The sequence below is a fragment of the Bacteroides celer genome (genome assembly GCF_002632415.2).
Lineage (GTDB): Bacteria > Bacteroidota > Bacteroidia > Bacteroidales > Bacteroidaceae > Bacteroides.
This window is the reverse complement of record NZ_CP178209.1, coordinates 1672471-1787813: the sequence shown is the minus strand read 5'-3', so window position 1 is coordinate 1787813 and position 115343 is coordinate 1672471. Positions and strand designations below refer to the sequence as shown.

General features: G+C 40.2%; 97 protein-coding genes and 7 pseudogenes (2 of these 104 only partly in view). 56 read left to right on the top strand and 48 right to left on the bottom strand.

All coding sequences use genetic code 11. The features are described from left to right. The 14 genes from CJF29_RS06845 to CJF29_RS06780 all read left to right on the top strand — a co-directional run. Nucleotides 1-221 carry the 3' portion of a helix-turn-helix transcriptional regulator gene (locus CJF29_RS06845; RefSeq protein ID WP_099146160.1) on the top strand. Its footprint begins 100 nt before the window's first position, so 221 of the gene's 321 nt are visible here — the last part of the coding sequence; the start codon falls outside the window, past its left edge; the stop codon is at nucleotides 219-221. An 8-nt stretch (nucleotides 222-229) separates the two neighbouring features. Next, entirely contained in the window at nucleotides 230-1117 is an 888-nt protein-coding gene (locus CJF29_RS06840) for a toprim domain-containing protein (RefSeq protein WP_099146159.1), read from the top strand. A gap of 250 nt (nucleotides 1118-1367) precedes the next feature. Continuing rightward, nucleotides 1368-1823, top strand: coding sequence for a hypothetical protein (locus CJF29_RS06835; protein ID WP_099146158.1), 456 nt, complete (start codon nucleotides 1368-1370; stop codon nucleotides 1821-1823). Beyond that, complete coding sequence (locus tag CJF29_RS06830) at nucleotides 1813-2148, top strand: DUF4134 domain-containing protein (RefSeq protein WP_099146157.1); 336 nt, start codon at nucleotides 1813-1815, stop codon at nucleotides 2146-2148. Before CJF29_RS06835 ends, CJF29_RS06830 begins: the two co-directional genes overlap by 11 nt. A 70-nt stretch (nucleotides 2149-2218) precedes the next feature. Then, the gene (locus CJF29_RS06825) at nucleotides 2219-2641 is read left to right on the top strand and encodes a DUF4134 family protein (RefSeq protein WP_099146156.1); all 423 of its coding nucleotides are present in this window, start codon (nucleotides 2219-2221) and stop codon (nucleotides 2639-2641) included. Between the two features lie 193 nt (nucleotides 2642-2834). Beyond that, nucleotides 2835-4007 (top strand): site-specific integrase, encoded by a 1173-nt coding sequence (locus CJF29_RS06820; protein ID WP_099146155.1) that lies wholly within the window; start codon nucleotides 2835-2837, stop codon nucleotides 4005-4007. Between the two features lie 84 nt (nucleotides 4008-4091). Continuing rightward, nucleotides 4092-5354, top strand: coding sequence for a site-specific integrase (locus tag CJF29_RS06815; protein WP_099146154.1), 1263 nt, complete (start codon nucleotides 4092-4094; stop codon nucleotides 5352-5354). A gap of 148 nt (nucleotides 5355-5502) precedes the next feature. Beyond that, nucleotides 5503-5823 (top strand): helix-turn-helix domain-containing protein, encoded by a 321-nt coding sequence (locus CJF29_RS06810; RefSeq protein WP_099146153.1) that lies wholly within the window; start codon nucleotides 5503-5505, stop codon nucleotides 5821-5823. Between the two features lie 11 nt (nucleotides 5824-5834). After that, a complete protein-coding gene (locus tag CJF29_RS06805; protein WP_099146152.1) occupies nucleotides 5835-6149 on the top strand; it encodes a hypothetical protein in 315 nt (104 codons plus the stop codon). Nucleotides 6150-6187: 38 nt separating this feature from the next. Beyond that, nucleotides 6188-7438, top strand: a complete 1251-nt coding sequence (locus CJF29_RS06800) for a phage integrase SAM-like domain-containing protein (RefSeq protein ID WP_099146151.1) — start codon at nucleotides 6188-6190, stop codon at nucleotides 7436-7438. 67 nt (nucleotides 7439-7505) lie between these two features. Then, entirely contained in the window at nucleotides 7506-8342 is an 837-nt protein-coding gene (locus CJF29_RS06795) for a hypothetical protein (protein ID WP_099146150.1), read from the top strand. A 288-nt stretch (nucleotides 8343-8630) separates the two neighbouring features. Beyond that, a complete protein-coding gene (locus CJF29_RS06790; protein WP_099146149.1) occupies nucleotides 8631-9029 on the top strand; it encodes a plasmid mobilization protein in 399 nt (132 codons plus the stop codon). 350 nt (nucleotides 9030-9379) lie between these two features. After that, nucleotides 9380-10264: a hypothetical protein gene (locus tag CJF29_RS06785; RefSeq protein ID WP_255299325.1), complete on the top strand. Its 885-nt coding sequence runs from the start codon at nucleotides 9380-9382 to the stop codon at nucleotides 10262-10264. A 16-nt stretch (nucleotides 10265-10280) separates the two neighbouring features. Next, nucleotides 10281-10898 (top strand): hypothetical protein, encoded by a 618-nt coding sequence (locus CJF29_RS06780; protein WP_099146147.1) that lies wholly within the window; start codon nucleotides 10281-10283, stop codon nucleotides 10896-10898. Between the two features lie 127 nt (nucleotides 10899-11025). Here CJF29_RS06780 and CJF29_RS06775 read toward each other — a convergent pair whose 3' ends face one another. From CJF29_RS06775 to CJF29_RS06740, 8 genes are all read right to left on the bottom strand, one after another. Continuing rightward, on the bottom strand, nucleotides 11026-12126 hold the full coding sequence (locus CJF29_RS06775; protein ID WP_413544531.1) for a PGN_0703 family putative restriction endonuclease: 1101 nt from the start codon (nucleotides 12124-12126) through the stop codon (nucleotides 11026-11028). 105 nt (nucleotides 12127-12231) lie between these two features. Beyond that, on the bottom strand, nucleotides 12232-13488 hold the full coding sequence (locus CJF29_RS06770) for a hypothetical protein (protein WP_099146146.1): 1257 nt from the start codon (nucleotides 13486-13488) through the stop codon (nucleotides 12232-12234). Between the two features lies 1 nt (nucleotide 13489). After that, entirely contained in the window at nucleotides 13490-14500 is a 1011-nt protein-coding gene (locus CJF29_RS06765; protein ID WP_099146145.1) for a hypothetical protein, read from the bottom strand. Between the two features lie 32 nt (nucleotides 14501-14532). Further along, the gene (locus CJF29_RS06760; RefSeq protein WP_099146144.1) at nucleotides 14533-16902 is read right to left on the bottom strand and encodes a restriction endonuclease; all 2370 of its coding nucleotides are present in this window, start codon (nucleotides 16900-16902) and stop codon (nucleotides 14533-14535) included. A gap of 3 nt (nucleotides 16903-16905) precedes the next feature. Next, a complete protein-coding gene (locus CJF29_RS06755; RefSeq protein WP_099146143.1) occupies nucleotides 16906-18951 on the bottom strand; it encodes a hypothetical protein in 2046 nt (681 codons plus the stop codon). After that, the gene (locus CJF29_RS06750; RefSeq protein WP_044074951.1) at nucleotides 18948-19997 is read right to left on the bottom strand and encodes a DNA cytosine methyltransferase; all 1050 of its coding nucleotides are present in this window, start codon (nucleotides 19995-19997) and stop codon (nucleotides 18948-18950) included. Before CJF29_RS06750 ends, CJF29_RS06755 begins: the two co-directional genes overlap by 4 nt. Beyond that, nucleotides 19994-20752, bottom strand: a complete 759-nt coding sequence (locus CJF29_RS06745; protein WP_176553107.1) for a DNA-methyltransferase — start codon at nucleotides 20750-20752, stop codon at nucleotides 19994-19996. The genes CJF29_RS06750 and CJF29_RS06745 overlap by 4 nt, the downstream gene beginning before the upstream one ends. Before the next feature lie 3 nt (nucleotides 20753-20755). Continuing rightward, nucleotides 20756-20959 carry a helix-turn-helix transcriptional regulator gene (locus CJF29_RS06740; RefSeq protein ID WP_044074979.1) on the bottom strand — a complete coding sequence of 68 codons (204 nt, stop codon included), beginning with the start codon at nucleotides 20957-20959 and terminating at the stop codon, nucleotides 20756-20758. A gap of 375 nt (nucleotides 20960-21334) precedes the next feature. Between CJF29_RS06740 and CJF29_RS06735 the strand changes: the two are divergent. The 13 genes and pseudogenes from CJF29_RS06735 to CJF29_RS06675 form a co-directional block, all read left to right on the top strand. Further along, nucleotides 21335-21439 (top strand): annotated as a pseudogene (locus tag CJF29_RS06735) (DUF4134 family protein); the annotation flags it as partial. 16 nt (nucleotides 21440-21455) lie between these two features. Next, complete coding sequence (locus tag CJF29_RS06730; protein ID WP_099146142.1) at nucleotides 21456-21746, top strand: DUF4133 domain-containing protein; 291 nt, start codon at nucleotides 21456-21458, stop codon at nucleotides 21744-21746. 61 nt (nucleotides 21747-21807) lie between these two features. Next, nucleotides 21808-23421, top strand: coding sequence for a hypothetical protein (locus CJF29_RS06725; RefSeq protein ID WP_255299323.1), 1614 nt, complete (start codon nucleotides 21808-21810; stop codon nucleotides 23419-23421). A gap of 17 nt (nucleotides 23422-23438) precedes the next feature. Then, nucleotides 23439-23930, top strand: a complete 492-nt coding sequence (locus CJF29_RS06720; protein WP_099146141.1) for a hypothetical protein — start codon at nucleotides 23439-23441, stop codon at nucleotides 23928-23930. A 2-nt stretch (nucleotides 23931-23932) separates the two neighbouring features. After that, on the top strand, nucleotides 23933-24328 hold the full coding sequence (locus tag CJF29_RS06715; protein ID WP_099146140.1) for a hypothetical protein: 396 nt from the start codon (nucleotides 23933-23935) through the stop codon (nucleotides 24326-24328). A gap of 18 nt (nucleotides 24329-24346) precedes the next feature. After that, nucleotides 24347-25717, top strand: a pseudogene (locus CJF29_RS06710) (conjugal transfer protein TraG); the annotation flags it as partial. Nucleotides 25718-25964: 247 nt separating this feature from the next. Beyond that, entirely contained in the window at nucleotides 25965-26831 is an 867-nt protein-coding gene (locus CJF29_RS06705) for a helix-turn-helix domain-containing protein (protein WP_099146138.1), read from the top strand. Nucleotides 26832-26960: 129 nt separating this feature from the next. Next, nucleotides 26961-28067 (top strand): site-specific integrase, encoded by a 1107-nt coding sequence (locus CJF29_RS06700; protein WP_099146137.1) that lies wholly within the window; start codon nucleotides 26961-26963, stop codon nucleotides 28065-28067. Nucleotides 28068-28092: 25 nt separating this feature from the next. Continuing rightward, complete coding sequence (locus CJF29_RS06695) at nucleotides 28093-28470, top strand: helix-turn-helix domain-containing protein (protein WP_099146136.1); 378 nt, start codon at nucleotides 28093-28095, stop codon at nucleotides 28468-28470. A gap of 17 nt (nucleotides 28471-28487) precedes the next feature. After that, nucleotides 28488-29324: a hypothetical protein gene (locus CJF29_RS06690; protein ID WP_099146135.1), complete on the top strand. Its 837-nt coding sequence runs from the start codon at nucleotides 28488-28490 to the stop codon at nucleotides 29322-29324. A 228-nt stretch (nucleotides 29325-29552) separates the two neighbouring features. Then, nucleotides 29553-29942 (top strand): plasmid mobilization protein, encoded by a 390-nt coding sequence (locus CJF29_RS06685; RefSeq protein ID WP_099146181.1) that lies wholly within the window; start codon nucleotides 29553-29555, stop codon nucleotides 29940-29942. Continuing rightward, nucleotides 29939-31171 (top strand): relaxase, encoded by a 1233-nt coding sequence (locus CJF29_RS06680; protein WP_099146134.1) that lies wholly within the window; start codon nucleotides 29939-29941, stop codon nucleotides 31169-31171. Before CJF29_RS06685 ends, CJF29_RS06680 begins: the two co-directional genes overlap by 4 nt. A gap of 24 nt (nucleotides 31172-31195) precedes the next feature. After that, the gene (locus tag CJF29_RS06675) at nucleotides 31196-31948 is read left to right on the top strand and encodes a hypothetical protein (protein ID WP_099146133.1); all 753 of its coding nucleotides are present in this window, start codon (nucleotides 31196-31198) and stop codon (nucleotides 31946-31948) included. 79 nt (nucleotides 31949-32027) lie between these two features. On the opposite strand, the pseudogene CJF29_RS06670 reads toward CJF29_RS06675, so the two are convergent. Beyond that, nucleotides 32028-32765: pseudogene (locus CJF29_RS06670) on the bottom strand (restriction endonuclease subunit S); the annotation flags it as partial. 42 nt (nucleotides 32766-32807) lie between these two features. On the opposite strand from CJF29_RS06670, the gene xerA reads away from it, so the two are divergent. Both xerA and CJF29_RS06660 read left to right on the top strand, forming a co-directional pair. Further along, entirely contained in the window at nucleotides 32808-33806 is a 999-nt protein-coding gene (xerA, locus tag CJF29_RS06665; protein WP_099146131.1) for a site-specific tyrosine recombinase/integron integrase, read from the top strand. Between the two features lie 75 nt (nucleotides 33807-33881). Continuing rightward, nucleotides 33882-35123 carry a restriction endonuclease subunit S gene (locus CJF29_RS06660; protein ID WP_413544530.1) on the top strand — a complete coding sequence of 414 codons (1242 nt, stop codon included), beginning with the start codon at nucleotides 33882-33884 and terminating at the stop codon, nucleotides 35121-35123. A 177-nt stretch (nucleotides 35124-35300) separates the two neighbouring features. Here CJF29_RS06660 and CJF29_RS06655 read toward each other — a convergent pair whose 3' ends face one another. Genes CJF29_RS06655 through CJF29_RS06635 form a run of 5 tightly spaced genes read right to left on the bottom strand, consistent with a single transcriptional unit; the run spans nucleotide 35301 to nucleotide 42008 of the window. Beyond that, on the bottom strand, nucleotides 35301-35897 hold the full coding sequence (locus CJF29_RS06655; protein WP_413544529.1) for a restriction endonuclease subunit S: 597 nt from the start codon (nucleotides 35895-35897) through the stop codon (nucleotides 35301-35303). A gap of 14 nt (nucleotides 35898-35911) precedes the next feature. Beyond that, the gene (locus CJF29_RS06650; protein ID WP_008861740.1) at nucleotides 35912-36913 is read right to left on the bottom strand and encodes a virulence RhuM family protein; all 1002 of its coding nucleotides are present in this window, start codon (nucleotides 36911-36913) and stop codon (nucleotides 35912-35914) included. Beyond that, a complete protein-coding gene (locus tag CJF29_RS06645) occupies nucleotides 36906-38567 on the bottom strand; it encodes a class I SAM-dependent DNA methyltransferase (protein ID WP_008018649.1) in 1662 nt (553 codons plus the stop codon). Before CJF29_RS06645 ends, CJF29_RS06650 begins: the two co-directional genes overlap by 8 nt. A gap of 5 nt (nucleotides 38568-38572) precedes the next feature. Then, nucleotides 38573-41803 carry a type I restriction endonuclease subunit R gene (locus CJF29_RS06640; RefSeq protein WP_099146128.1) on the bottom strand — a complete coding sequence of 1077 codons (3231 nt, stop codon included), beginning with the start codon at nucleotides 41801-41803 and terminating at the stop codon, nucleotides 38573-38575. Between the two features lies 1 nt (nucleotide 41804). Then, complete coding sequence (locus tag CJF29_RS06635; RefSeq protein ID WP_004316526.1) at nucleotides 41805-42008, bottom strand: helix-turn-helix domain-containing protein; 204 nt, start codon at nucleotides 42006-42008, stop codon at nucleotides 41805-41807. A 91-nt stretch (nucleotides 42009-42099) separates the two neighbouring features. On the opposite strand from CJF29_RS06635, the gene CJF29_RS06630 reads away from it, so the two are divergent. From CJF29_RS06630 to CJF29_RS06615, 4 genes are all read left to right on the top strand, one after another. Continuing rightward, nucleotides 42100-42909 (top strand): SMODS domain-containing nucleotidyltransferase, encoded by an 810-nt coding sequence (locus tag CJF29_RS06630; protein ID WP_004316528.1) that lies wholly within the window; start codon nucleotides 42100-42102, stop codon nucleotides 42907-42909. Between the two features lie 5 nt (nucleotides 42910-42914). Beyond that, nucleotides 42915-43475 carry an SLATT domain-containing protein gene (locus CJF29_RS06625; RefSeq protein WP_005652528.1) on the top strand — a complete coding sequence of 187 codons (561 nt, stop codon included), beginning with the start codon at nucleotides 42915-42917 and terminating at the stop codon, nucleotides 43473-43475. 34 nt (nucleotides 43476-43509) lie between these two features. Beyond that, complete coding sequence (locus CJF29_RS06620; protein WP_004316531.1) at nucleotides 43510-44316, top strand: metallophosphoesterase; 807 nt, start codon at nucleotides 43510-43512, stop codon at nucleotides 44314-44316. 511 nt (nucleotides 44317-44827) lie between these two features. Further along, nucleotides 44828-45670: a TrmH family RNA methyltransferase gene (locus tag CJF29_RS06615; RefSeq protein WP_099146127.1), complete on the top strand. Its 843-nt coding sequence runs from the start codon at nucleotides 44828-44830 to the stop codon at nucleotides 45668-45670. Nucleotides 45671-45684: 14 nt separating this feature from the next. Here the strand turns inward: CJF29_RS06615 and CJF29_RS06610 are convergent, their stop codons facing one another. Next, a complete protein-coding gene (locus CJF29_RS06610) occupies nucleotides 45685-46161 on the bottom strand; it encodes a low molecular weight phosphatase family protein (RefSeq protein ID WP_004320325.1) in 477 nt (158 codons plus the stop codon). Between the two features lie 15 nt (nucleotides 46162-46176). Continuing rightward, nucleotides 46177-47217 carry an alcohol dehydrogenase gene (locus CJF29_RS06605; protein ID WP_369689156.1) on the bottom strand — a complete coding sequence of 347 codons (1041 nt, stop codon included), beginning with the start codon at nucleotides 47215-47217 and terminating at the stop codon, nucleotides 46177-46179. A 249-nt stretch (nucleotides 47218-47466) separates the two neighbouring features. On the opposite strand from CJF29_RS06605, the gene CJF29_RS06600 reads away from it, so the two are divergent. The 5 genes and pseudogenes from CJF29_RS06600 to CJF29_RS06580 form a co-directional block, all read left to right on the top strand. Next, nucleotides 47467-50244, top strand: coding sequence for an AAA domain-containing protein (locus CJF29_RS06600; protein WP_099146126.1), 2778 nt, complete (start codon nucleotides 47467-47469; stop codon nucleotides 50242-50244). A 378-nt stretch (nucleotides 50245-50622) separates the two neighbouring features. Continuing rightward, nucleotides 50623-51698 (top strand): annotated as a pseudogene (locus CJF29_RS06595) (PDDEXK nuclease domain-containing protein). A gap of 1 nt (nucleotide 51699) precedes the next feature. Next, a pseudogene (locus CJF29_RS06590) lies at nucleotides 51700-51969 on the top strand (type I restriction enzyme endonuclease domain-containing protein); the annotation flags it as partial. Continuing rightward, complete coding sequence (locus CJF29_RS06585) at nucleotides 51962-53587, top strand: DUF4435 domain-containing protein (RefSeq protein WP_099146125.1); 1626 nt, start codon at nucleotides 51962-51964, stop codon at nucleotides 53585-53587. The pseudogene CJF29_RS06590 and the gene CJF29_RS06585, both read left to right, overlap by 8 nt. Nucleotides 53588-53610: 23 nt before the next feature. Then, nucleotides 53611-54627, top strand: a pseudogene (locus tag CJF29_RS06580) (AAA domain-containing protein); the annotation flags it as partial. Between the two features lie 280 nt (nucleotides 54628-54907). On the opposite strand, the gene CJF29_RS06575 reads toward CJF29_RS06580, so the two are convergent. The 7 genes from CJF29_RS06575 to CJF29_RS06545 are packed head-to-tail and all read right to left on the bottom strand — an operon-like array spanning nucleotide 54908 to nucleotide 66995. Further along, the gene (locus CJF29_RS06575) at nucleotides 54908-56689 is read right to left on the bottom strand and encodes a DUF262 domain-containing protein (RefSeq protein WP_099146124.1); all 1782 of its coding nucleotides are present in this window, start codon (nucleotides 56687-56689) and stop codon (nucleotides 54908-54910) included. Nucleotides 56690-56697: 8 nt separating this feature from the next. Beyond that, nucleotides 56698-59805 carry a type III restriction-modification system endonuclease gene (locus CJF29_RS06570; protein WP_255299322.1) on the bottom strand — a complete coding sequence of 1036 codons (3108 nt, stop codon included), beginning with the start codon at nucleotides 59803-59805 and terminating at the stop codon, nucleotides 56698-56700. Continuing rightward, the gene (locus CJF29_RS06565; protein WP_176553106.1) at nucleotides 59802-60572 is read right to left on the bottom strand and encodes an ATP-binding protein; all 771 of its coding nucleotides are present in this window, start codon (nucleotides 60570-60572) and stop codon (nucleotides 59802-59804) included. The genes CJF29_RS06570 and CJF29_RS06565 overlap by 4 nt, the downstream gene beginning before the upstream one ends. A gap of 31 nt (nucleotides 60573-60603) precedes the next feature. After that, on the bottom strand, nucleotides 60604-62493 hold the full coding sequence (locus tag CJF29_RS06560) for a site-specific DNA-methyltransferase (protein WP_099146123.1): 1890 nt from the start codon (nucleotides 62491-62493) through the stop codon (nucleotides 60604-60606). Between the two features lie 10 nt (nucleotides 62494-62503). Further along, nucleotides 62504-63058: a hypothetical protein gene (locus CJF29_RS06555; protein WP_099146122.1), complete on the bottom strand. Its 555-nt coding sequence runs from the start codon at nucleotides 63056-63058 to the stop codon at nucleotides 62504-62506. A 4-nt stretch (nucleotides 63059-63062) separates the two neighbouring features. Next, nucleotides 63063-63722: a DUF4391 domain-containing protein gene (locus CJF29_RS06550; RefSeq protein WP_074557918.1), complete on the bottom strand. Its 660-nt coding sequence runs from the start codon at nucleotides 63720-63722 to the stop codon at nucleotides 63063-63065. A gap of 9 nt (nucleotides 63723-63731) precedes the next feature. Beyond that, nucleotides 63732-66995, bottom strand: a complete 3264-nt coding sequence (locus CJF29_RS06545) for a helicase-related protein (protein ID WP_074557916.1) — start codon at nucleotides 66993-66995, stop codon at nucleotides 63732-63734. 265 nt (nucleotides 66996-67260) lie between these two features. On the opposite strand from CJF29_RS06545, the gene CJF29_RS06540 reads away from it, so the two are divergent. Next, entirely contained in the window at nucleotides 67261-67695 is a 435-nt protein-coding gene (locus tag CJF29_RS06540; RefSeq protein ID WP_074557914.1) for a DUF6078 family protein, read from the top strand. 100 nt (nucleotides 67696-67795) lie between these two features. Here the strand turns inward: CJF29_RS06540 and CJF29_RS06535 are convergent, their stop codons facing one another. Further along, nucleotides 67796-69886 carry a BT4734/BF3469 family protein gene (locus CJF29_RS06535; protein ID WP_074557934.1) on the bottom strand — a complete coding sequence of 697 codons (2091 nt, stop codon included), beginning with the start codon at nucleotides 69884-69886 and terminating at the stop codon, nucleotides 67796-67798. A gap of 951 nt (nucleotides 69887-70837) precedes the next feature. Here CJF29_RS06535 and CJF29_RS06530 point away from each other — a divergent pair. From CJF29_RS06530 to CJF29_RS06520, 3 genes are read left to right on the top strand one after another with little or no spacing between them, the layout of a single operon-like run. Next, on the top strand, nucleotides 70838-72127 hold the full coding sequence (locus CJF29_RS06530) for an ATP-binding protein (RefSeq protein WP_074557912.1): 1290 nt from the start codon (nucleotides 70838-70840) through the stop codon (nucleotides 72125-72127). A 37-nt stretch (nucleotides 72128-72164) separates the two neighbouring features. Further along, a complete protein-coding gene (locus tag CJF29_RS06525; protein ID WP_099146121.1) occupies nucleotides 72165-75017 on the top strand; it encodes a TOTE conflict system archaeo-eukaryotic primase domain-containing protein in 2853 nt (950 codons plus the stop codon). Nucleotides 75018-75029: 12 nt separating this feature from the next. Then, nucleotides 75030-75977, top strand: a complete 948-nt coding sequence (locus tag CJF29_RS06520; RefSeq protein ID WP_074557909.1) for a hypothetical protein — start codon at nucleotides 75030-75032, stop codon at nucleotides 75975-75977. A 133-nt stretch (nucleotides 75978-76110) separates the two neighbouring features. On the opposite strand, the gene CJF29_RS06515 is transcribed toward CJF29_RS06520, so the two are convergent. From CJF29_RS06515 to CJF29_RS06505, 3 genes are all read right to left on the bottom strand, one after another. Next, nucleotides 76111-77013 (bottom strand): HEPN domain-containing protein, encoded by a 903-nt coding sequence (locus tag CJF29_RS06515; RefSeq protein WP_074557932.1) that lies wholly within the window; start codon nucleotides 77011-77013, stop codon nucleotides 76111-76113. Nucleotides 77014-77101: 88 nt separating this feature from the next. Continuing rightward, complete coding sequence (locus CJF29_RS06510; protein ID WP_099146120.1) at nucleotides 77102-78877, bottom strand: SWIM zinc finger family protein; 1776 nt, start codon at nucleotides 78875-78877, stop codon at nucleotides 77102-77104. Nucleotides 78878-78963: 86 nt separating this feature from the next. After that, the gene (locus tag CJF29_RS06505) at nucleotides 78964-80133 is read right to left on the bottom strand and encodes a YecA family protein (RefSeq protein WP_413544528.1); all 1170 of its coding nucleotides are present in this window, start codon (nucleotides 80131-80133) and stop codon (nucleotides 78964-78966) included. A gap of 228 nt (nucleotides 80134-80361) precedes the next feature. On the opposite strand from CJF29_RS06505, the gene bla reads away from it, so the two are divergent. The 3 genes from bla to CJF29_RS06490 all read left to right on the top strand — a co-directional run bounded on the left by bla (nucleotide 80362) and on the right by CJF29_RS06490 (nucleotide 83273). Then, nucleotides 80362-81243, top strand: a complete 882-nt coding sequence (gene bla, locus CJF29_RS06500) for a class A beta-lactamase, subclass A2 (protein WP_099146119.1) — start codon at nucleotides 80362-80364, stop codon at nucleotides 81241-81243. Nucleotides 81244-81314: 71 nt separating this feature from the next. After that, nucleotides 81315-82727 (top strand): GNAT family N-acetyltransferase, encoded by a 1413-nt coding sequence (locus CJF29_RS06495; RefSeq protein ID WP_074557905.1) that lies wholly within the window; start codon nucleotides 81315-81317, stop codon nucleotides 82725-82727. A 21-nt stretch (nucleotides 82728-82748) separates the two neighbouring features. Then, the gene (locus CJF29_RS06490) at nucleotides 82749-83273 is read left to right on the top strand and encodes a hypothetical protein (protein ID WP_099146118.1); all 525 of its coding nucleotides are present in this window, start codon (nucleotides 82749-82751) and stop codon (nucleotides 83271-83273) included. A 71-nt stretch (nucleotides 83274-83344) separates the two neighbouring features. Here CJF29_RS06490 and CJF29_RS06485 read toward each other — a convergent pair whose 3' ends face one another. The 3 genes from CJF29_RS06485 to CJF29_RS06475 form a co-directional block, all read right to left on the bottom strand. Then, entirely contained in the window at nucleotides 83345-84022 is a 678-nt protein-coding gene (locus CJF29_RS06485; protein ID WP_074637896.1) for a MarC family protein, read from the bottom strand. A 214-nt stretch (nucleotides 84023-84236) separates the two neighbouring features. Beyond that, nucleotides 84237-84701, bottom strand: coding sequence for a MaoC family dehydratase (locus CJF29_RS06480; protein ID WP_004301986.1), 465 nt, complete (start codon nucleotides 84699-84701; stop codon nucleotides 84237-84239). Between the two features lie 120 nt (nucleotides 84702-84821). Further along, nucleotides 84822-85349 carry an SGNH/GDSL hydrolase family protein gene (locus CJF29_RS06475; RefSeq protein ID WP_099146117.1) on the bottom strand — a complete coding sequence of 176 codons (528 nt, stop codon included), beginning with the start codon at nucleotides 85347-85349 and terminating at the stop codon, nucleotides 84822-84824. 75 nt (nucleotides 85350-85424) lie between these two features. Between CJF29_RS06475 and CJF29_RS06470 the strand changes: the two genes are divergently transcribed. Continuing rightward, a complete protein-coding gene (locus tag CJF29_RS06470; RefSeq protein ID WP_074557899.1) occupies nucleotides 85425-87110 on the top strand; it encodes an RluA family pseudouridine synthase in 1686 nt (561 codons plus the stop codon). Here CJF29_RS06470 and CJF29_RS06465 read toward each other — a convergent pair. The 3 genes and pseudogenes from CJF29_RS06465 to CJF29_RS06455 all read right to left on the bottom strand — a co-directional run bounded on the left by CJF29_RS06465 (nucleotide 87107) and on the right by CJF29_RS06455 (nucleotide 90383). Beyond that, nucleotides 87107-88468 carry an MATE family efflux transporter gene (locus CJF29_RS06465; protein ID WP_099146116.1) on the bottom strand — a complete coding sequence of 454 codons (1362 nt, stop codon included), beginning with the start codon at nucleotides 88466-88468 and terminating at the stop codon, nucleotides 87107-87109. The two genes, CJF29_RS06470 and CJF29_RS06465, sit on opposite strands and share 4 nt — an antisense overlap. 124 nt (nucleotides 88469-88592) lie before the next feature. Next, nucleotides 88593-88799: a hypothetical protein gene (locus CJF29_RS06460; protein WP_007750505.1), complete on the bottom strand. Its 207-nt coding sequence runs from the start codon at nucleotides 88797-88799 to the stop codon at nucleotides 88593-88595. Between the two features lie 78 nt (nucleotides 88800-88877). Beyond that, a pseudogene (locus CJF29_RS06455) lies at nucleotides 88878-90383 on the bottom strand (TrkH family potassium uptake protein). Nucleotides 90384-90633: 250 nt separating this feature from the next. On the opposite strand from CJF29_RS06455, the gene CJF29_RS06450 reads away from it, so the two are divergent. Genes CJF29_RS06450 through CJF29_RS06440 form a run of 3 tightly spaced genes read left to right on the top strand, consistent with a single transcriptional unit; the run spans nucleotide 90634 to nucleotide 91968 of the window. Then, complete coding sequence (locus tag CJF29_RS06450) at nucleotides 90634-90933, top strand: nitrous oxide-stimulated promoter family protein (protein ID WP_004304816.1); 300 nt, start codon at nucleotides 90634-90636, stop codon at nucleotides 90931-90933. Nucleotides 90934-90952: 19 nt separating this feature from the next. Beyond that, the gene (locus CJF29_RS06445) at nucleotides 90953-91678 is read left to right on the top strand and encodes an SDR family NAD(P)-dependent oxidoreductase (protein WP_099146115.1); all 726 of its coding nucleotides are present in this window, start codon (nucleotides 90953-90955) and stop codon (nucleotides 91676-91678) included. Between the two features lie 20 nt (nucleotides 91679-91698). After that, a complete protein-coding gene (locus CJF29_RS06440; RefSeq protein WP_074557890.1) occupies nucleotides 91699-91968 on the top strand; it encodes a zinc ribbon domain-containing protein in 270 nt (89 codons plus the stop codon). A gap of 56 nt (nucleotides 91969-92024) precedes the next feature. On the opposite strand, the gene CJF29_RS06435 is transcribed toward CJF29_RS06440, so the two are convergent. The 4 genes from CJF29_RS06435 to CJF29_RS06420 all read right to left on the bottom strand — a co-directional run bounded on the left by CJF29_RS06435 (nucleotide 92025) and on the right by CJF29_RS06420 (nucleotide 94235). Further along, complete coding sequence (locus CJF29_RS06435; protein WP_004301975.1) at nucleotides 92025-92309, bottom strand: virulence protein; 285 nt, start codon at nucleotides 92307-92309, stop codon at nucleotides 92025-92027. Continuing rightward, the gene (locus tag CJF29_RS06430; protein WP_004301974.1) at nucleotides 92297-92515 is read right to left on the bottom strand and encodes a hypothetical protein; all 219 of its coding nucleotides are present in this window, start codon (nucleotides 92513-92515) and stop codon (nucleotides 92297-92299) included. The genes CJF29_RS06435 and CJF29_RS06430 overlap by 13 nt, the downstream gene beginning before the upstream one ends. A gap of 58 nt (nucleotides 92516-92573) precedes the next feature. Beyond that, nucleotides 92574-92840, bottom strand: coding sequence for a GNAT family N-acetyltransferase (locus CJF29_RS06425; protein ID WP_074557888.1), 267 nt, complete (start codon nucleotides 92838-92840; stop codon nucleotides 92574-92576). Nucleotides 92841-92921: 81 nt separating this feature from the next. Then, nucleotides 92922-94235, bottom strand: coding sequence for a TIGR01777 family oxidoreductase (locus CJF29_RS06420; protein WP_099146114.1), 1314 nt, complete (start codon nucleotides 94233-94235; stop codon nucleotides 92922-92924). Between the two features lie 130 nt (nucleotides 94236-94365). Here CJF29_RS06420 and CJF29_RS06415 point away from each other — a divergent pair, with 130 nt between their 5' ends. After that, entirely contained in the window at nucleotides 94366-95346 is a 981-nt protein-coding gene (locus CJF29_RS06415; protein ID WP_074557884.1) for a lytic transglycosylase domain-containing protein, read from the top strand. 38 nt (nucleotides 95347-95384) lie between these two features. Beyond that, entirely contained in the window at nucleotides 95385-96254 is an 870-nt protein-coding gene (locus CJF29_RS06410) for an ion transporter (protein ID WP_099146113.1), read from the top strand. Nucleotides 96255-96259: 5 nt separating this feature from the next. Here the strand turns inward: CJF29_RS06410 and CJF29_RS06405 are convergent, their stop codons facing one another. Next, nucleotides 96260-96628: a DUF2809 domain-containing protein gene (locus CJF29_RS06405; RefSeq protein ID WP_004308273.1), complete on the bottom strand. Its 369-nt coding sequence runs from the start codon at nucleotides 96626-96628 to the stop codon at nucleotides 96260-96262. Nucleotides 96629-96802: 174 nt separating this feature from the next. On the opposite strand from CJF29_RS06405, the gene CJF29_RS06400 reads away from it, so the two are divergent. After that, nucleotides 96803-97471 (top strand): MgtC/SapB family protein, encoded by a 669-nt coding sequence (locus tag CJF29_RS06400; protein ID WP_099146112.1) that lies wholly within the window; start codon nucleotides 96803-96805, stop codon nucleotides 97469-97471. A 32-nt stretch (nucleotides 97472-97503) separates the two neighbouring features. On the opposite strand, the gene CJF29_RS06395 is transcribed toward CJF29_RS06400, so the two are convergent. From CJF29_RS06395 to CJF29_RS06370, 6 genes are all read right to left on the bottom strand, one after another. After that, nucleotides 97504-98277: a TIGR03915 family putative DNA repair protein gene (locus CJF29_RS06395; RefSeq protein ID WP_009000641.1), complete on the bottom strand. Its 774-nt coding sequence runs from the start codon at nucleotides 98275-98277 to the stop codon at nucleotides 97504-97506. A gap of 21 nt (nucleotides 98278-98298) precedes the next feature. Next, nucleotides 98299-99567 carry a putative DNA modification/repair radical SAM protein gene (locus tag CJF29_RS06390; protein WP_004304808.1) on the bottom strand — a complete coding sequence of 423 codons (1269 nt, stop codon included), beginning with the start codon at nucleotides 99565-99567 and terminating at the stop codon, nucleotides 98299-98301. A gap of 264 nt (nucleotides 99568-99831) precedes the next feature. Next, nucleotides 99832-101388, bottom strand: coding sequence for an ATP-binding protein (locus tag CJF29_RS06385; RefSeq protein ID WP_074557880.1), 1557 nt, complete (start codon nucleotides 101386-101388; stop codon nucleotides 99832-99834). A 113-nt stretch (nucleotides 101389-101501) separates the two neighbouring features. Beyond that, complete coding sequence (locus CJF29_RS06380; RefSeq protein ID WP_002558306.1) at nucleotides 101502-102578, bottom strand: transposase; 1077 nt, start codon at nucleotides 102576-102578, stop codon at nucleotides 101502-101504. Beyond that, a complete protein-coding gene (locus CJF29_RS06375; RefSeq protein ID WP_002558307.1) occupies nucleotides 102520-102930 on the bottom strand; it encodes a hypothetical protein in 411 nt (136 codons plus the stop codon). Before CJF29_RS06375 ends, CJF29_RS06380 begins: the two co-directional genes overlap by 59 nt. Nucleotides 102931-103105: 175 nt before the next feature. After that, complete coding sequence (locus tag CJF29_RS06370; RefSeq protein WP_074557878.1) at nucleotides 103106-103282, bottom strand: histone H1; 177 nt, start codon at nucleotides 103280-103282, stop codon at nucleotides 103106-103108. A gap of 147 nt (nucleotides 103283-103429) precedes the next feature. On the opposite strand from CJF29_RS06370, the gene CJF29_RS06365 reads away from it, so the two are divergent. The 4 genes from CJF29_RS06365 (at nucleotide 103430) to CJF29_RS06350 (ending at nucleotide 108626) form a co-directional block, all read left to right on the top strand. Beyond that, nucleotides 103430-104077, top strand: a complete 648-nt coding sequence (locus CJF29_RS06365; protein ID WP_004308278.1) for a helix-turn-helix domain-containing protein — start codon at nucleotides 103430-103432, stop codon at nucleotides 104075-104077. A 33-nt stretch (nucleotides 104078-104110) separates the two neighbouring features. Beyond that, a complete protein-coding gene (locus CJF29_RS06360; RefSeq protein WP_004325091.1) occupies nucleotides 104111-105499 on the top strand; it encodes an alanine/glycine:cation symporter family protein in 1389 nt (462 codons plus the stop codon). A 111-nt stretch (nucleotides 105500-105610) separates the two neighbouring features. Next, complete coding sequence (locus tag CJF29_RS06355; RefSeq protein WP_004301962.1) at nucleotides 105611-106243, top strand: hypothetical protein; 633 nt, start codon at nucleotides 105611-105613, stop codon at nucleotides 106241-106243. Between the two features lie 247 nt (nucleotides 106244-106490). Continuing rightward, nucleotides 106491-108626, top strand: a complete 2136-nt coding sequence (locus CJF29_RS06350; RefSeq protein ID WP_099147423.1) for a KamA family radical SAM protein — start codon at nucleotides 106491-106493, stop codon at nucleotides 108624-108626. A 116-nt stretch (nucleotides 108627-108742) separates the two neighbouring features. On the opposite strand, the gene CJF29_RS06345 is transcribed toward CJF29_RS06350, so the two are convergent. The 4 genes from CJF29_RS06345 to CJF29_RS06330 all read right to left on the bottom strand — a co-directional run. After that, nucleotides 108743-110056, bottom strand: a complete 1314-nt coding sequence (locus CJF29_RS06345) for a nucleobase:cation symporter-2 family protein (RefSeq protein WP_099147424.1) — start codon at nucleotides 110054-110056, stop codon at nucleotides 108743-108745. A gap of 116 nt (nucleotides 110057-110172) precedes the next feature. Next, nucleotides 110173-110880, bottom strand: coding sequence for a DUF5020 family protein (locus CJF29_RS06340; protein ID WP_099147425.1), 708 nt, complete (start codon nucleotides 110878-110880; stop codon nucleotides 110173-110175). A gap of 73 nt (nucleotides 110881-110953) precedes the next feature. Continuing rightward, nucleotides 110954-112549 carry a SusD/RagB family nutrient-binding outer membrane lipoprotein gene (locus CJF29_RS06335; protein ID WP_074557868.1) on the bottom strand — a complete coding sequence of 532 codons (1596 nt, stop codon included), beginning with the start codon at nucleotides 112547-112549 and terminating at the stop codon, nucleotides 110954-110956. Nucleotides 112550-112564: 15 nt separating this feature from the next. After that, nucleotides 112565-115343, bottom strand: the 3' portion of a protein-coding gene (locus CJF29_RS06330) for a SusC/RagA family TonB-linked outer membrane protein (protein WP_074557866.1). The gene runs 350 nt beyond the window's last position; the window shows 2779 of its 3129 coding nt (coding positions 351-3129); its start codon lies off the right edge, out of view; it ends in the stop codon at nucleotides 112565-112567.

The following is a 115343-nucleotide window of genomic DNA, read 5'->3' as shown; positions in this document are numbered from 1 at the left end:
AACGCTATATGACCATTCAGGAAGTCAGTGAGTATACCGGTTATACAATTTCTACCATCTATCATTTGACAAGTAGTCGAAAGATTCGATATTTTAAACCCAATGGAAAAACTATTCTCATTATGCGCAAAGACTTGGAAAAATGGATAGAATCTTATCCAGTTGAAGCTTTGGAAGAGATTAAGGATAAGCCATTCATTCATAATCATCAATCAGAATAAAAACTTCTATGAACATAGAACAAGCAAAACTAATTCAAATCGAAGCCTTTCTTAAAAGATTAGGCTTTGAACCACTCAAGGCAGATGAACACAGCCTATGGTACTTATCTCCTTTTAGAAAGGAAGAAATACCTTCATTTGTCGTCCATGTATTTGAGAATGTTTGGTATGACCACGGAACAGAAAAAGGAGGCAACTTTCTTGAATTAGCCAAAGAACTTTTTCATTCTGATAATATTCCCTACGTTCTCAGTCAGATAGAGCTGAATTCTCCAGTAATTCCTGCATGTCAATACAATGTCGTTTCATTAACTACAGGTTTGGAAGAACCAATAACCTGTGTTGTCTTTCATGAATTAAAAGAGGCCAAGTTGTTGTCGTATTTTACCTCAAGGAAAATAGATTATCCGTTCGTGGCAGAGATATGCAAGCTTATTGAATTTGTCAGAAACAGACAAGAACGTCAAGCTGTCGTTTTCGCCAATATTCATGGAGGGTATGAACTACGAAGTCATCTATATTGTGGTCATGTACTGCCAATGGCGATATCTATACTAAGAGAAAATCATGAACGAGTATCTTCCTCATGTTGTGTATTTCTTGATTTTATTGACTATCTATCTTATAAAACATTGATAGCACAGAAGAAAGTCGAGATTTTAGCCGACGAACACTCTGATATCATTGTTCTAAATTCAATGATGCTACTAAGTAAAGCGTTTCCATATTTAGCCTCCTATCAATGCATATATTGTTATCTTTATAATAACAAATCAGGAAAAACAGCCACAGAGACAATACAAGGTGCATTTGAAGACCGTACAGTGATAGACATGGCGACTAAATATGCCAAATATCGAAATCTGAATGCTTTTCTCCAGGAAAAATGTTGGTAAAAAGTAGAATCATACTCAAACAACAAAGATAATTTATATAAAATGCTTAAGATAAGGCTCTTCGTAAATGAAGAGCCTTATCTGTGTTCATATTACGTCCCTTTGAGTATGATAATTGAGTGCAAAAACAGCTAATTTCTGAAATGCCGTTAAAAGTAAGCTTCTAAAAGCTACAATGTTTCTTTATACACATTTTCTGCTATTCCTTTGCATCCGAATTTTAACAACATAAACTCGAAAACAAAGAAATATGAGCGCATTTGTAATATTTGCAATAGTACTTACAGTCATTTATATGATTTACTATGCCGGCATGATTACCAAAGATCTATACGGCAAAAAGAACCAGCAAATTACCAATCAAGAAACATTCAATTTTGTAGCGGATGAACATGAAGAAGTTGCGACAGAAGTAAGTGAAGTTGGTGATGGGTTCTCATTTTCAACAGACAAGAAGGATGATATGGAAGAAGAAACTGAAATAAGTGCCGTATCATCTACAGAAGATATTCGCCAAGCCGAAGCAGAACCAGAAGTAAAACAGCTAACGCAAGCTGATTCAACAATCCTTAAGATTTATGATAGTACGGAACAAATCCAACCAGAACACTCCGTTGAACTTGAAAGCAAAGAATTCAGAATGGCTCTATTGAACAGAGAAAAAATTCCTGGCAATCTCTTAAAGGTAAAGAAGGATGAATTATAAGCCAAGTCTTCGACTGATAAATATAGGATTTGTATTAGCATCAGTTCAACAACTGTCAGCAAAGTGTGGAAATGTGGATTATACTTGGGGAGCTGATGGATTAGCTCAAGCTCACGACTATGTTGTGACCATGATGCTCTACGTACTATATCTCATTTATGCGGTATCAGCACTTATTTCCATCTACTCAATCATGCAAATCTACATCAAGATGAATGTCGGAGAAGAAGGCGTAACCAAAGATATATTGACTTTGCTTGGAGCGTGTCTCTTTATGATAGGCGCATCCATAGTATTTCCAGCCTTTTTCGGCTATCAGATTTAGAAAAGAAACTAATTAGAAAAAGAAAACTCAACTGGCCAGACGAGTATATACACAAACCAAAAAGAAACGAATGATTCAGAAGATCAAAAACAAGTTCAAGAGCATGGGAAAGTCTCTTTGCTCTTCTCAGAGAATGAAAACAATGGCTTTAATGTTGGCCGTAGGTACAACGGCAGCTTTCGCTCAGAATGCTGCGGGTGATTATTCGGCAGGTACAACCGCTTTGGGTACTGTTACCACCGAAATCGCCAAATACATTCCGTATGTAGTCAAGCTGTGCTATGCAATCGCCGGAATTGTAGCCGTAGTAGGTGCTATTTCAGTGTATATAAAAATGAACAATGAGGAGCAGGATGTCAAGAATATCTTAGTCCTCCAAAATTGGTTGGAAAGGAGAAGAAAGGATATGACAAATAAAGTGCTTATTATCAAGCGAATAAGCGAGTTTTTGAATTTTCCGATTTTGGCGCAACCGACTCTTAAAAAGATATAATAAAATGATTTTTGTTTCTGATTTGTTTCTCATATATGGCTTGATTTTCATATCTTTGCACATGCTTTCAAGGGCATAATCACGATGCAGAAACGATATATCAGCATCCGAAAAGCCCAAACCTCGCAGACCCTCTGCAAAATTCATTTTCCCTTCTTTCGGGAGTAAATTACCAAAATAAAATAGTACAAGCATGGCAAGACCAAAGAAACAAGTCAAACTGAAGGAGCCGATAAAGATTCGTCTCAAACCTCTCGCAGATGGCAACAAGAGTATCTATCTTGACATCTACTGGAAGGGAGTCAGGAAGTATGAGTATCTGAAACTCTATATCATTCCTGAGGTCAATCCACTCTGCAAGGAGCAGAACAAGGAAACGATGGCACTCGCAGAACGTATCAAGGCAGAGCGCATCAAGGCTCTCCATGGTCACGGAGTGCAAGACTGGGAAACCGTCAAGCAGGGTTCACAACTCTTGACAGGATGGATCAAGAAGTATTGTGAAGGTGGAGTCAGCACCAAGAAGTCAACCCTCCATTGTCGTGTTGAAATGCTTCACACCGTGGAGAAATATCTTGAAGAGTCCAATCAGACCTTTATCACCCTAGAAGAGGTCAATGCTGATTTCTGCCGTGGGTATGTGAAGTTCCTTCGCACCTTCCCAAACTCACACTGCAAGTACATTGAGCCAAGACCTATCAGTCAGAACACGGCAAGCCGTTACCTCGGCATGTTCTCGACAACTCTCAACAATGCCGTCCGTCAAGGTATCATCCGAAACAATCCGATGAAGGAACTGGATGCCAAGGAGCGTATTCAGCCAAAGGATGGCAAGAAGGAATACCTTACCATTGAGGAACTTAAATCCCTCATGGCAACCGACAGTTACCGCCCAGAGGTCAAGCAAGCCTTCATCTTTGCTTGTTTCACTGGATTGCGACTCAGTGATATGTACAAACTTGCACCGATTCACATTTTCAAGACTCCTGACGGCAAGGGCGAGTACATTGACATGGAAATGCAGAAGACTGAGAAGCCTGTCATCATCCCACTCTCAGAAGAGGCAAAGCGTTGGCTACCAAAACCAAAGGGAATAACAACTCCCTTCTTTGATATACCAACGACTCAAACTGTCATAGGCAGAGCCCTTCGCAAATGGGCAGAGGCAGCAGGTGTAGAGAAGCACATCAGTTTCCACTGTTCACGTCACACCTTCGGAACTATGATGCTGACACTTGGCGCAGATCTGTTCACCACAAGCAAGTTGATGGGTCACACCAATGTTCAGACCACGGAAATCTATGCGAAAATCGTAGATAAGAAGAAGGAGGAAGCCATCAACCTCATTGATGGAATGTTCAAGTAAAGGAGGTGACTTGAAAGCACCCCCTTTGATAAACCAGGGTGGTGTTTTACCCCAGTGGTATAACCAATTATAACAATCATAGATATGACCATCACACTCAGACAAAAAGACCTTGAAAACGACAACAAGAGCCTGTATCTTGACATCTATGAGAATGGCAAGCGCAAGTTTGAGTTCCTTTCCCTCTACCTAATCGCTGAGATTAACCAAGAGACAAAGGAACGCAACGAGGCTACCTTGAAACGTGCGCAGGAGATTCGTGCCGAGCGCATCCTTCATCCCGAGACCATTCCCGAGAAAGGTCACTTGATGGTCGTACCCGACATTCCCAACGATGACTCACCCGAAGTCATTGACTGGATCCAGACTTACATGGAGTGGATGGACGGCAATCCTGAATACTCAAAAAGGACTGTCGAGCAGACCCAATACCTTCAGGAACGCATGAAGGAGTTTCTGAAAGTCAAACGCAGACCGCACATCACTCTGATGAAGTTTGATAAGACATGGTTCAAGGCATTCTTTCTTTGGCTGAAGAATGACTATGTACCTCAGAAGTATGTGAGAGTCAAGGCAAAGCCATTAAGTAATGCCACTTTGCGAAACGTCCAACAACGCATCGTCGCAGTATTCAACAAGGCTGTCAAGACTGGCAAGTTGAAGGCAAACCCCTTCTATCAGTTGGAGAAGGAAGACACTATCTCCAAGCCAAAGGCAGGTCACAAGCTGTACCTTACACCCGATGAACTCAAACTCTTCATGGCATCAGAAGAAACTAACGGAGTCAGGGAAACCCAGTTGGCATTTGGTTTTGCTTGCCTTACAGGACTTCGCATCAGCGACATAAGGGCTTTGCGATGGTCAAACATCATGAGGAACGAGGCAACGAACACACTTGTAATCGTCCAGAAGAAGACCAAGGAACTCAATGCCGTCCCAATCTGCTCAACCGCAGAAGCATGGATGCCACCCAAGAAGGATGACAAGGTTTTCCACCTTCCTGCCCATGCCAATGTGGATGCAGCTCTCAAAAGAATAGCCAAGAAGGTAGGTATTACGAAGACAATCTCCTTCCATACCTCCCGACATACCTTTGGCACATTGATCCAAGCGGCTACTGGTGACATCGAGACCACCAAGAAACTCATGGGTCACAAGTCGCTCAAATCAACCGCAGTCTATGCAGACGTGCTGACTGAGGAAAAGGTCAAGGCTATCTCCAATACCAAGACGGTATTCAGGAGTCGCAAGCCACACACCGAGAACAAGAAGATTCCACGAACCAAGCGAACGGCAGCGACCAACACGCACCCTCGCAAGGTCATAGATATACAGGATAACGAATAACGGCTAACGAGCCGATTCAGGATAACAACCAGTTTCATTTCATCAAAAGCAGTGCCCTGATTCAAGGTAGTGGTTTCCGCTACCTTTAGGGGCTTGCTATCTCAAAACCAAGCATTCAGGATAACGTAAACAACTAAATATCAAGAATATGAATAAGACTATTGACAACGAGACTCTTCTTTTGAAGGTAGAGTCATTTGAGCATCGCATCGAGGTTCTGGAGAACACTCTCAACGTAGCCAAGGAGGTATTGACACTCGAAGAAGCAGCCCTTTTCATGGGCATATCAAAGAGCAGTCTTTACAAGATGACCCATCGCCATGAGCTTCCTTTCTTCCGTCCTAACGGCAAACTCATCTACTTTGAGAAGGCAGAACTTCTGAAGTGGATGCGTCAGAACCGCAGCATGTCTGAGGCTGAGACCAAGGAGGCAGCAGCCCAGAAGTTGAACGAACTTGCCAACCACTAATCAATGAGTATATGAATCAGGATTTCGACCAACAGCAGTACAACGACAAACTGGCTCATGTAGCCAAACTTGCCGTAACCTATGCCAAGGATGGCACAGGCTATCACAGTATGAAGGATGCCTTCAATGAACTGTGCGAGATTTCACATGCCAACAAGGGCATCAACCTTGAAGCGACCATCGGCAGACGAACCCTGCTTGTGCAGAGTGTCTGCATCAAGGCTATCCATGCGCTCACTCCATACCAGAACGAGCGACTTGAACAGCAGCTGAAGGAGATTGCCTCGGACTATCCCGAGCATCGACACATGCGTTTCCGCAGATAGTTTTTTTCTTTCCCTTTTGTCATTTCATAGACATATCAATGAGAGTTACCGCTTACATACGTCAGAAAGATACATCGAAGAACGACCTCGACAGCCGTGCTTCGGTGTACTTCCGTGTCCGTGACAAAGGGCTTGATATCAAGTGCGCGAGCGAACTTCAGATCAATCCCAATCACTGGAGCCAAGACCGACAGGGCTACAAGAGCCGTGTCAATCTTGTGGATGACGATACCAGAAACCTCTTTGACTCACAGGTCAAGGAGATTACAGGTATCATAACCAGGGAATACTATATCGGAGCAAACTCCGACTGGCTCAGACGACTGATATTTGCCTATCACCACCCCAATGCCTATGCTATGGGCAATGGCATGGTCATAAGCAAATCCTTTGTCATCTGGGCAGAGAGATACCTTCAGAACAAGCATTTTGCCAAGCATCAGGAGTGTAACACCCGATGCCTGATTGACAAGGTTACTCGTTTTGAGGATGAACACAAACACCCGATGAACATTGACAGCATGACTGCCGATGATCTTCGTGCGTTTGCGGATTTCCTGTCTTCTGACTATGATATATCAATGAATACCATCGTCACCAACATGACCTTGATGCGTACCGTCTGCAACTGGGTTCGCAAGCAAGGCATAACCACGAATGACCCATTCTTTGGCTATGAAATGCCCAAGGCTCTCTATGGCACTCCATATTTCCTGACCATTCAGGAACGTGACCAAGTTCTGGATGCAGACCTGACGGATGATGCAGAACTTGCTGAATATCGTGATATGTTCGTGTTTCAGTGTATGGTCGGATGCCGTCATAGTGATCTTGTGACCTTCACCCCCAAGAACATTATTGACGGAATTCTGGAATATATCCCCATCAAGACCAAGGGCAAGTCAGGTGACGTTGTAAGGGTTCCTCTTATCCCCAAGGCTATGGCTATCCTTGATGGCCATGACCATGGTGATGATGAACCAATCTTCCCCAAGCATTATAACTTCAAGTTCAACGATGCTATCCGTAGAATCTTGAAGCGTGCCAAGGTAAATCGTGTTGTCACTGTGATTAACCCTAAGACACGGCTTGAAGAGAAGAAGCCAATCTCTGATGTGGCTACATCTCATCTTGCACGAAGGACTTTTATCGGTAATCTTTACCGCATGGTCAAAGACCCTGATTTGGTTGCTTCGATGTCTGGTCATGCCAAAGGCAGCGTTGCTTTTGCCCGATACCGAGTCATTGATGATGACATGAAGAAATCCCTGGTTGAACTTATCCAGTGATGTTCTTCTTTTTGATGGCATATTTCTTTTCCCTTTATTCGGTTACATTTCAATAATATCATAGACTATGGACGATAAAAAGTTACATCGTTGCTTCACTTTCTCTGAAGAGCAGTTGAAGCATCTTCGAAGCAAGAAGTACAAGATTGACCGTATGGAATGCTTCATGTCGCTTGTGGATCTTGCCGAGCCAGTTGCAAAACTTGTGCAAATCAGCAAGACCAAGCAAGTTGAAATCTTGGCAGGTCAGGTTATGGTTGACAATACCCAACTTGCCAAACTCTGGGATAAAGACCGCAAGACGGTTCCCAAGCTGTTGGATGCTATGGAGGCTGTGGGCATTTTCTCTTCACAGGAAGTGGAAGATAACCGCATCTACACCCTTCATTGTCTCTCAGGTTGGTACGTTGATGCCAAGTTCGTATCGAATCACTTTGCCCTAAAGCGCAACAATGACAGCACAGCAATCATCCATGCGGAAGTTCCTGCCTCAAAGGTCATCATCACCGAGGATCCTGATGACAAGAAGAACAAGGAAGGTTCTGCTTCGGGCAGTGACAAATCCAAGGACTCTGCCGAGGGCAACAATCCTCAGACAACTGGCAATGTGTCGCACCAATCACCACAATCTAATGATAGTGGCAATGTGGGTAAGTCTGGAGCAGATGGCAACAAGTCACCATCACCTCCTGTAAACAATTCCCATCAGTCTGCTGACAGCACTTCGCCCCAAGGTGAAGCCGATGGCAAGCAGAATGAAGGGAAGGTGAATGAGCAGACACCTTCACAGCAGGGAGGACAGCAGCCAGGCACCCATCCACAACAGCCTAACGGCAATCATGGTCAGGCTTACAACGGCTATCAGAAGCCTAACGGCTACTACAACCAGAACGGCAACAAGTAGCCTTCTGAGGACTCAGGAATGCGACCTGCACCGTCAAACCATCCCAAAGGACGTTTGCCGATACAGGACGGCACGGCAAGCCGAAACGACCTTATAAGCCCTGACGGGAACTTAGCAGGTAAAAGGACCGATTTTTAAGAGGTACTTTTCGAGAAATCCTTTTGTACTACATTATTTGTGACCAAATTTATGCAGTCCTAAAAGTTTCTCGGGCTACTCGCAGGCTCGCAGACCTATGTCCTTCTTTTTAACTGATTTATATTCATCCCTTTATTCATTTTCATAGTCATGGCTAAGAAAAAGAAGATTATCAAGAAGACACCCACAAGGGTGCATTCCTTCCGCTGTACCGATAAGGACTGGAAGGAGCTGAAAAGACTCGCTAAGGAATGTGGTATCAGCATCGGCAAGTATCTCGTTGAGACTGGCAAGAAGCATCACCCACGTCAGCGACTCACTCCAGAAGAGAGTAAAGCCCTCAATTCTCTGACTGAGGCAAGAACCGACTTGATAAAAGTCCGCAGTAAACTGCATGATGCCACACCCGAGGAAAAGCAGAAGATGTTCAGGTCTGCCAAGTTCATGAAGTGGTGGATTGAAGCCGTTGAACGACTTATCAAACACTGGTATAGCATCGAAGAGAACCTTACATCTCCTGTACTGACCAAAGTTCAAGAAGACAAATGATCATACTCGCTAAAGCCGTAGCCTATGGCGGCAATGCCGCAAGGTACGCAATGGAGAAGGAGGATGCAACCGTGGTCAAGGTGAACCACATGCCTGACTATCTCGATGCCACCGAAATCTGGTATCGGATGAAGCATCACTGCCAGTTGCATCAACAGGACAGGACTGTTGGGCGAAAGTTGGAACGCTTCATGACCACGTTTGTACTCTCCCCATCCAAGGAAGAGTCTGAGAACTACACCTTGGATGACTGGGCAAACCTCGCTGATGAAGGTTTGGATGCTTTGGATTCAGTCGGACTTTTACCCAAGGGTTTCAAGGAAAAGGTCAAGACCAATTTCCGCAATTCTATGAGTGTTGCAGCCTTGCATCGGGATTCCAAGTCTGGAACCCTGCACCTGCATCTTGACTGTTGCCGTGTGGATAATGACGGCAAGACCAATGATGTTCACGATGTTCACATCAGGGCAATCAAGGCTGCGGAGATTATCAATGCAAGGCATGGCTGGGAGCAACCTCAGGAGGTTCGTGATATGCGTAAGGATGAGATTGCGGAGTTTTGCGAATATACCCTTCAGAAGATGGATAGTTTCGACATTGACCGATACTTCAATCTGCTTCGCATGAAGGGTTATGAGGTCAAGCCCAAGTATGACAATACTAATGGCAAACTTGTGGGCTATACCATCGGCAAAAATGCCTCAGTATTCAAGGCTTCTGCCATCGGTCGAAGATTCATGGTATCACAGCTTGAAGCCACTTGGAAGAAGATGCATCCTAAGCCTACTCAGGTTAAGATGAAGCCAGTTTCACCTTCCGCAACTCCGGCTCGCCCTGCTCGTCCTGTTGCTCAGACAACGAAACCTACCCAGTCCAATTCTAAACCATTGCCAGTTGCTACCAAGACCGCTTTCAGTTTCAATGTTGGCGGTGAAACGAAGAGAATCTATATTCCGAACACGGTCAAGGACATCTTCCTCAATGAGGTTCAGGCTCCTGACTCTGATATGACTGCATCAAGAGAGGACATTTCTCATGTTGGCATGCTTCTCTTCCTTGATATGATTGATGCAGCAACTACCGTGTCCGAATCTTGTGGCGGTGGTGGTTCTGCTCCTTCCTCTGGTTGGGGCAAGGATGATGACGAAGACGAACGTGAGAGGGCTCGCAGATGCCTCCAGATGGCTCATACAATGTGCAAGCCACCGCAGAGAAGACGTACATTCCACCGTTAAACAAATCCCCATATCAATGAGAAGAACAAGCAATATAGAAGAGTTCATCGATGATGACGAGCAGAAGCCCGACTTCGATGACATGATGAGCGAAGTCCAGGAAGAGATTGAAGAGCATGATGCCGAGGATGCTGTTGTCAGTCGTGCACCCGAACTTAGGCAGTTGAGCGAGAACATTGACAAAGCGACCAACACTTGGATCAATGCTACTCTTCAACTGGAGTCTGCCATCCGTAAGTACAATGCGGCTCAGACAGTCTTGGTCAATTCGGTTGACACCATCAAAGGCAAGGTTGACACCATCAACACCCACATCGACAATGTTCTGGACAATGCGCCTACCAAGTTGCAGGTTTCAGTCAGAGTCAAAGATGAAGACTGGCAGAAGATTCAGGAAATGCACACCAAGCAGCAACAATGGATGACGGCTGCGATGCAGAAGCATATCCGTGAGGTCAATGATATGTTCTATGAAGAGCGCAAAAGGGTTCAGGAGAGGTACAAGGAATATGATGGAATGTATCTCGGTCATTACGTTCAATACTTCTTCTTGACTTTCTTCATCCTTGGTTTTGTTATTTTCGGTTTGGGAATCTTCCTGATGCTCGACAGCCACTACCACTGGATGAAGTAATCTAATGTTCCCAATATGACTTGTGGGATTCATTTTGGGAACAACAAACCCACTGACAATCGGCATTTCTGCTGAAAATCAGTGGGTCTGCTTATTCAGTTGTCAATCTTGAAAAGATGATTGTTTATTAAAATCTCTCTCCATAGTACACTTTGCAATACCATTGGATCCACTCCTTCAGATTGGTGTCTATTGCAGCTGCATGGACAAGTTTATCAGACGTAAAGCTGTTAAACTTTGGAGAATGGTCTGTCAGGATAGAGAACTCTTTCATAGAACTATCCAGAAAGTGATTGTCAGGATGATGAACAACCGAAAACGAGACAGACCTATATGCGCCACTCTTTTCCAGAGCCATCGCCAAAAGCTGATTTCTCCAGAGCTGATTCATGCCACCACGGAACGGACACCCCTTACCGTCAAATGCGCCAGAAAAGAACTTGGCTGCACCATCGCGCATGATATTCCAGTAGTTGTATTTGCTCACGCGGTGATAGTAGCAAAGTCCAGGATTATCTAATATCTCTACTATTGAGCATTTACGGCAATGGTCTTTTCCCTCTTCATTATTCCCTTTACTTTTATATGCGCCACATGTAGTAAACTCTTGTTCTGTCAACTTATGTTCAATCAACCAAAGACACAATTCATCCTTAGTGTTGTAATAGGCAATGGCTACATCGCTATCTGTTCCTGCCTGTTTTGAGTGATCGCCTAAGAGTCCTTTGGAATTTTCATCTACTGAATCCCAGAACTCGAAGCGATAGCCATGGTAAAGCTGATCCTTTGCCACGTGCTTAAAGTCCTTCGGACATGCTTCCAAAGACATGAGTATCTGATCGGCCTCAGGACTCTCCATAATAGGCACGAACAGATTCACACATGCTGTCTGGGAACTCGCCACATGTTTGTTTGCAAATATGTGAGGCTTATACTTGTAGATGCTCTTTTGAATTTCCGATACAGTGGCATTGATTCCTGAATAGAGCATAGCAGGCAATTCTCTCTCCCAATAATTTTCAGGTAAGAACTCCTTGTATTCTATACCTTTATAATTCCCGCACTCTTTGGTTATGTTCTGTTCTTTGTATGAAACGAGGTTCGCATAAACCATAGCCTTAAACTCTTCGTATGACTTCATTCTACTTCCTGTTTTTAGGTATTCTTGGTACTGCAATTCCCTTGTTTCTTTTGAATTCTCTATAGGTTCAATTCTCAGTTTTCTCATAGGTATAATGTGTTATTGCAATTTATTGCAACGCGGATAATCTACATTTAACCGATGTTTAGTAACTCCGATTGCAACATTTATAACTCATGATTGTCAATCTTGTTAGGATGAAATACTTTGTTTTAGAAGGCGTTCAAATGCCTCATCTATAAGATGGCGATTCTCAATAGCTTCTATTGCATATTTCCCTTCATCCTTATAAATTACTACTTGTGTGATGGCTTCTCTTGCAAATTGATACCATATTGCAGTATTTATTGCGAAGGGTGAACCCTGATATGCTGCAACTTTTCCTATGTTTCCTGCCACTGCTACAGAATAAGCCGCAAAACACATTTTTGACTTCTTCTGAGCATTCTTTACACGAACATAGTCTCTTTCAAAAAGTGGTTGAGAAGGGTCGTTTTTTTCCTTGATGGCCAAGAAGTAATAAATATTGATGACAACATCAATTACAAGTCGGCATGTTGACATAGTTGCAAGGTGTCTCAAATCATAGCCTTTTTCGTACATGTATGTCACAAGTTCACCTATGGTTCTATCCTTCTCTCCAAAACTACCAACTTTAAGCATTCTCAAAACTGATGTGCCAGGAATAGGAATACCTTGCTTCGTAAACACATCTGATATTATATGCCCAAGCCATAAGACGGGCGCATAGAAGAGTTTTTTTACATCAGCAGGTGCAACTTTATCAATCCGAAGCACTCCATTTTTGTCTATATATGAAAATGTTCCGCAGACTATATCTTTGACACCCCAAATCAATCCCAAAATGCTTGGATCATGTCCCAAACTATAGACGCGATGGTTTTTCGGGTACATGCCAGGGATATTCTCTTTTATGGAAGGATCATAGTTGACGTGGAACCATTTTTCCAATGTCTGTATCCACTTTGCCTCTTTCCCATCTTTTGTCGTTCCAATTTTTCTAAAAAGCTCTGTTAATGGACTACCTTCATGGTGGACTTTTTCACCATTAAGTTTAATATCCATATCCTTTGGCACTTTAACTATCAAGAAGTCAATCAGAACTGCCAATCCTCCTACTATACAAGCTATTAGTATATCTACCTTGTTTAGGTCTAAAGCCTTGTCTGAATCGGTCTTGTTAGACATAGAAAACAAAGCTTCGTCAATTTCCGAGTTAATTTGTTGAATGTCATCAATAGACAGATCAAGATTTGAAGTATCTTGACCTGTCTTTTCCAACAAAGCCTTAACTCTATCTGTAAGGGACTGCAACTTATCTTTGTCCTCTTGTGTGCTATTTTGTAGTTCCGAAGACAGTTCTTTCATAGAAGAAACATCTTCCTGAATTATTGCAATCTTATCTGATAGATTATGAAAATCATCCATGTTATGCGTTCTTTACAAGTTTTTCCAGAATTTCAATACTCTCTTCGAGATTTTTGATTTTCTTCTTGTTGTTAGCTGAATCAGTTTTTAACTTAATTATTTCTGCTTTTAACTGAGAAATCTCTTTGTTGATATTGAGAAGTATTTGTTGGAAATACATTGTGTCTTTTTGAATTGCCAACACAATCTCCTTCAAAACCACTTGTAGTTTAGCAGCTTCTGACAAAACGGCATTAGAACCCAGAGAGGCAATTGAAACACCTACAGCAGTACCTGCACTTGCACCAAGAAGCGAACCTCCTCCAACAAGTACAGCTATTCCACCTGCCATACCAAAGCCACCTGCAGCAACAGCACCACCACCAAGAGCAGCAAGACCCGCAGAAATAGCAGCAGCACCAGATAGTCCTTCTGCAGCAAAGTATGCAATTATTTCATATTGGAATGTCACTATTGCAATAAGAATAACAATAATTCCTATACCTGCACCCATAGCTACTTTAGTCCAATAGCCAGACAACTTTTTAACAGCTGAAGAGTGAGCATCCTCAAAGATTTTTATGTATTTCTTATCAATCTGAAGGTTATCGGCAATCTTTTCTAACGTTTCTTTTCTGCCCTTTTTGTCGATGCTTAATCCTTTAAACGGCTTATATGCTTCTTTGTTGTCACTTAATGGGTAATATGGAGAATATAGGACGCATTCTAAGAATACCATATATTTCCATACCTTGTTTTGAGCATTTTGATCCAGTTGCTTTATTTTTGCCGACAAATCGTAATAACTCAATTTGGTTTGGGAAGATTTTCCTCCATATGTTTTAAGATAGTCCTCAATAGATCTATCCCATGTGTCTAACCATAATTGTTTCTGTCCTTTTTTGTTCGAACCAATAAAAGGATTTTTCTGCCCTTCAACAAGAACATCATTTGAAGTCAACTTTCTTTGTAAAGCAAAGAGAACTTCACTTTGTTCGGCTGTTAAACCGAATACAGAAAACTTGTCTTTCATATATGTATTTTAGTCAATTTTAATAAGATGAATTATTTTCTGAATTTGATAAGTTCACGTCCTGAAATGTAGATTGGTCTGCCCTCTGCATATTTTTTAGGCAGTTTCTTGTCTTTCTCGGTTTCTTGTTTGTATTGTTCCTTATCAAATTCGATGATGCTTGTGACATCAAATTCACCCAAAGAAATCTCTTCATCAAAGAAATAACAGAAATACGAATCATGATGTGGGTCAATATAGCCTGTATCAATCATTTGCTGTTTATGCATTTCACCAGTATTCTTTACTCGGAAAGCATAGCGAATACCTTCACTCTCTTTGCCAAACTCATAAAGCAGAACGAATTTCGCATGTTTAATGTTGTCACGACTCTTGACTACACCGCCATGCTCATCCTTGCCAAGACGGACATTGTAAGCATCATCACGCTTTTTCCCCTTCCTACTGAACACCCAGTTGAGTTGATCAAAACCTTTGAAACCACCAACAAGAATTGGTGTGTCTTGATAGTTTTCGAGATAATGCATAGTCAAGAACTGCTTTGGTATCTCGACATGTGGACGAGGTTCTACAATAGGCATAACATCTTCTGGAAGCGATTTAGGATCAACACCCAGAGGGCATTTTGCTACATAGAAATCTTGTCTTAACTGATGTAGAATAGCATCATTCTCATTTAAGATACGCTGTCTGACGGCATCATCTTTTTCTGCTTCAGGTTTACGCAAAGCAAGTGAGAAGTATTGTTGGCTGCTACCTTCTCTATCTTCAAATGGATGATACAGTTTACCCAATACTGATTGGAAATTCTGCTTGATGTATGTTTCTGGCTCTACGTCTGCATGTGCAGTCATAGCATAGAACTCAAAATTCACCTTCAGCATTTCTTGAATTTCCTTACGGAACATGTTTCTTACTTTATTTCGCCATGCGACTTTTGCTGCGTGTTTATCACGACCATAAAGAGCGATGACAAACAAGAAGTTTACATCATAATGAGCCAACAAGAAGGTATCACGGTCAAAGAGACGGTTTTCAAATTGACGGCTCAAATGATATGGTTTCTTGTCTGTCGCAAGATGAATGTCATCTTTCGGAACAAGTTCTTCCTGACTGGCACTTATAAAGAAGTTCGGTATCACATTGTAACCTTCAGTCAAGTCATCCCTCAGTTTTACATGACCGTTCTGATCCTCAGGTTTGCCATCATTGAACAAATCGAGATTCCACTGAATCACATTCTTTGCGTATGTGAATTGCTTATATATACTCTCGCTACCCAATTGATGACCTCTCTTGTAGTATTTTGAATCACCAATATAATAGATATTTTCTTCCCTATCATTATTGGTAAGTTCTTGATACTGATACATGTGGTCAACACGTTTGCCATCTTCTTGGTCAAGCAATTCCTTTGGCAACCTTTGGTCACCTGCAATCAATTCATCAATAATTGATTCAAATACAACATGGAAACTCTTGACCAGGAGATATTCTCTTTGGTCAATATTTAAGTTGATTTGGTATGGATGTTCAAAGAAAGCGTAGCACAAATCCCAAAGTTCAAGAGCCTTATCAGAGAAGTACTTATACTTTATCTGTTTAAGTCTTGTCTTACCATATCCGTTGATATAACGCTCGAACTTTTTCCCTCTAATCAGTTCAAAGTTCACGTTTATCTTAACAGGGAACCCATAGGTTTCCTTCATGTGCTGAAGAATGCTGAAGAATATGATTAGCAACTCTTCATCAAAATTCACCTGCTTTTTCTTGTTTACAGGATTTAGGTATGCCACATCTTGTCTGCCCAAACTGATACTTGATGCAGACAATAATGCTTGCGACTTTGAGATAGTGCGAGTCCAGTTGATTTTATTATAACCAGAGTGGATGTTCTTTACAGTGAACATCACAAAGCTTTCGTTATCTTTGTTCCATTGTTGGAGTGCAAGAAGCACATCAAGGAAGGTATTCGATTTCCTTCTTTTAGAATGCCCCATCATAGGTGCTTGCCTATGAAGAACTATTGAAGGGTCAGTCTTCGTCTTTCCTCTACGGTCATCATATTCATGCTCTTTGAATACGCTGATTGCCCTATAAATCCAGACCGACAAGTTATAAATAAACTGATGCTCTTCAGGCTTTAATTCTTTGCAGTCATCTATATTGATGATACTTAGGGGGTCAATATGTCCGAATATCTTTTCTTTGCCGTCAACCTTCTCCAACAGCACTTTTGGCAAAATGAACACACAATCTTGCACATCAGGATCTGGATTGAAATAGTAACCTACATAACTGAGGCTTACCTTTCCGTTCACATCCTGAAGTACATCCAACCCTTTGAGTACATTTTTTACGTTCTCATAGGGGTATTGGTATTCTTCAATTAGAATATGCATCTATTATTCTGTTGGCTGAGGAGTTGCAGACTCTTGTTCGACAGGTTGAGTATTTTGCTCTGATTCATCCTTTTGTGGTTGTAAGGCAGATACATTTGCATCTCCTACCACATTGATAAGGAATTGTTTCACCGCAGAGGAATTTGGCGCAATTTCGCCATTCTTCTCTTGGTAGAAATCATCAAACGATGGCTCACCACTTGATTCTGTAACCTTAAATATCGAGTTGTCATTATCTTTGAAGACATCATTCCAAAGATAGAAAATCACTTTGCTCACAAAGAGTTTTTCATCAATGCATGTTGTATTGTTCTTTGCCTTGCAGAAGTAATAACCAAGTTTTTTGTCATCAGAACTTGTTGCAGTAGCTATCTTTTTGTTGATTTCCTGTATGAACTTCCACCAATCGCAAGAATAGTCTGCGCCCTGAATCGTCCAGCCTTTCTTTCCATCTGTAATCTTGACATAATCCCATGCCCAACGACGCTTGAAAGCAGAGTCGATTGGGAACAAACTCTGGTCACTTGTATTCATGGTTGCCCAGATGTAAAGATTTGGAGGTAACAATAATACACGTCCCTCCTGTATATCTTTTGATAATGATGCGCCATAGTTGCTTGTATAGTCTTCGACAACTCCTTCTACATCAATGTCTTTTGACAACTTGTAAGGATTCTCAGACTCGCCATCCTTCTCTTCCTTAAATGCCTTCTCAATCTCTTTTTGCAAATCTGTATCTGCATCTATCGGGTAAGTTGAAAAGTCATTTTCATCATTACGGTCGAGTAACTGAAAGAGGTCACCAAAAATCTGGGCACAGTTACCACGGTTAATCTCTTCGATAACAAGGAATTGAGGTTCTGCGCTTTCTCCTGCTTCTGCGTACTTCTTCCAAGCACCAAGATAAGCCTTCAAGAATGCTTGCTTAACAAATTTGTACGAAATTCTCTTCTCCTTAAGCGTTCCATTGTTTTGGTCAAAACTTGCGCCATTGTTTAGCACGACTGGTACTACCCGAACATCAGCTTCTTCCATAACAGGCTTATATGCACCAACAAAAGTTGAGTAGTCGCTATCAGGATGGAAAGTTGTACGAATGACTGACTTACCTGCTGTCTCTTTCTTTATGCCATGAGATTTACCAGTGCCAGGGGCTCCGTATGTAATTTGCTGAAGAGGCAGTTGCTTGTCATCATTATCGGTATCCTCTTCTTTTGGTGCGCTTTCTACATTGTTGTCAACTTTTATATCTCGGATGCTTAACGAGGTTGATATAATGTCAGAATACTCTTTTACATTAAAATCATTATCCGCATTGATGGTCACTAATGATTTCTTGAAATTTAACCATGGAACAAGATTTTCCCTAAGCATACTGTTCAGTATTCTTGTAGGTCCAACGATTTCGTCAGACTCCAAAGACACTTCATTACCAGTAATCAGACTCTTATAAATGCCCTCTGTTTGGAAATAGAGGTCATCCTCTCCATGCCTGAGTTTGAAGAGATTATTCTCAATGCAGATATTTAAGAAGATACTGATGCGCTGCTCAATCTTATTGTCCAATTGTTTGTCCTGTAACCATGCTAAAAGTGTAGCCTTTACAGCTTCCTCAGAATCAGAATTTAGCATCAAGTCGAGAGTCATGATGTTACTTGCGAAGTCTATCTTTTTGGGGTATCTGATTCCGCCAGTGCGTTCCTTGGTCATCGACAAGGATGTGTTCTCAAAACTGATACGTCCAAAGGCAAACATTAAAGTTAGCCCAACATATAAGGATTCTATTTGACTTGTCAGAAGAGGATTGTCATCAATTTTCTCAATGACCTCAGAATTGTTTAAGTAATGCTGTATGAAGGATTTATACTCTTGCTTCAACACAATCTTACCATCTTTGCTTTCGGCATAAACGATTGAAGATTTCTTCTTGTTTGCCAAGTAGAGCAAATATGTTAATGAGACAACTTTTCTGAGATTGCCAAGTGAGGATTTTATCCCTGTCAGGGAATTAATTGCGTCTCTTTGAGTAAATTCTTTAGGATTTATCATAACTCATTGTTTTTAATTACGTTTGCTATTGCCTTTGCCAATAATGGAGGAACTGCATTTCCAACCTCTTTCATCTGGATTGTTTTAGAACCATAAAAGATGAAATCGTCAGGGAATGACTGTATTCTTGCAGCTTCTCTTACTGTAAGGCATCTATTCAGAAAAGGATGTGTGAAGCGACCTGAGGATGGAGTGTCGAAGCGAGTTGTAATAGTGGCTGCGACATCATCTTCAAGCAAACGGCAGTATGTTCCGCTGTATATAGATTTTGTCCTTTCCTCTTCTGGTAGCACCTTTCCACCTTCACCAACAGGAACCATAGCCATCCTTCGTAATGCTGTTGCATTGTGTTTGGTGGCAACATGATTATACAAGGTTTTACATTTACCCCTTAATTCTTTTTGATAAGGAGTTGTTGCTTTTTTGTCGTATTTGGAAACTTCTTCACCTTCGCCCGAAGCAATATAAGGAAGGTCATAGATAGCATCCTTAATTGTTGTGCGAACATTAAGAGGCTCTGGTAAGTCTATTTCGATATTACCCAATTGACCTAAAAATACAGCTCTATGTCTATCTTGGGGAACTCCATAGTCCGTAGCTTTAAGAACACCGTATTTCACTTCATAACCCAACTTGTTGAATGCGGCAACGATTTCATCCTTGAAATAGCCATTTGAAGTAGTTATAATCCCTGGCACATTTTCAAGAACGAAATACTTTGGTCTAAATTCTTCTACGAATCTGACATATTGCTGAAACAAGAAATTTCTTGGATCATCAAGACTTAATCGCTTACCCTTTTGTGAGAATCCTTGACAAGGAGGCCCACCTATAATAACATCAATATGCGGATGTTTCGCATGAAGTTCTTTTATATCAATATCTCTAATGTCGCAAGGATAAACATCTGTTTCAGGATGATTCTTTTGATAAGCGGATGCAATATCTTTATCAAATTCAACCGCAAAGGCGACCGAAAAATCTCCTGCCATTCTAAAGCCTTGTGACATACCGCCAACACCTGCAAAAAGGTCACCTATAATCATTTTGTCAATTCGTTTAAGTTAATAATTCTATCGTTAGCAATTTGGTAATACGTTTGATCAAGTTCAATACCAATGTAACGTCTATTATTTAGTGCCGCAGAAACACAAGTTGAACCACTTCCCATAAATGGATCAAGAACAACGTCACCTTCATTGGTCAATGTGGTGATAAGAGTGTTCAATATTGATAGTGGCTTTTGGGTAGGATGCTTGCCGTGCTTTTTTTCAGAAGCAGGGCAAACTGAAGACTCCAGAAAATCATGCAAGACTTCACCATTATTATTGAATGTTCCAGATGTCCCATTGTAGATGAAGTATATCCAACATTCTGTCGAATTGACAAAATGTATATTCATGTTTCTTGGCATTGGATTTGTTTTATGCCATACTCCAGTAGTCTTATAGTAAAAACCGTGTTTTTGGGCAAGTTCTATTATGTCTGCAACTTTGATTACAGACATAAATACGATTAGTGTTCCTTTCTTTTTCAATACACGAGAGCATTGGGAAAGGAACTTGTTCATGTTCATTTTCCATGCTCTGTATTCCATGTTATCCCAACCTGCATAAGCAAATTGGTTGTCTCGCATTTTACCCAAGTTGGTATTGCGATTATGCATAAATAGACCAAGGTTGTATGGTGGATCTGTTATGATGCAGTCTATTGAATTGTCAGGAATTGTCTTCATAACATTAAGACAATCTCCATTCAACAGTTGAGACACGTTGACATCAATGTTTTTCTTTTTAGCCATAACTTATTCTTTTGTAGACCACAATAAGTCTTTAACGTCAACTTCAAGCAATTCAGCAACCTTTTTTAGCGTAGGTAAATCTGGCTGTGAACTGTTGGTACACCATTTTGAAACAGTGGCTGGGTTCTTTCCCAACTCACTCGCCAACCAACTATTAGTCCTTTTCTTTTCGGCAAGGACAACTTTGAGTCTATTTATATCTTCCATTTTACAAGTTATTGCGTTGAACGCAAAATTAATCATTCTTGATTTAATAACGATGAAAATTAAAAATTATTGTGTAATTTCTGTTGAAATTACTATAGAATGCCACTTTTCACAGTCATTTTGCCCAGTAAAAAGGACAATCACATCACTATTCCAACCAGATTGTTGAAACGACAATGAGGTTCATCTTTGCACATTTTACAGCCTCAGGAGCGCACAACAAAATGATAGAAAATGAAAATTTCCGTTCATTTCCGTGTTAAGATATGTTAAGCAGATGTTTTCATTTTGGGGTTTTTGAAATTTTTGTTTCCAGTTTGTTTCTTTTGGTTGTTTTCTCTTTCGGGGAGTATTGATATTCAGCACTTTACAATTCAGGAGCAGATTCTCAAGAAGTCAATCATGATGATTGTCGGTGCTTGTATCTTCCTCGTGGCAGCAGCTCAGGCATTGCCATTGTTCTTTGGTATAGGTGCTTAAACATTAGCGAAAAAGGATGACCGAAGAGCAATATCAAGACTATCCTATGTTCAAGGGACTTCAAAAGCCCCTTGAATTCATGGGAATTCAAGGCCGCTATATCTATTGGGCAGCCGGTGCTATTGGTGGAGCTATTGTCGGTTTCATTCTCGCCTACTGTCTGATTGGATTTGTTGCAGGATTGATAACACTTGTTGCCGCATTGGGAACCGGGGCAGCTTTCATCTTCTTGAAACAGAGGAAGGGACTGCATTCCAAAAAAGAGGACAAAGGTATCTTCATCTACGCACATTCCAAGAAAGTATAAACGTAACAACACAAACACAGTGTACAACACGCAAAACAACAAAATGAATGTCTAATCTTTGATGGGCTTCCCTTTGGATGACAGCAATCAACTGGAATTCATTGGGCAGCCTATCTTTATTTTGAAGCTAATGATTAATTATACTTTAATAGCCATTCTTCTTGTATTGCTTGGAAGTTGTAGCAATTCGGAGAACCAGCATTCTAATATGAAAGCGCAAGCTACAGCTGATATTACTCGTGCACATTGGGAGGAGACACGCAAGCCATTTGTCATAAGCATAGAAAATGGCAAGAGTCAAGAACTGATTTCTGAAATCGGTGTATATGTCGAACTCAACGATGCGACCGATGAAGAAAGAAATGCCTTGAGTGGTGTTAGTTTCAGCAGGACACAGAACGTGTATAAGTCATCCGACAGAACCGCTCTGACCACAGATACTTTGGCTGCTATCCATGCCTGTTATCCATATAGGAAAGGTGTAAAGGCAAATGATATAGTAGCTATGAAAACCCCATTCGGTGATAATCTGTATTGCTTGGAAACAAGTCGTTCCCACGGAAGTTACACTCAGATTCAGATGAAGATGCAAAGTTCCATGGCCAAATTAAGAATCCGAGTTGAAAGCAATGAGGTTCGTGATATTCTCAATAGTCTTCAGATTATTGGTGATGTTGTTTATACGAATGGAACTTATAAGCCATACAGTGGACAATGGGTATCAAAGCTCATGAATGGTGGCATTGTAGCAAAAGATCATAATATTCTTTTGAACAATGGACGAAACCATGATTTCTATCTCATTCCAACCGACGACAAGGGTGTTGTGACGTTTTTCGCCAAAATAAATGAAAGAAATTATGCAGTAAAAACCACCTTGCCTCCATTAGCTGCCGGAAGTCAAACACAACTCATTCTGAAAAAAGGGAAAGACGGTATTACTATCTGTAATAGCTGGGTTGAAAGCGAACGTCCATTAATGGAACCGAAGTATGCAACAGCCATTGATACAGTCAATGTCGGTTACTATTTGCAGAAAGAAGGATTCATTAGTCAGAAAATGGACAGCAATTCCATCGCATTGATTGTAGAAACCGACGGTAAGCATGGAAAAGCCATCTCACTGAATGATGAAATTGGTTATTTCTGTTTTAGCAAGAAACCTTTGACAAGTGGAAAACTATTCCTTACTGTTGATGGTAAGCGAAAAGAAGGTATACTGAATCCATCTAAAGAAGATGGAATTGAAGAAGAAAACACCATCATTTTCAAACCTAAGATGCCCTACACAGAAAAATGTGCATTGGGCTATTTCCAAGGAGAAATGCTGACACATAAACTTCTTACAAGTACAACGTCACTCACAGACTTGCTCTCCACAACTCATGCCAGTATAACCTTGCCAAGAAAGAGTATGTTGGAGGCGGCATTGAAACAACCTGGCAGTTATGTGCCTTCGTTAGCAGAAATGGCAAAATTATACTACAGCTTGCATCCGTTCAATGGGAATCCATTGGCGGCGAAAGGCTTTAAAAGTCCCAGTGGTGAATACCTTACCAGTACGGAGCAGTCGGATAAATCTTTCTATATGATAGACTTTGAACGTGGGATAATCACAGGTGGATTATCAAAACAATACTCAAAACTCCAGTTGAGATTATTTTATTTATTCTAACCTCACAAACAAAAAAAATGAATTTAGTATTAGCGGAAGTATTACGTAGCAATGATGGAATAAGAAGCTCTATCACGACTTTGCCATCAGGTTTTAAAATTGGTGTTCAAATTGACGAAGAAGGTCTTTTCCACTTGAGTTTCTACACACAGGAAGATATTCTTATCATGTCAACGCTCATTGATGTTGACAATAGATTAAAGGAGGTTCTTTGTAAAATCGATGTAAATAATCGAACCAAGATTGAGACAAACATGCTTGGAATCATCAATTATGACCTTCTTTATTTCATTGTTAATGGCAGCTATGAAGACGATGATTTGAATGAAGAACCCAATCGTGCCATTTTCGATGAAAATATCAGAGCCTTGAATCTCAACTATATTAAGAATGCATGGCTTTGTGATTTACAATGTGAATGCTTATATAAAGTGCAGATTGTCGCACGTGAACACACTCAAACATCCCAAAAACCTTCTAACAAGTCAAGACATCCAAACAAGAAATAAATATGAAACCATATATAGCAAGTATTACCATTCCTGGCAAAAGTAAGGCTCATGTTGCCTTAATTCCAAGTACATTTCGTTTGATTGTTCACTCACCAGCTGATAGTGACAAGGTATGTGTAGGTTTTAACGATAAGACAGGAACTCTCATCTATATCACTCTTTATCCGAATACAGACGACAGTAGAGAGTATCTCAGGGATATGTCAGAGGAATATCGCAAACGAATATCAAGAAAACTTTGTGATGAAATTCTCTTTGAAATCACCAAATTGATTACGACTGGTATTAACTGGCATGGCGAACGCATTCCTGTCAGAACCCTTGTTCTCGATGACTGGAGATACCATTGGGAAGACTGTCTTGACACCATCATCCTTGAGGTATTAAAAGACTAAACAGTTAAACGAAAAGGTATGACACTATATGTAATATTATTCTTTTTCGCACTACTGGGAGGCATGGCCATCTCAGTAGCTGCTTTCGGTACAGGAGGCAAGCGCAAGAAAATCTTTCAGGATATCTATTTCTCCGTGGAGGATAACAAAGGCGTGGGTGTCATCTATACTAAGACCGGTGAGTATTCAGCAGTACTGAAGCTGATAAATCCTGTTCAAAAATATTCTGCCAATATTGACAGCTACTATGAATTTACTCATCTGTTTACCGCTCTAGCTCAGACATTGGGCGAAGGCTATGCTATCCATAAGCAGGACATCTTCACCAGAAAGCAGTTCAAGGCTTATGATGACAGTCCAAAGGAATTCCTGTCGGAATCCTACTTCCGCTACTTCACAGGTAGAACCTTTACAGATTGTGTCTGCTATCTAACTATCACTCAGGAAGCCAAGAAAAGTCGATTATTCTCCTATGATCAAAAAAAATGGCGAGACTTCCAAGTAAAAATCCGTAAAGTGCAGGATCAGTTGCGTGATGGTGGTGTGAAAGCGGAATTCTTGAACAAGAAAGAAGCCAACGAGTATGTTGACCGCTACTTTGCGATGAACTTCACTGACAAGACTATTTCCATGAGCAATTTTAAAGTGGATGATGAATGTATTGAAATGGGTGATAAACGCTGTAAGGTGTATAGTATGGTAGATGTAGACTATGCCAATCTGCCAGGCTTGGTTCGACCGTTCTCCAATATTGAGGTAAACAATACCTCCATGCCTGTTGATTTGCTATCCCATATTGACAGTATTCCCGGAGCGGAAACCGTCATCTACAATCAGATGATATTCCTGCCTAATCAAAAAAGAGAGTTGTCATTGTTGGATAAAAAGAAAAATCGTCATGCCAGCATTCCGAATCCATCGAACGAGATGGCAGTAGAAGACATCAAACAGGTTCAGGAAGTCATTGCCAGAGAAAGCAAACAGCTTGTTTACACCCACTATAACTTGGTGGTATGTACCAAGATGGATACCGATATTCAGAAATGCACCAATCATTTGGAAAACCAGTTTGGTCGCATGGGTATCCATATCAGCAAACGGGCTTATAACCAGTTAGAACTTTTTGTCAATTCATTTCCCGGTAACTGCTATGGAATGAGTGAAGACTATGATAGATTCCTAACATTGAGTGATGCAGCCATGTGTTTGCTCTACAAGGAAAATATTCAGCATAGTGAAAACACTCCATTGAAAATCTGTTATACAGATCGTCAAGGTGTACCTGTAGCTATTGACATTACAGGTAAGGAAGGACAAAACAAACTCACGGACAACTCGAATTTTTTCTGTTTGGGACCTTCTGGAAGTGGTAAATCATTCCACATGGATTAAACAGCCTATAAACAGACCTAAATCAAACAAAAATTATGTAGCATAAAGCATTGATTATAAAGCAAAAGCAATTAACATTCGATAATTCTCGCTATTGGCGATTATAGGTGTTTAGGGTAATTTTGTACCGCATTTGGAACATGCCAAGAGGGTCAGAGGGTTCGCAACGCTTGCAACAGCGTGCAACAATTTGCAACATTAGGCACAATCTTTTGGGCAAAAAAACATCAAAAATTTAACATCTATGGTCAATAAAAGAGAAAGTATCAGGCAGAGGCGAAAACGAACAGTGGGCAATAGTGAGGATGAAGTTTATAGTCACGCATTTTTTACTATTGATGAAGTAGCCTTATTACTTAGAGTGAGTAAGAGAACGGTTTATAATCTCATATATACTGGTAAGCTTCGAGCTTCAAAGATAACATATCACATAACAATTATACAAAAAGAAGATTTTCAAAATATGCTAACAGATAACACATACAGCAAACAAGATGCTTCAATCTTCGCAAATAAGATGAAAGCTAAAAAAGAAAAAGAAAATGCTACTATCGCTAAAGTAAAGGATGATACAGTTACCCTTTCTTCAATTCCATCAAACAAAGGGAAGGGAAAATCTAATCCAAAGAAAACCAACACTACAAAATCTCTCAAACCATCATCTGACTATCAGCAATCTGTAAGAGATACTTTTATAGATTCTTGCGATGAAGAAATATACACAATGGCTGAGATATGTAGAAAGTTCAAATATACCTATGGCAGATTCTACAATTTCAGGATGAGATATGAAATTCCATGCGTAAAAGGTCAGAGTACTAAGTGTTTTCCTAAGTCGTTAGTTGACAAGGCTATGAAAGAAGAAGAATCCCGTTTAGGCAAAGATTTATCAGAGCACTGGTATTCATGCTTTGATATCATGCGCATATATGGACTTGGCAAAACTCAGGTAAGAAGATTTGCTCATACACACAATGTACGTATAAAGATAGTACATGGTAATCGCAATTACTATCTTAAAGCTGATTGGGATGCAGCTCGAAAAGCGGCTGAGGCAACAAGTTCAAGCACCAAAGCAAAAAGAGATATAGCCGTGAGAGTACAATTTTAGAGTACAATTTGCCGATATATCTGAAATACAATTAAATACAATCAGATTCTCAAAATAAAAATAAGCGGCTCGAAACAAACTGTATAATTTTGAACTCGAAACAAATATAAAAACGAAACGAATATAGATATGACAAACCTATGTACAAAAGTAACGGTACGCAAGAGACCTATCAGTAAGAATCAATTGTCTCTATATCTTGACTTCTACCCAGAAATAAGAAATCCAAAGACTGGAAAAATGACAAGACGTGAGTATTTGGGAATATACATCTATGAGAATCCAAAAGAGAAATTTGAGATTGAATACAATAAGACTATGCTTAGGAATGCTGAGCTAATCAAATGCCGTCGTATTGAAGCCATTGTTAGTGAAGATTTTGGTTTCTTAGACAGAAGCAAAGGTCGTGAAAGCTTCATCGACTATTTCAAGAAGAAAGCCAGTGAGAGCACCAACAAACGCAATTGGGAAACAGCAATCAAGCACTTTCAGAATTACTGCAATAAGGAGTGTTGTTTCAATGATTTGTCGGTTGAATTCTGTCAAGGATTTCTTACATATATGCTAAATTTAGATACCCAAAATAAAGCCAAGATGATGGCGAGTACAGCCAATAACAACATGAATAAGTTGAAGGCTGTTGTTCGTATGGCTCATGAAGACGGATTAATCAAAGTGAATATTGCGCCCAAACTAACGCACGCTAAAGTAGATAGCAAACCACGTGAATTCCTGACGCTTGAAGAAGCAAAAAGACTGGCTAAAGCACCATGTGGTAACGATGTTATGAAGCGAGCAGGATTATTTTCTTGTTTGACTGGATTAAGAATCAGCGATATTATCTTATTGCAATGGGAGAATGTACAGAAAGCTAGTGATGGAGGTTGGTGCATTATGATTCAAACAAAAAAGACAAAGACCAATTCAGTCCTACCAATATGTGATGAAGCCTTTGAGTTATGCGGAGAACCTGGCGAGGGAAGTGTTTTTCCAGACCTTACACCAAATGTCGTGAGAGCTAATCTTCCAAACTGGCTAAACGCAGCTAAAATAACCAAACATATCACGTTCCATTGTTTCCGCCATACATATGCGACATTGCAGCTGGCAGCAGGAACAGACCTATATACAATTTCAAAGATGCTTACTCATAGCAACATCGGAACAACACAAGTTTATGCTGATGTTGTCAATGAATTGAAACGAGAAGCATCAAACAAGATATCCCTAAAATAGTAATAACATAAACAGAAAGATATATATGAGCACGATAACATTTGAAAATTTGCCAGTAGCAGTTGAAGAATTGAAACAGAAACTTGACCAGCTATTAACCCGATTTGATTCTATAGTAGTCAAACCAAATCAGAAAGAAGATAATCATGTTTTACTGAATCTGAGCGAAGCAGCAACACTATTGGGTAAAGCCAATTCTACAATTTACTGTATGACATCAGATGGACGTATTCCCTACCACAAGACAGGCAACAAGCTCTACTTTTTCAAGGATGAATTGATGAAGTGGATTGAATCTGGAGGTCTATATACAAACGACAATTCAAACGAGGTAGATTTCAATGAGCATCTAAAGAAGATGCAATCTGGTAAAGGTCGAAAGCAAACTACTTTGGTGGACTAAAATTTAAAAACAGCAGTATGAGAAAAAATATTTATTATAGCATAGTGCTCAATGATGAGCAGCTTGCTTTCATTGGTGGAAGTAAATATGGCATTGACAGAACGAAGATTCTAACGTTACTCATTCAAGGTGCAGTAACAGAAGAGACCATCATCAATAAGAGAGGATTTGCCACTACATTACAAATAGGTCAAGTGCTTATGTCAGAAGTGGAATTGGCAAGCAAATTAAGCTATGATAAGAAGACAATTTCGAGGGTACTTGACAAGATGGTTCAGCTAGGTATTATCTCATCTGACCAGAACAACAGAACGAGTATTCATATTTTACATTGTGTCTCTGCGTGGTATGTGGATGGTAAGTTGATTCGCAATCCTTATTATATAAGCATGGAGCAACGGCATGAATACAGTATTGTTCATGACAATTTCACTAATGAACAGATGAATAAAACAGCGAAAGATTCAGGTAAGGAAAGTACATCTTCAACCAATAGTCAGGATTCAAAAGATTTCCCTACCATACAAACTGATTTATCTCATCAGGCAAAAGATACAGCCCAATACCATTCTTCTTCCCCTATATTTGGAGAGAATCACATTTCAGACAGTGAAAAGAATTCGATTGGTGAGCATTCGGGAAGTACATCCATCACCTCTAATATTGAATCGAATGCAGTTGGATCTGCCGACAATGTCAGCACCAAGCATTCTTATAGTGATGGAAATATACCTAACAAAGATAATGACACAAGCACTATCATTGAAGAATCTGATAATACCAATGACATTGAGATAGATGCGGCATCAAAGCTGAATGCTCAATCTTCAAGCTGCATCTTACCACAACATTAATTCACCGAACCTTATTCATTTATAGCAAGGTATATATTACCCTATAAGCCAAACGTGACCAGAAACCATTCAGAATTTCCGACACCATTCGTGTGCCAGTGAAAACATAGGGAGTGTTACAAGAAGTGTCAATGTCGCACAAACAATCTTCGATTGTCCGTGTTCCAATGACCTTCACGCACTACTCGCAAGCTCGCAATGGGTAAGGCTCTTTTATTATTCTGCAGTATGAAAGACAACAAAGAAGAAAACAAGTTAAATGCTATCCAGCGAGATAAACGCTTGGAAGCAAGAGTTACGCAAGAAGAATATGGTAAGGTAAAAGACCTTGCCGAGCAATGTGGAATGAGTGTCAGTAAATATACTCGCAAATGCACTTTAGGACACCGACCAAAACATCATCTTACCGAGAAAGAATGTGAAGCACTGTGCAGTCTAGTGGACGCACGTGCAGACATTCTGAAGATAAGAAGTCAGGTAAGTAATATGAATAAAGACCAACGTGCTTTGTATTTTGGCAATCCAAGATTTGTAGAGGAATGGATGAAGCTAACTTTGCCAATTATAGAACGATGGTCGCAGATTATTAATTACATAAAATCCCCAACAGATTTATGATAGCCAAAGCAGAATGTATCACTCATGGCGCAAATGCAACTCGCTATTCGGTTGATAAGGATAAGGCGGAACTGGTCAAAGTAAATCTTCTCCCAGCCTATATTGAACCAGAAGCTATGTGGCAAAGAATGCAACTTCATCAGAAAAAGTTTGAAGAGAAAATCAACCGCTACCGCAAGTTAGAAAAAGGAATGATAAGAATGGAGATTTCCCCAACAAGTGAGGAAACTCAGGGATGGACGATGGATGATTGGGTACATTTAGCTAACGAGTACATCCATGAATTTGACAATGCCGATATGAGGAATCCTAAAAGAAAGACCATACCTAAACATACAAATTTGCACAACAGCCAATATGTGGTTTCGCTTCATCATGATAGCAAAGGTAGGATTGACCATCTTCATATAAATGCAAATCGTGTGGATAATGATGGCAATGTAAATACCGATAAGTTTATCGGAGAGAGAGCCGTTATAGCTGCACAAGTTATTAATATGCGCAGAGGTTGGGGAAACCCTGAAGAAATAAGCAGATACCACAAAGCTGAGATTACAGATGCCTGTTTCACTATCCTTAAGAGGATGCACATGTTTAATTGGGATGAATATAAAGCGGCACTTTACCAACGTGGTTATCTGGTAAATCTTACAAAAGATAGTGTTGGGGAAGTTAGAGGATATTCCATAATGCGTGGTAACTCCAAATATAAATCCTCGGACTTAGGTCAGAGCAGGAATCTCATGCCTTCAAAGATTCAAGCAACATGGGAAAGGCTACACGATATTGAAAGTCAGCTTGAACAATCATATAGTATTACCGCTAAAACAAATACAGCTACCAATGATGATGCTAGAAATAACCATCATCCAGAACCTGATAAGGAAATCCTGTCTAAGCCAATTATAAACAACTACACAATATCTACTGATGAATATCACGATTATGATATATCAATTTCTGAAAAGCTAGAATCGATCATCAATGATGCATGTACTGTTCCTGATAATAATCCATTTGCATCTATTGAAGATATACAGAATGTGGCGCTCCTTCTATTCGCAGAATATATGTCAGGAGCAATCAGTATGTCAAGGTCATGTGGTGGCGGTAGTAATGACCTAACTGGCTGGGGAAGAGATAAAGATGAAGATGATGAGAATTGGGCTAGACGTTGTGCTAGAAAGGCAAGTAAAATGTGCCAACGCAGTAGAGGTCTGAGACGATAATATTAACTTATAAAGTGAACATTTATGGCTTTAGGTAATAGTAACAAAGATAGTTTGAATATGAATGGGCTGATGCAGAGCATTGCAAATACTCCTGCTTCCAGTTTTCCAATAATTGATGTGGAGCAACTCAAAACCGCTGTTGCAATGTCAGTTAAGGATGCCATCATAAAGCTGTTAGAAGAACGACAGCGTAAGAGAGAAGAAAAAGATAAAGCTGAAGGTCGTGTATCAGCAGAAGAATACATGAGCATTATTGGTGAATACTACAAAAAGTCTGTAGATAATAATGGAATATTCCTAAATGAATATGAAAAGGTCAGGGAGATTCTTAAGAAAGACAACGAGGCATTTCTCTCTTATAATGAGAATGTTAAAAAGGCAAATTCCTTGATGGAAGCCATCCAAAAAAAGCTTGGTATTGACGAATATAATACTGCAAGAACTCTACCAACCCCCAAAGCAATTAAAGAAATTCCACTATTCTTGCTTCTAGATTTGCCATGGTATTACATAAATAGGATTTACTATTCAAAGATAATTCGCAAATTCGTCATCATTGTTGCCACTTGTATCTATATGTTAACTATAGGATTGACCTGCTTCATGGCAAGGGATAATGCAATTTTGAGAAAAGATTGCGATAAAAATTTGTTGATTCGTAAGTATTTACGAAAGGCTAATGATGACGAAACAATGAATATAATCAACTATATTGATATGCTTTACGCTGATAAGGATGCACACAGTAAAGAAATAACTAAATTGTGGGAATAAACATTATTTGATTTTTGTATATTTTATTTTGAAAAAGAGAAGTGATCGTAATGAACCCGAACGCTTCTCTTTCATATTGAGATAAATCAGAATTTACCGATACTTGACCGTTCATCAGAAGAGGCAGGAGTTCATCTCGCTGCTTAGCTAACTGAGATATTTCTTGATTATTTTGCACAATAGCCTTACGAATAGCATTTACTTTTCTATTATATGACAGTAGTATGTCTATGGGCGGAATAAAACAGTCTGTTTTACATAGCTCAACAGGACTGAGATTTGCTTGTGCTGCACCATTTGCTAAATTATCAATCACTGTTCGCATCGTACCACTATTAAGGAAATTATAAAAGTATTCCAAATATATTGCATCACAACACAATAATCCTACACGTTGATTTAATAATAGATTTTCCTCGCATACAACACATAACCTTCCACAATTTCCAGTTAGCGAAATCAGTCTATCTCCAATTTGAAGAGATATATAATCTTTTGCGCGGCTTGGAATATCATTAACATAATCACAGCCAGATGTTACAAGCTCCCCATCTTGAACATTCTTAATGGTTATAATCTTGTATCGCCCAATAGGTTTATATGTTTCCGATTTGAATGGAAATCCCGACTTGATTTCAAGCCAATTACTAAGAGATTTTACTTCCCAATATTCTGGTATATATTTTCTCTGCTTTTCATTCCAAACCATTTTGCCACCGAAACTTTTATACGGTCTCCCGTTTTCATTCGGAAAGTCAAATTGCACAAACCAGTAATCATAAAGTTGTTTTGCCATTGCTTCTAAATTCTGATTTATTGCACTTCCCTTATATTATAGAGGAACTAACATTTATAAAATATGAAGAAATCTATAATAGAAGCTGTTACTTGTGCTATGCAACGTGACTTAGACTATGGTCAAATGATGAAATTGAAAGAGATTCTCAAATTGGAACTTGATAAGGTTTGTATATCAGAACCACAGAATATCGAAAGTACCGAACAACGATATAAAGATAATACTCAGATGCTTGAGACCTTTATATCTGCTAAGAAAATAGAGGGTTGCTCTGATAAAACTCTTATATACTACAAGAATACAATTGAACGATTTTTGCAAATTATTGCCAAAGCAATCAATCATATAGAAACATCGGATATTAGAGCCTACTTATCTGAATATCAGAATAAGAACAACTCTAGCAAAGTAACCATTGATAACATGAGAAGAATATTTTCGAGCTTTTTCTCTTGGTTGGAGGACGAAGATTTTATAGCTAAAAGTCCAGTGCGGAGAATCCATAAGGTAAAGACGGATTCTCTTGTCAAAGAGGTTCTGAATGATGAGCAACTTGAATTGCTTCGAGACAGTTGTAGCGAGAAGAGAGATTTAGCAATTATAGATTTCCTTTCTTCTACTGGCATTCGTGTTGGAGAACTTGTAAAACTGAATCGTTCTGATATTGATTTTCATGAACGACAATGTGTCGTATTTGGTAAGGGAAATAAAGAAAGGACTGTTTATTTCAATGCCAGAACTAAACTACATTTAAAACAGTATCTTGATGAACGTACAGACGATGTGCCTGCACTATTTGTTTCATTGAAAGCCCCTTATACTCGCTTATCTATTAGCGGTGTTGAAGTAAGAATTAAAGAATTAGGCAAGAGATTAGGTATAGTAAAAGTTCATCCCCACAAGTTTAGAAGAACTCTTGCGACACAAGCCATTGATAAAGGCATGCCGATAGAACAGGTTCAGAAATTATTAGGTCATGTACGCATAGATACTACTTTACACTACGCTATGGTGAATCAAAACAACGTAAAAATGGCACATCGTAAGTTTTTAGGTTAGAGTTTGATAGTATCAAGACTCTTTATTCTTTAATTTGCTTAAAAATGAGTACCTTTGCACGCAAATTTTTAGGCTATGAAATTAAAAGAATACAAATTAGGTGAACTGATTGAAGTAACCAGAGGAGCCAGTTTATCTGGTCAGTATTATTCATCAGAGGGTAAGTTGATTCGCCTTACTTTAGGTAATTTCAATATGAATGGAGGTGGTTGGAAAACGAACACTTCTAAGGATGATTTGTATTTTACAGGAACGGTTAAAGACGATTTTATTCTTGAAAAAGGTGATATTATCACACCTCTTACAGAACAATCAATAGGTTTATTAGGTACAACGGCTAGAATTCCCGAGAGTGAAAAATACATTCAAAGTCAGGATGTTGCACTTGTAAAATGCAATATAGAATTAATAGACTCAAACTTCTGCTATTATCTTATATCTTCAAATATCGTTCGTCAACAGCTAAGTACTGCTGCTCAACAAACAAAAATACGACATACTTCTCCTGACAAGATAAAGGGCTGTACTGTTTGGATTCCAGAACTATCAATACAGGAAAAAATAGGTCGCATTTTAACTGATATAGATTCAAAAATTGTACTTAATCGTGAGATAAATCAGAATTTAGAGGCGATGGCGAAGCAACTTTACGATTATTGGTTTGTGCAATTTGATTTTCCTGATGAAAATGGGAAACCATACAAGAGTAGTGGTGGAAAGATGGTTTGGAATGAGAAATTGAAGAGAGAAATACCCGAATATTGGGAAAATGCCACATTAATAGATATTGCAAATATTACTATGGGACAATCACCAGATGGTTCATCCTATAATAATAATGGTCAGGGCGTGTTATTTTATCAAGGTAGTACGGATTTTGGTATTCGCTTCCCATCAGTAAGACAATATACTACATTGCCAAGCAGATATGCGGAAAAAGGTGATATTCTAATGAGTGTCAGAGCACCTGTTGGTGCATTGAATATCGCAAATAATAATTGCTGTATAGGACGAGGTTTGGCAGCTCTTTCTTCAAAGATGGGTAGTAATACACATTTGTACTACATTCTTGATGATTTGCGTTCTGCATTTGAACAAAGAAATGGAGTTGGCACAACATTTGGCTCGATAACGAAAGATGATTTACTTAGTTTGCCTATTGTTAGGCCTAAAGAAAATGTGATGAGTGCATTTAGCTCAATTGCCCAGCCAATTTTTGACAAACAAATGGAAATAGGATTTGAAATTGTCGAATTAACCAAGCAGCGAGACGAACTTCTACCTCTTCTGATGAATGGGCAGGTTTCGGTAAAATAAACCTTTTATTTGCGAAAAGACTATTATTAAGTATATAGCAATAGTGCTGTATACAATTTTATATTTTTTCAGAATGAAGAAAAAAGTAAAAGTTATCTGCGAGTGTTGCGGATTAGAGTTTGAAACAAGTGATGATGTAACAACTTGCCCTGAATGTGAAGAGCATTGGAACAATGATTAATCACAGTGAACTGGTGCGGTGTAAAAGCCGCCCAGTTTATGTAAATTCTGATTTATCTGACGATTAAGAGCTATTTTTTTGTCTAACGTGGATATTACACTTGATATTCTTTTCTGTTCGCTGATTGGCGGTATTGGGAAAGCGTATTCCGAAAGTAAATCAAATGTAATTTGTGGAAATGAACCTATCCGATTTTCGGCTCTTCGTTGGAGTATATCAAGAAAAGGCTGATTGGTCAAACAATAATAAAAATACTCTAAATCAACATCTTCATTATATTTTCGCAATACCATCAATTTGGTAGATACAACATAGTCTTTAGTATTTTTTGTTGTAACTTTAGCAAATCTTCTGTTAGCAGGACGTATTTCACTGAACAAAATATCGTCCTTTACTATGGTCTTCTTAAATTGACCTTTTAGCTCATCTACAAAAGTTAGCGTACCGTTACCCATTACACCATTTTCTACATCAGATGTATTTATGGCAATGAGTTTGTCTTTATCAAATTTGTGAGTTTCTGAAATTGTACGCACAATTTGATTTATTTTCAGAACTTGAGTGTGATTTGCATTATATTTTTTCAGTTCCATTGCTTTCCACGTTTTTATTCTCCCAACATTCCTTTAATCTGTTTATCGAAATCTGAATCTATCCGTTGAGTCTTATTAAAAATATCATATTCGCTTTCTGCCTTTGTCTTGGCTTGTGCCGCAGATATTCGTCCTTTATCCGGCAATATCTGATATTTGCGGAAGGTCAAGAACTCGTTGACACTGGCAGCAAACTGCTCCATATTGAACGTGTTTTCACGCTCTATAAGGTCTTCTATATAGTCGAAATATCCTGTTACTGCACGTTCCAACCGACGGATTTCATTTTCCTGCAAATAGTTCTTGGCTATTGACACATCCGATTTCAAGATACGCCCATCGGGAGCATTCTTCCATGTGATCAGTCCCATGTGTTCTTGGGTATGGTCAGCCTTAGTGTAGATGATTTCTGCTGCCGTTTGCCCTGTAATGGCATAATGAAAACGGTTCTGTATCATGGCATAAAAATCATGTGTCGTAGGTGAATTCTTGTCATAGTCGATACTACATTCTGCATATATGTCGGTAATCTGTTGCCAAATACGCCGTTCACTGGCACGGATGGAACGTACCCTTTCCAACAATTCACGGAAATAGTCTTTTCCGAATACTGCCGTTCCCTGTTTTAAGCGTTCATCGTCAAGCACAAAGCCTTTCTTGATATACTCATTAAGAATCTTGGTAGCCCACTGACGGAACTTGGTAGCTTTTGGAGAAGATACACGATAGCCAACAGCAATAATCATATCAAGATTATAGAAATCAACCAACTCTTCAACCTCGCCTCTTATGCCTCGATTTACGACGGTTGCAATTTTTGCAACCGTCGTGTCTTGCTGTAATTCTTCCTCTTTAAATATATTGGCTATGTGGCGGCTAATACCCGATTTGTCAATACCGAAAAGCTCTGCCATAGCCTTTTGCGTACACCAAATGGTTTCGTCTTTTATAACCACCTGTACTCTTCCCTCTTTATCGGGAAGATTGTATAACAAAAACTGTATTTCGTTACTCATTGTTTCCTACATTTGCGTTGAACCGCAAAGCATCCAACTGTTTCATAATTTCCTCTTCCAAACGATGACTTTCTTTGAATTGTTCGGTAAGCGTTTGCTTATAATTCGCCATACGTGCATTAAACTCCTCTTCGGTTATATCTACGTAGTCTATTTTGATGTCGAAATATTGTCCGGCAGAAAGAGAATATCCTTTTTCCTTTATCTCATCGTAAGAAACAGCCACAGAAAAATCCTCCACTGCCTCCTTGCGCTGGAATGTGCCGACAATCTTTTCTATCTCGTCATCGTTCAGACGCACCTTTTTCAATCCGTTAGCATCTTTATATTCCTCGCCCAATTTACTGGCATCAATCAAGATTACTTTGTCAGTGGTTGCAGACTTATCAAAGAACAGCACACTGACATTCGTACCTGTATTGGCAAACACGTTGCTTGGCATGGAAACACAGCCGAACACCACTTTGTCATCTACAATTTTATGAAGAATTTTGTTCTCAATACCACTTTTAGCCGTGATAAAACCTGTAGGAATGACAATTGCACCCTTGCCTGTCTTTTTCAGTGAATTGATAACGTGCTGAATGAAACAGGTATATATAGCCATTGACTCTTTCTTTTTGGCGGGTACATTTGGGACTCCAGCCCAAAAACGGGCTGGCATGGCGGCTATCTTCTCGCGAGTGTCCGAGAAGTCCATCTTGAAAGGAGGATTGCTCACCACGAAATCAAACTGGCGCAACTGCTGCCCGTCATCGCTTTTATGATAAGGGCTTACAAGCGTGTCACCTTGAATAGCATTATCAAGCGAAGACACAAGTCCGTTAAGTAGCAGATTAAGTTTTAACATTTTGTTGCTTCGCTGGGAAATATCTTGCGAAAAGATGGTACAGCGTTCTTCTCCTATTTGATGACTAAGTGCCATCAGAAGCGTACCTGTTCCTGCCGAGGGGTCATAACATTCCATGCTATGCAAATCAGCATTATCCCCCACTAACAGACGAGCCATAATCGTTGCTATGGCATGAGGCGTATAATACTCCGCATATTTTCCACCTCCAGCGGTATTATAGTCCTTAATCAAATACTCAAAGATGCTGGAGAAGAAATCGTAATTCTGTGCAAACGCTTCTTCAAAGGAGAAATTCACGAGTTTATCCACCAGAGCACGGGCGAATGGCGCACGTTGTGCCGAATCGGTCACAAACGGTGTCAATGCCTCGAACAATGGAATCTTCGTGTTGACTGTGGTCTGCGTGGAAAATATATCTGCATTTTGTTCCGCTATATCTGTCATAGTGGAATCGAATATAGTATCAAAATCCCCTTTTCCCTGTTGATTCCAAAGATTGGCTATCAGATGATAAGGTTCAAGCATCGGAACATCTGGAGAGATGGCACTCTGAATAAGCATACGTTCATCATCAGAAAGATTCTCGTATGCCGTTTCCCATTTTACATCCCCGGTCAGTTTCTTTGCTATTTCACTTTTCGCATTTTTTAATTCATAACCGAATTTGTCATTCAGGAATTTATAGAGAAATACCTGAGTGATAATCTTATATTCGTTACCATCGTTTCCCATACCGTATGATTGGCAGGTAGCTTTAAGTCCGTCGATGAGCCTTAATGTTTTTTCTTTAATATCTGACATAATCTTTATGCAATGCCGTAAGTGGCGTTATATTGGTTAATATACTGTTGTGAAATACGTGTTTGGATAAACTTGTAATCGTCCATCTCCGGCTTAATCTGTGGGAAATGATACAAGCATCCATTGATAAGGGCCATCACCGTACGATTAAAATAAGCATCTTTTTTTAGAATGTCATTACGGTCGTAGACTTTGGCATCCACATCCTCTTTTATAATGTTGAGAATGGCCGCAATCTCTTCGTCAAGGAAAGAGAACATAGGCTTCTGTCCCTTATCTTCCCTCTGCTTATTCACTTCACGAATACGCTTGTGTACACGAGCAAATTTTTCATCGCCATTGTACTTTTTCAACAAGACATTATTGCGTTTTTGTAAGTCTTGCAGACGACCGATGATTTCATCCAAAGCCTGTGTTTCTTCGTTGAACTTGGCTATCGTGTCAATCACAAAACCGTGTTCTTTGAAGCGTTCCATAAAGGCTTCACGCAACGAGATAAACTCCGGATCGTCTTGGTCGAAGTTTTGGGTAAATGAAGAAATGGTACGTTGCCATTTCTCTTTCAATTCCACACCACCGGATATAAGGCGCATTTCCTCTTGTCCTATTTTGGAGAAAGTGAACTCTATATCCATCATTGCCTCATTGATTAGAGTTTTCGTTTCCTCATTTGTATTGAAAGCCTCTTTCTGATTGATGATACTTATCCGTCTTTGCACCTCAGAGAGTAGTTGCGGCAACTTGGTGATTTCGAGTTTGGCAAATTGCTCTTTCATTTCATCATCACCGAATGTACGCACGATGTTCGCCATGTTCTTGGCTGATTCCAATGCCTGTTTGAGGTCGAGCAATACAGCTTTATCCTCTTCGGTGGAGATTTCAGAAGAAAATTCTTCCGCATTATCGTATGTGTAATTGAAAAGCGTTTGCCGAACTTTCTTCATCTGATTCAATATCTCTTCCTTGTCCTCAATGACTTGGGTAAAGGTATCGGTGGCCGCGGATTCGCCAGTCTCATCCACATCATTAAAGCGGTTTAATTCTTGTAAATATGCTTCGTTGGTTTCCTTAAAGTTGCGCTTGATGTCGGCAAAGTCAATGACAAAACCGTAACGCATACCAGAATAAGGACGGTTTACACGTGTTATGGCTTGAAGCAGATTGTGGTCTTTCAGTTTGCGCCCGAAATACAAGCGTTTCAAACGCGGCGCATCAAAACCAGTCAAAAGCATATTGAAGACAATGAGAATATCCACTGTCATATTTTTCTTGAAGTCCTTGACTATCTGCTTGCGAGTTTCCTTGTCATCCGTATCGTGAAGAATGATTCCGGCTTTCAGCGGTCTGTATTTTGATTTGTAATCCACTTCCGGTTCACCCACTACATACGAACCATCGGAAAGTTTTATCTTGATGGGCTTCGGCTGATACTTCTGCCATTCTTCTTGAAATACATCATAAAGCCGTCTTGCCTGTTCGCTGGTTTCACAAATGACCATACCACCTAAAGTATCATCTCCTTGTATCTTGCGAAACTCTTTTAAGTCCGTCATAATGTAACGGGCTAACTCGTTTACATAACTAGGATGCTCTATGATTTCCGACTTACGAATGTCTTTCTTTTGCACAAGGGTTTCCAGTTTATCGTACACATCAGACAAACGCTCTTTATAGGAGGTTTCTATATCTTCACGTATGATTTTCAGCGTGTAGCCATCCGCAATGGATTTATCGTAATAATAGGTATGCAAATAGTTTCCGAACACCTTGCAACTGGCACGTTCCTCCTTTAACAGCGGTGTACCTGTAAGTGCGATTTTAACCGCATCGGTATCGGCATCAAAGAGGTTGGCAAGAAAGCAGCCACCAGGTTTATACCCTCGGTGTGCCTCGTCAAGAATGAAGATGCGTTGAAGATTGGTTGCATAATCACTGATGCGTACTTTTTCTTTATCCTCGGCAAAACGTTGGATGTTCACAACCGTGATTTCTGCCTGTCCGCTTACACCTTGTTGTGCCTGATTATTGCGGAATTGCTCCATCAGTTCGGCTCTTGTATTGGCGGTAGATACAACCAATCCACGAGCTTCAAACTCTTGTGTAGCTTGTTCCAAAAGGTCAAGGCGGTCTACTATGAAATAGAATTTGGCGACCTTATTCTGTTTGGAATAGAAATCGTTAAGAATATAGGTCAGATAATATGACAAGGCGGTTTTACCACTACCTTGTGTATGCCAGACTACGCCAGATTTCACCCCCTCTGCCAGTTTTTGGCGAATAGCTAACGATGCAAACAATTGTTGGTAACGCATGATATGCTTTTGGTCGGTAGATTCTATCTTTCCATCCACCTCACGCTCCATACGGACATAGGCAATACCATATCTAATGATATACAACAACCGTTCAAGCGAACACATGGATGTTAGGATTCTGTTTGTAGGGGTGTTGAAACCGAGATTTGTCTGGTACTCAGGACTTGTATGAATGACTTGGCAATTGTAATCAGACAATATCTGTTTTTCCACCGTCTTATCAATCTCCTTATACAGATAGTCACGATGGAACGGTGCTATTTTCTGACCGCTTAAATTTTCTTCACGGAAGCAATTGAATGGTGCGTATGAACGTGCCCCAGTACAATAGAAAGCCCCTTGTATAGGTACGATACCGCCCAACGCATCATATTCCATATTATTACTGAATATCATCAACTGCGTAATGTTGATGAAGCGGCGAAACTTTTTATTCGGGAAGCGTTCTTTATTCATTCGTGCGCTCTCTGCCAACATACCACCATGATTGTTGGGTTTCTTCACTTCTACAAAGCAAAGTGGCAATCCGTTTACGAATAAAGTAATGTCAGGACGAAATTCGTCCTGTCCGTTCTTACAGGTAAATTCGGCTGTGAAATGGAACGTATTATTCCCAATGTTATCAAAGTCTATCAGCTTTACAGGCGAAACAGCTTTGAGACGGTTGTAAAAGCCTCGACCGAGGTCATCATCGTTCAGCTCCTTACGAATATCTTTCAAAACTTGAAGAAACTCTCCCTCATGTCCGGGATTCAGATTCTTAAACTGCCGTTCAAATACCTGCAAAAGAATATTCGTGTCACCGTCATAGACCGTGCCATTCTTATCTTCGCTCAACTTACCGAAGTAAGTATACCCTATTCGGGTGAGGTGAACCATTGCAGGCATCTGCACCCGTGTAGCTTCCGAAAACTGTTTCATATCACCTATCCTTTTTGTCGGTTATCAAATCCTTCAAATCGACCTGCAATATCTCTGCTATCTGTTGCAAGGTCTCTAAATTTGGTTGAATCCTATTACAAGCATAAGCATTGACCATACTGAAACTCTTATCGAGTTTCTTTGCCAACCATGTCTGAGAGATACCTTTTTCAGATAATACAGCCTTTATTCTATTTAGTTTCATTCTTTGATACGATTTTATAGTGCAAATATAGTGAATTATATTCGATAAACTGGGATTATTTTTGTACTTTTGTGTACGAAATAAAATTAATATGGATACAGTTAGAAAAAGAGGCGAAATAATTAGCATTGAACAGCGTTCGTTAGTATCTCAGAGATATAGACGTATAACAAGAGCGGTTAATTCGGAATTTTGGGGTAGCACCAGCGAAACTGCTCATAGTTTATATGTGGGCTCTTATGGTAGAGGTACTGCTATTGATACAAGTGACATTGATATACTTGTCGAATTGCCACGAGACGAATATAATAAATATGACACACTAAGAGGAAATGGTCAGTCCAGATTACTACAAGCATTGAAGAATGCAATTTTACAAACCTATCCGAACAGTGATATTCATGGAGATGGGCAAGTCGTTGTGATAAACTTTTCCGATGGGATTAAATTTGAAGTTCTACCAGCTTTTCGTCAATTAGATTGGTGGGGTAATTGGAATGGGAAATACGACTATCCAGATTCAAATATGGGTGGCAACTGGTTGACAACTAATCCCAAAAGCGAGCAACAGGCAATGAAGGAAAAAAATGTTGCAAGCAATGGTTTGTTATTCGACACATGTAAGCACATGCGTGAAATTCGTGATAACTATTTTAGGAGTTACCATCTTCCGGGAATCGTGATTGATAGTTTTGTTTATCATAATATTGCTGATTGGCACTGGCTAAGAGAAGGAGAACAAAGTTCTAATCAACCAATAGGAACTTACGAAAAAAGGCTTTATGATTCATGCCCTGTTTGGAGCTTTAATCTGACAGCACCAGGAAGCAACATGCCAGTAGATACATATAAATACATTGATGTATTAATCAAAGTTTTAAAATACATGACAGAAGAATAAATCATATGGACGAACAAATAAAAATTCTTTATAGGGAGATTCTTGAGCGTTTTAACAAAATAATTTGGACGCACAAAATTCATTTATGTCAAGCGAATATATACCTATCAAAGAAGAAAAAACAAAATCAGATTCTTTTAGTATTTTCTGTTTTGGTATCAGCTTCTGCAATTACCAATATATTCAAGTGGCTACCTGAAATTGTCATTGTCCCATTAATGGCTTTCTTAGCGTTGACATTAACATATTTCACCACCAAATACAAAGCTGAAAATCTAGAAAAGAAGGCAGCTGACAGCGAAAGATTTGCTGCTGTTATGCACGATTTGCGCAATAAGTATGCGGGATTCTTATCAGATATAAAGGCAGAGCTGTACACAAAAGAACAAATTTCTAAAAAGCGAACAGAATTAGAACATATAGAAAATATAGTTTATTCGGGGCTTGTTCCACAAACATCAAAAGAAGCAGTAGATGCAGCATCTTTTGCATTAAAAAACAAACAAGAATCAACTACCACAAACGAAGAAATTCTCCAAATGATTTCTGACAACTTGCAAGTATAAGATTAATTACATGCGCTATTATTAGGAATATAAGATGAATCATAGCAACACATTCTCACTATCTTTTCCCGAAGCCAAGACAATTATTGTTTCCGGTGATATTCATGGAGATTTTAATCAATTGGTATTCAAACTCTGTATTCAATACAAGTTGACGGACACTCTATTGATTGTAGCTGGGGATTGTGGTTTTGGCTTTGAAAAGAAAGAATACTATGAGCAAATGGTTAGACGAAATACCAAGAGAATGAATCAAGCCAACAATTGGATTGTATTTGTACGTGGCAATCATGATAATCCAGCTTATTTCGAAGGAACAACATTCAGTTACAAACGTTTCATTGCTGTTCCTGATTATACTATCCTTCAAGCCTGTAATCATTCCATCCTTTGTGTAGGCGGAGCTATTTCTATTGACCGAAATTATCGCATAAATGAATGGAACAAACGGAAATATCGAGTTCACTCCAATGAGTTGCAAGAAAATGATATTTCCCGCAATTTATATTGGAAGAATGAAGCTCCTATTTACGACGCTGATAAGATGAATACCATCTGTGCAAACTTCTTGATTGATACAGTTGTCACACATACTGCGCCATCACATTGTGAGCTATTCTCAAAAAGCAACCTTAACCAATGGGCTGAGAACGATTCATCACTTCTTAAAGATGTACAATCTGAAAGAAAAACAATGGATATGATCCTGCATCATCTCAAAACTGACAATCATCCGGTGAACCATTGGTATTATGGTCATTTTCACCAAAATTGGCATTCCGCTATTGACGGAATATTATATCAGATGCTCGACATTATGGAGTTCAGCCAAGTCTATTGATTTATACCATTTCAGGTATAATATTGATGTCCGATGCAGAATTACACCCGATATGATATAATGGTTTCCTCCGAATAAAAGTGTACCATTTATGGCATACAAACACTTTTTCAAGCGAATAATTCAGTTTTGCTACACTTTTTCCAACGAATCGAGTACCGAACGCAAAAATTCCACCGCAAGCCACAGAAATCCCAAGAAAACCACTACCTTTGCATTCAACAAGCGTTCTGTAACATCCATGCGGAAATGCCCTATCGTTCAACACGTTGAATCTGATAGCGGACATTCCACAAAAAGGCTGAAAAGAGGCGGTACAACACGTATATGCAAAGCTGTGAAATACAACGATTTGCATTTATCCCCACATTCTGTGTATTTGTCAAAACAGAGGTTGTACCGATTAAAATGAATAGTCACTGATAATCAGTGATGTAAATATGCTGCATCGGTAAGTAAGAAGCGCATACTATCATTGCTGCAATAAAATAGATCGTTTAAAGAAATCACTATGCCCATTATAGAAATATCATCCTTAACAGACTCCGGAGTAGAAATATTCAGTACCCTCACCGAAGCTCAATTACGCAATCGTATCGAGCCTGATAAAGGATTGTTTATTGCAGAAAGCCCCAAAGTTATCCATGTAGCTCTGAATGCTGGTTATGAGCCTTTAGCCCTCTTGTGTGAACAGAAGCATATCACTGGTGATGCCGCTGGCATCATTGAACGTTGTGGTGATATACCTGTCTATACCGGTGAAAGAAAGTTACTTGCCACATTGACCGGATATACACTGACGCGCGGTGTCCTCTGCGCCATGCGTCGTCGAGCACTACCAAGTGCAGAGGAGGTGTGTCGGAAAGCTCGACGGATCGTAGTCATTGAGGGCGTGGTAGACGCTACTAATATCGGAGCCATCTTCCGTTCCGCAGCCGCCTTGGGAATAGATGCTATATTATTAACACGCAATTCTTGTGATCCGTTAAACCGACGTGCAGTCAGGGTTTCGATGGGTTCTGTCTTCCTGATACCATGGACTTGGTTGGACGGTTCTCCCAATGAGTTGCGTAAACAGGGTTTCCGTACAGTCGCTATGGCACTCACGGAGAAATCAATCTCTATCGATAATCCTATCTTAGCAACCGAACCCAAGTTAGCCATCGTAATGGGAACAGAGGGGGATGGTCTTCAAAACGAAACAATCAATGAGGCGGACTATGTAGTCCGCATTCCTATGGCAAACGGTGTCGATTCTCTCAATGTAGCCGCCGCATCCGCTATTGCTTTCTGGCAACTTCGCGTTCAAAATGACACAGATCTGCCACCATCACCGGATGATGTACATATATGATTTTACTTATATTCCTACTCACACCTACAATACGTATTTGCGCCACAGGAACAGCGAGGCAACAACTTTTCCATCAATTCACTCCGAAAGAACTCATACAGTTCTTTATGCATGATGTCATATAGTGCCCTAACCCGTTCTTCCTGCTCATCTTCTACATGAATTCCTCCCTGAAAGGGATCTGTAAAGTTGAAAGAAACGTATTTTCTCACTACCCCCTGCATTTCCTTTTGCACTTCCTCCGCTTCCGAACAAAGGGTAATGACATAATCCCACGTCTGTTGGGCATATGTCGCAACGTCACAGGGCTTTCTACGCGAAAAGTCATATCCATTTTGTTCCATCACTTGGCAAACAACGTCAGGAACAGAATTTCCAGCCAAAATACCGGCAGTACTAATCTTCATCCCTCTACCGAAGGAGTTCAAAATTTCCTGTGCCATACGACTGCGGCACATATCATTATTACTTACTATAAGTATATTCTTCATACACAAATTCTATTTTTATTTATTTCCTGATATAGCTACTTTAACAACTCCATCTAATTTGTTTTCAAAGATACGATAGGCCTCCTCAATCTCATTCAACGGAAATCGATGTGTAATAAGAGGAGTAGTATCAATTTTACCTTCCTCAATCAGCTTGAGAATCTCGTTACAATCGCAGCCATCCACTCCACCTGTTTTAAAAACCAAATTCTTGCCATACATATCAGGTAAAGGAAGAAGTTGTGGTTTATCATAGAGGGCTACAATCGTGACAATAGCATTAGGACGGGCACAATCCCAAGCCAAATGGAAGGAATCGTCACTCCCTGCCACTTCCAAAACGACATCTGCACCACCATGGTCACTGTTCTTGAGAACAAAATCCTTGCAGTTTTCCGGTTCAGTCACCAACACATCAGGATAATGCTCGCAGACAAACCGAATTCTTTCAGGAGACTTTTCACAGACAATAATGCGCTTGGGTTTCTTCAGCATCACACACAACAAAGTACAAATCCCGGTAGGCCCGGCACCGATGATAAGAACAGTATCTTCCGCGGTTATTTCCGAGATGCGTGTTGCCCAAAAGCCTGTTGCAAGCACATCACCGACAAACAAAGCTTGTTCATCACTCACTGTATCCGGAATACGATTCAAACCTTGATCCGCATAAGGAACTCTGACATATTCCGCCTGACCGCCATCAATTCGACAACCTAAAGCCCAACCGCCATTAGGATCAGTACAGTTATTCACATATCCATGCTTACAGAAAAAACACTCACCGCAGAAAGTTTCGACATTCACAGTCACCCTGTCACCAGGCTTCACCGAAGTGACATCAGCCCCTACTTGTTCTACCACACCTACCATCTCATGCCCGACAGTTATTCCGGGCACAGCACGCGGCACACTGCCATGTTTAATATGAAGATCACTGGTGCAGATGCTACCAAGTGTTACACGCACGACTGCATCCCGTGAATCCTTTATTTCCGGTCTTGCTTTCTTCTGCAATTCAAACTTTCCGTGTTCAATATATGTGTATGCAAGCATAATATCCTCCTCGTTCATTAATATATACCTTGCAAAGATAATGATTTCATTGGCAAAACAAATCTCTTTTATCACGTTCAATACTCCCAAACCGAATCTCACTCTATATTTATAACAATACAAAGCTGAATAAAGTCATTCACTGTTTTTTCTACTTCAGCTTTGATATTCTGGAAAATATTCTTACTTTTATATCCTAAATAATAAATAAAAACAGCAGCATGACTTATTATATTTACACACAAGCCTATGATAGATACTTCCGAAAATCTGATTATTATAAAAGGTCAAATCAAGACTCCTGAAATAGAAAGTTGCCAAAATCATAATGGCAACTATAAGGTAGTATTCCGGAATGTTCCCAGTGCGTATACTTACAAAGAAGAAAATGTCCTTTGGCTGACTGATCCGGACAAACCGGACCCCAATAATTATCAAATAATCAGTAAAGGGAGAACTTTATCAAACATCAAAGCCTTATCTATTTTTAAGGCCGGATCACACAACTATTGGCACATTCGTTTTCTGAATGGTAAAGAGTATGATTACAGAGAAAAAGACTTAGAAATTATCGAATCATGCTTGGGAGAGAGTCGTTCGAAAAGTATATTCGAATATTTGAAGAAAGTTGCCGATGCGAACGAATTGAAAGCCGATGACGGAACGAAGCTATTGGCAAAACAATATGAAAAGATTCATTTCATCGCAAACAACAGAGCTATTGCTGTATATCTGAATCCTCAAAAATATAAAATGCAGACCCGGACTGCCTCAACCTTGATTTTTCCTTTCGGTTGTAATGCAAGCCAGCAAAAAGCAGTCCAGGCAGCTTTTGAGAATCAAATCAGTGTTGTGCAAGGACCTCCGGGAACTGGAAAGACCCAAACGATTCTGAACATCATTGCCAATATCCTTGTGCGTGGTAAGACTGTTCAGGTAGTATCTAATAATAACTCCGCCATTGTCAATGTACTTGAGAAGTTATCCAAATACGATATGGGATTCATTGTTGCATTGCTTGGCAGCACAGCTAACAAAGAGAAATTCATCGAGACTCAAGAAGAGGAAAAACAATATCCGGAGCACTTTGAGTCATGGCATGATACGGATGTCGACCAACCTCAATTTCTCAATCAGATACATCATCAGACAGAAGAACTAAAAAGCATATTTTACAAACAGGAACGCCTTGCCATGGCAAGACAGGAAATACAAGCTTTAAAAATAGAGTGGCAACATTATCTGCAAGAGTTCGGAACAAAAGAATTTACTCTCCAACAACGGAAAAATTCCAGTTCGGCAGACCTTCTGAATTTATGGAATGAATGTCAGCAATTTGCAGAAAAAGAACAATCATCAAGTCCTCGGGGAATAGCAGCTTTTATTCAACGGTTGAAATGGTTATTCTTTAAATTCAGAAGCAAAGCGATTTGTAAAATCCCCAATAAAGGTTTTTATAAACGGGAGATGAGTTTGATTATCGCCGACTTCCAAATCTTATTCTACCAAACAAAGTATGCAGAACTGGAAGTTGAAATAGACACATTAGAAAAGGAACTTGCCAACAAAGATGCAGCAGAAATGGCTAGACAAATGGCCGATACATCAATGAAATATCTAAAGAATCAGTTATTTCATACCTATGGCAATAATCATGACAAGCCCATCTTTACGCTCCCTGATCTAAAAAATAATTGGCGAGAGGTACAGAAAGAATACCCTATTATCTTAAGTACGACCTTTTCATCATTAAGCAGTCTGCAACGAGATGCCGTATATGATTATATCATTATGGACGAATCGTCACAGGTTTCCGTTGAAACCGGAGCTTTAGCCTTGTCATGTGCTAAAAATGCAATCATTGTCGGCGACACCATGCAACTTCCCAATGTGGTCACGGAAGAAAATAAGGAAACGCTAAACTTTATCGCTAATGCGTGCCTGATTAAGCCGGAATATGATTGTGCCAATATGAGTTTTTTGCAATCCATCTGCAAAGTTATTCCGAATATACCGCAGACCTTGTTACGGGAACATTATCGATGCCATCCTCGAATCATCAACTTCTGTAATCAGAAATTTTATGGTGGAGATCTTGTCATCATGACACGTGATAAAGGAGAAGAGGATGTCATTTGTGCCATACGGACAGCCAAAGGTAATCACTCCCGCAGTCACATGAATCAACGGGAAATAGATGTTATCAAAGAGGAAGTACTACCAAGTCTATCTTATGAAACAGATGAAATTGGCGTCATAGCTCCATATAACAAACAAGTAGATGCAGTAAAATCCGCACTTGAAGAGGATATTGATGTCGCAACAGTCCATAAATTTCAGGGAAGAGAAAAGGAGGCTATCATTATGACCACTGTCGACGATGTCATCACTTCCTTTTCCGACGATCCCAACCTGCTCAATGTTGCTGTTTCGCGGGCTAAGTCACAATTCTACTTGGTCGTATCGGGAAACGAACAACCCAAAGACTGCAATATCAGCGATTTGATCGCTTATATCGAATATAACAATGGCACTGTTTCCACCAGTAAGATTCATTCTATATTCGATTATCTATATGAGCAATACACAGATGCCCGAATCGCCTATTTGAAGAAACACAAGAAAATATCCGAATACGATTCCGAGAATCTTACATTTGCCTTACTCGAAGATATTCTAAAAGAGAATATCAATATGCGTCATTTGAATATCATTTGCCATTTACCACTCTATATGTTGATTCAGGATTATTCTCTATTGAATGAAGAGGAAAGCAAATATGCTGCAAATATAAATACTCATATTGATTTTCTAATTTATAATCGTGTGAGTAAACAACCGGTATTGGCTATTGAAACGGATGGTTATACATTCCATAAATCGGGGACAAGTCAATCAGAACGTGATATTAAAAAGGATCGTATTTTAGAGTTGTACGGAATTTCATTGGTGAGATTGTCCACTATCGGTAGTAATGAGAAGAAAATTATTGGAGATAAGTTAAGCGAAGTATTAAACTTGCATTAGAATGTTCATTGCAAATCATATTTTTTTTAGAATAGGAGTTTCTGCATATTCTAACAACCAAAAGAATAAATTTTACTCCAACTATAACAATTACATCAATAATAATACCTACATTTACTTCTCATTTAAAGTACGACAGCACAATGGAAATTATTTTCTACTTTTAATACATTAATTAAAATGCGGATAAGATACAATACACATAACAATAAGAATCATCTGTTTTACCAAAATAGGCAGATAAATAAACCGTATTTCGACCAAATACTAAGAAATGAACAGGAAAGTATTAGGTTAACAATTCTACGCGACACTCTTCTCCCGAAGCTGATGTCAGGAGAACTAAAAATTAACGCAACTGAAGTATTATAGATTACGATGAACCAGTCAATAAACATACTTGATAAAGAATATCTGCAATGGGTGAAAGACCTTTGCGGTCGCTATCGTCAAAGCCAAATAAAGGCAGCGGTGAAAGTAAATGTGGAACAGTTGAAATTCAACTGGCTTTTAGGTCGTGACATTGTTGAATTGCACGTAGAAGAACGCTGGGGCGAAAGTGTTATCACTCGATTGAGCAAAGATTTACGTGAAGCTATACCCAATGCGGCTGGTTTGTCAAAGAGCAATATTTACTATTGTAGGAAGTTTTATTTGTTATACAAGGATGCTCTGAAAACTTTCCACCAACTTGGTGGAAAAAATGAAACGGAATTATTCCACCAAGTTGGTGGAATATTTGAAGTCCCATGGAGACACCATTGTTTGATAATGGATAAAGTGAAAGACGATATAGACAAAGCTCTGTTCTATGTTCACCAGACGGTGGAGAACGGCTGGAGTCGTAGTATGCTGCTCAATTTCATTAGCACCGACCTTTATGAGCGGCAGGGCAAGGCACTGACTAACTTTACAAAAACATTGCCTGATGCGATGAGCGACCTTGCACAGGAGTTGACCAAAGACCCCTACAATTTTGCTTTCACGGGTATAACTGGGCGTTACAATGAACGATTGCTCAAAATGCTCTACTGAATAACATTACCCGATTCCTGATTGAACTGGGTACAGGTTTCGCTTATGTGGGCAAAGAATATCGTTTGGAAATAGGCGAAACGGAAAACTTTATCGACTTACTCTTTTATAATCTTTCGCTTTCCTGCTATGTAGTGGTAGAGGTAAAGATCGGTAAATTTGCTTTTGCCGACATCGGTCAATTAGGTGGATATGTGGTAGCTTGCAATCATTTGCTGCGTAAGGAAGGACGGGATAACCCAACCATCGGCTTACTGATTTGCAAAGAGAAAGACCGCATACAAGCTCAGTATGCTTTGGAGTCGAGCAGCCAACCTTTGGGTATTTCCGAATATGATCTGGAGAAGTTCTATCCCGAAAAAGTGGAAGGTACCATGCCTACCATTGAAGAGATAGAAGCTAAATTAAGAGATAACTAACATTGACTGGCAGAAAAAAGAATCTGCCAGAGCCGGAATGCGCAAAATGATAAAGCGGTTGCTGAAGAAATATAAATATCCGCCCGAGGAAGCTGCTAATGCATTGGAAACAGTCATTCGTCAATGCAAACAATGAACGGATAATGATGATTCAGAACCTCTTTATCAGAAAGCCCCGAAGAAATATGAGTTTCCTGAAAGCAGTTCATACACCATAGCTGCTGAACCAAACATCAAATACAATAATTTATCAGAAAAAAACAATGAGTAACAAGTCTATAATCATACCTGTGAACAATAAACCTACAAAAATTGAGAGTGTACAAAATTTTGTTATTGTAGGCGCAAATGGAAGTGGAAAAAGCCATCTAGGTGCTTGGATTGAAAAGCAATCAGCAAATGGAGAAGTCCTTAGAATTTCAGTTCAAAGAGCATTGTCAATCCCGGATAGTATCACTATCAAAAGCGAAGAAGCGGCATGGAATAAAATATATTATGGTGAAGAACTTCACCATGATAAAAATTACAAATGGAATTGGGGGAATGGATTAACTACTAAACTAATAGATGATTATGACAGCGTTTTATCTGCTATCTTTGCTCGTTTAAATAAAGAGGATAGAGCTTATGTTATAGACTGTAAGGATAAAGAAAAAAAAGGTGAAACGAAAGCCGATGTTCCACAAATGATTATAGACAAAATTACTTCTATATGGAATGCTATATATCCTCATAGACAAATTATTCTTGAGGATGCAAAGATAAAAGCCAAAACTACTTCATCAGAGGAATATCATGCCAAAGAAATGTCTGATGGAGAAAGAGTAACAATTTATCTATTAGGTCAATGCCTTATTGCGCCGAATGATATGACAATCATAATAGATGAACCTGAAATACATTTGCACAAATCTATTATGTATCGTTTATGGGATAAAATTGAAGAATTCTGTCCAAACAAAACATTCATATATATAACTCATGATTTAGACTTTGCTGCTTCAAGAAAAGAAGCAACTAAAATATGGGTTAAGTCATATTTTGGCAATAACCGATGGGATATTAAAATATTAGATCCCGATGAAAATATTCCTGATAGTTTAATGTTTGAGGTATTAGGCAATAGAAAACCTGTTCTATTTGTCGAAGGAGAAAGAGGAAGTTACGATAATCAATTATACCCTTTCGTTTACAGTAACTATAACATAATTCCATGCCATGATTGCTCTAAAGTCATAGAAATGACAAAATCATTCAATAATGAGCGAATAAAAAACATGCATAATTACAGCATAAAAGGGCTAATAGATCGTGATTATATGACGGAAGCGGAGATTTCATGCTATAAGGAATCGAATATTTACACTCTAGATGTGGCTGAAGTCGAAAATTTATACCTAATCGAGGATATAATAAAACTAGTGGCAGAGAACCAAGCATTAGAACCTAATGAAACATTTAATCAGGTAAAACAGTTTTTATTCAACAAGTTTAAAGAAGAATATGATTTACAACTATGTTCAATTTGTTCTAGAGAAATCCGCCATAAACTTCAATGTTACACAAAACCTAGTGAAAATACAATGGAAGCTTTAGAGGCGCAAGCACAAAAGATTGTGAATTCTATTGATATTCCGCAAATATATAACCAATCTAAACAGAAAATTGATGCCATAGTTACATCGCAAGATTATGATAACCTACTGAAAATCTATAATCGGAAAAGCTTACACCTCCAAATTTCAGGTATTCTAAAGTTATCATCAAATGAATATCCTAAATTGATTCTGAGAATGATGAAAACGGATAAAAAAGAAAGAATTATAGAAGCGCTTAAAAAACATATGCCAATTTTGGACGAGAAAGAGCCATCCATCGAAGTCATCTAAACTTTATCCCCGATTGGTCATTTGTACCGCAGACCTTGTTACGGGAACATTATCGATGCCATCCTCGAATCATCAACTTCTGTAATCAGAAATTTTATGGTGGAGATCTTGTCATCATGACACGTGATAAAGGAGAAAAGGATGTCATTTGTGCCATACGGACAGCCAAAGGCAATCACTCCCGCAGTCACCTGAATCAACGGGAAATAGATGTTATCAAAGAGGAAGTACTACCGAATCTATCTTATGAAACAGATGAAATTGGCGTCATAGCTCCATATAACAAACAAGTAGATGCAGTAAAATCCGCACTTGAAGAGGATATTGATGTCGCAACAGTCCATAAATTTCAGGGAAGAGAAAAGGAGGCTATCATTATGACCACTGTCGACGATGTCATCACTTCCTTTTCCGACGATCCCAACCTGCTCAATGTTGCTGTTTCGCGGGCTAAGTCACAATTCTACTTGGTCGTATCGGGAAACGAACAACCCAAAGACTGCAATATCAGCGATTTGATCGCTTATATCGAATATAACAATGGCACTGTTTCCACCAGTAAGATTCATTCTATATTCGATTATCTATATGAGCAATACACAGATGCCCGAATCGCCTATTTGAAGAAACACAAGAAAATATCCGAATACGATTCCGAGAATCTTACATTTGCCTTACTCGAAGATATTCTAAAAGAGAATATCAATATGCGTCATTTGAATATCATTTGCCATTTACCACTCTATATGTTGATTCAGGATTATTCTCTATTGAATGAAGAGGAAAGCAAATATGCTGCAAATATAAATACTCATATTGATTTTCTAATTTATAATCGTGTGAGTAAACAACCGGTATTGGCTATTGAAACGGATGGTTATACATTCCATAAATCGGGGACAAGTCAATCAGAACGTGATATTAAAAAGGATCGTATTTTAGAGTTGTACGGAATTTCATTGGTGAGATTGTCCACTATCGGTAGTAATGAGAAGAAAATTATTGGAGATAAGTTAAGCGAAGTATTAAACTTGCATTAGAATGTTCATTGCAAATCATATTTTTTTTAGAATAGGAGTTTCTGCATATTCCAACAACTAATATTTCTATATTAATACCTATATGTTACTAGAAAAACGTATTCTTTAATATTACCGCCACCCCAAAGTATTATATATGGAGTGGCAGCAGCTTGGTACACTAATTTCCCAAAAGAAATATTTTAATTATTCGAAGCTCTGATTATTTGTTGGTATGATATACGATACACATTGAATTTTACATCAAGACTATTCCCAATATTACTAAAAGCCATACATATTATTCTGATAACTTTCTATACGCTCTAAAAATTAATTCTGCCATTAACACACGACGCTTAGTTAAGAAATCATGATATTCAAGATTCTCAAAATTTTCAGGTAATGCATTTTGGAAACATGTAATTTTATACCCTTCGACACCTAACCTACTCTTATAAGCTAGAACATATTCAGAAGGAGGATTATCTGAAATATCAATATTCGTAGAATAGTCAAGAAATGTATAATTAGCTATTTGGTTCCTTTCACGATCATCTTCAATACCAATTTGGGAAAGATAATTCTTTGGGAATATATGATGAATATCAATAGAAGACTTTCCCCCACTAGCCCCTACGATAAAGTATTTAGATGTTGGTGTATTACTAAATAACATGGGATAGCCAAGTACATTAAGCGATGCCACATAGCCATACCATGCTGGCGATTGAGTTGAGGATGTGACAAGGTCATTTGGCAAATTATATTTAAAATAGTCATCAGTAAATTGAGATTTTATTTCATTATCCAAATAGTCTACAAAGTCTCTTGATGTATGAACTTTACGTAAATCTGCAAATTGCTTTTCAACAGCTGATTCAGGAGAGTTTGTATAAAATCCTTTTATCGTAGTCATAAAGAACCATCGTTGCATGATTTTCTTCAACTCCATAGGCTGGACATTATATTCTGTTTTTCCGATAAGATATAGCATATATGAAAACACAATTGCATTTTCTGATGAAACCAGCGAACCATTAAGATAACCGGCTTCTGCTACAATATTCATAAACGCATGCCAATGATTAAGATTAACAACCAAAGTTAGCGCTTCTCTAAACTTCAATAAATTATCCGTTCTTATTTCTTCTGCAAATTGCCCGGTCTGAAGATCTTTACCTCTCAAAAGCATATAGGCGTATTTCAATCTTGCACGTTTGAAAGCTATACCTACAGTAGCACGTATCAAGTGCACTGGATTTACTTCAAGAATATGATTATATGAAGTTCCAGCTTCCGGAATACGTGAAGTCCGGCAAAAATCATTTATTTTATCATGAATTTCATTGTCATAGACAGCTAATAACGTTTCTATAAAGTTCTTTTCAGTCAGTTTTTGCCCGCCAGAATTCACACGAACAAAAATATCCGCCACATCTTGTTCAGATGCTGTTGCACTAATTCTTAATGTTGGCAGAAGATAAATATTTAAATTCAAAAGAGCATTAATATTTTCCTCTATAACTATTTCTTCATCATCAGAAAGTCTTGGCAACTCGTTTCTTACACGACTTTCATTAAGTTGACTAATATATGCTTTCCGGAATTTAGTAACATTTAATTGTTCTTCATGGGCAGCAAAGACTTGACTTACAGCACTAATCCATTCCGGATTACGCTCATAAGCTTGAGACCAAACTGCAAATTCTCTTTTCAGAGGATTAAATGATATTTTAATATTCCGTTCCTTATAGTTTACATTTTTAATTTTTATACCTTTAATTGCTCCTAACAAAGCTGTAAGACGCTGTTGTCCATCAATCACTAAATCACGAGCCGTATTGAAGGTTTTATCATTAATTCCAATCTGCCCTTTGTTTTCAAAATCAGTAGGTGATTCCCAAAGCATTACATATCCAATTGGATACCCTTTCAACATAGAATCCAACAAATCACGAACTTTATTATCTTTCCAAACAAAAGGTCTTTGCAAATCAGGCAAACCAATACGCCCGTTTTTTACATCATTAAGTAAATCTCCAACTTTACTTGGTATGTTATCAAATAATTCTTTTCCCATAACTGTCACTATTTTACCAAACTCATCAAAGTATCATAACTATCAATTTTACCATACTTAACCCCTGAATTGCTTAACTGCTCAAAAAGTTTCTCTGCACAAGCAATCTTGTTTTTCTCAATTTCCCGCAACTCCATGGAGCTCATTGAGCCCTTGGTTTCAGCAATGAAATAGATATGCTTCACTTTATCTTTTTCAAAAGCAATAGCCCAGTCCGGTGAATAATTTCCAACAGGAGTCGGAATGTGGAACCCCTTGGGTAGTTTCGCATATACTGCCACTTCATCAGAAATATCAAGACTTTCTACAAATTTACGTTCATTACTCTTTTCCGCTATTCCATCAGTGAATACATAGTCAAGAATACTCTTTTGAGCTTTGAAAGCCTTATCCATAGAAGTATGTTTTTCCTGTGTAAAGATACTGCTGTCATATTCACCATCCACTTGATTATATGAAATATGCTCCACAATCATAGTTGCTTTCTGTTCAAGAATAAGCCGAGTAACCTTGGTAATAAACTCTTCCGGGTTTGCCTTAAACATATCAAACTTAACCGGACGGATTTTTGTCAGTATTGTCGCTACTGTTTTACGGGTAAGTGTCGTGCCGGATGCTATTTTACCGATAAGATCATACTTCACATGGCTAACCACATCTGTAGTCAATCTGTCCGTCTGCGACGCCTTTTTTTGAAGCATTTCACCTGAAACGACATCATCTTTCTTTAGTTCATCCTTCTGAACACCTTTCGTTATCACATAAGTCAGTTGAGTGACTTCCAACTCTCTATTAATAGCTTGCACAGCTTTTTCAATCAACTCGTTACTGTCAAATTGGACTTTATAAGCGTATTTATGGTTGATACGCTTCCACAACTCCTGAAATTCCTTCTTTGAAAAATTATCGTTGAGTGTATTAGGCGGTGTTTGTAGTTTGCTACCATTGCCAATCATATCATCAAGGGCCTTACTATCGAAGATAGACTGAACACGTTTATAAACAGCATCTGTCAGTGGTTCCAGTTCATCAGGAAGTTGTTTCAAATTATTATTCTTCAAGTCCTCACGGAATATATCTGTAACCTCACCACCTTTCGTAATATAACCGTTCATACGCAACTGGAATACAATCTCTTGTGCGTCTTCTTTGGAAACAGTATATTTCTTCCCTTCATTGGAAAAGAGAATCTTGCCAATAAAGAAATCAATATCAGCCTTGGTAGGACGATCGTAGAGGTCTGCCTTGATGTCCTTCTGCAAATCTGCCACAAAAGAAGCATATCCTTCAGAGGCTATAACGGTCAATTTGTTCACACTATGAACTTCATCAGGCAGAGTTTCTGCATCCATGCGGACACCATACTGGTCAACACAAAGTCGCAGACCACGACCAACTTCCTGTCTCTTCTGACTTATACTATTAGATTGGCGAAGTGAACAGATTTGAAATACATTCGGATTATCCCACCCTTCACGCAAGGCAGAATGAGAAAAGATAAAACGAACCGGTTCGTCAAAACTTAGCAGACGTTCCTTGTTCTTTAAAATCAAGTCGTAAGCCGAAATATCATCCGATTGGTCTGAACCACGTTTTATATCACTATTGACACTTCTCCCTTTCTTATCAATGCTGAAATAACCCGCATGAGTTTCATGCGTAGAAATACTTCCTAGATAAGACATGTAATCAGCATCAAACATATTCTGATTATTATTCAATTCCGCTCTATATTCTTGCTCGAATATTTCACCATAACGTCCAAGCATTTGCTGTCCGTCTTCATCATATTTCCTATAGTTGGCAACTTCATCCAAGAAAAAAAGCGAAAGCGTTTTGATTCCACGTTTAAACAGAGAAGCTTCCTTGCGAAAATGTGCCTTTATAGTTTCCCTGATTTGAATACGTGCTTTGTGATCAGCCGAAATATCCCCATACACATCTTTAATATACATCATTTTTCCGTTGGAGAATGAAACAGTACTATGACTACTATCCATTGTATCAATATGGATATCAGAAATAGTATAACCACGATATTGCTCCAATTCATTAGACACGTAAAACAAATCATCTCCGACACCGAGATTCTTTACCTCTCTCTTAATGTTATTGGCGTGTTTCACTTCTATTTCAAGACGAGCTTTGGGAGCTTCTGTCTTGGACAAAACAATATCTTCCAGATACATGTAACTATCCGTACCTTTAAGATGTTTCAATTCAAAACCTACTACTTCAATCTTCTTCACCAGTTTTTGATTGTAAGCATCCAATGCATCCAACACATAAACTGGATTGTGCGTTTCTTTATGAGTAGCTGAATAGTTCAACGTAAAGAGAGGGTTAAAGCGAGCTAAAGCAGTTTGTGTCGCTGCTCCGCCCATCTTTTGCGGTTCATCAAGAATGATGATCGGATGATTAGCGGATATAACATCAATTGGCCGACGGCTGCCAAACTCATCACGTACGGAGTAAATGATGCGGGCAGCGGCATTTTTCGCACCCTCTTTCAAAGAGGTGTTAAAAGCCTGTGTATTAATAATCATTACAGAGATGTCACCACTTTGAGAAAACGTATCTATTTGATTCAGATTATTACTGTTATAAATAAAATAACGTGCTTTCTTCCCATAAAACTCCATAAAGTGATCTACCGTTATATCAAAGCTTTTCTTTACACCTTCACGAATAGCGACACTTGGTACAACCACAATAAACTTAGTCCATCCATACAGTTTGTTGAGTTCAAACATAGTTTTGATATAGACGTATGTTTTACCTGTACCGGTTTCCATCTCAACATCAAGCTGACAATGCCCAAGCTTGTCTACCACCTCATTTGATAAACGAATATTATTTTCAGTCTGAACCTGATGAATGTTTTTCAATAATTCATCTTTAGTCAAGACTATATCTCCGTTTTTATATCCGGTAGAGTCTTCTTCGAAATGTATATTCTTGACTTCTATCAGTTTACCATTATCCTTTTCATACGTTTTTCCTTTATCCACTACATACTCTGCCAAGCCCTTGTTAGGTTGTCCGTTAAATACCTTCACCACATTTTCGACAGCATCTGTTTGGTATTGTTGTATCTTGAATTTAAGTTTCATCATCTTCCTTTTATTAATTTGTCCACTCCCGATTTCACTTTCCAGTATCCTGCTTTGTCTGAACCTATTCGTTCTATAATGTTTAGCTCTTTTAATTGAGCTATAGCCCTTCTGATTGTTGCCAGACTTACGTTTAAACGTTCACATAATTCAAGCCGAGTTATAGTCGGGGTTTCTTTTAACAATGAGATTAAGTCCTTTTGCAGTAAAGTAAATGATTTTACAGGGTCATTTACAGGGTCATTTACAGGGTCATTTACAGGGTCATTCGTTTGACTTCTATAATTATTATTCAGCAGTTCAGTATAAAAGGAAGTAGCTTGCGAACGGAATCTAGGTTCTTTTGCTTCAGTAAAACCCGGAAGTTTTGCCGTTTCATTATATATCTTTCGTAATCCACTTCCTCTCTTTTCCATGAAATCCAACTGTGCAAACACATCGGCTAATATAGGATTACGACGTTTGGATGAAACATCATCCAAGTCCCGGTCTTGAATAAGTGTTCCATCAAACATTCCTCCCAGAGAATAAATAACCAATCGATCATCATAAAATTGTTCTCCCGCATCAAGCAACGACAATAAGTTTCCCTGATATTCACGAGAGTCTTTGGCATCATCATTTACACCAAAGAATAATGAACCACCAAGTCCATTGGCAAAAGCACTGACACTCTTCAACCAACTTTTGAATTGCTTGCGTTCCAAAAATTCTTTGAAATCACAAGTGGTATTCTCGCCAATCAGCCGTTTAATTATATTATCCATCATTTACTTCTGATTATTCCGGTTTCATTGTTTCTTATAGTACTTTTGTTACTGTATTTGGAGAATAAGTTTTAAATATTTGTTCAAAGTTGGTGGCAGTACTGTCGTCTGCCATTGAGCTATCACGGAATACAGCATATTGGGGCTGCATTTTGGCAATAGCAGTAACAACACTATCATCTATTTCATTATCAAAACAAGCAACAAGATAATTGGTGGCTACATTATAGATAGTTTTACCTTCTATCTCTATTTGCTCAATCTTACTATCAAGGGTGGCACCTAATTCAAGCATTACTTGAAATAGCAGGTCTTCAGATGTGCGGCCGGATTTTACATTTTCTGTTTTGGCAAACAAAATTTCTTGACGATATTCAGATGGAGCATAGTAAACATCCAGCATATTGCTGCTGTCTAATTTGAGGACACGGAAACCACTATCAAATTTAGCGGTAGGATTATCTTTTTGTATCTTCTTTGCAGCTCGGCGAATACGCTCTTTACCAATTTCGCAAATATTTTTGTACCCAGCCTTAAAAGCTTCGCTTTTCTCATCTGTTGATTCTGGTATCTGGACCATAATAAAACGTCTATTTCCACCATCTTGGATATTTCTGTTCAACACAGCATGGGCTGTTGTAGCAGAACCTGAAAAAAAATCAAGAACTATACAATCTTTTTCGTTGATAATATCTAAATAAAACTTGATAAGAGAAACAGGCTTTGGAAAAGAAAAGATCTTTCCGTCAAAAATAGATGTTACATCTTTTGTTCCATCTTGTGACATACCAATATCGTCAGGGAATTTTGTTGAAACAGCAACTTTCCCAAAATCATCTCCTGCTTTTTTAATATCATCTTCTTTCCAATATCTTAATACAGGTTTTGTAATTTTTAGAAAATCATAATCATCTGGAAAGACAATTCTATCCACATTGTAATATAAATTAAAAGTATCTTCCGTTATAGCCCATGTCCTATTTGGGTTTGCAGGATAAGATTCTCCATTCTTTGGATTAACAATAGTAAAGTAGCTATTTGGACGTTCGCTTGCAGTCGTTTGTTTTGTTAAATCATGAATTCTCCAGGGCCTATTAGGAAAATCTTCTGTTTCAAAATATTTACGTTCCTTTCCTTCAATGCCAGCTTTAAATGATACACTTTTTGCGTAACAAAGACCCCACTCATAATCTTGGGAAATCCCAAATGGAACATCAGATTTTGAAGTTCTTTTTCTCCATGGGAAAGTGGCTACAAAGCAGTTCTCGCCAAATATCTCATCACATACCTTTTGAAGATTCTCTACTTCATTATCATCAATCGAAATAAATATCACCCCATCATCAGTTAGCAAATCTCTTGCAACCTTCAGCCTCGGATACATCATATTCAACCAATCCGTATGAAAACGTCCATTACTTTCTGAATTAGTAACAAGCCGATTCCCTTGTTCATCATACTGCCCACTATTAGCCAAATATTCAGAAGTAGATTCGGCAAAGTCATCTTCATACACAAAATCATTACCCGTGTTATAAGGTGGATCAATATAAATCATCTTTACCTTACCTAGATACGTCTCTTTCAAGCATTTCAACACATCAAGATTATCACCTTCAATATAAAGATTCTGCGTATTATCAAAATCAACACTCTCTTCACGACAAGGGCGAAGCGTTGCATTGATAGGTGAATTAGCAAGAAGTATCGCCTTCTTCTTATCCGGCCATGTAAACTGATAACGTTCTTCACGCCCTTCTACTATCTCCGAAGAAAGTTCCTGCCGCAACTTATCAAAATCTATCGCTAAAGTAACTTTGCCTTCGGCATCTTTCCGTTCTGTAATACAGTTAGGGAAGAGTGCAGCTATTTTATCTATATTGTCCTGAACGCCGTCAAGCGTTTGCATTCTAAGTTTATCCATATTCGTATATTTATTCTTGAATATTTTTGGGTAATTTGTGAGTCGTTTTTTCTATTTTTTTCTCATTGCTGGCCACACGTCGCTCTATTTTCTTAATATCTTCAGCCGGTGGAAGACTTTCCGGTTGTATGCCGCGCTGTCCAAGCATTTGTCTAACACTTTGGTTATTTTGGATATGTTCTTGTGTAATGGGGCTTTCGCCATAAAGGTCTTTATTTTCTACATTATATTTAGTCATTTCAGTAGCCAGATTTTTGGCGGCAATAGTAAGAGTAGGTAAGAAATCAGCTAAAGGACGTGACATTTCACGCTTGGCTCCACTGCCTAAAACAACCATTTTCGTAACCTCACGAAAATGGTCATCTACGTTGATATTCTGGGACTTGCATGAATCGACGGCACGTCCTATCGCTACAAGAAAATTTTCCCAACGAGCATAGCCTAAAATAGATTGCAGTTCGCGTGCAAACCAAATCTCTATTTGTTCTTCTCCATTGTCGCTTTTGACCTCATGTGTTATATCATCAAACGTTTTTTTATATTGGCTGATTCTTTGTATATCCATTATATTACTGGTTTTTATTTAAATCCTTTTTCAATTTAATGAGTTGTTGATGCAACTCAAATTTCTTTTTAGGTTGCTTCTCATTATTTATCTTACGTTTTACTATCTCTATTTCTTTAAGCAACATTTCACGTTGAGTCGATTTTTCTACATCCTCACGTAAACTTTCGCTTTGTATGATAATGCGCTCCCCTGCTACTTGGCGAACAAGTGCTTCATAGATAGCATCCATCGTCAACCCCTCTATGGAAAGACTTATTTCTGTATCTTTTATCCATTGAGAACGATACGTCTTCGCAATACGAAAAGTTTTATCCGTATTCGTACTGCTTTCCATCCATTCTTTGTAATTGAGATGCAAACAAGTCATATCTCCCCAACGCAAAATAAAGAGCGTATGTCGTAGTATCATACCATCAATAAAAGAAAAAATATCATCCGGACAATTTTCATCCTTAATAGGCACAAGAAATATAGTGATTTCATGCACTTCTTTTCCATCTGCCACATTAATAGTACTTGGCGCTAACTTAGCCAGCCATTCCACTCGAACCACATCATTTGTGAAGTGGTCTTTCATACGAGTATTAGCTCCCCATTGATTTACAAACGTTTTCTTGGGAATAACTCTGTTTACGATGGTTGATTGCGGAAGATTGTACATAACGTTTCACTATTTAATCACCAAAAAACAGATTAACTCAAAATCATCAAGCCCTGATATTTTATTTCGAAGCGCAGTAGTTTCACCTACCGAGAAAAGGCTCATAATATCCGATTCTTCTTTCACTTCAATAATGCTATGAATAGCTTCCTGCAACAAGTCAGAATAGTGACTCATCTCACGCCCGTCTTTCGTTTCTTTATTGAACACAGAACATAAAGCTTTATCTGGTTCATGTTTTCCCCGACAAGCTGCACGCATATTGTCAAGCATAGTTTTAGGAGACAAGTGATCACAAAGCACTTCTCCCTCATGGCTTATATAAACCATATAGAATGGATGAAGCAAATTCTGATTATTGATATTTACTCCATTGTTCCGGTTCTTCAGCACATAGATAACTCCCGGCTGCACAAAATCTGAACTTCCAACAACAGCACTCATCCCAAAAGGAGTATGAGCAATATCCGGATTATCCTTCATGTAAGCCAAAAGGTCTAGTCTGAACTCATTAAGTCCTAAATCCATGATATTGATACCCGTATCCATATCTTCAATATCAACGACTTCTTCTTGTAGACGCTTCAACTGCTCCTTCCGGTATTGCAAATCCCCTTTTTCTTCGTCAGAGAGAAGATTATCATCACCGGTGGCAGTCATAACAGTCACCTTCATGCGAGCCTCTACACGACCTTTCAACTTGATATAATCATCCAACTCTACATCAGGCCAGTAATTTACCAGTTGAATCACCTCATTCTTGGAGCCAATACGGTCTATACGTCCAAACCGCTGAATAATACGAACGGGATTCCAGTGTATATCATAGTTTATCAAATAATCGCAATCCTGCAGGTTCTGACCTTCCGATATACAATCTGTGGCAATAAGTACATCTATTTCAGTATTCGAACCGGGAAACAATACATCACGTTCCTTTGAACGAGGTGAAAAGAGTGTAAGAATAGTATTAAAGTCAGGCTTTAATTTTTTGATAGTACACATTCCGTCCACCGAACCTGTTACCATAGCAACATTCAAACCATATTCATAATGAATACGGTCAGCCAGTTCCGAATATAAATATTCAGCCGTATCAGAAAAAGCCGTGAAGATCAAGACCTTTTTATTTTTATCATTGATAGGATGACTGAACTTAGATTCCAAGTCTTCAATAAGTTGTTGCAACTTACTATCGTGACGAGGGGTAATATCTTGAAGCATCACCAATAGAAGATTAAGAATCTCATTATCCCATTCCAGATACTGCCGCCAAGATATAAAATCCATATCAGCTAAATCAATCCTCGTCTTTTTTCCGCCTACAAAGGTAGAACCGTAAAGTCCTTCTTCTTCAGCTACCATTGACGGATAATAATCGTCTACTTCCAAAGAGGTATGTCCATATCTGTCATGCGAGAAGTTATCTATCCTGTTTATCGTATTTTGGATAAGTTCCTGTATGCGTTGAATAGTCAAGCGAAATGAATTAACTGAACTTTCCAACCGTTTTAGCATATTGATTGCCATCAATTGACGAATACCTTTTTCACGCCCATGCATCGACAATCCACTTTCACTACCAGACTCATCCAAGTCTACATACTTACTCATTCTGCTTGCCAATATAAAATCAGAAGGAGTATATATAGCAAGATTCAATGCTTGCAACTGGGTATAAATTTCATTGTAATTGATAGCCGCACTCAAATCCGTTAAGCATGGACGGCGAGATATTGGTTTCAGACGGGTAGGAAATTTACCGATATCTGTAGTATCATAATAACGCTCAATATGTTTTCGACTACGGGCAATGGTCACTGAATCTAAAACCTCAAAAAAATCGAAGCTTAACATTCCCAACAACTTAGTCGTAGTACGTTCTGTCGGTTCGAGCTTCACCCATCTATTATAAGCCGTTTGTGCCTGACGGAATATATCATCAATGCTACTTTTGATATCCAATAAAGAATCAATCTTTTCAGCTTCACCCTCATAAGCCAACTGCAATTGATTCTTTAAGTCCTTGAAGCCATTGTTGACAGGAGTAGCTGAAAGCATAAGTACTTTTGTTTTCACTCCGGTACGAATCACCTGATTCAACAAACGTAAATAACGGTTTTCTCTGGGATTTTCATCTTCCTCGTCAGTTGTAATTTTGCCACCATTACGAAAATTGTGACTTTCGTCTATGACGATAAGGTCATAGTTTCCCCAATTGATATGAGAGAGGTCTAATCCATTAGACGTCCCGTATTCACGAGATAAGTCCGAATGAAATAAGATATCATAGCGTAACCTATCTGCTGCGATAGGATTATTCTTATAATTACTACGAAACGTAATCCAGTTATCATTCAGTTTTTTAGGGCACAGAACCAAAACGGATTTATTTCGGTTTTCATAATACTTAATCACAGAAAGTGCCGTGAAAGTCTTACCTAAACCAACGCTATCCGCCAAAATACAACCATTGTATTTCTCTAATTTATTGATGATAGCAAGAGCTGCATCTTTCTGAAAATTATATAGTTTGTTCCAAATCACACTATTTTTGAACCCTGTAGCTTCATTGGGCAATACATCTTCGGATATATCATCAAGAAACTCGCTGAAGATATTATAGAGTGTGATAAAGTATATGTAATCGGGTGAGTTTTCCTTATAAACCGTTTCAATATATTCCAAAATCCGGTCTGTTACATCTACAAACTTTTCGCTATTACTCCATTGTGCATTGAATATCTTCAGGTATTCTTCTGCAAAAGGCGACGGCGAGCTGTGTACCATAGAATAGACACTGTTCCCTCTATCCAAACCAAGTTCTGTTGTAGTGAACTCATTAAAAGGTGCATAAGAACGTGATTCAACATCAGACACTTGCAAGAAACCACCCATTACTTCCGATGAAGAATTAGATTTAAAACGGACTTTCTTACGTATCCAATCTGCACATTCTCTGGCTATGGCTTTTTGGGATAATTGATTCCGAAGTTTTATTTCAAAATCAGAACCATAAAGATTCCGCTCGCGATTTAGCTTAGGAATATAGAATTCGCGCTTCTCCTTTTCTGCTTTATCTTTAACAAAAGTAGGTGATGTGAAAATAAAACGCAACTCTTCTACATTCTCCAATTCTTTTTTTAATGCCTCAAAGGCATAAATAGAAAATGAAGCAGCAGCTATGGACACTTTCGATTTAGCAGACAATCTGACTCTTAGATCGTCTATCACACGTTCATTTATGTTATTTATCAGTTTGGGTAATTCCATGCTACTTAATACATAAAAAGAAAAAGTCAGGATATAAAATATCTACATGATGATTGCAAAGATAGGAAATTGTTATTTCAAATTGTTGTACATACTAATATTTTTTCAAAAGTTTCAAATCCGCAATGTCTGATTCTCCCTTTCATCTTAATGAGAATAAACAATCCCAAACGCTTCCCATTCCCAAAATAAAGCCCTACCTTTGTGAAGAATTCTGTTTGTCATATCTACAACAGTGTTTCACAAATAAAATAACCCCAATAAGATGAAAGAAGAACCCGACAGTCTGTCTGTCCCTTATAGTTTTGCCCGTTGCTTCAACGCTCAATGTCCACAAGCCCCCAAATGCCTGCGCCACATAGCTACACAACTTGATACAGCCGACAACCTATATATCACTATCATTAATCCGGCACGTTATCCTGCGGATGGGAATCAGTGCGAATGTTTCAAGACTGCTGTCAAAGTTCATGTGGCATGGGGACTAAAACGGTTACTTGACAGAATCCCTTATGAAGATGCGGTCAGTATCAGAATACAAATGGTCGGACACTATGGAAAAACGGGATATTATCGGTTCTATCGTGGAGAACGGGGGCTTATGCCTAAAGACCAAGCCTACATCAAACAGCTATTCCGTAATAAAGGAATAAAAGAAGAACCAACTTACCAACGTTACACAGAAGAATATATTTGGTGAGTTGCTGTCATCTGTCACAGATTAGGAGTTAATAGTTTAGTAATGAACCGATAAGACTGTGACAGCAAGAGGTGACGGCAGGGTGATGGCATTTTTGCCGTCACCTGGTTATTAGTCTTACAACATGATAGAGTGTACCGCTACGCGTATGTTTGGAAGGTATTTCTTGCTTTTTCAGTATTCTTCCGAAGGAATTAACCCTCTTGACAGACATCGGGATTGAACTGCCTTTTTGAATATCTTCCATAATCTCCGCTGGAGACAACCACTCCCCTTCTTCAGGCTGTGCGGCACGAAAATAACGGAAGAAAAGTTGCTCTTCCGGCGGGACTTGTTCAAATTCACGGTTGTTTTCCACCATGATCTTTTCTTCCTCCTGGTCGAACCAGTAACGTTCGCCATGTTCCAATTCGTACATAGCTTGTGCGTAAAGCTGCTCATAGTCTATCGGACGGTTGGTGTCAATCACTCCGGTCACTTCGATACAAATAAAACGACGACTGCCGGAAGGGTCGGTCAACAAATCTTTCTGGTTACTTGTAGCTATGAATGAGGCGTACCGACGCATTTCAAGCACGGCACTGCCATGAGGTTTCTTCACATTCAGTACAGGCTTTTGCAGAATATGTTTCAGAAAGCCTTGTTGTGTCGAACTCACCTGGTCAAATTCATCGATATTGATAAGCGCAAAACGATTGAGGTAAAGTTCGGCATCTTTCTTTCGGGAGAAATCAATGCTGTCAGTATAGTAGGAACGCTCGGAAGGAGGCATTATGCTCCGGCAAAAGGTAGATTTACGTGTCCCTTGCGGTCCGACAAGTAAGGGCGAAACACTGTTCGCATACTTTTTATCGCTTCCTTTCCAATGAGAAACCATATTGAGGAACCAACGGTGGAACAAATCCATCCAATACGGATTCTTACAAGGAACGGTGGCTGCCAATGCACGAATACGGTCTTTACCGTCCCAAGCAGGAAGCCGGTAGAGAAAATCTTCCAACGGGTTGAATACAGGGACGCGGTTGGAGTAAATATAACGGCTAATATCCCTGTCCCACAAGGGGATACCTTCCATCTGCGCATCCAAAGCAATGCTGTTCAGCACACGTTTATCGAGAGGATTGAAACGGAAACGAAAAGAAAGCCTTTCACGATATTCTACCTCACCAATTTGGGTATTATGGCGGAATTCATAGCGGCGTTTCATGAATTCTTCAGTCTGCAAGGCGAGTTGCTGCTCTTTGCTTAGGCTGATATTCTTGCCGAAGCCTTTGCACTCGGTATATATATTGCCAATCATTTGCCGGATAAGTTCTTCCTGTTTATACAGATAGAAGTGGAAAACAGTACGTCTCACGACTTCTTCTTGCGGAAGTCCCGAAGCAAAACAGTTTTTAGCCAGTTGGACGACTAAAGGATGCCATGTGTCTTCGCTCAATTCGAGTCCCGCTTCCCGGAGATCGGCATACGCTTTCCGAAAAGCGGCTTCGAAAAGCATCAGGAAGGCATTTTCCGCATCATATCCCGGTACGGCACGGGTCAATGGAGATTTCTCCGCCTGAACCGCTTCACGGAAAGTGGTTTCTTCGGGCATTGATGATGGTTGAGAGAGATAAAATTGGACTGAATTCGGACGATATATGATGTCCGGATCGTGGGATAATCGCGAATATTGTTCCAAAGTCGGTTCTTTGGGAAGTATATCGAACGGGATTTGGGGCTGATAACATTTCACAGCCAGTCGATAGGCGTGGGCGTGGAATAGTTCCGCTTCTTCCCGTGTTTTGGGAAGGGAGTTGTCCGGTCGGGTAAAGGTAGTCCATATTTTCACGGTTTTGCCACTTGAACCCATAAAAACACAACGGGTTTGTGGTTGCTCACAGGCTTTTTGTTTCACTAAAGCGATTTCCGACTTATTGGATAAAGGGCCAATGGTCAGTTCTACAATACCGTTGTAGTTTTTCATCTGTTTCTGGCCGTTTACTTTACGGAATTCAGCGGCAGGAATTATCTTGGGCAGTTTATCGGCAAACATACACCGTTCATCGGAAAGGGTATATCGCAGATGTTCTCTGAATGTAGAAACAGGACGGGATTTTATTTCTGTCTTTATCTTATTTACCAGTATATCAAGATCCATTACGCTAAGCGCTATCGTATCTTCGTTCTTACGAATTTGAGTAATTTTCATTAATTTGATAATAACTTGTTTTGTCAGCGTCTTTGTGATCGTTGAGACTGCTAAATTACTCATATTATCCGGGACCGACAAGAAAAACAATATTTTAATATAGAAAATTATTGATATATTAAGTACCTATTTAGCCGAAAGAAACGGGATCGTTATCACTCAATTACGGTTCAAGTTAGTTTTCTCTGCTTGAAACTAAAGTTCCAGCTAGGAGAAACTAGAGTTTCATCGGCAAGAAACCAATGGTTTCAAGTAATTGGAACTAGAGTTTCAAGCTTATGAAACTAAAGTTTCAAACCGCAGAACCAACAGTTTCACGCCTTGAAACCGTTAGTTTAAAGGCAGGGCACAATTCATAAGTACGGGGATAATAAATTGAACGACTTATCTCTTTCTATAGCTGATACTATCAAATTCCAAACAGTATCTTTGATCTCTTTTTGGGGGGTGACAGCATTATTGCTATCACACTGCTGTCACCTTGTGCTGTCACGCTATTAAGTTCTTATACTCTGCAAGTTAGATTATAATCCGTGACAGATGACAGATATATTTTGTTTTTTATTTCATAGAGTTGCGTAAACTGAATTCAATTCATAAATGCGACACCTCTTTATTTCACTGAAGGCAACTATTCCACCCCGTATCATATTCCGCGATTTTCCCCTTGCATAACCTCTGATACACATTATTCACTACGAAAAATTCAACTTGCTAGTTATCAGAAAAATAATCCATTCTTTCGTTCCATGTTTTCTTGCGTTCTTTTGCCAGAATTCAGACTACAAAAACAAAGAAAATTTGGTAGAAAAGTAATAGTCTTTTTGATATTCGGTAGGATTTACGTATTTAGCAGCAAAATATTCGGTAAGAAAAATGTGATTCAAGAGTAAAAGTTCGGTAGGAAAAGTGTATATTTGTACTAGACATCAAATTTAATAATAGACTACCATGTATAGAAACATTATAGAGCAGCTCAAGGAATGGAAGAACAAGGAAGGTAGAAAGCCCCTTATCTTATCAGGTGCACGTCAGGTTGGCAAAACCTATATTCTTAAAAGATTCGGAGAACAAGAATTTGCTAATGTAGCTTATATCAATTGCGATGATAATGAATTGGCAAAGAATCTGTTTATGCAAGATTATAATATACAACGTATCATCCTTGCAATAGGTGCCATCACAGAGCAAAGCATAGAAGCCGGTAAAACATTGATTATCCTTGATGAAATCCAAGAATCGCCACGCGGATTGTCAGTTTTGAAATATTTCTGCGAAAATGCCCCCCAATATCATGTGGCGGTTGCAGGGTCGTTATTGGGTATTACTATGCATAGAGGTGAATCGTTCCCTGTTGGGAAGGTCGATATTCTGCATATCTACCCCATGACATTCGATGAATTCCTATTAGCAAAAGGCAAAAAACAAATGGTTGATATTCTTCGTTCCAAGGATTGGATAACGATAAAACTACTTAAAAACGAATACGTCAAGGCGTTGCGCGAATACTATTTTGTAGGGGGTATGCCCGAATCAGTCATGAAATTCATTGAAACCAATGATGCCATTAAGGTGAGAGAAGTCCAAAACAATATTCTTTACACTTACCAAAAAGATATATCGAAGCACGTGCCTACTTCGGAATCCAATCGTATCAATATGGTGTGGCAATCCATGCCTTCACAATTAGTGAAAGAAAATAAGAAATTCATCTATGGTGTGACAAAACCGGGAGGTAGAGCTAAAGATTTTGAAATAGCTATCCAATGGCTGATGGATGCCGGTTTGGTCTATAAGGCAGAAAGGGTGAACGAAGCTAAGATGCCCTTAAAATTCTATGTGGATATTTCCGGTTTCAAACTTTTCCTTTTAGATTGTGGCTTGTTGGGAGCCATGAGCGAAACCCCACCGGAAAAGCTATTAGTAGCTGAAAACGGCATGGAGGAATCAAAGGGAGCCTTTACGGAGAATTATGTGATGAGCCAATTAGTAGCGACACGCGATACTTCTGTTTTCTATTATAGTAACGATGCGAAATTAGAGATAGATTTTCTGATTCAACATGGTGGTGAAATCGTTCCGATAGAGGCAAAGGCAGAAGAGAATCTCCGTGCCAAATCACTTTCCACCTTTGTGGCTTCTCGTCCAGGTATGCACGGATTGCGTTTCTCCATGTCGGATTATCGAGAGCAGGACTGGATGACAAATGTTCCGCTTTATGCTATATCGACTTATTTCTAAGTTCAGCAGAAAATATGATTGCAAGATTTTATCTACCATGAAGAAGAACCCGACATACGAAGAACTTTTTGAAGACAATATACGGCTCCAAGAGGAAAACAAAGTCTTAAAAGATGAAATCAAACATCTAAAGATGCAACTACATATAGAGGATAAGCCACAAAAAAGTATTGTAACCACTCATTTGTCTTTGGAAGAAAAGGTCGCATTGTTTAGAGAGTTATTCCATGGTCGGAAAGATATTTTTGCAAGAAGATGGTATAGCAAGAATAGTGGAAAATCTGGTTACCAACCTGTATGTTTGAATGAATGGGACAGACAATTATGTGATAAAAGGAAATATAAATGTACCGAATGTCCTAATCGCCATTTTAAGGAGTTGAGTTATGAAGATGTTTATAGACATCTTGAGGGTAAGGATATTGATGGTTGCGATGTAATCGGAGTATATGCTATCCTCCCGGACAACAAATGTAACTTCCTTTGTGCCGACTTTGATGATAAATCATGCGAGCATGGCTATCAAAATGATGTATTATCCTATATAAATGTTTGTAAGGAATGGAAGATTCCACATGCCATTGAACGTTCACGCTCGGGAAACGGTGCACATGTCTGGATATTCTTTGAAACATCTTTGGAAGCAAGTAAGGCGAGGAAATTAGGCAATACCATATTAACAGAAGCTATGGAAAGAAATGGACGGATGACCTTCAAGTCATACGACCGGTTCTTCCCAAATCAAGACAGATTACCAGAAGGTGGTTTCGGAAATTTGGTCGCATTGCCCCTACAAGGCAAAGCTCGAAAGGAAGGGAACAGTGTATTCGTCGACGAAAACTTTATGCCATATGAAGACCAATGGACGTATTTGGTGGGTGTGCAAAAAGTTTCAGAAATATTGGTTGATAGAATTTTATTGAAGCATGGAATAACATCAGAACTTGGAGATTTGTCAACTACAAGCGAAGCCAAACCTTGGGAAACACCATCGGCACAAAAGATAGCAAAAGAAGATTTCCCCAAGGAACTACTTCTCATAAAATCCAATATGCTTTATATTCCTTTGGAAGATCTTTCTGCAAAGGCGATTAATCACTTAAAACGCATTGCCTCTTTCAAAAATCCAGAATTCTATGCAAAATTGGGAATGAGGTTATCTACATATAATGTACCTCGCATTATTTCATGTGCAGAGCCATCGGGTAAATACATCGCCTTACCTCGTGGATGTGAGGATGCTATTACTAATTTGTTGGATGAAAACCATGTTTCTTATCGCATGAACGATCAAACGGAATTTGGCACCCCAATCTCTGTTCAATTCAAAGGGGAGTTACGTGAAGAACAGGTTGCAGCTATAAAAAATTTGATACCACACAACAATGGCGTATTATATGGAACTACAGCATTTGGAAAAACCGTAGCGGCTATCGGATTGATAGTGGAGCGCAAAGTAAACACACTTATTCTTGTACATACCAAAGCCCTGCTCGAGCAATGGAAAACCCGATTGGAAGAATACTTGATGATAGATTACAAACAAGAAGATACACCACACAAACGTGGACGCAAAAAAGTATTTTCTCCTTTTGGGACCTTGGATTCCAAAGGAAACAATTTACATAGTATGGTAGATATTGCCCTGATGCAATCCTGTTTTGAAGAAAATGATATAAAACCCTTTATCCGAAATTACGGCATGGTGATAGTGGACGAGTGTCACCATGTTTCAGCGGTAAATTTCGAACGGATATTGAAGTACTCAAACGCCCGTTATGTATATGGACTGACGGCAACGCCCATTCGCAAAGACGGACATCAACCTATTATCTTTATGCAATGTGGTCCTATCCGTTATTCTGCTGATGCAAAAACACAGATGGCTTCGCAAACATTCGAACGGTTGCTTATACCTCGTTTTACAAATTATCGGGAATTGACGGATGATAAGAAAACATATACTCAAACCATACAAGGAATGAGTAATGACATCTGTCGGAACACACGCATCATAGATGATGTATGTAAAGCATTACAAGATGGACGTTCTCCTATTATTTTGATAAATCTGACCTCTCATGTGGAAATATTAGCAACCATGCTTACTTCAAAATGCAAGAATGTAATAACGCTTGTCGGCTCAGAATCAGTAAAAGAAAAACGCTTGAAAATGGAACGTTTACAAAATATTCCAAGAACAGAACTTCTTGCAATCGTTGCTACAGGCAAGTATGTGGGAGAAGGCTTCGACTATCCTCGTCTTGATACGCTATTTCTCGCCTTGCCCGTTTCGTGGAAAGGCATCGTAGCACAATATGCAGGTCGTTTGCACCGTGAGTATCCAGGCAAGAAAGATGTTATTATTTATGATTACATTGACATTCATCTGTCCTTATGTGACACCATGTATAAACGGAGATTGAAAGGATATGCAGCGGTTGGCTATAAATTGAGTACAATTAATCCGACAAATCTTTTCCACGATTCTCCAGATATCATATTTAATGGAATGAATTTCTTAAAGCCATTTCTTTCCGACCTATCATGTACTCGTAAATCGGTAGTAATATCCTCTTCCAAATTGTGGTTTAGCATACGGACTCCCACGCTTGATATGCTACAAAAACTTACCTTACGAGGCGTTCAAATTATAGTATTCGTAAAATGCCATTCAGAAAAGGATGAATTATTGAAAAGGATTGGGGTTAAAGTAATTGCCAAAGAGAATTTGTCCTTACATATTACAGTTATTGATAAATCATTAATATGGTATGGAAGTGTGAATTACCTCGGTTATAATACGGAAGAGGATAATGCGATAAGGATTTCAGAGAGTGTGATTGCGGAGGAAATGTTAGAGTTGTTGTATAATAATAAAAAATTATAGTAAGTAGCAAATATGAAAAAAGAGTATGTCTTTTCTTGGGCTGAAAATACCGAGGGGAAAATGGTACATGTTGATAGTGTATCAAGAGGTTTACGTTGTGAATGTACTTGCCCGAATTGCCATGAAAAATTACTTGCCAGACATGGTGATGAAAGAGAACATGGATTTGCCCATCATAGTGATACCCGAGGAGCCCGTCTTGAAATATGTTACATGGTTATATTGTATAAATTGGCAGAGCAAATTATACAAACAAAGAAGCGGATTCATGCGCCGTCTTATTATGGTATATATAAGGAGGAGGATATTGAATTTGTTGATGTAAAAATCGATAGTCGTTTTGAGCGCGAAGACAAACAACCCGATGTGATTGCCACAACCCATGATAATAAACAATACCTGATAGAGTTCGTATTTAATTATAAAGTGCAACATAAGCAAGATATAGACTATCATAATCTGACTTGTCTTGAAGTTGATCTTTCCAATCAGACTTTAGAAACATTAGAGCAATTTCTTCTATCATCAAATGCGGATAGAAGATGGATTAACAATGAAGTCTATTTTAACGAAATAGAATCGATTTATCGGAGTAGAGGAAAATCTGTCAAGGTAGCATCTGAAACAGATTGCCAACAATGTAATTTGAGATATTCGTGTTGTGCAGTAAAGGAAACCCCTACCTCATCAACTCCCATACTCATTGAAAATAATGGGCAAAAGTATAGACTTTGTAAAACGGAACTTCGTGAGCAAAAAGAGCATCGTCAATCTATTCAAACAGAACAAATTGAGATTGAAGATAATACCCTGAAAAAAACTTGTTTTAATTGCGAGTATAATCTTAGTTGGGCTAATAAAAATGGATTAGCTAATTGCGGCCTACAACGTCCCAATATCCCTAAACGGCCTACTCCTGATTATGCAATATCTTGTCCTATGTTTAAACGGAAACGATGATAGATTACTCTTTCAAGTCCCTTCGATGCCCTTAAGCCAGCATAATGGAGATAAAAAAGATAATCATATAAAGAATTTTGCCTTCATCTATCGTGATGATGATTGGCATTTTGTATCGACATATGACCTGCTTTCAAACTATAGTATCAACAGATTCCGTCATTGTATCATATTCCGCAATTTTCTCCTTACACAAGCGTTCAGTAACATCTCGCAGAATATCAACACGGGAAATAAGGTATTCCAATTGTTCTTGTGAGATACCGAAATCTTTGTTATAGCGGGATTCAATATAAGAACGGCATAACAAATCAAAACATTCTTTTTCTGAACCTGTATTTTGAGGAAAGACTGTTGTCAATTCCTGTGAGAAACGCTTCACCATCCCACCAAGTTCTTTAACCTTATGAGTCTTTGGAAGATAGTTCGTAAAGACCATCAGAATAGTATAGTATAATTTTTCACAAGTTTGATGAAGCAAAAAAGCGGATAAGTTATAATCTTCTTTGGACAAACATATTTTCACTAAGTCAAAAAAATTACACGCATAAGGATATAATCTATCAAATTCTTTTTGTGCAATATCCCGAATCTCCTTAAAACTCAACTTCCGTGGTTTAGCCAATTCGTGTTTGCCGCTATTATAAAGCATAATACCCTCCTTTACTATATCCGTAAAGAAATACTGGCTGACTTCCAGATTACGGTTTACGGTATTAATATGTTCTACAACAAATTGTGGAAAAGCATGACGACGACCAGCAAACAAATCATGATATTGATTCGTAATACGGTGCAATTTTCTTTCCACATATTTAGTCTGTCCGGTCACGACGACAAGAATATCGTAATCACTCTGATAGGAAGTATGAACACCAAATTCGATATTACTGTCCCATAAAACATAGTTTCCCCTTGCATAACTTCCGAACAGGATAACCATCTGACAATTTTCGATGCTTTTACGCACTAAATCCAGCAAGACTGTCAATTCTTCCTGTGTACGTTTGGGTAAACGTTTTATAGACTTTTTCATAATCAAGCTTATTTGATAACCTTACAAAGGTACGAACTTTGCTATCTCCAAACAACAGAGATACAGAAAAACTTATAATAAAGTATTTTTAAAACCTCGACAATACTTCCATCATTGCCGGACGACGTTTATATTTTATCCGGAACTCTGCAACCAACCTTTTCACTGCTGCCTGCCCCTCATTAAGTTTCTTTGCACACAACAACGCTTGTGCTATATATTCATAATGAGTCCGTCCCATATTCTGTTCTGCGTAATCATTCAACAAAGAAGTATATATAGCAATCAATTGCTCCGAATGAGTGTCTTTCAGATAATAAGAATACTTCATCAATGCTTCCAGTTGATGATACCTGGTTGATGATAGCAATTTGAACAAACGCTCATTATCCCTTTCTTTCACATAAATTTCAGCCTCATCATTCGCGCCAAAAGAAAAATATTCACTAAAATGAGTATCTTCCATCATTGCATCCAGAAAGCTCTTCCATTCTTCTTTCGGAACAAGAGTTTTAAGTTTCCTATAATATTCTAACTTATCCCTACCTGACACAAACAATAAACGACATGTATCGATGACATCGGAAGTTCGATGAGTCATCTCGTAAATCATCAATTTAGTTTTCAACCATTCATCTATGGTTCCGATATGTTCTTCTTTTTCCGCAATCTCTATTCCTTCATTCAGCAAACGGATAGCTTCATCATATTGACAACAGGCAATCAATTTATCTACTTCCATTTTTCGAATTTCAGTTAAATAAAGGTATTGACGAATCGTATCAGCCGCTTTTTGCTCTTCATGCAATTCGGTTAACAGATTGACTTTCCGAAGAACGATTTGATATAAGTCGTAAGTATCTTTTCTTTCTTCCAGGAGTTTGTCAATCAATTCCAATGCTTTTTCTGCCGGTTGAATGGAAAGATTTATTTGCATCAGCAATTCGTCTATATCATAAAGGTCATAATCACGATAAATAGATATTTTAGCAATCTGCCCCAGTTCCTGAAGAATTTCTGTCTTTTGCTTTTGAGTAATTTTAGGATGCTCGATTACTTTTACCAACAAATCTCCTGCCTGTTCACAATAATCAGAAGGGCAGAGATCATCATTATACAAAAGTTCATCATCATAATTTTCACCGATTGAACGAAGCGTTTGAAGAGCTATAGCGACAGTGCTTTCTATGTTTCCCAATTTCAGAAAGAAATCCGCTTTCTCCAAGAAAAGATCCATCTGATTGAAAACAGCTTCCCAATCACACTCAAAATCATCGTAGCGATTGCGATAACGAGACTTTTTACTATAATTGGAGCTATCAAACACTTTTTGAATCTCTGCTTTATAATTCTTGTCCCTTGACGTTACAGACAACTCTTTAGCTATAAAACGATTCAAAAGGGCTGTTTTAAACTCCGGATGCATAGAGGCATATTCATATATAAATTGTGAAAGTTCTTGTGGTTTAACGAATGACAATAATTGTCCTATTTCCACATAGGGCTGACAAGCCTTGACCGCTTCTTTGGTCTCCTCTAAAACAACGGCTTCCTCTACCTTTGCTTTCATCTTGGAAAAGGCACTGCGACTCACCTTTTTCTCATTATCACGAATTGCCAGTAAGGTGGCTACTACATGTTTACAAATTTCCCCATCATACGGACAATCACAGTACCAAGTCTCTATTTCTTTTCCGTCCATAGATATCTCTACGTTATAATTCACCGTACCCTCTACTGTCGCAGTCCATTCACCGGGCGAATCTTCTTCCAATTCAGAAACAGCCCCTGTTTCATAATACTCTTCTCCGCGCACTAATATTCTATATGGCACACAGCTCTCAAAATTATCTAATGTAATCATAATGAATATTTTACTCTTTTATATAACCTTCTTATTTGTGCCCCCTTCTGTATTTATGTTACATATTTGTCACAATTTTCTTCCTCTTAATTATTTCTTCCACAACACTTTTTATACTTCTTCCCGCTTCCACAGGGACAAGGATCGTTCCTTCCGACCGTGTGTCCGGAAGGCATACCACGAAACAAATTGTCTATCCTTGCCTGCATTTCCGGAGTAATGTCCATACCGGCAGCCTTCATATTCGGACCTGCAACAATACGGGGAGGATTATTCTTCAATTTTTCTTTTTCAAATAAAACGAATGCTTCATCCGAAGAATAGCCTTTCAGAAACCAACGGGGACAATGATTCACATAATCCATAAATAGTTCAATAGCCTCTTGCAGCTCCTGCATGGAAGAAAGTTTATGGCTAATCATTGAAGTAATAATAGACATTGAATTTTCTTCCGTTTGAGCAGTAAGCCACAAATATGCCAAACTGCTATCCGCTTTTTCCTCCGTATATCCCAGTTTCTTCATCATATATACCTTCAATTCATCCCAACACGGATTAGGAATAACGACTAACGGCATCATTCCTGCCGCAAAAGCTTCTTCTTTGGAAAACTTCTTCCTATTTGTTATTTCACGACGAGCATACATTTTTTCTTCCAAATCATCTAAATCGTCCAAAAATGGAGACTGTATACAAATAGTAGAGTTATAACCATCCACCGCCTCAAAGGTTAGCCGCTGTATCAATGCCGAATTAGCCAAACTATCGGCTATTTCTCTTTTCGTCACCGAATCCTGCAAATAGTCAACCAGCATACTTAACAGATCGAAATAAGACAGATAACCATATAAATTTATGATTCCATAAGCATACTGCTCTACCATAAAACGGATTGCCTGCTTTTCCGAAGTCAAATAATTATTTAAATAAGGAGCTACGGCTTCACGCAATTCATCACAAATCATGTAGCGGACTTTACTTTCTTCCAAGTGACAAGTATCCGTCGCTACGAAAGACAGAATTTCCAACGTACTCACCATAAATGAATTTGTAGTTTCTACATACGTATCAGTTCCCGCTTTCACCAACTTATCAAGCAAAGTCAGCTCATACTGTGTCAATCGGGGAAGCCACATGTCGGGGCAAGCCAAAACTGCTTCTGCTAAAAATTCCGCATATTCATCTTTACGCAGTTTTGTGGGAACAGATAAAAGCAAAATTTTCGCCACCTGCTTTAACTCCTCTTTTGTGTTCATTTTCAAGCCATCTACTAATTTTACCGATGATTGAAATAATTCCGACTGACATCTTATCATAACACTTACTCATTAATTGATTCATTCACAAAAGTAGGAATTTCTTATCTGACATCACTATTTTTGAATGAGAATTTGCAAAGGCAATTACTATTTATACCTTTGTGACTTCAACAGAGAATATGATTTCAATAGAGAATTAGTAACCCGTTAAAAGAGAAATTGATTATGCGTTCATTCATAGTATTTCTTTGTTTAGTCCCCACCCTCCTGTTTGCCCGACAAACTCAACTTGAGACACAGTTGAAAGAAGCCATCAAGGGAAAGAAGGCCGAAATAGGAATAGCCGTCATCATTGATGGGAAAGATACGATAACTGTCAATAATGATATTCACTATCCACTGATGAGCGTATTCAAGTTTCATCAGGCATTAGCATTGGCAGATTATATGGGAAAACAGAAGCAATCGCTGGAAACCCGGTTACCCATTAAAAAATCGGATTTAAAGCCGGATACTTACAGTCCGCTACGAGATAAATATCCGCAGGGCGGAATTGAAATGAGTATTGCCGACCTGCTAAAATATACACTCCAACAGAGTGACAACAATGCCTGCGATATTCTTTTTGATTATCAGGGAGGTCCGAATGCCGTAAACAAGTATATCCATTCACTGGGAATTCGGGAATGTGCCATTGCCGGTACGGAAACTGCCATGCACGAAGACTTGAACCTATGTTATGAAAATTGGACTACTCCGTTAGCCGCAGCCGAATTAGTGGAAATATTCCGTAAGAAGCCATTGTTTCCCAAAGTGTACAAAGACTTCATATTTCAAACAATGGTGGAGTGTCAAACCGGACAAGACCGTCTGGTTGCTCCGTTGCTCGACAAAAAAGTAACCGTCGGTCATAAAACCGGAACGGGAGATCTTAATGCGAAAGGACAACAAATCGGTTGTAATGACATCGGTTTCGTTCTTTTGCCCGGTGGACGTACTTATAGTATAGCTGTCTTCGTGAAGGATTCTGAAGAAAATAATCAGGCGAACAGTAAAATTATCGCTGATATTTCCCGTATCGTTTACGAATATGTAATGCAGCATTAAGATGGAGACAAAGTACGTTCGGTACGAATGAAGATTGAAACAAAGTAATAGAAATTAGAAAATTCATTTATATGAAACTACATCATATCGCTATCTGGACTTTTCGTCTGGAAGAACTAAAAGAGTTCTATGTCCGCTTCTTCGGAGGAAAAAGCAATGAAAAATATATCAATCCCAAGAAAGGATTCGAGTCCTATTTTATCTCCTTTGGAGAGGGAACAGACTTGGAACTGATGAGCCGTACAGATGTACAGAACACTCCCATTGAAGAAAACAGAGTTGGACTGACACACTTTGCTTTCACCTTCCCCAGCCAGGAAGAAGTATTACGCTTCACCGAACAAATGCGTTCGGAAGGATATACCATTGCCGGCGAACCGCGTACTTCGGGAGACGGATACTTTGAAAGTGTAGTCCTCGATCCTGACGGAAACCGGATTGAGTGCGTATATCGGAAAACTGCAAACGAATCGAAAAACAAAGCAAGACAGGAAACTGAAATAGAAAGTATTCCCCCTGTGACGCTCCATACAGAACGTTTATTTCTCCGCCCTTTCGAAGAAAGAGATGCAGAAACATTTTTCGCTTGCTGCCAGAACCCGAATCTGGGAAACAATGCCGGATGGCCGCCCCATCGTACATTGGATGAATCCCGCCGGATACTTCATTCCACATTTATCGACCAGGAGGGGATATGGGCAGTGATACTAAAAGATACAAAACAGCTAATCGGTTCCGTAGGAATTATCCCCGACCCTAAACGCGAAAATCCGCAAGTGAGAATGTTGGGTTACTGGCTCGACGAATCTCATTGGGGCAAAGGGTACATGACCGAAGCAGTGCAGGGTGTCCTCAACTATGGCTTTGAAGAATTGCGGCTTAGCCTCATCACAGCGACCTGTTATCCGCACAATAAACGTTCGCAGAAAGTACTGAAAAAGAACGGTTTCATCTATGAAGGTACACTTCATCAGGCAGAACTGACTTACAACGGAAACATCTACGACCACCAGTGCTACTACCTGCCCGGCATCTCCCAACCTACTCCGGAAGACTATGATGAAATCCTCCATGTATGGGAAATGTCCGTTCGCCACACGCATGATTTCCTGACGGAAGAGCATATCCAATTTTATAAACCACTGGTGCGGAAGCATTATCTACCCGCTGTTGAACTTTTTGTTATCCGGAATGCCAACGGAAAGATGGCCGCCTTCATGGGATTGAGCGACGAACTGATCGAAATGTTATTCGTACACCCCGACGAACAAGGAAAAGGATATGGCAAACGATTAATGGAATATGCAAGAGACAAAAAACATATGGATAAGGTGGACGTAAACGAGCAGAATGAAAAAGCACTCCAGTTCTATCTCCATTTGGGATTCCAAGTCATCGGCAGAGATGAAACGGACAGCATGGGCAAACCTTTCCCCATTCTCCATTTGCAACTGCCGGAAGCTGATTCCGCTAATAGAGATTAATTTCCCAAAAACGAAAGCTACATGAACCTACGTGCAAGATTATCCGAACGAGTACACATTGAAGATATCAGAGAGGTACTCCACTTTATACAGGATGATGAACGGCTTAGAGAAGAAATCTACCAACTGATATTCGATGAAGACGCTATCGTCTCCTATCAGGCATTGTGGGTATGTACTCATTTCTCAAAGGCAGATGTAGCATGGTTGAGCCGGAAACAAGAAGAATTGATTGACGCTGCCATGACCTGCCCACACTCGGGAAAACGGAGAATGATCCTGAACCTGATATGCCAGCAACCTGCCGCCGACCCGCCACGAGTGGATTTCCTCGATTTCTGCATGGAACGCATGATATCACGTGAAGAACCAGCCGGTGTGCAATCTCTCTGCATGAAACTGGCTTATCAACTGACGCGCTCCATCCCGGAACTGCAACAGGAACTACGCACAATACTGGAAATCATGGAGCCCGACTTACTGGTTCCTGCCATCCGCTCTGTACGAAGAAACACCCTAAAGGCTATGAAAGCAAAGAAAAATTGATTGTTTTTATCACTTTCATTTCAATAAGTACAAATACGTATTTAGCTGTCAAATAAGAATATACCTATCAATCAGAGTATATTCAGATGGAATATTTGAGATATACCCGTCACTGAAATCTGAATACCGATACAGAAAGTAAAAAAGGCTACGAGCTTATTAATGATTTGATTTCCCACCGGTCCCAACCTCTGAATAAACCTCTGCCCTTGTGAAAGGAATACATAAAAGATGGCCGCCATACAAATAATAACAAGCGCAATGACTAAATAATTAATCCCAGTTTGCAACAATTTGCCTTTAACACTGGCAGACGCCATCAAAGTAAAGATAACCGATATACTGCCCGGTCCGATACTGATAGGAAACGTGATGGGATAAAAAATCTTCTGTTCGATATTCTTCCATCTGAAACCATCCACATTCTGGCTGGCCTCTTCTCCTTTATCAGTAGAACCCGAATCGCCCAACAACTCCATTGCCGTCTTACAGATCAGTATTCCGCCTCCCAACTGAATAACGGGAATAGCCAAACCGAAAATCAATAGAAACAGATGCCCTATCACCAACGTCCCTACACCAATCATTATAAAATTGAACGTCAGTTTCTGAATAGCCGCTTTCCGTTGTTGAGGATCGAGGTCTGTAAAAAATCCATTGACAACAAAACCGTTTCCCAGAGGATTTATCACCGGAAAAAGCGCCATAAACGATGACGAAAATATGATGAGAAGATTACTTAATGACATAATTCCTGTTTTTTGATACTTCATTAATATCTGATACTTATCTAAAACAGAAATGGAACGTTATTGTTTTGAGAATATGTTTTTGCGGACAGAAAAAATAGTGACGGTATCCGCTTGTGATAGTGACGGTATCGTTGTTATATACCGTCACTATCCTTATCGGATACCGTCACTATCACAAGTAGATAGAATCTGTGTCTTTTTCAGCTTATTATTAATTGAAATAATAAAGGAATACAGCAATTCCTTCCAGCGCCTTCTTTGGTTGGTCTTTTATTTCGATAGCAAACTTAATTTCTGCTTTTGCCACACCACGCAGATTGGTCAATGAGTGCAAAGTAGTCACCAGACGCACACTCTGTCCTGACAATACAGCCTGACCGAATTTCATCTTATCCATACCGTAGTTAATCATCATCTTCAGGTTATTTACCTGGATAATCTGATTCCACAGATAAGGAAGCATAGACAATGTCAGGTAGCCATGAGCAATCGTGCTATGATAAGGGCTATCTACTTTCGCACGTTCCGTATCTACATGAATCCATTGATGATCCAGCGTTGCATCAGCAAAAAGATTAATACGTTCCTGCGAGAGTTCCACATAATCGGAAACACCTATCTGTTGGCCTACTAGTTTTTCGAATTCTTCATACGAATTGATAATTACTTTTTCCATAAGTCTTATCGTTTTTATGGGGGTTATTTACTATTAAATTGGGGACAAAAATAGGAAAAATAAACTGATATGCCACCAAATTTATAAATAAAAGCAAGGAATGAAGTATTTAGGTATGTTTTACAAACTGGAAGCCTGTTTCAGTGCTTCTGTCAGAATACTGTACCCCTTACCATTCAAATGTAAATCGTCGAGAGTCAACTCCGGATTCAGCCTGCCATCCTGCAATAAACGATTGAATACGTCCAGATAGACAATATCTGTTCCCTGCAATTTTTCGTGTATCTTCCGGTTAAGGATCTGGATAAATTTATTCACAGCCGTACTGTAATCATCATAATCATTACGCGGAAAAATACAGAAAAGATATGTTTTCAGTGAAGGGACGGCAAGAACCGCTTTTACATAACGCTCTACATATTCATCTATATTTTCATCGTTCAACTGATAAATATCATTGGTTCCGAATTGAACGACGACCTGGCAATCGGAAGTGTCTACCGCAAAAGACTCCACATAGGCCAGCCCTTCACCGGGAGCACCATAGTTCAGACATTCCCATGAAGGAAAGTAGACATCCAATGCCCAAAATGCCATGTGACTGTTGCCAAGAAAGGCAAATTTAGGTTTCTCTCCCATTCTATTCATGTTACTTCATTCAATAATTCACGGATTTACTTTACTTTTGCAAAGGTAATCACATTCATTCATATATATAAACCGATGATACATTTTTTCAAGCAACCCATTTCTCACCTTGCGTTACCGGATAAATTCACTTATCCTTTCCACTATACGCCTCATCCATTGTGCGTGTTGGCAGCGGAAGAAGTGAAAAAACATATCGCGAGCCGGAAGGAATGGCAAGAAGAATTAGCTTTCGGAAAAATGTTCGGGGTACTGATTGTACAAAAAGAAAATAAACAAGAGACTACAAAAAAAGAAGCAGTCTATGAAATTGGCTATCTCGCTGCTTTCTCCGGCAATCTGGCAGGAAAGAATCTGCATCCTTATTTTGTCCCTCCTGTCTACGACTTATTGCAACCGGAAGGATTCTTCAAAATTGAAGAAGAACAAATATCTTCCATCAATATCCGTATTCGTGAATTAGAAAACAATCGTTCTTATCTCGATTTAAAAGAAAAGTGGAAGACGGAAACAGAACAGGCTAAAGCTATTTTGAATCAGGCTAAAGCAGAACTCAAAGCAGCAAAGGAGGCGAGAGAGATTCGCCGCCAATCCCCCTCTACCCTTTCCGAAGAGGAACAAGCCTCCCTGATCCGGGAAAGCCAATACCAGAAAGCGGAATACAAACGACTGGAAAAAGAATGGAAGAAACGATTGGAAGAACTCGAAACGGAAACGAGACACTTCGAGACTGAAATAGAACAACTGAAAACCGAACGGAAAGAACGTTCGGCAGCCTTGCAAAGAAAGTTGTTCGAGCAGTTCCGGATGCTGAATGCCAGAGGAGAAGTGAAAGACCTATACACAATCTTCGAGCAGACAGTTCAGAAAGTTCCTCCTGCCGGTGCGGGTGAATGTGCTTTGCCTAAGTTGTTGCAATATGCATATCTTCATCAATTAAAGCCATTGGCTATGGCTGAATTCTGGTGGGGCGACTCTCCTAAAAACGAAATCCGGCATCATGGATATTATTATCCTTCCTGCAAGGGAAAATGTGAACCTATTTTGCATCACATGTTGCAAGGATTGGAAGTAGACGAGAATCCGTTGCTGAACTCCATCCATGAGGATGAAGAACTGGAAATCGTATATGAAGATGAATGGTTAGTGGTAGTCAATAAGCCGGCAGGAATGTTGTCCGTTCCGGGAAAGGAGGAGGACAGAGATTCAGTCTATCATCGCCTGAAAAAGAAGTATCCCGATGCTACCGGACCTATGATTGTACATCGCCTTGATATGGCGACTTCCGGATTATTGCTCGTAGCTAAAACGAAAGAGGTACATCAACATTTGCAGGCACAATTTGCAAGCAGAAGTATCAAGAAACGCTATGTAGCCGTGTTGGATGGGGTAACAGCAACAGTAGAGAAGACAGCACTGCCGCCCGGAAGAACAGGAAGAATCGAACTCCCTCTCTGTTTGAATCCCCTTGATCGTCCCCGGCAAATCGTCAGTAGAGAACACGGGAAAGAAGCGATTACAGAATACCGCATCATCAGTGAATCAGAAAAACAAATCCGTATTGCTTTCTATCCGTTGACCGGACGGACACACCAATTACGGGTACACGCCGCCCATCCGGAGGGATTGGGTTGCCCCATTCTTGGGGATGAACTTTACGGAAAGAAAGCGGACAGACTATACCTCCACGCCGAATATATAGAGTTCCGTCATCCCATCAGCGGAAAGATTCTACGCATACAGAAAGAGGCCGACTTCTAAACAGTAACCGTACTTGTGAAAACCTGCTTCTTCAACCTGCGATAAACGTAGATAAATGCCGGTACGAGGAACAAATCTGCCGCTATCCAAGCCATCGGATCACCGTAGCAGACAGCAATAAAACCGAATGCAGGCACAGCGTAAATGCTGACAAGGATACGCGCAATCATCTCCGCCACTCCCGAAAACATGGCTAGATTGGTATATCCCACTCCCTGAATCGTGTAGCGCAGGATACACAACAATCCAAGCATCGGGAAGAACATACAGGAGATATGCAGGAATAACTCGGTATCCAACAGTATTTCCGTTTCCGACGGATCTACAAAGATCAATGCAAAATATTTGGCTCCCACCATCAGAAGAACGAATGTAAATGCCGCATAAACGATCATCATCAAAGCACTCGCCTTAATTCCCAACCAGACACGCTCCGGTTTTCCTGCCCCATAATTCTGTCCGCTATACGTAGCCATCGCAATTCCCAGACTCTCGAACGTGCAGATAAAGAACATCTTGATGCGCATAGCAGACGTAAAAGCTGCCACACACGCTGTTCCCAATGCATTATTCGCACTCTGAAGCATGATGCTGCCGATAGCCGTGATAGAAAACTGCAATCCCATAGGCACACCAATGTAAAGCAGCGTCTTAGCCAGTTTCGACTGGAACCGGCGTTCTTTCGGAGTACCTTGCAATATTTCAAACTTCCGGTACATATAAATGTAGCAGAGAACAGCCGACAATCCTTGCGAAAAGACAGTAGCAATAGCAGCTCCCGCCACTCCCCAGTCAAGTACCAGAATACAGAACAAGTCGAGAATGATATTCAGAACAGCAGCAAACAGCAGAAACCAGAAAGGCGTCTTACTGTCTCCCAACGCACGGATAATGCTCGAAAGAAGATTATAGAAGAAAGTACACGGCACACCAATAAACGTGACAAGCAAATAAGCATACGCCCCTTCGAAAATATTCTCCGGCGTACGCATGATCCGAAGAATATCCTCACATAAAATACAGGTGAGAAGAGCAATCACCACAGACATTCCCGCAGCCAGTTTCAGACTGACGGCCACATAACTGCGCATCGTACTGTAATCCCGCGCCCCAAACTTCTGCGCAACGGGTATTCCGAAACCTCCGCAACATCCATTGCAGAACCCGAGAATAAGAAACACCACCGATGTGCTGGCTCCAACAGAAGCTAACGCGTTAATTCCTAAAAACTTTCCTACAATTGCAGCATCAACAAGCGAATACGTTTGTTGCAACAGATTGCCGAGTAAAAGCGGCAGCGTAAACTTTAAAATGAGAGGTAATGCCGGCCCTGCCGTCATTTCTTTAGAAGTTGCCATACGTCTATGTTCTAAAATCGGATGCAAAGATACGGAAAATTCAATGAATTAGTTCTTGATTTGCGTTCCTCTTTTAGTTGACATAAAGCAAAAAAATCAGAATGAGAGCATGAATGCCCCCGGTCTATCGTTTCACCAACCGCTTAGGTGAACCATGCCACGAGCATCCCAGGCAGAAGACTTCTGTCAAATCGAACCCCTCCATCGAATCTTCCGGATATTTGGGAACGACTTCACCATCTTCGAGCACATAAACCAGCAGCCTGTCACCCTGTTCATTCTTCACATACATAGCTGCAATCTTGCATTGCGGACACAATAACTTTTTCATGCTGCAAAGATACAGATTGTTTCCGTCAACCACAAACCCTTCCAACGATGTTTCAGAAGTCCGTTCATGATTTACAGTTTATCTATTCTTCCAGAATCCCGGATAAAACAACAGGAGTACACTAAACAATTCCAGACGTCCCACCAGCATCAGAAAAGAAAGTATCCACTTTGCCAGATCAGGTAAAGAATTCCACGAATATGCAGGCCCGCAAGTCCCTAATCCCGGACCGACATTGCCTATACTCGAAATAACCGTACTGACGGACTCGGAAAAGCCAACTCCCAAAAACAAAAGAGCCGTCCACCCAATCTGGATCAGAACCAGATAAAAAGCAAAGAAAATCAATACGGTAGTTACGATAGAAGAAGACACCGTCTGCTTATTGATACGTACGGGAAGCACGGCATTCGGGTGGAGCAGATGTTTGAACTCATTCCGGATGGCACGCGCCACAATCAGCAACCGCATATTCTTGATACCTCCACTGGTAGAACCCGTACACCCTCCCGAAAGCATCGCAATAAACAACAGTAACCACGTGAAAGGAGGCCACATATTATAATCATCCGTAGCAAAACCGCAGGAAGTATGCACCGTAGACACCTGGAATAATGCTTTCCGGAAAGCCAGTTCCTAGTCATAATGATTTTGAAAGACGAGCGCCAACGTGATAAGAAAAGTCAAGATACCCACTGACGCCAAAAACCAGTGTAACTCTTCATCTTTGAATAAACGACCGACTTTTCCTTTCAAACACATCAGAAACAAAGAGAAGTTGATACTGGAAACAATCATAAAGATAGCCACCACATATTCTATATACGGAGAATTCCAGTAAGATATACTGTTCTGCTTGGTAGAATATCCGCCCGTAGCAGTAGTGGCAAACGACTGGCAAATGGCATCAAACAAGCTCATGCCCCCAAACATCAATAAGACAGTTTCCGAAACTGTCAATACCAGATAAATTGTCCACAACCACTTGGCCATGACATTGATTTTCGGATGGGTACGGTCGTGCGTCACTCCCGTAGATTCAGCAGAGAAGAGTTGCACTCCTCCCGTGGTAAAGATAGGAAGAATGGCAATCGTGAAAAACACAATCCCCAAACCACCGATCCACTGCGTCAGGCTTCGCCAGAAAAGCATACCGTGGGAAAGGGATTCAATATCATCGAGAATAGTAGCTCCTGTAGTGGTAAACCCGGACATGGTTTCGAAAAAGGCATTGGTTATCGTATCAATGCTTCCGCTAAAATAAAAAGGAAGCATGCCGAAAAAGGTAAAAAACACCCATGAAAGAGTGACCACACAATATCCGTCTCTCCGGCTCATCTTATTTTCCGCTCCCCGTCCGTAGAGCAGTAACAATCCGCCTACCACAGCATTGATGATACAGGTGTAAAGAAAGTATTTATAATCACTTTCCCCGTAACCAGCCGACACTCCGGCACAAAGTAAGAACATCCCCAATTCGATAAATAGCAACATACCCAGCACGCGCCCTATCATCTTCCGGTTAATCATGCTATTATTCTTACTCCGAATATACAGACTGTTATCTGAAATGTACTCTTCCATAACTCATGAATCATTTTGTATGTTCCCCACATAGCCAAGAGTATGCCAAAATGAAAGGGACTCTGATAATTCGCTTATAATCAATGCAATATTTTTTTCATTTTGAAAAAGTAATCTCTAAATACCCTACCAAAATGAAAGAGTGCTTTTCAAAATAGAAAAAAGAAGAAGGTGTATTTTAACAGAATACGCCTGCATTTCTGCATAATCTTCGCTATCTTTGTCACTCCAAAGTGTAAAAAAGAAAGAGATGAAAGCATCACGCATTGCGCACGAAAAGAAAACGGTAGAGTTGATGATCCGCCTCTATTGCCGGAAAAAAGAAAAAAATACAATTCTTTGTGCCGACTGTGAAGAGTTGCTCCGCTATGCCCACGCACGTCTCGACCATTGTCCGTTTGGAGAGAAGAAGAGTGCATGCAAGGAATGCACCGTACATTGTTACAAACCCGTCATGCGCGAACGAATGCGACAGGTGATGCGTTTCTCCGGACCGAGGATGTTGCTTTATGCACCCTGGCAGGCCATACGACATTTATTGAACCTATAACTTACTAAAAAAATCAGTAATGAAAAAAGCCATTATCATTGGCGCTACCTCCGGCATCGGACAAGAAGTTGCAAAATGTCTGTTACTGGATGGATGGCAAATCGGAGTAGCCGGCAGACGGCAATCTGCTCTCGAAAACCTACAACGGGCAGCACCGGATCAGATTCAAATTCAAACGTTGGACGTAACCCAGGAAGATGCAGGCGAGAAATTGAATATGCTCATCGACAAGGTGGGCGGCATGGATTTGTTTCTTCTTAGCTCGGGCATCGGTTTCCAGAACACGAATCTGAACATGGAGGTGGAGCTGAACACAGCATACACCAATGTAGATGGATTTATCCGCATGGTGGATACCGCTTTCATCTATTTCAGGAAAAGCGGAGGCGGTCACCTGGCAGTCATCAGCTCCATCGCGGGAACGAAAGGACTTGGAGTGGCTCCTGCCTACTCTGCCACCAAACGTTTCCAGAACACTTACATAGATGCTCTCGAACAGCTTTCATATTTACAAAAACTGAATATCCGTTTTACTGATATCCGTCCCGGATTTGTTGCCACCGATTTGCTGAATGACGGAAAACATTATCCGATGTTGATGGACGCAGCCAAAGTGGGACGCCACATTGCCTGGTCACTGGAGCGGAAACAACGGATAGTGGTGATCGACTGGCGCTACCGGATACTGGTCTTTTTCTGGAAAATGATTCCCCGCTGGATGTGGAAACGATTGCCTGTAACATAAACTTATAATCTAACTGAAAAATGGAACAAAAATTTTGTCAAAGTTGCGGTATGCCGATAGACGACTCAACTTTTGGAAAAGAAGCAAATGGTAGCAAGAACGAAGATTATTGCCACTATTGCTATGCGGACGGACATTTCACGAAAGAGTGCACCATGGACGAGATGATCGAACATAATCTAAATTTTCTTAACGAGTTCAATAAAGATTCGAAAGTAAAATACACGGTGGAGGAAGCACGGAAAGCGATGAAAGAGTACTTTCCACAGTTGAAGAGGTGGAAACAGTAATTGAGAAATAAAAAGAGCTTTCAGGCATGAATACATATTCAGGCCTGAAAGCTTATCTACTTATTTTCTTTTATAAAATCCGTAAAGTTCGACCAGTCTTCTACACGAAACGCACGGAGATCACGAACTGACGCCTGAAACCAAGGAATACGTTTCAATGCATCAATTGCACGAAAAAGATTTGCCATATCAGTTTTCTCTGTTAGATATACACTACCCTGCGTATTATAAAACTCATACTGACGCAACACTTTATTTATTTCAAAATAGGCATTGTTATAAGGCTCTCCATAATTGGCACGTAGGTCTGTAATGACCATATCAAAGGCTATTGCATACATACATTATCCTCATTTACAGGAATAAAATATTTCTGCTCACCAAAGAAAATACGGTTAAATTTATCACGAATCGCTATAACTAAGCCTTTGAACGGATTATGTTCAATATCAATTACTGTACCCTCTATCCATTCATCGAGTCCCGTTAACCTAGGATCCACTTTTACCTTTTCACCTTCTTTTATCATAACACTATTTTTCTTCATTGATTTCCAATTACAAAGATAATATTATTTCCTTTTCCGACGAATCAAAAGCGAGTATTTAACCATTTATTTCCAGGTGTCTTTCCAACCACTTCACTGCATAAGAGCACGTTGCTTTCGGTTTCATCCCGTTGGCCAATGCGTAGCCGTAAGCAGCTTTCACCAGTGCAGCAGCTATTCCGCGGCCTTCTACCGGACGGGGTACAATTGTGTGGATAATATCAAGAGAATCACCTATCAGGCGATATTCTACAAAGGCGGTGCGACCGTCTACTTCTGTCTTGAACAATTTTTGTTCGGGCTGATGAATAATTTCGTAATCCATAATTTCTGTTACTTTAAAGTTGGCTTATTGTTCGTTGAGTACTCTTGCAAAATAATCTTGGGTTATTAGCAGGGATTGGGATTAGAGTTGGTCAATCCACTTCAACTGACTCGTATCATATCCACGGCGTTCGGCAACGGTGACGAGTTTCTTCTTGATTGCTTCCGGCAGTTGAGGTGTACGGCTTAGTATCCAGAGATATTTATCGGTACTACTACCTACCAAAGCATAGTTATAATTCTCTTCATCCAGCTCCAAGACGTAATAGTCAGAATAGAAGCTAAGGAAGAAAGACACTTTCAGTTTACCCGGCTGTGCGGGATCGGGTATCTTGGCGTGTCCGTTGGCAGTCTTGCAGATGTCGTAAGGAGAATTACGTTTGCATCCCCGGTTCTCTACACGAATCATGCCGTCGGGACGAAGCGTGTAAGTAGCCGTGACGTCTACAAGTCCATGTTCAAAACGGTTCTCGTAACGGGCTATTTCATACCAGAGTCCCATATACCGGTGCAGGTCGAGAGAGGTAACCGTACTGTGATCCGTACCTCTGAAAAGACGTTCGACATTGGAAATGGAGAAATGAAATCCCGCTTCCGTCAGACGCGTAGGGCGGACTCTCTGACCGGCAGTCAGGAAAGAGGCAGCTTCACCATATAAGATTCGGAAAACTTTTTGAGGAACCACAATCGTTGTCCATGCCTGATAAGCCTTTCCCATCGCATGGGTAAAAGCATTTTGCGAGATCTGTTGCGGGGCAACCAAGTTATATACACCACGTGTTTCTTCGTGAGTGATAAAGAATTCCATTGCACGACAAAGGTCGTGTATCGATATCCATGGAAAAGCTTGCGTACCGGGACCGATGGCGGTGGCTATCTTTGTGGCCTGTAAAGGACGAAGCATCTGCTGCATCGCTCCCCCATCCGGAGAAAGCACTACGCCGAAGCGTGTAATAACGAGCCTGGTAGGTTCGGGACAGTGTCTCGCTTCCTTTTCCCACGCATAGCAAAGATCGGACAGAAAGCCTTCTCCACGGGTACGGGTATATTCGTCCACCTCCGCTTCCGAAGGATAATAGCCTACGGCGGAAGCCGAAATCATCAGTTTCGGTTTCGTCTTGACTGCGTTCAAAGCGCGGATAATACGATTGGTTACGACAATACGACTATTGAAAAGCTCCTGTTTATATTCCGGTGTCCAACGCTTATTAATAGGTGCACCTGCCAGATTGATGACAACATCGCAATGGGTCAATGTCTGAATCAAATAACCGGACATACCTTCGCGAAACATCGACCTTCCCAGAGGAATGATCCGGTGTCCGCCCTTTTCTGTGAGATAATTAGAAAGATGTTTACCGATATATCCGGTAGCTCCGGTCATTGCTATATTCATCTTGATTCATTGTTTATTTAACTCTATTAGAAAAACGTATAAAATGCAAGAAAAGTTCTTTGAAAAAGGCAAAATGAGGTTATCTTTGCAAGATAGACGTAAACATTGAAGCATCCAAAAAGGTTATAAAATGAAAAGACGAATGAAAATCAACTATATTCTTACACTTATATTAGTATTTTGCATCGGTGCTTCCATCCCTGTATTGACAGGCAGCAGCCAAGTGAACGAACAACATTCCGCTAAATCGGAAGTGCCGTATTGCGTTACTCCGCCTACCGTTCCCACACAAGTCACCTTCGACGGGGAAACGATTGATCTCCGGTGCTACGACCGCCGCGAACGGATGGACCGCGAGATGATGGCCTTCACCTATATGCATTCCACCACCATGCTATTGATAAAGCGTGCCAACCGTTACTTCCCCATCGTGGAACCGATACTGAAAGCAAACGGCATTCCCGATGACTTCAAATACCTGATGGTCATCGAAAGCAACCTGAACAACATTGCACGCTCTCCGGCAGGAGCAGCGGGTCTGTGGCAATTTATGCCTGCCACCGGACGGGAATTCGGGCTGGAAGTGAACGATAACGTAGACGAACGCTACCATATTGAAAAAGCAACCGTTGCCGCCTGCAAATACTTCAAACAAGCGTATGCCAAATATGGCGACTGGATGGCTGTCTCCGCCGCCTATAACGCCGGACAGGGACGTATCTCCTCCCAACTTGAAAAGCAGTTGGCAAGTCATGCCATGGACTTATGGCTGGTAGAGGAAACTTCCCGCTACATGTTCCGTCTGCTGGCAGCCAAAGAGATATTCAACAACCCGCAACGTTACGGATTCCTCTTGAAACGGGAACATCTGTATCCGCCTATTCCTTATAAAGAGGTAACCGTCAACACTTCTATCGACGATCTGAACGACTACGCAAAATCACAGGGAATCACCTATGCCCAACTCCGTGATGCCAACCCCTGGCTGCGCGACACTTCATTGAAGAACAAGACCGGAAAGACATACATTCTCTATATTCCTACACAAGAGGGAATGTATTACAACCCGCAAAAGACCGTTGCCTACAATAAACAGTGGGTCATCGACTAAAAAGGCTTTTTCTTTAATTCCGGCCAAACACTATTGATATGAAACTGAAAGAAAGAATCCATCGTTTTTTGCATGACGAGAAACTGAAACGAAAGTTATACGTCATCATCTTCGAATCGGACACCCCTGCCGGGAAATTGTTCGACGTGATTCTTATCGGCTGTATTCTGGTCAGCGTATTGCTCGTTATCATCGAAAGCCTGAAAGGACTTCCCACCTATCTGACGACTCCGTTCGTCATTATGGAGTTCCTTTTCACCGGCTTTTTTACTTTCGAATATCTGACGAGGATTTACTGTTCACCCCGTCCCCGGAAATACATATTCAGCTTTTTCGGTATCGTAGACCTATTGGCCACGCTGCCTCTTTACATCGGTCTGCTTTTTCCGGGCGCCCGCTATCTACTCATCATCCGCGCCTTCCGCCTGATACGTGTGTTCCGCGTCTTCAAGCTTTTCAACTTTCTGAATGAGGGGGAACGGCTGCTCACTGCCTTGCGTGAAAGTAGTAAGAAGATTGCAGTGTTCTTCTTGTTTGTCGTCATTCTGGTGACTTCCATCGGAACGCTAATGTATATGATTGAAGGAACGCAACCCAACTCCCAGTTCAACAATATCCCGAACAGCATCTATTGGGCTATCGTCACCATGACTACCGTAGGTTATGGAGATATTACTCCCGCCACCGGCCTCGGAAAATTCCTTTCCGCCTGTGTCATGCTAATCGGTTACACGATTATCGCCGTACCCACAGGTATCGTATCTGCCTCCATGATGAAAGAGTATAAACGCAGGAGAGACAAAGAATGTCCCAACTGCCATCGCTCCGGACACGAAGATAATGCAGAGTTTTGCAAATATTGCGGCCACAGCCTGGACCCATCCGAAACCAAAGCGGAAGAGAAATAAGTCCTCTATGATCTACGCCGGACGAAATGCTCGAATAAGACAATGAAAACGCATCCCACAGCATAGCAGGCAATATCTCCCCAATCGAACGTAGAACCCAGCACAATTCGGGCTACACGGTTCGTAACGCCCAATGTTTCCACCAGCTGGAAGTATTGCAAGACTTCTACAAAACAGGCAAAAAGAAAGACATAAAACGGCATCCGCGGAATCCCCGTCGGCAGAAAGATACGTACAAAGCTATATACCAGCACTACCACCAACATATCTCCGACATAAGGTCGTATGAAACGGTCGCGCACATACAAAGCTATCAACACCTCCATACAGAAGATCACCAGAAAGCTGATTATATAAAAAATTCTTTTCTTCATTATTTGCTCGGTCGCGGGATTAAACATTTATTTGAATCTGCGAATATACGATAAAATGAATTGGATACGTTCAAATATTACTAAATGATTGATACAAAAAGGGGAAATAATTGTATATTTATGGTCCTAAGCATTTTTCCACAAACAATAAAAAACAGAAAGGAGATTGAACACATGATGTTGAATATGGATTTTGTAATCCGTTTATTGGTCGCCGGAATACTGGGAACCATCATTGGACTGGATCGTGAATACCGTGCCAAAGAAGCCGGATACCGCACTCATTTTCTCGTGTCGCTAGGTAGTGCTTTGATTATGATTGTTTCCCAATACGGATTTCAGGAAATTATAAAAGAAAGTAGTGTCACACTCGATCCCAGTCGGGTGGCGGCACAGGTTGTCAGCGGTATCGGATTTATCGGTGCAGGAACCATCATCTTTCAAAAACAGATTGTACGCGGATTGACTACCGCCGCAGGAATCTGGGCAACAGCAGGTATCGGCTTGGCGGTAGGTGCAGGAATGTACACCATCGGTATTGCCGCCACGATATTGACCCTCGTCGGACTGGAACTACTTAGCTATCTATTTAAAAGCATCGGAATGAAAAGCTCAATGGTTTCTTTCTCAACTCCCAACAAAGACATACTGAAACAGATAGCGGACAGATTCAACTCTAAAGACTACCTGATAGTCTCTTACGAGATGGAAACGCTACACACGGGCGAAACAGAATCTTATCAGGTTACCATGGTTATCAAGTCGAAACGAAATAATGATGAAGGGCATCTGCTTTCGCTGATACAGGAATTTCCGGATGTAACGGTGCAGCGAATTGAATAGTCAGACTTTCGCTCCTCTCCCAAAATGGAAATCTACTTCTGCTTTTCCGTCAGATACTTCCAATAACGTACAGGCATATCCTGCCTGTGCTTTCTCGGATTCATGCGTTCTTTGATACAAATGGCCTTGAAATATGTCTTCCAAAGTTGTTGGAAAAGCTTCTCATCCTTGTCCATCAGGCTTTCGTCCAGCATCCCCGTAATCAAATGGGATTCACGGCTGTCATCATCAAACGAGATAGTCGTCACCTCCTGCAAATCATAATAAAATCCGTAACGGCGTTTCATGTCGTAAATAATCCACTTCTGATCGGCAAAACGATCTTTGAAATGGTGAACGGTCAGCGGGAGCGCATTATACTGCGGTTCGAAAGCGGCAAAGAATGTACCGTCGGCAGCTTTCTGAAAACGGACAAACTGCATCAGGTGCACACGTTCGCCATCCACTTTTTTCCATATTTGCGCTAATTGCAAAACGTCCGGATCACCAAAATTGGTTTCAATAGAGCGGGGGGCATCGATTGCTTTACGGATATATCGAAAAATAAGTATTCCTATTTCCGGAAGTTCCGACAGCCAACTTTGCGTGAGGCAACCCAAAGCAGAAGAGGAAACTTTCTTCTGCAATCCCCGCCACACACGCCCGGCCTTTTCTTCATCGGTCACTACCGTATGCAGCTCATCACAAAATAAAGGCAAAGCATCTCCTTCCGACAACAAAGCATCGGGAAAAGTCTTGCGGAAATAGGCGTCGAACACAGCCGTCAGCAGCCCATCAAAGGTTTTATCGTAAATATAAACATTCATAAAAAACACCAAGCATATTTACTATTCGCCAAAATCAAGCAACAGCTGACGTTCATCCACTTTCTTTTTCGGTTTCGGCAACAATAAGCTGCGCACCCGTTGCGGAGAAAGTTCGTTCACTGTCTGCATCTGGAGAGGCAGTTCTTTGCAAGTGATGAAATATTGCGCTTTCTTCATCACCACTCCTATCTTCTTCAGTTCATAAAATCCCAGCCGCGAAAAACGACGGGAAGCAACAATCAGTTTCGCCGACTTCACCCCTACTCCCGGCACACGGAGCAACATTTCGTAGTCTGCCTTATTGATGTCGACAGGAAACTGTTCGGGATGGCGCAAAGCCCACGAAAGTTTCGGGTCTATTTCGAGATCGAGATCCGGATAAGAATCATCCACAATTTCATCTACCTTGAATTGATAAAAACGCAATAACCAGTCAGCCTGATAGAGCCGGTTTTCACGTACCAGAGGCGGCTGTTTCAATGCCGGAAGACGCTTATCATACGTATTTACGGAAACGTAGCCCGAGTAATAGACACGTTTCATGGTGGGGCGCCCGTAAAGTGCCGACGAAAGAAAAAGAATATCTTTATCCGATTCGGAGGTAGCTCCCACAATCACCTGGGTACTTTGTCCCGCAGGTGCGAAACGCGGTGCGTGGCGAAACTTCTGCCGTTCTTCTTTACTCTCCAACACGCCTTGTTGAATGTATTTCATCGGAGCAAATACGCTTTTATGGTCTTTTTCCGGTGCAAGCAGTTTCAAATTTTCTTCTTTGGGAATTTCAACGTTGACGCTAAGACGATCGGCATACAATCCGGCTTCATTCACTAATTCGCGACTGGCTCCGGGAATACTCTTGAGATGGATATAACCGTTAAAACGGTACACTTGCCGCAAATCTTTGGCTACACGCACAAGTCTCTCCATTGTATAGTCCGGATTACGGACCACTCCGGAGCTAAGAAACAGCCCTTCGATATAGTTACGACGGTAGAATTCCATCGTCAACTCCACCAATTCCGAAACGGAAAAGGTAGCGCGGGGAAGATCGTTGCTACGACGGTTGACGCAATAGGCACAATCGTAAATGCAATAATTGGTAAGCATGATTTTCAATAGCGAGATACATCGACCGTCCTCGGCAAAACTGTGGCATATCCCCCATCCTCCCACAGTGTTTCCCAGCGTTCCCGGCTTATTGGAACGCACCGTACCACTGGAGGAACAGGAAACATCGTACTTGGCAGATTCTGCAAGTATCTTCAGTTTAGCTAAGACGTTTTCGTTCATCATTCCCGATCTTGATTCTTTTCGCAAATATACGATTTAATTTGAGATGCGTATAGAAGAAAAAAAGTTTAGCAAATATATAAATACAAAATTAGTCAATTTTGAAGAAATAAAAAGCTACGCTTATATTCTTATTAACTAAGCAATAGAAAAGATAAGATGTTTACGAACAGGAAAGCAGACAACTCTGGAAAATAAAAAAAGCGATTCATTCAAACGAACCGCTTTTCATGCTATAAATAATTATTTCATTCTATATTAATATTACTCTGCTTCTACCATCCATTTCTCTATATTTCGTGTTGCTGAAGTAAAGTTCACTCCGATTTTAAATAGTTTACGTTCATCGTGTTCAAATGGCAATGCATAATGTTTTTCATTAATTTGCTGCAACGCTTCTTCTGCCGTGCCATTCAACTTAAATTCCATAACATAAATGAATTTATCTGTTTGCAAGATTAGGTCAACACGTCCTTCACTCGTATGATATTCAGCCTTGACATAAAATCCGACTAACTTGAACACTATAAAAAGAACATTTTGATAATGCAACTCTAAGTCACGAACCAACTCATAGGGAGTATCAGCAAAGAAACTTTGCAAGCGACGGAAAAATGACTCATAATCTCCGGAACGTACTTCATGAACAAACTTTTGTATTTCAAACGAAGATTCCACTGCACTAGTATTAGCATAGAAAGGAAGCAGAAATTTAATAAATCCCTGTTCTACTTCACGATTAGGAAATCCCAAACGATAATTACCAAATTCAGGATCATATCCTTTTATAGTAAGATAACCACTTTGATATATCACAGGGATTGGATTGTCGGAAGTTGAATCAATGCTATTTAAAACCTCGGCAGTCGTCTCTTCATGAGCCATGCGATGAAGATCATAATGATGTTTTTTCAACAGTTCCACCAAATAAGTAGGCGTACCCGTCTCGAACCAATAACTACTGAATTCCTGATATTTAAATGCATTCAAAAGGCTGAACGGATTGTATATACCAATAGAATTATGAGTGAAATGATAGCCATCATAGCACGCACGCAGTTCATTGCAAACGTCATCATACGATACCCCTCGAATTTCCGCCAATTCATGCAACTCACTCTCCAGATTATCATGAAGTTCTTGTTCGGTGACACCGCAAATATCTACATAGATCTGACGCATCGATATGTCATCCAGATTATTCAAATCACTAAACACACTGACTTTACCGAATTTAGTAACCCCTGTCAGCATAGCAAACTTTATGTAACCGTCCATAGACTTCATTACACCATAGAAAGCCTTCAATGTATTCCGGTACTCTTCTTGCAACTCATCCCTACCGATTGCTTGCAGCATCGGCTTATCATACTCATCCACAAGAATCACAACACGCTCTCCCGTTTTCTCTGCTGCCATACGGATCAGGGTAACAAAGCGGTCGTCTATCGTTTCATCTTTCGAACATGAACCATATTGCGCTTCATATACAAGCAACTGCCGGTCTACAAGACGAATTAAATCATCTACTGTATCGAATTTCTTTGCATTCAAGTCTAAATGAATGACGGGGTATTTTATCCAATCTTTCTCCAGCTTTCCCATTGCCAACCCTTCGAAAAGTTCTTTCTTTCCTGAAAAATAAGATTCGAGAGTAGAAAGTAGCAAGCTCTTACCAAAACGGCGCGGACGGCTAAGAAAATAATATCCACCTGTTTTTACCATTTGGTAAATCAGCGCAGTCTTATCAATATAGAAATAACCGTCGTTACGGATTTTCTCAAAGTTCTGTATGCCGATAGGATAAATCTTATTACTCATATATTCATATATTTGGGATTGCTACATACAAAGATACACCTTTCTACTTAAATAATTGCCACTATCCATACTAAAACAATTAAAAGTCATGGGGCACTTGCAAAAACCTGTGTTTAGCCAAATATCTTTGAGAGTCTGAATAAGAAGAACTTTACATCTATAACCCCATGTAGTTGTGCTCGAAACTGCTTGATCTTTGAATTAAGAGATTCAGCAGACGCATTGGTAGACCGATTGATGAAGTAGTTGAGAATCTCTCCCTGCCGTTCATAGATGGTTGCTGCAACAGTGTTGAAGTTTTCGTCTCCGAACTCTCCGACTTTTGCATACCATTGGGCGAGGCTTTTCTTCCCGCTTTCCCTTGTGGCGTTTTTGTTATTGAAAATCATGCGCAAAGAGTGCGAGATTGAATATGCGGTCTTCATATCAGGATAGAGTTCAAACAGCAGTCTTGCACGGATTTTCTGAGTCGCTGTCCATTTATCTGCCGATGTCATCAGCAAATAGCGTGAGCGCGTCAGGAGTTCACAGACGGTATCTCCGTTTGACAGCCTCACAGGCTCGTACTTCTCATTCTTGCGGTTAGGCTTCCGTCCTTGTTTTCCTTTCCGTTTGCCTCCATTCTTCTCAAGACGTCTCTTTCGTGCCTCGGCATTCTTCTTGTTACGGAGCTTGTGCTGCTCGCGCGCTTCCACTTCGGTACGTTGGGCCTCGCGCCTGTGCCTGATACGCACTTGCTGCATGGCATCGTAGCAGTCCTTCTGGACATGGAAGCGGTCGATGGTTATCGTGGCATACGGGAAGCACTGCTTTACTATGGAATGCATGCTCTCGGAGAAGTCCATCGTTACCTCCAGCACCTTAGCCCTCTCGTACCAAAGGATGCGCATCAACGCCTTTACGACATCCTCGACCTTTGTCCCCTTGATAATGGCCACGATAGCTCCCTTGCCGCCATGGGCAGCCTTGTTGGAGATTATTGTATAAAGTTCACCGTCAGAGAGCGCTGTCTCGTCAATGCTCAGTTGTGGCCCTATGTTCTTATAGAAGACAAGCCAGTCCTCCGCATGTGACAATTCTTTCCAGGTGCGGTAACCGCTGAGGAAATCCTTGTAGGCACGTTCGAACTCGTCAGCCTTGATGTGATACGGTTTCTGGAGTGATCTGGCTGTAATCGGGGATGTATCCAAGGAATTCTTTTAAAAAAGCGGCAAACTCCTTAGTGTGCCGTGTTCCTTTTGCTGTCAACTCCCAATCTCTGCTATACGTCCTGCCCAAACCGTCCTTCCAACGGCGACGGCATACGTGCAGAACGGTACGGTGCTCGTTGAGAGGAAAGTGGTTGATGCATGATTCCGGGTAGAAACCGTTGGGAGACAGCTCTGTGTGACCATCCGGCTGAAGGTTCTTCTCGTGAAGATACAGATGGAGAATCTTCTCCACGCCACGTTCTTCTTCCTTAACATCGGTAAGGTCAAAATATTCGTTGAACTCCGAAGGGAGTATGTAGCTTAATAGCTTTACTAATGGATTCTCTGACATTGCTATATGATTGCAAAACAAAGGTACTACAAAGATTTTTTATAGCAAAAAATAACAAACGAAAACACAGGTTTTTACACGTGCCCCAAAGTCATTCCGCATTAAAACAGAAAGAGGGCATATCGCTTACGATATGCCCTCTCTTTTTTCTGATATCTTAGTAGTCTTCTAACTATTATTTCTTAGAAGCTTCCAAAGATGCTTTACGGAATTCTTTCATTGCTTTTTCGATTTCCAAAGAAGCCTTACGAGCACGAGTTCCTGCTGCTTTGTTACCGTTTTCGATCTGTGCGTTAGCATCTTTTGAGAAGTCAGCATAAAGAGCTGCTACCTTTGCTACCAATTCTTTCATAATCCTTTTATTTTTTTCGTTAATAATGTGCCGCAAAAATACACTGTTTCCCGAAATAAAAGCATAAAATCAATATTTTTTTTGAAATAATCTTCGAAAAATATCTAAAAAAGGGGCTTTTTACCTTTTTTACCTACCTTTGTAGCCATGAAACTGCTTACAGATACCGATTATATACATGCACTGATTGCTGAAGGAGAGCACCAGCAACAGGACTTTAAATTCGAAATTTCCGACGCACGCAAAATAGCCAAAACACTCTCGGCCTTTGCCAACACGGACGGAGGACGATTACTTATTGGCGTTAAAGACAATGGTAAAATTGCAGGAGTACGCTCCGAAGAAGAAAAATATATGATTGAAGCCGCCGCACAACTTTATTGCGTGCCGGAAGTGGAATATTCTCTGCAAACATACATAGTGGAAGGACGGCAAGTGTTAGTGGCAACCATCGAAGAGACTCCACATAAACCGGTTTACGCCAAGGACGAAACCGGAAAGCCCCTAGCCTATCTCCGCATCAAGGACGAAAATATTCTGGCAACTCCCATACATCTCCGTGTATGGCAACAGAGCGATAGCCCCCGTGGAGAACTCATCCGCTACACCGAACGTGAACAGCTCCTGCTCGATCAACTGGAGCACGGAACTTTACTCTCACTCAACCGTTACTGTCGACAAACCGGACTTTCACGACGTGCCGCTGAACATCTGCTCGCCAAATTTGTTCGTTATGATATTGTGGAACCTGTATTCGAAAATCATAAATTTTACTTCCGAATAAAAGACGAATAACCACAAACAATGCTTTATACTTAATACTTAACTATGACTTTTATCAACGAGATTAATGACATACTTTGGACGTATATTCTAATTATTATGTTATTAGGATGTGCTGTCTGGTTCAGCATACGGACACGCTTTGTACAATTTCGCATGATCCGGGAAATGATCGTGCTATTAAGCGAATCCGCCGGCAAAGGAAAACAGGGAGAGAAACATGTATCTTCTTTTCAGGCATTCGCTATTTCTATCGCCAGTCGTGTGGGTACGGGGAATCTTGCGGGAGTGGCTACTGCCATTGCCATCGGAGGTCCCGGGGCTATTTTCTGGATGTGGGTCATCGCACTGTTAGGGGCTTCGAGTGCTTTCATAGAGTCTACTTTGGGACAATTATACAAAATACGCGGAAAGGATTCGTTCATCGGAGGACCTGCTTATTATATGAAGAAAGGGTTGAAACAACCGTGGATGGGAATGCTTTTTGCCGTATTAATAAGCATTACTTTCGGGTTTGCTTTCAATTCTGTACAGAGTAATACGATCTGTGCTGCGGCAGAGCATGCTTTTGGGTTCAATCATATTATATTGGGAGGTGTGCTGACTTTGCTGACATTGCTTATCATCTTTGGAGGTATTCAACGCATTGCCCGCGTCAGCAGTATTATCGTGCCTGTTATGGCTTTGGGATATGTAGGGCTGGCACTGGTTATTGTTGCACTCAATATCACTCATTTACCGGGTGTTATCGCACTGATTGTCAGCCATGCTTTCGGTTGGGAGCAGGCATTGGCAGGAGGAGTTGGTATGGCATTAATGCAGGGCATCAAGAGAGGACTTTTCAGCAATGAGGCCGGTATGGGTTCGGCCCCGAATGCGGCTGCCACGGCTCATGTCAGCCATCCCGTAAAACAAGGGTTGATACAGACTTTGGCGGTATTTACAGATACATTATTGATATGTACCTGTACGGCTTTTATCATCCTCTTTAGTGGGGCTCCTCTGGATGGTTCGGCTAATGGAGTGCAGCTGACTCAACAGGCGTTGACAAACGAAATAGGTTCTTCGGGCAGTATCTTCGTTGCCGTAGCTCTTTTCTTTTTTGCTTTCAGCAGTATTCTGGGGAATTATTATTATGGTGAGGCTAATATCCGTTTTATCACTCACCGGAAATGGGTACTTCATGGTTACAGGATATTGGTGGGTGGTATGGTACTCTTCGGTTCACTTGCCACATTGGATATGGTATGGAGCCTGGCAGATGTCACGATGGCGTTAATGGCTATCTGTAATCTGATCGCTATCCTTTTCCTCGGAAAATATGCTATCCGTCTGCTAAATGATTACCGCGCGCAAAAGAAAGCTGGCATCCAAAGCCCTGTTTTTAAGAAAGAGACAATGCCGGACATCGAAAAGGACTTGGAATGTTGGTGAAAACCAACTGTTTTTGTACCTTTGCACGCAAATTGACAGATGGTAGTTATGTTATATACCTTCCACACGCTCAAATAGTAAATTGTAAATAATAAAATTGTAGAGATAACAATGGGCTTATTTGGTTTATTCAAGAAAAAATCCGATGAAACGAAAGTCGGCAATGTAGAAGATTTCATATCACTGACACGGGTGTATTTCCAGTCAGTTATCGCCACAAACCTCGGTATCACTAATATCCGCTTCTTGCCGGACGTAGCTAACTTCAAACGTTTGTTTAAAGTTCCTACTCAAAACGGTAAACTGGGATTGGCCGAAAAATCTGCTGCGCGCAAAATGCTGATGCAGGATTATGGGTTGAACGAGAACTTCTTTAAGGAAATCGACTCTTCCGTGAAACGTAACTGCCGCACTCAAAATGATATTCAATCTTATTTGTTCATGTATCAGGGATTTTCCAATGATCTGATGATGTTGATGGGAAATCTGATGCAGTGGAAGTTTCGTATGCCGTCGATCTTTAAGAAGGCTTTGTATGGTATGACACAGAAAACGGTACACGATGTTTGTACCAAGACAGTGTGGAAGGCTGATGATGTGCATAAAACGGCTGCGACTGTTCGCCAGTACAAAGAGCGTTTGGGATACTCTGAACAGTGGATGACGGATTATGTGTATAATATTGTTCTTCTTGCCAAGAAGGAGCCGAAACGGAAGAATGACGACACGGAAACGAAAAAATAAGTCGCTTTAAATGTTAGAAAATCGTAAAGATTAATAGGATAGAAAAAGCGGGGGTTTTGTACCTCCGCTTTTTTTGTTATCTTTATGTACTTTTTTCTTTTGTCTTGATACAAAAGAAAAGTACCAAAAAGAAAAAATCAAGGCTGCGCCTGCCCGGCTACTTGACGCCATGCAGACCAGGCCAGGGGGGGGGGGACCATGCGACGTGGTAGTATATTATAATAATTAAAAAATAGAGAGATTGCTTATGAAACAAAAGAAAATGCTTGCGCTTACTTTTTCACAGTTGAAACAAATCTATAATCAAGAAATTCCGGAAGTGGTGGAGATAGCTGATAAGAGCTCTTCTGTGGAAGAGTTCAAGGCTGGGATGCTGCGTTTTTTGGAAATTTGCAGGATAGAAAATGAGGCTGCGGAGGAGGCGAGGGAGCAAATTCGACTCTTACTCGATTATGATGGACAGAATGTCCATGAACTGTCTACTGGACAGGATATGTCAGTACAGACGATTCGGTTGCTTTATGAGTTTCTGACGGGAACGTTGGAAAATATGGAGATACCGACGGATTTGTTTATTGAAATTTTCCAGATGTTTAAACGGTTGAAGGGAGAGGTTGTGCCTTTACCATCGCCACAGCGTATCAAAAGCAGGAATGACCGGTGGGAAACGGGATTGGATGAAGAGGTACGTGAAGTGCGGGATGAGAATAAGGAGCGGATGTTGCACTTGTTGATTCAGAAGATTGAAAACAGGAAGTCGAAGCCTTCGGTGCGTTTTCACTTTGAGGAGGGAATGAGTTATGAAAAAAAATACAGGTTGGTCAATGAGTGGTGGAACGATTTCCGTTTTCATTTGGCAATGGCTGTAAAAAGTCCGGGCGAGTTGAATCGATTCCTGGGAAATTCACTTTCGTCAGAGACTATGTATTTGCTTTATCGTGCCCGGAAGAAGGGGATGCCATTTTTTGCGACTCCTTATTATTTATCGTTACTCAATGTAACGGGATATGGATATAATGACGAGGCTATTCGAAGTTATATTCTGTATTCTCCACGTTTGGTGGAGACGTATGGAAATATTCGCGCGTGGGAGAAAGAGGATATTGTAGAAGCCGGGAAGCCTAATGCTGCGGGATGGCTTTTACCGGACGGGCATAACATTCATCGTCGGTATCCGGAGGTGGCTATTCTCATCCCTGACACTATGGGACGAGCTTGCGGAGGACTTTGTGCTTCTTGTCAACGTATGTATGATTTTCAGAGCGAGCGGTTGAATTTCGAGTTTGAGTCATTACGCCCGAAGGAATCATGGGATCGTAAGTTGCGTCGGTTGATGACTTATTTTGAAGAGGATACGCAATTGCGGGATATTCTTATTACAGGAGGAGATGCGCTGATGAGTCAGAATAAAACGCTTCAGAATATTCTGGATGCGGTGTATCGGATGGCGGCGCGCAAACAAAGGGCGAATCTTGAGCGCAAGGACGGAGAGAAATATGCGGAATTGCAACGGGTACGGTTGGGGTCACGTCTGTTGGCTTATTTGCCAATGCGTATCAATGACGGGCTGGTTGATGTTCTGCGGGAATTCAAGGAGAAAGCATCGGCTATCGGTGTGAAACAGTTTATTATACAGACTCATTTCCAGACACCGCTGGAGGTTACTCCTGAAGCTAAAGAAGCGATCCGGAAGATTCTTTCTGCGGGATGGATTATTACGAATCAGTTGGTATATACGGTGGCTGCTTCACGTAGAGGGCATACGACCCGGCTTCGTCAGGTGCTCAATTCGTTGGGGGTGGTATGTTATTACACTTTCTCGGTAAAGGGATTCAATGAGAATTATGCGGTATTTGCACCCAACAGTCGTTCAATGCAGGAACAACAGGAGGAAAAAATTTATGGCCGTATGACACCGGAACAGGCGGAGGAGTTATATAAGATATTAGAGACGAAAGTGGGAACGAAAGAGGAGCCTAAAGAGGATGTTGCCAAGCAATTAAGACGCTTCATGAGAAAGCATCATTTACCTTTCCTTGCCACTGATCGCAGTGTATTGAATTTACCGGCTATCGGTAAAAGCATGACTTTCCAGTTGGTGGGACTAACAGAAGAAGGAAAACGAATTCTACGCTTCGAACATGACGGCACTCGTCATCATAGCCCGATTATCGATCAGATGGGGCAGATTTATATTGTAGAGAATAAATCGCTAGCTGCTTACCTGCGCCAGTTAGCCAAGATGGGAGAAGATCCGGAAGACTATGCTTCTATCTGGAATTATACGAAAGGAGAAACCGAACCTCGTTTCAGTCTTTACGAGTATCCTGATTTCCCCTTCCGCACAACAGATAAAATGAGTAATTTAAGTATTAAGAATTAGGTATTAAGTATTAATCGACAAGCATCAACTAACAAGTATTAATCAACGCCTATCAAGTATAAACCAGCGGCTTCGGTAATACTTATTACTTAATACTTGTTTCTACTACTTGTTTCCTACTCTTTTACCCGTATTACTATATTTGCAATAATTGCAGTTAGGCCTCCGGTGGTAATCCCTGAAGAGAAGATACTTCGAATTGCTTCCGGGGCTTGTTGTAATACGTCCGGCATTAGTTCTACCCCTAAGCCTAAGGAGAGGCTGACTGCTAATACCAAAGTTTCTTTACGGCCTATTTCTTGTGAGGAGACAATACGGATTCCCGCCGCTGCTACTGTGCCGAACATTAGTAAGGTTGCACCGCCCAGTACAGGATCGGGCATTAAGGAAAATACGGCACCTACGATGGGAAATAAACCCAAAAGGACGAGCATTGCCGCAATATAATAACCAACATAACGGCTGGCTACTCCGGTCAGTTGGATAATACCGTTGTTTTGTGCAAAGATGGAGTTTGGAAAAGAGTTGAATACACCGGCGAGAAAGGAGTTGAATCCATCTGCCATTACTCCACCGGAAACCCTTTTCAAATAGGAATCTCCTTCAATGGGAAGTCCGGAAATCATAGAGTTGGCAGTTACATCACCTGTTGCTTCAATGGCAGTTATCAAGTAAACCAGACCAATGGCTATAAAAGAAGACACATTGAAATCAATACCATATTTAAAAGGCTGGGGAATATTAAAACTCATCAGCATTTCCACATTTAACGCACTCATATCCACTTTTCCCAGAGCAAATGCCAAACCATAGCCAAGGCAAAGTCCGAGTACAATGGAACTCATACGCAGGTATTTGTTCCCGCAACGATTGAAAAACAAGACGCTAAGAAGTACCAGTGCTGCAATAGACAGGTTTTCCCACGTAGCAAACGTACCATTATCCATAGCTGCATATCCGCCTCCGCAAGATACGATACCTACCTTTATCAGACTCAATCCGATAAGCAGCACGACAATACCGGAAACCAGCGGAGTGATAATATTACGCAGATATTTGAATGTGCGGCTGACAATCATTTCGATAGGCGCAGCAGCCATACAGGAACCGAAAATTAACGGTAATCCGCCTACCATTCCTGTGGCAATGATAGGGCCGATAAAAGAAAAACTGGTTCCCTGGATGCAGAGCAGTCTTGCTCCTATCACACCAAAGCGGCGGCATTGTATAAAGGTAGATACTCCCGAAGCAAAAAGAGACATGGAAACCAGAAAGCTTGTCTTTTCTACATCAAGTTTCAAGGCACTTGCGATGATAAGCGGAGGTGTAATGATCGCTACGAAAATAGCCAAAAGATGTTGTAAAGCCGCAAACAAGGCGTCTTTAAAAGGGGGACGGTCTTCTACGCCGTAGATTAAATCAGTTTTCATTTAACAGGGTTTCTATATATTTTTTTAAGTTCCGCAGAGGGATAAACAGAGATTATTCTGAAGTCCGGCTTCTTTTAGTCCGACTTTTTTTAATTCTATTTCTTATAATCCGTTTTTTAGTTCAGCGTCCATTTCAGAGCGAGTGTCGGGATAACATAAAAGCCATCACGACCGCCGAAGTTATTACTCAATTCGACTTCGGAGCCAACACTAAGATTGAAATTTTTATTTACTCCTTTGATTTTGTTCAGGTTCACCCAGAATTGTGGTTCGGAGAGGAAGATAGTCTTTCCGTAGTTGGTTTCTTCACGCCACCAATCGGCAAAGCCGGAGAAAGTGAGCAGATTGCGGCAGAAATTCACGTACCACGTACCTGTCAGCTGGAAGTTGTTGGGTGATTGGTGTTTCTGAATATACTTATACATAGCAGTCAGCGTGAAGCCTTTGGAAAAGGAAGCATTATTAAAAGTGTAGGTAGCTCCTGCCAGATAAGCATTTTTATAAGACATGCCTTTCGATAATCCACCGTTATATTCAAGATGTGCAGAAAAAGGACCTTTCCAGAATTTCAGTTCACGGGCTATTTCCCAATAAGCGGAAGCAACGCCTTCGGAAGTGTAATCCATATCGACAAAGAAATAGGTACTTCCCCAAGTATCAGGATGAAACTTCTCCACTGTGGAGGTGAGCAGAGGACGACCTTGCAAATCTTTATCATACAAAGAACGTCCGAAATCATAATGTAACTGAATGTTTTGCGCCTGCAATTCCGGTACGGCAGAGAGCAACATACAGAGGAAAAGAGCAGAGATAATTTGTTTCATAAGTAAATGTGTTTAAATGAAGATGCAAAAATAGTTAAAGCTACACATATAAACACATTACTTCTGTCTTTTTTTATTCCAGGTTATTATTTCCCGTATCCCACCAGAGTCTTGTACCTCCATGGTCATCTCCGCCTAAAGCCTCGACAAGAGCAGAATATTGCTCCGGGTCTTCTGTCTGCAATGTACCTGGGAAATTAAGACGGCGCACCATGATCTCCGTGTCGATGCATCCGCTCCTACTATGATTGAATCGAACGGGAAATAAACGGGGATATCCCGTTCGTCTTTGTTCGGTCCAGGCTTCGCAACCTTCCGGGAACATGGCAATCCACTTCTGCGTGATAATCTTCTCCAGTTTGGTCTCCTTATCATCCTGCGGATTCCATTTGGGAGTGACTTTACAACGGGCCTCTATATTATTTTCTTCATCATAAGTATCTATAAAGTCGGAAGCTGTCAGCTCACTTTTCAAGTAATCCTCCACCCCATAAATTCCCCATTGATGAAAAGAGGTAGTTACACCGTTCCGGTAACAATCTTCTTCATCTTCATCCGTCCACCCGCGCAAAGCGGCTTCGGCACGCAGAAACCAGACTTCCGAAGCAGTCATCAGAGGTGTATCGGTATCCTGCTTGACAAACAGCTTTGACAATCCGGAATAATGACTATGAGCAAAACAGGTTCCCTGGCGAATTCCACGATACTGTCCTTTAAGAGCCTCATCCGTACAGGGTTCAAAATAAATTTCCAAACGGGGATCGTTATATCCGGTCAAAATTGATTCCATGTTAGCACTCATGTAAGTTTCATTCCAGACACGGTTAAGTTCTCCTAATGGATTGGTATACCCGGATTTGGTAGAAACAAACACTCCTCCTGTTTCCGCTTCAAAGAAGCCGTAACCGTTTTCCTTTATTTTCTGTATTTCAGAACGTGCCTTATCAGGAGCAACAGAAGCAAGGCGCATTGCCAGACGCAAACGCAGGGAATTGGCAAACTTTACCCAGGAAGGATATTTCCCGTCCAACAAAATATCAAAACGTGCAAATCCATTGGATTCCGGTTTCTCATCTATATAGTTGGTGAGAGCAACTACAGCAGAATCGAGTTCATTGAAAAACTCATAATAGACATCCTCTTGTTTATCCGGACGGTAATGTTTTTCGGCATTAGCAAAATTCTTATAAATGATAGGACCATAATAATCCGTCACACGATGCATCGCTTCCACCTTTAATATTTTCGTTATCCCGAACAGAGCAGGATGTGTATTCCGGGTAGCATTCTCCGACTGATATATCTGTGGGAAAATATAAGAATACATGTGTGTCCACATGGCGCTATTCCAGCCATCCTGCATATTATAATCGGAGTTATGCGAGCCCCCGTTCAGCGGTTTGCCGTCATGCATATACCCACTGAACATGTCCGCGTTCAGATTCTGTATCAGCTGGAAAGGCCAGTTCTTTCCTTTTCCGTAGTCGTAATTAAAATAAATACCTTGCTGAATAATTCCCAAACGGATTCCATAGCCATTGTCATCAATAATCAAGTCATCATCCGTGATACCGGACAAATCGGTATTGTAATCACGGAAGTTACCGGTACAAGCTACAGAAAACAGCAATAACCCCAACAAATATAGATATACAAATTTTCTCTTCATTTCTCTCTCTTGCCTTTAAAATTCACATTTCAGAGTAAAGCCCAGACTACGGGTTGTAGGCATTCCGAACACTTCAATTCCTTGATTATCATTTCCGGTAGAAAGTACCAGATCCGGATCAAAAGGAGCTTTCTTATACAAGAAACATAGATTGCGAGCTACAAACGAAAGCTGAACATCTTTCAGTACCTTCGTTTTCTGTATCCACTTCTTGGAGAAATTATAGCTCAATGATACTTCACGCAACCGTAAATTGGTAGCATCATACATATAATACTCCGTCACCCCGGCACGCCCGCCTACTATTTTATAGAATCCTTTCACATTGTCTATACGCTGACCGTCGAGCATTACATATCCCCTGTCACGCGCATCAGCCGTTATTTCGGATACTCCATAAAGATCCATCTCCGCCTGTGTCTGCGAAAGGACTTTACCTCCGTAACGCCAATCAAGCAGAAAATAAAGAGTGAAGCCTTTGTAAGAGAATGTATGGTCCCATCCCATCATAAAGACAGGGTTGGCATTGCCAACTTTCACCGTATTCCCATCGCCCTCCACCAATGGAAGTCCTTTATTATCACCCTCTGTTTCGTAGACGATATTGCCTGCATCATCACGCACAAAAGCCTTACCATAAATATCACCGATAGAACCGCCTTTAATAAGCTTCATGGCATAGCTGGAAGAAAAACTGGTAGGCCCGTAAATCATTTCTTTCAGATCTTCGTGCAACTTCACTATCTTATTCTTATTGGTAGAGAAGTTTACAGAAGTTTTCCAGTTGAAATCAGGAGTTAATACGGGAGTTCCATTCAGTGTCAATTCCCATCCCCGATTCTGGATATTCCCGGCATTTACATATCGGTAAGCATACTTATCGCCTGCAAGTGCGGGAAGTTTGAAGAATTGATTATAAGTATTGGTACGATAATAAGTCAGATTAACCCCTAAACGGTGTTGAAAGAATCGCCATTCAGTTCCAAATTCGATGGCATGGGTCATTTCCGGCTCCATATCCTTAAAAGGTGCGGCATCATTCGCCTGTATCTCGCCACCGGCATTGATGTGCGAAAAGGAATTAGTGATAAATGGAGGAATATCATTCCCTACTTTACTATAAGCGCCACGCAATTTTGCGAAAGAAACCCATTCGGGTAACTTCACCCATTTATCAAGCAGCATGGAAAGCCCTACAGAAGGATAAGCGAATCCGGATTTTTCATGTTTGGTATATGACAAGGTTGACGCCCAGTCATTACGGGCCGTCAAATCAAGAAATAGTTTTTCCTTATAACCGATCTGTGCCGTACCGAATATAGATTGCAACTGACGGCGTTGATCTATTCGCTGGTCAATACTGGCAGAGCTGTTCATTACGATATTGGCTATATTAAACACATTAGCAAACTTCAGAGATGCATTTTTCGAATCATATCGGGTAGAATTAACGACTTTATCATTTATACTACCACCAATCGCCGCATCCAACGTAAAATCGCCCCAGGTTTTCTTCACCATCGCCATGACATCACCATACATCTGGGTTTCCTGATAATCCATCTCAATATATCGTCCGTTCGCTCCACACAGGGCGGTGGCGGTAGACGCATAGAATTTCTGGCGTAACTTGTCCGCCCAGTAATCCATGTTTCCACGGGCTTGAATCGTCAGCCAGTCATTTACCTTAAAGTTTGCTGAAAGAGAAAGGATAACGCGCGTACGTGTTTCTTTACTTTGTATGCGGTTCGTTATCCAATACGGATTCTGTTCGAAGTCTTCGGTAAACGTATGCCAGTTCTGCACACCCAGTTTCCGTTCTTCGTCATAGGTTTCAAAATGATCTTTATAATAAGACAAATCCTCTCCACGAGGGAAACGGTAGAGCCCTACCAACGGATTCATATAGAAACCTCCCGATACCGGCTTATTCTCGACGGTCTGTTTCATAACATTCACACTACCGTCCAGTTTCAGACGTTTGTCGAACATAGTAGCCGTCTCACGCAAGTTTATATTATGCTTTTTCAGTTTATTCTTGTCGATTATCCCCTTTCCGGTAGTATTGGCATAAGAGAAATAAGTTTGCAGGTTTTCATTTCCATAACTGATAGATACGGAAGTCATCGATGTCAATCCGGTACGGAAAAAGTCATTCAGATTATCATAAGCCATCAGATTCTCTTTCTCTCCCCAGCTGTCTACCACATCACTGACACCATAACGATTCTGCATTTTAGGCATACTGAATGCTTTCTCGAAAGTGAGTCCCGTAGAGAAATTTATATTCCTTTGCCCGGCAGAGTTTCCTTTTTTAGTCGTAATAAGAATCACTCCGTTAGCAGCCATGCTACCATATAAAGCCGCAGCAGGAGCACCTTTCAGGATACTGATACTTTCCACATCTTCCGGATTCAGGTTAGAGATTCCGTCTCCTCCGTCACGATTCCCTGCATTCGCCGTACCACCAATAGCCGAATAAGCCTGTTCGGAAGAGGTGTTCGACATCGGCACTCCATCTATTACATAAAGCGGTTGATTATCACCGGATACAGAACGGATTCCCCGGAGACTGACTTTTGCGGAACCGCCCATACCGGAAGAGTTTTTGTTGATTTGCACACCGGCAGCTTTTCCCGCCAGAGCAGCAATCATATTTACTTCTTTGACACGGTTCAGTTCTTCTCCCTTGATTTTTTGCACAGAATAGGCCAATGTAGCTTCATCCTTTTCAAGTCCCAAGGCCGTTACGATGACATGTTCAAGCATCACCGCATCTTCCTGAAGACGTATT

Bases quoted from the DNA above. Each gene is read 5' to 3' on its own strand.
- CJF29_RS06365 (WP_004308278.1), top strand. From the start codon at position 103,430: ATGAAACTGCTTACAGATACCGATTATATACATGCACTGATTGCTGAA.
- CJF29_RS06605 (WP_369689156.1), bottom strand. From the start codon at position 47,217: ATGCTTGCATACACATATATTGAACACGGAAAGTTTGAATTGCAGAAG.
- CJF29_RS06495 (WP_074557905.1), top strand. From the start codon at position 81,315: ATGAAACTACATCATATCGCTATCTGGACTTTTCGTCTGGAAGAACTA.
- CJF29_RS06480 (WP_004301986.1), bottom strand. From the start codon at position 84,701: ATGGAAAAAGTAATTATCAATTCGTATGAAGAATTCGAAAAACTAGTA.
- CJF29_RS06790 (WP_099146149.1), top strand. From the start codon at position 8,631: ATGGCTAAGAAAAAGAAGATTATCAAGAAGACACCCACAAGGGTGCAT.
- CJF29_RS06800 (WP_099146151.1), top strand. From the start codon at position 6,188: ATGAGAGTTACCGCTTACATACGTCAGAAAGATACATCGAAGAACGAC.
- CJF29_RS06375 (WP_002558307.1), bottom strand. From the start codon at position 102,930: ATGTCAGAGAATCCATTAGTAAAGCTATTAAGCTACATACTCCCTTCG.
- CJF29_RS06335 (WP_074557868.1), bottom strand. From the start codon at position 112,549: ATGAAGAGAAAATTTGTATATCTATATTTGTTGGGGTTATTGCTGTTT.
- CJF29_RS06780 (WP_099146147.1), top strand. From the start codon at position 10,281: ATGAGAAGAACAAGCAATATAGAAGAGTTCATCGATGATGACGAGCAG.
- CJF29_RS06435 (WP_004301975.1), bottom strand. From the start codon at position 92,309: ATGTATGCAATAGCCTTTGATATGGTCATTACAGACCTACGTGCCAAT.
- CJF29_RS06840 (WP_099146159.1), top strand. From the start codon at position 230: ATGAACATAGAACAAGCAAAACTAATTCAAATCGAAGCCTTTCTTAAA.
- CJF29_RS06370 (WP_074557878.1), bottom strand. From the start codon at position 103,282: ATGAAAGAATTGGTAGCAAAGGTAGCAGCTCTTTATGCTGACTTCTCA.
- CJF29_RS06520 (WP_074557909.1), top strand. From the start codon at position 75,030: ATGAAAAAAGAGTATGTCTTTTCTTGGGCTGAAAATACCGAGGGGAAA.
- CJF29_RS06410 (WP_099146113.1), top strand. From the start codon at position 95,385: ATGAAACTGAAAGAAAGAATCCATCGTTTTTTGCATGACGAGAAACTG.
- CJF29_RS06515 (WP_074557932.1), bottom strand. From the start codon at position 77,013: ATGAAAAAGTCTATAAAACGTTTACCCAAACGTACACAGGAAGAATTG.
- CJF29_RS06350 (WP_099147423.1), top strand. From the start codon at position 106,491: ATGAAACAAAAGAAAATGCTTGCGCTTACTTTTTCACAGTTGAAACAA.
- bla (WP_099146119.1), top strand. From the start codon at position 80,362: ATGCGTTCATTCATAGTATTTCTTTGTTTAGTCCCCACCCTCCTGTTT.
- CJF29_RS06805 (WP_099146152.1), top strand. From the start codon at position 5,835: ATGAATCAGGATTTCGACCAACAGCAGTACAACGACAAACTGGCTCAT.
- CJF29_RS06815 (WP_099146154.1), top strand. From the start codon at position 4,092: ATGACCATCACACTCAGACAAAAAGACCTTGAAAACGACAACAAGAGC.
- CJF29_RS06560 (WP_099146123.1), bottom strand. From the start codon at position 62,493: ATGGATAAACTTAGAATGCAAACGCTTGACGGCGTTCAGGACAATATA.
- CJF29_RS06400 (WP_099146112.1), top strand. From the start codon at position 96,803: ATGATGTTGAATATGGATTTTGTAATCCGTTTATTGGTCGCCGGAATA.
- CJF29_RS06510 (WP_099146120.1), bottom strand. From the start codon at position 78,877: ATGATTACATTAGATAATTTTGAGAGCTGTGTGCCATATAGAATATTA.
- CJF29_RS06615 (WP_099146127.1), top strand. From the start codon at position 44,828: ATGCCCATTATAGAAATATCATCCTTAACAGACTCCGGAGTAGAAATA.
- CJF29_RS06430 (WP_004301974.1), bottom strand. From the start codon at position 92,515: ATGAAGAAAAATAGTGTTATGATAAAAGAAGGTGAAAAGGTAAAAGTG.
- CJF29_RS06530 (WP_074557912.1), top strand. From the start codon at position 70,838: ATGTATAGAAACATTATAGAGCAGCTCAAGGAATGGAAGAACAAGGAA.
- CJF29_RS06760 (WP_099146144.1), bottom strand. From the start codon at position 16,902: ATGCATATTCTAATTGAAGAATACCAATACCCCTATGAGAACGTAAAA.
- xerA (WP_099146131.1), top strand. From the start codon at position 32,808: ATGAAGAAATCTATAATAGAAGCTGTTACTTGTGCTATGCAACGTGAC.
- CJF29_RS06465 (WP_099146116.1), bottom strand. From the start codon at position 88,468: ATGGCAACTTCTAAAGAAATGACGGCAGGGCCGGCATTACCTCTCATT.
- CJF29_RS06625 (WP_005652528.1), top strand. From the start codon at position 42,915: ATGGACGAACAAATAAAAATTCTTTATAGGGAGATTCTTGAGCGTTTT.
- CJF29_RS06795 (WP_099146150.1), top strand. From the start codon at position 7,506: ATGGACGATAAAAAGTTACATCGTTGCTTCACTTTCTCTGAAGAGCAG.
- CJF29_RS06620 (WP_004316531.1), top strand. From the start codon at position 43,510: ATGAATCATAGCAACACATTCTCACTATCTTTTCCCGAAGCCAAGACA.
- CJF29_RS06470 (WP_074557899.1), top strand. From the start codon at position 85,425: ATGATACATTTTTTCAAGCAACCCATTTCTCACCTTGCGTTACCGGAT.
- CJF29_RS06490 (WP_099146118.1), top strand. From the start codon at position 82,749: ATGAACCTACGTGCAAGATTATCCGAACGAGTACACATTGAAGATATC.
- CJF29_RS06525 (WP_099146121.1), top strand. From the start codon at position 72,165: ATGAAGAAGAACCCGACATACGAAGAACTTTTTGAAGACAATATACGG.
- CJF29_RS06585 (WP_099146125.1), top strand. From the start codon at position 51,962: ATGAGTAACAAGTCTATAATCATACCTGTGAACAATAAACCTACAAAA.
- CJF29_RS06635 (WP_004316526.1), bottom strand. From the start codon at position 42,008: ATGAAACTAAATAGAATAAAGGCTGTATTATCTGAAAAAGGTATCTCT.
- CJF29_RS06680 (WP_099146134.1), top strand. From the start codon at position 29,939: ATGATAGCCAAAGCAGAATGTATCACTCATGGCGCAAATGCAACTCGC.
- CJF29_RS06655 (WP_413544529.1), bottom strand. From the start codon at position 35,897: ATGGAACTGAAAAAATATAATGCAAATCACACTCAAGTTCTGAAAATA.
- CJF29_RS06505 (WP_413544528.1), bottom strand. From the start codon at position 80,133: ATGAACACAAAAGAGGAGTTAAAGCAGGTGGCGAAAATTTTGCTTTTA.
- CJF29_RS06540 (WP_074557914.1), top strand. From the start codon at position 67,261: ATGAAAGAAGAACCCGACAGTCTGTCTGTCCCTTATAGTTTTGCCCGT.
- CJF29_RS06825 (WP_099146156.1), top strand. From the start codon at position 2,219: ATGATTCAGAAGATCAAAAACAAGTTCAAGAGCATGGGAAAGTCTCTT.
- CJF29_RS06485 (WP_074637896.1), bottom strand. From the start codon at position 84,022: ATGTCATTAAGTAATCTTCTCATCATATTTTCGTCATCGTTTATGGCG.
- CJF29_RS06345 (WP_099147424.1), bottom strand. From the start codon at position 110,056: ATGAAAACTGATTTAATCTACGGCGTAGAAGACCGTCCCCCTTTTAAA.
- CJF29_RS06460 (WP_007750505.1), bottom strand. From the start codon at position 88,799: ATGAAAAAGTTATTGTGTCCGCAATGCAAGATTGCAGCTATGTATGTG.
- CJF29_RS06820 (WP_099146155.1), top strand. From the start codon at position 2,835: ATGGCAAGACCAAAGAAACAAGTCAAACTGAAGGAGCCGATAAAGATT.
- CJF29_RS06695 (WP_099146136.1), top strand. From the start codon at position 28,093: ATGAGCACGATAACATTTGAAAATTTGCCAGTAGCAGTTGAAGAATTG.
- CJF29_RS06745 (WP_176553107.1), bottom strand. From the start codon at position 20,752: ATGGCTAAAAAGAAAAACATTGATGTCAACGTGTCTCAACTGTTGAAT.
- CJF29_RS06565 (WP_176553106.1), bottom strand. From the start codon at position 60,572: ATGATGGATAATATAATTAAACGGCTGATTGGCGAGAATACCACTTGT.
- CJF29_RS06675 (WP_099146133.1), top strand. From the start codon at position 31,196: ATGGCTTTAGGTAATAGTAACAAAGATAGTTTGAATATGAATGGGCTG.
- CJF29_RS06690 (WP_099146135.1), top strand. From the start codon at position 28,488: ATGAGAAAAAATATTTATTATAGCATAGTGCTCAATGATGAGCAGCTT.
- CJF29_RS06535 (WP_074557934.1), bottom strand. From the start codon at position 69,886: ATGAAAATTACTCAAATTCGTAAGAACGAAGATACGATAGCGCTTAGC.
- CJF29_RS06475 (WP_099146117.1), bottom strand. From the start codon at position 85,349: ATGAATAGAATGGGAGAGAAACCTAAATTTGCCTTTCTTGGCAACAGT.
- CJF29_RS06550 (WP_074557918.1), bottom strand. From the start codon at position 63,722: ATGTACAATCTTCCGCAATCAACCATCGTAAACAGAGTTATTCCCAAG.
- CJF29_RS06405 (WP_004308273.1), bottom strand. From the start codon at position 96,628: ATGAAGAAAAGAATTTTTTATATAATCAGCTTTCTGGTGATCTTCTGT.
- CJF29_RS06725 (WP_255299323.1), top strand. From the start codon at position 21,808: ATGGGCTTCCCTTTGGATGACAGCAATCAACTGGAATTCATTGGGCAG.
- CJF29_RS06700 (WP_099146137.1), top strand. From the start codon at position 26,961: ATGACAAACCTATGTACAAAAGTAACGGTACGCAAGAGACCTATCAGT.
- CJF29_RS06835 (WP_099146158.1), top strand. From the start codon at position 1,368: ATGAGCGCATTTGTAATATTTGCAATAGTACTTACAGTCATTTATATG.
- CJF29_RS06685 (WP_099146181.1), top strand. From the start codon at position 29,553: ATGAAAGACAACAAAGAAGAAAACAAGTTAAATGCTATCCAGCGAGAT.
- CJF29_RS06645 (WP_008018649.1), bottom strand. From the start codon at position 38,567: ATGTCAGATATTAAAGAAAAAACATTAAGGCTCATCGACGGACTTAAA.
- CJF29_RS06640 (WP_099146128.1), bottom strand. From the start codon at position 41,803: ATGAAACAGTTTTCGGAAGCTACACGGGTGCAGATGCCTGCAATGGTT.
- CJF29_RS06575 (WP_099146124.1), bottom strand. From the start codon at position 56,689: ATGGGAAAAGAATTATTTGATAACATACCAAGTAAAGTTGGAGATTTA.
- CJF29_RS06720 (WP_099146141.1), top strand. From the start codon at position 23,439: ATGAATTTAGTATTAGCGGAAGTATTACGTAGCAATGATGGAATAAGA.
- CJF29_RS06395 (WP_009000641.1), bottom strand. From the start codon at position 98,277: ATGAATGTTTATATTTACGATAAAACCTTTGATGGGCTGCTGACGGCT.
- CJF29_RS06765 (WP_099146145.1), bottom strand. From the start codon at position 14,500: ATGAAAGACAAGTTTTCTGTATTCGGTTTAACAGCCGAACAAAGTGAA.
- CJF29_RS06415 (WP_074557884.1), top strand. From the start codon at position 94,366: ATGAAAAGACGAATGAAAATCAACTATATTCTTACACTTATATTAGTA.
- CJF29_RS06650 (WP_008861740.1), bottom strand. From the start codon at position 36,913: ATGAGTAACGAAATACAGTTTTTGTTATACAATCTTCCCGATAAAGAG.
- CJF29_RS06385 (WP_074557880.1), bottom strand. From the start codon at position 101,388: ATGAGTAATAAGATTTATCCTATCGGCATACAGAACTTTGAGAAAATC.
- CJF29_RS06600 (WP_099146126.1), top strand. From the start codon at position 47,467: ATGATAGATACTTCCGAAAATCTGATTATTATAAAAGGTCAAATCAAG.
- CJF29_RS06450 (WP_004304816.1), top strand. From the start codon at position 90,634: ATGAAAGCATCACGCATTGCGCACGAAAAGAAAACGGTAGAGTTGATG.
- CJF29_RS06785 (WP_255299325.1), top strand. From the start codon at position 9,380: ATGAGTGTTGCAGCCTTGCATCGGGATTCCAAGTCTGGAACCCTGCAC.
- CJF29_RS06740 (WP_044074979.1), bottom strand. From the start codon at position 20,959: ATGGAAGATATAAATAGACTCAAAGTTGTCCTTGCCGAAAAGAAAAGG.
- CJF29_RS06830 (WP_099146157.1), top strand. From the start codon at position 1,813: ATGAATTATAAGCCAAGTCTTCGACTGATAAATATAGGATTTGTATTA.
- CJF29_RS06715 (WP_099146140.1), top strand. From the start codon at position 23,933: ATGAAACCATATATAGCAAGTATTACCATTCCTGGCAAAAGTAAGGCT.
- CJF29_RS06775 (WP_413544531.1), bottom strand. From the start codon at position 12,126: ATGAGAAAACTGAGAATTGAACCTATAGAGAATTCAAAAGAAACAAGG.
- CJF29_RS06360 (WP_004325091.1), top strand. From the start codon at position 104,111: ATGACTTTTATCAACGAGATTAATGACATACTTTGGACGTATATTCTA.
- CJF29_RS06810 (WP_099146153.1), top strand. From the start codon at position 5,503: ATGAATAAGACTATTGACAACGAGACTCTTCTTTTGAAGGTAGAGTCA.
- CJF29_RS06355 (WP_004301962.1), top strand. From the start codon at position 105,611: ATGGGCTTATTTGGTTTATTCAAGAAAAAATCCGATGAAACGAAAGTC.
- CJF29_RS06555 (WP_099146122.1), bottom strand. From the start codon at position 63,058: ATGGATATACAAAGAATCAGCCAATATAAAAAAACGTTTGATGATATA.
- CJF29_RS06420 (WP_099146114.1), bottom strand. From the start codon at position 94,235: ATGAATATAGCAATGACCGGAGCTACCGGATATATCGGTAAACATCTT.
- CJF29_RS06730 (WP_099146142.1), top strand. From the start codon at position 21,456: ATGACCGAAGAGCAATATCAAGACTATCCTATGTTCAAGGGACTTCAA.
- CJF29_RS06440 (WP_074557890.1), top strand. From the start codon at position 91,699: ATGGAACAAAAATTTTGTCAAAGTTGCGGTATGCCGATAGACGACTCA.
- CJF29_RS06570 (WP_255299322.1), bottom strand. From the start codon at position 59,805: ATGATGAAACTTAAATTCAAGATACAACAATACCAAACAGATGCTGTC.
- CJF29_RS06445 (WP_099146115.1), top strand. From the start codon at position 90,953: ATGAAAAAAGCCATTATCATTGGCGCTACCTCCGGCATCGGACAAGAA.
- CJF29_RS06750 (WP_044074951.1), bottom strand. From the start codon at position 19,997: ATGATTATAGGTGACCTTTTTGCAGGTGTTGGCGGTATGTCACAAGGC.
- CJF29_RS06340 (WP_099147425.1), bottom strand. From the start codon at position 110,880: ATGAAACAAATTATCTCTGCTCTTTTCCTCTGTATGTTGCTCTCTGCC.
- CJF29_RS06630 (WP_004316528.1), top strand. From the start codon at position 42,100: ATGGATACAGTTAGAAAAAGAGGCGAAATAATTAGCATTGAACAGCGT.
- CJF29_RS06610 (WP_004320325.1), bottom strand. From the start codon at position 46,161: ATGAAGAATATACTTATAGTAAGTAATAATGATATGTGCCGCAGTCGT.
- CJF29_RS06425 (WP_074557888.1), bottom strand. From the start codon at position 92,840: ATGGATTACGAAATTATTCATCAGCCCGAACAAAAATTGTTCAAGACA.
- CJF29_RS06705 (WP_099146138.1), top strand. From the start codon at position 25,965: ATGGTCAATAAAAGAGAAAGTATCAGGCAGAGGCGAAAACGAACAGTG.
- CJF29_RS06755 (WP_099146143.1), bottom strand. From the start codon at position 18,951: ATGATAAATCCTAAAGAATTTACTCAAAGAGACGCAATTAATTCCCTG.
- CJF29_RS06770 (WP_099146146.1), bottom strand. From the start codon at position 13,488: ATGGATGATTTTCATAATCTATCAGATAAGATTGCAATAATTCAGGAA.
- CJF29_RS06545 (WP_074557916.1), bottom strand. From the start codon at position 66,995: ATGGAATTACCCAAACTGATAAATAACATAAATGAACGTGTGATAGAC.
- CJF29_RS06660 (WP_413544530.1), top strand. From the start codon at position 33,882: ATGAAATTAAAAGAATACAAATTAGGTGAACTGATTGAAGTAACCAGA.
- CJF29_RS06390 (WP_004304808.1), bottom strand. From the start codon at position 99,567: ATGAACGAAAACGTCTTAGCTAAACTGAAGATACTTGCAGAATCTGCC.